Origin of the sequence: Chryseobacterium sp. BGARF1 (assembly GCF_001677955.1) — a bacterium.
GTDB lineage: Bacteria > Bacteroidota > Bacteroidia > Flavobacteriales > Weeksellaceae > Chryseobacterium.
Genome location: NZ_LELA01000073.1, coordinates 57,672 through 147,051 on the forward strand (window position 1 = coordinate 57,672; position 89,380 = coordinate 147,051).

At 33.8% G+C, this 89,380-nt stretch carries 74 protein-coding genes (1 of these 74 running past the window's edge); 45 read left to right on the forward strand and 29 right to left on the reverse strand.

Going from position 1 to position 89,380, the window contains the following annotated elements; genetic code table 11:
- From AB671_RS13860 to AB671_RS13890, 7 genes are all read left to right on the forward strand, one after another.
- Nucleotides 1-855, forward strand: the 3' portion of a protein-coding gene (locus AB671_RS13860) for a sodium:solute symporter (protein ID WP_066677856.1). Its footprint begins 837 nt before the window's first position; 855 of the gene's 1,692 nt are visible here — the last part of the coding sequence; its start codon lies off the left edge, out of view; it ends in the stop codon at nucleotides 853-855.
- Between the two features lie 23 nt (nucleotides 856-878).
- Nucleotides 879-1,397 carry a DUF2911 domain-containing protein gene (locus AB671_RS13865; protein ID WP_066677854.1) on the forward strand — a complete coding sequence of 173 codons (519 nt, stop codon included), beginning with the start codon at nucleotides 879-881 and terminating at the stop codon, nucleotides 1,395-1,397.
- Nucleotides 1,398-1,943: 546 nt separating this feature from the next.
- Nucleotides 1,944-2,951: a LacI family DNA-binding transcriptional regulator gene (locus tag AB671_RS13870; RefSeq protein ID WP_066677853.1), complete on the forward strand. Its 1,008-nt coding sequence runs from the start codon at nucleotides 1,944-1,946 to the stop codon at nucleotides 2,949-2,951.
- Between the two features lie 37 nt (nucleotides 2,952-2,988).
- Complete coding sequence (locus AB671_RS13875) at nucleotides 2,989-3,900, forward strand: carbohydrate kinase family protein (protein ID WP_066677852.1); 912 nt, start codon at nucleotides 2,989-2,991, stop codon at nucleotides 3,898-3,900.
- Nucleotides 3,851-5,155, forward strand: coding sequence for an L-fucose:H+ symporter permease (fucP, locus tag AB671_RS13880; protein WP_228391044.1), 1,305 nt, complete (start codon nucleotides 3,851-3,853; stop codon nucleotides 5,153-5,155). Before AB671_RS13875 ends, fucP begins: the two co-directional genes overlap by 50 nt.
- A gap of 4 nt (nucleotides 5,156-5,159) precedes the next feature.
- The gene (locus AB671_RS13885) at nucleotides 5,160-6,569 is read left to right on the forward strand and encodes a carbohydrate porin (protein ID WP_066677850.1); all 1,410 of its coding nucleotides are present in this window, start codon (nucleotides 5,160-5,162) and stop codon (nucleotides 6,567-6,569) included.
- Nucleotides 6,570-6,628: 59 nt separating this feature from the next.
- Entirely contained in the window at nucleotides 6,629-7,465 is an 837-nt protein-coding gene (locus AB671_RS13890; RefSeq protein ID WP_066677849.1) for a sugar phosphate isomerase/epimerase family protein, read from the forward strand.
- 147 nt (nucleotides 7,466-7,612) lie between these two features.
- Here the strand turns inward: AB671_RS13890 and AB671_RS13895 are convergent, their stop codons facing one another.
- The 10 genes from AB671_RS13895 to AB671_RS13940 form a co-directional block, all read right to left on the reverse strand.
- A complete protein-coding gene (locus AB671_RS13895; protein ID WP_066677848.1) occupies nucleotides 7,613-9,451 on the reverse strand; it encodes a chloride channel protein in 1,839 nt (612 codons plus the stop codon).
- A 130-nt stretch (nucleotides 9,452-9,581) separates the two neighbouring features.
- Nucleotides 9,582-10,028: a hypothetical protein gene (locus AB671_RS13900; RefSeq protein WP_066677847.1), complete on the reverse strand. Its 447-nt coding sequence runs from the start codon at nucleotides 10,026-10,028 to the stop codon at nucleotides 9,582-9,584.
- 122 nt (nucleotides 10,029-10,150) lie between these two features.
- On the reverse strand, nucleotides 10,151-10,675 hold the full coding sequence (locus AB671_RS13905; protein WP_066677845.1) for a hypothetical protein: 525 nt from the start codon (nucleotides 10,673-10,675) through the stop codon (nucleotides 10,151-10,153).
- 96 nt (nucleotides 10,676-10,771) lie between these two features.
- Nucleotides 10,772-11,557 (reverse strand): PhzF family phenazine biosynthesis protein, encoded by a 786-nt coding sequence (locus AB671_RS13910; protein ID WP_066677843.1) that lies wholly within the window; start codon nucleotides 11,555-11,557, stop codon nucleotides 10,772-10,774.
- An 80-nt stretch (nucleotides 11,558-11,637) separates the two neighbouring features.
- The gene (locus AB671_RS13915) at nucleotides 11,638-13,053 is read right to left on the reverse strand and encodes a PLP-dependent aminotransferase family protein (RefSeq protein WP_066677842.1); all 1,416 of its coding nucleotides are present in this window, start codon (nucleotides 13,051-13,053) and stop codon (nucleotides 11,638-11,640) included.
- A gap of 108 nt (nucleotides 13,054-13,161) precedes the next feature.
- Nucleotides 13,162-13,554, reverse strand: a complete 393-nt coding sequence (locus tag AB671_RS13920) for a hypothetical protein (RefSeq protein WP_066677840.1) — start codon at nucleotides 13,552-13,554, stop codon at nucleotides 13,162-13,164.
- 184 nt (nucleotides 13,555-13,738) lie between these two features.
- Nucleotides 13,739-14,917, reverse strand: coding sequence for an FAD-dependent oxidoreductase (locus AB671_RS13925; protein WP_066677833.1), 1,179 nt, complete (start codon nucleotides 14,915-14,917; stop codon nucleotides 13,739-13,741).
- A 24-nt stretch (nucleotides 14,918-14,941) separates the two neighbouring features.
- A complete protein-coding gene (locus tag AB671_RS13930; protein ID WP_066677831.1) occupies nucleotides 14,942-15,691 on the reverse strand; it encodes a helix-turn-helix domain-containing protein in 750 nt (249 codons plus the stop codon).
- Between the two features lie 169 nt (nucleotides 15,692-15,860).
- Nucleotides 15,861-17,951 (reverse strand): outer membrane beta-barrel protein, encoded by a 2,091-nt coding sequence (locus AB671_RS13935; protein WP_066677829.1) that lies wholly within the window; start codon nucleotides 17,949-17,951, stop codon nucleotides 15,861-15,863.
- A 174-nt stretch (nucleotides 17,952-18,125) separates the two neighbouring features.
- Nucleotides 18,126-18,413, reverse strand: coding sequence for a DUF3817 domain-containing protein (locus AB671_RS13940; protein ID WP_066677827.1), 288 nt, complete (start codon nucleotides 18,411-18,413; stop codon nucleotides 18,126-18,128).
- A gap of 233 nt (nucleotides 18,414-18,646) precedes the next feature.
- Between AB671_RS13940 and AB671_RS13945 the strand changes: the two genes are divergently transcribed.
- Genes AB671_RS13945 through AB671_RS13960 form a run of 4 tightly spaced genes read left to right on the forward strand, consistent with a single transcriptional unit; the run spans nucleotide 18,647 to nucleotide 23,436 of the window.
- A complete protein-coding gene (locus AB671_RS13945) occupies nucleotides 18,647-20,086 on the forward strand; it encodes a TolC family protein (protein ID WP_082987319.1) in 1,440 nt (479 codons plus the stop codon).
- Between the two features lie 12 nt (nucleotides 20,087-20,098).
- Entirely contained in the window at nucleotides 20,099-21,094 is a 996-nt protein-coding gene (locus AB671_RS13950; protein ID WP_066677826.1) for an HlyD family secretion protein, read from the forward strand.
- 33 nt (nucleotides 21,095-21,127) lie between these two features.
- Nucleotides 21,128-22,294 (forward strand): ABC transporter permease, encoded by a 1,167-nt coding sequence (locus AB671_RS13955; RefSeq protein WP_228390925.1) that lies wholly within the window; start codon nucleotides 21,128-21,130, stop codon nucleotides 22,292-22,294.
- A complete protein-coding gene (locus tag AB671_RS13960; protein ID WP_066677823.1) occupies nucleotides 22,291-23,436 on the forward strand; it encodes an ABC transporter permease in 1,146 nt (381 codons plus the stop codon). Before AB671_RS13955 ends, AB671_RS13960 begins: the two co-directional genes overlap by 4 nt.
- A 6-nt stretch (nucleotides 23,437-23,442) precedes the next feature.
- On the opposite strand, the gene AB671_RS13965 is transcribed toward AB671_RS13960, so the two are convergent.
- The 6 genes from AB671_RS13965 to AB671_RS13990 all read right to left on the reverse strand — a co-directional run bounded on the left by AB671_RS13965 (nucleotide 23,443) and on the right by AB671_RS13990 (nucleotide 30,521).
- Entirely contained in the window at nucleotides 23,443-24,192 is a 750-nt protein-coding gene (locus tag AB671_RS13965) for a succinate dehydrogenase/fumarate reductase iron-sulfur subunit (RefSeq protein ID WP_066677821.1), read from the reverse strand.
- A 214-nt stretch (nucleotides 24,193-24,406) separates the two neighbouring features.
- Nucleotides 24,407-26,323 carry a fumarate reductase/succinate dehydrogenase flavoprotein subunit gene (locus AB671_RS13970; protein WP_066677819.1) on the reverse strand — a complete coding sequence of 639 codons (1,917 nt, stop codon included), beginning with the start codon at nucleotides 26,321-26,323 and terminating at the stop codon, nucleotides 24,407-24,409.
- A gap of 11 nt (nucleotides 26,324-26,334) precedes the next feature.
- A complete protein-coding gene (locus AB671_RS13975) occupies nucleotides 26,335-26,991 on the reverse strand; it encodes a succinate dehydrogenase cytochrome b subunit (protein ID WP_066677935.1) in 657 nt (218 codons plus the stop codon).
- 113 nt (nucleotides 26,992-27,104) lie between these two features.
- On the reverse strand, nucleotides 27,105-28,535 hold the full coding sequence (locus AB671_RS13980) for an anion permease (protein WP_066677817.1): 1,431 nt from the start codon (nucleotides 28,533-28,535) through the stop codon (nucleotides 27,105-27,107).
- Nucleotides 28,536-28,554: 19 nt separating this feature from the next.
- Entirely contained in the window at nucleotides 28,555-29,709 is a 1,155-nt protein-coding gene (locus AB671_RS13985) for a porin (RefSeq protein ID WP_082987320.1), read from the reverse strand.
- Nucleotides 29,710-30,014: 305 nt separating this feature from the next.
- Nucleotides 30,015-30,521 carry a hypothetical protein gene (locus tag AB671_RS13990; RefSeq protein WP_066677814.1) on the reverse strand — a complete coding sequence of 169 codons (507 nt, stop codon included), beginning with the start codon at nucleotides 30,519-30,521 and terminating at the stop codon, nucleotides 30,015-30,017.
- A 488-nt stretch (nucleotides 30,522-31,009) separates the two neighbouring features.
- Between AB671_RS13990 and AB671_RS13995 the strand changes: the two genes are divergently transcribed.
- Nucleotides 31,010-31,699 carry an alpha/beta hydrolase gene (locus tag AB671_RS13995; RefSeq protein ID WP_066677813.1) on the forward strand — a complete coding sequence of 230 codons (690 nt, stop codon included), beginning with the start codon at nucleotides 31,010-31,012 and terminating at the stop codon, nucleotides 31,697-31,699.
- Between the two features lie 317 nt (nucleotides 31,700-32,016).
- Here AB671_RS13995 and AB671_RS14000 read toward each other — a convergent pair whose 3' ends face one another.
- Nucleotides 32,017-32,820 carry a DNA alkylation repair protein gene (locus tag AB671_RS14000; protein WP_066677812.1) on the reverse strand — a complete coding sequence of 268 codons (804 nt, stop codon included), beginning with the start codon at nucleotides 32,818-32,820 and terminating at the stop codon, nucleotides 32,017-32,019.
- A 160-nt stretch (nucleotides 32,821-32,980) separates the two neighbouring features.
- On the opposite strand from AB671_RS14000, the gene AB671_RS14005 reads away from it, so the two are divergent.
- The 20 genes from AB671_RS14005 (at nucleotide 32,981) to AB671_RS14090 (ending at nucleotide 57,687) form a co-directional block, all read left to right on the forward strand.
- Nucleotides 32,981-33,316 (forward strand): winged helix-turn-helix transcriptional regulator, encoded by a 336-nt coding sequence (locus AB671_RS14005; RefSeq protein WP_066677809.1) that lies wholly within the window; start codon nucleotides 32,981-32,983, stop codon nucleotides 33,314-33,316.
- Between the two features lie 109 nt (nucleotides 33,317-33,425).
- Nucleotides 33,426-33,611: a hypothetical protein gene (locus tag AB671_RS14010; protein ID WP_066677807.1), complete on the forward strand. Its 186-nt coding sequence runs from the start codon at nucleotides 33,426-33,428 to the stop codon at nucleotides 33,609-33,611.
- Nucleotides 33,612-33,730: 119 nt separating this feature from the next.
- Nucleotides 33,731-34,117, forward strand: a complete 387-nt coding sequence (locus AB671_RS14015; RefSeq protein ID WP_066677805.1) for a hypothetical protein — start codon at nucleotides 33,731-33,733, stop codon at nucleotides 34,115-34,117.
- Between the two features lie 327 nt (nucleotides 34,118-34,444).
- A complete protein-coding gene (locus AB671_RS14020; protein WP_066677803.1) occupies nucleotides 34,445-36,028 on the forward strand; it encodes a histidine kinase in 1,584 nt (527 codons plus the stop codon).
- 121 nt (nucleotides 36,029-36,149) lie between these two features.
- Nucleotides 36,150-38,714, forward strand: a complete 2,565-nt coding sequence (locus AB671_RS14025) for a zinc-dependent metalloprotease (protein ID WP_228390928.1) — start codon at nucleotides 36,150-36,152, stop codon at nucleotides 38,712-38,714.
- 6 nt (nucleotides 38,715-38,720) lie between these two features.
- Nucleotides 38,721-42,062 carry a SusC/RagA family TonB-linked outer membrane protein gene (locus AB671_RS14030; protein WP_066677799.1) on the forward strand — a complete coding sequence of 1,114 codons (3,342 nt, stop codon included), beginning with the start codon at nucleotides 38,721-38,723 and terminating at the stop codon, nucleotides 42,060-42,062.
- A gap of 11 nt (nucleotides 42,063-42,073) precedes the next feature.
- Entirely contained in the window at nucleotides 42,074-43,393 is a 1,320-nt protein-coding gene (locus AB671_RS14035; RefSeq protein ID WP_066677797.1) for a RagB/SusD family nutrient uptake outer membrane protein, read from the forward strand.
- An 80-nt stretch (nucleotides 43,394-43,473) separates the two neighbouring features.
- Nucleotides 43,474-44,238, forward strand: a complete 765-nt coding sequence (locus tag AB671_RS14040; protein ID WP_066677795.1) for a LytR/AlgR family response regulator transcription factor — start codon at nucleotides 43,474-43,476, stop codon at nucleotides 44,236-44,238.
- 409 nt (nucleotides 44,239-44,647) lie between these two features.
- Complete coding sequence (locus AB671_RS14045) at nucleotides 44,648-46,105, forward strand: OmpA family protein (RefSeq protein WP_066677793.1); 1,458 nt, start codon at nucleotides 44,648-44,650, stop codon at nucleotides 46,103-46,105.
- A 177-nt stretch (nucleotides 46,106-46,282) separates the two neighbouring features.
- A complete protein-coding gene (locus AB671_RS14050; RefSeq protein ID WP_066677790.1) occupies nucleotides 46,283-47,635 on the forward strand; it encodes a sigma-54-dependent transcriptional regulator in 1,353 nt (450 codons plus the stop codon).
- Nucleotides 47,636-47,794: 159 nt separating this feature from the next.
- Nucleotides 47,795-48,154, forward strand: coding sequence for a hypothetical protein (locus tag AB671_RS14055; RefSeq protein ID WP_066677788.1), 360 nt, complete (start codon nucleotides 47,795-47,797; stop codon nucleotides 48,152-48,154).
- Nucleotides 48,155-48,216: 62 nt separating this feature from the next.
- Nucleotides 48,217-48,357, forward strand: coding sequence for a hypothetical protein (locus AB671_RS22485; RefSeq protein WP_167494288.1), 141 nt, complete (start codon nucleotides 48,217-48,219; stop codon nucleotides 48,355-48,357).
- Nucleotides 48,358-48,455: 98 nt separating this feature from the next.
- Nucleotides 48,456-48,836 carry a hypothetical protein gene (locus AB671_RS14060; protein ID WP_066677786.1) on the forward strand — a complete coding sequence of 127 codons (381 nt, stop codon included), beginning with the start codon at nucleotides 48,456-48,458 and terminating at the stop codon, nucleotides 48,834-48,836.
- A 3-nt stretch (nucleotides 48,837-48,839) separates the two neighbouring features.
- A complete protein-coding gene (locus tag AB671_RS23065; RefSeq protein WP_082987322.1) occupies nucleotides 48,840-48,917 on the forward strand; it encodes a potassium-transporting ATPase subunit F in 78 nt (25 codons plus the stop codon).
- Between the two features lie 145 nt (nucleotides 48,918-49,062).
- A complete protein-coding gene (gene kdpA, locus AB671_RS14065; protein WP_066677783.1) occupies nucleotides 49,063-50,751 on the forward strand; it encodes a potassium-transporting ATPase subunit KdpA in 1,689 nt (562 codons plus the stop codon).
- A gap of 34 nt (nucleotides 50,752-50,785) precedes the next feature.
- On the forward strand, nucleotides 50,786-52,795 hold the full coding sequence (gene kdpB / locus AB671_RS14070) for a potassium-transporting ATPase subunit KdpB (RefSeq protein WP_066677781.1): 2,010 nt from the start codon (nucleotides 50,786-50,788) through the stop codon (nucleotides 52,793-52,795).
- Nucleotides 52,796-52,903: 108 nt separating this feature from the next.
- Complete coding sequence (locus AB671_RS14075; protein ID WP_066677780.1) at nucleotides 52,904-53,470, forward strand: K(+)-transporting ATPase subunit C; 567 nt, start codon at nucleotides 52,904-52,906, stop codon at nucleotides 53,468-53,470.
- A gap of 275 nt (nucleotides 53,471-53,745) precedes the next feature.
- Complete coding sequence (locus AB671_RS14080; protein WP_066677779.1) at nucleotides 53,746-54,825, forward strand: porin; 1,080 nt, start codon at nucleotides 53,746-53,748, stop codon at nucleotides 54,823-54,825.
- Between the two features lie 10 nt (nucleotides 54,826-54,835).
- Complete coding sequence (locus tag AB671_RS14085) at nucleotides 54,836-55,960, forward strand: histidine kinase (protein ID WP_066677777.1); 1,125 nt, start codon at nucleotides 54,836-54,838, stop codon at nucleotides 55,958-55,960.
- Entirely contained in the window at nucleotides 55,960-57,687 is a 1,728-nt protein-coding gene (locus AB671_RS14090; protein WP_066677775.1) for a sensor histidine kinase, read from the forward strand. The genes AB671_RS14085 and AB671_RS14090 overlap by 1 nt, the downstream gene beginning before the upstream one ends.
- 113 nt (nucleotides 57,688-57,800) lie before the next feature.
- Here AB671_RS14090 and AB671_RS22310 read toward each other — a convergent pair whose 3' ends face one another.
- The 4 genes from AB671_RS22310 to AB671_RS14105 form a co-directional block, all read right to left on the reverse strand.
- Nucleotides 57,801-57,971 carry a lmo0937 family membrane protein gene (locus tag AB671_RS22310; RefSeq protein WP_034673671.1) on the reverse strand — a complete coding sequence of 57 codons (171 nt, stop codon included), beginning with the start codon at nucleotides 57,969-57,971 and terminating at the stop codon, nucleotides 57,801-57,803.
- Between the two features lie 190 nt (nucleotides 57,972-58,161).
- A complete protein-coding gene (locus AB671_RS14095) occupies nucleotides 58,162-58,749 on the reverse strand; it encodes a ferritin-like domain-containing protein (protein ID WP_066677773.1) in 588 nt (195 codons plus the stop codon).
- A gap of 110 nt (nucleotides 58,750-58,859) precedes the next feature.
- Nucleotides 58,860-59,087, reverse strand: a complete 228-nt coding sequence (locus AB671_RS14100; protein ID WP_066677771.1) for a hypothetical protein — start codon at nucleotides 59,085-59,087, stop codon at nucleotides 58,860-58,862.
- A gap of 299 nt (nucleotides 59,088-59,386) precedes the next feature.
- Nucleotides 59,387-59,977: a hypothetical protein gene (locus AB671_RS14105; RefSeq protein ID WP_066677769.1), complete on the reverse strand. Its 591-nt coding sequence runs from the start codon at nucleotides 59,975-59,977 to the stop codon at nucleotides 59,387-59,389.
- A gap of 415 nt (nucleotides 59,978-60,392) precedes the next feature.
- Here AB671_RS14105 and AB671_RS14110 point away from each other — a divergent pair, with 415 nt between their 5' ends.
- The 6 genes from AB671_RS14110 to AB671_RS14135 are packed head-to-tail and all read left to right on the forward strand — an operon-like array spanning nucleotide 60,393 to nucleotide 67,673.
- Entirely contained in the window at nucleotides 60,393-61,868 is a 1,476-nt protein-coding gene (locus AB671_RS14110; protein ID WP_066677767.1) for a response regulator, read from the forward strand.
- Nucleotides 61,869-61,872: 4 nt separating this feature from the next.
- On the forward strand, nucleotides 61,873-65,481 hold the full coding sequence (locus AB671_RS14115) for a response regulator (RefSeq protein ID WP_066677764.1): 3,609 nt from the start codon (nucleotides 61,873-61,875) through the stop codon (nucleotides 65,479-65,481).
- Nucleotides 65,482-65,505: 24 nt separating this feature from the next.
- A complete protein-coding gene (locus AB671_RS14120) occupies nucleotides 65,506-65,850 on the forward strand; it encodes a response regulator (RefSeq protein WP_317040121.1) in 345 nt (114 codons plus the stop codon).
- 2 nt (nucleotides 65,851-65,852) lie between these two features.
- On the forward strand, nucleotides 65,853-66,683 hold the full coding sequence (locus AB671_RS14125; RefSeq protein ID WP_066677759.1) for a CheR family methyltransferase: 831 nt from the start codon (nucleotides 65,853-65,855) through the stop codon (nucleotides 66,681-66,683).
- A gap of 11 nt (nucleotides 66,684-66,694) precedes the next feature.
- The gene (locus AB671_RS14130) at nucleotides 66,695-67,267 is read left to right on the forward strand and encodes a chemotaxis protein CheB (RefSeq protein ID WP_066677757.1); all 573 of its coding nucleotides are present in this window, start codon (nucleotides 66,695-66,697) and stop codon (nucleotides 67,265-67,267) included.
- Nucleotides 67,268-67,301: 34 nt separating this feature from the next.
- Entirely contained in the window at nucleotides 67,302-67,673 is a 372-nt protein-coding gene (locus AB671_RS14135; RefSeq protein ID WP_066677755.1) for a response regulator, read from the forward strand.
- A 53-nt stretch (nucleotides 67,674-67,726) separates the two neighbouring features.
- On the opposite strand, the gene AB671_RS14140 is transcribed toward AB671_RS14135, so the two are convergent.
- The 5 genes from AB671_RS14140 to AB671_RS14160 form a co-directional block, all read right to left on the reverse strand.
- On the reverse strand, nucleotides 67,727-68,005 hold the full coding sequence (locus AB671_RS14140; RefSeq protein ID WP_066677752.1) for a hypothetical protein: 279 nt from the start codon (nucleotides 68,003-68,005) through the stop codon (nucleotides 67,727-67,729).
- Between the two features lie 240 nt (nucleotides 68,006-68,245).
- Nucleotides 68,246-70,411, reverse strand: coding sequence for an outer membrane beta-barrel protein (locus AB671_RS14145; protein WP_066677750.1), 2,166 nt, complete (start codon nucleotides 70,409-70,411; stop codon nucleotides 68,246-68,248).
- Nucleotides 70,412-70,585: 174 nt separating this feature from the next.
- Nucleotides 70,586-71,395, reverse strand: coding sequence for a DUF4249 domain-containing protein (locus AB671_RS14150; RefSeq protein WP_066677749.1), 810 nt, complete (start codon nucleotides 71,393-71,395; stop codon nucleotides 70,586-70,588).
- An 89-nt stretch (nucleotides 71,396-71,484) separates the two neighbouring features.
- On the reverse strand, nucleotides 71,485-73,821 hold the full coding sequence (locus AB671_RS14155; protein ID WP_228390924.1) for a TonB-dependent receptor domain-containing protein: 2,337 nt from the start codon (nucleotides 73,819-73,821) through the stop codon (nucleotides 71,485-71,487).
- A 293-nt stretch (nucleotides 73,822-74,114) separates the two neighbouring features.
- Entirely contained in the window at nucleotides 74,115-75,077 is a 963-nt protein-coding gene (locus AB671_RS14160; RefSeq protein ID WP_066677748.1) for a bifunctional helix-turn-helix transcriptional regulator/GNAT family N-acetyltransferase, read from the reverse strand.
- A 150-nt stretch (nucleotides 75,078-75,227) separates the two neighbouring features.
- On the opposite strand from AB671_RS14160, the gene AB671_RS14165 reads away from it, so the two are divergent.
- The 4 genes from AB671_RS14165 to AB671_RS14180 all read left to right on the forward strand — a co-directional run bounded on the left by AB671_RS14165 (nucleotide 75,228) and on the right by AB671_RS14180 (nucleotide 78,344).
- Nucleotides 75,228-76,106, forward strand: coding sequence for a helix-turn-helix domain-containing protein (locus AB671_RS14165; RefSeq protein ID WP_066677738.1), 879 nt, complete (start codon nucleotides 75,228-75,230; stop codon nucleotides 76,104-76,106).
- 85 nt (nucleotides 76,107-76,191) lie between these two features.
- Nucleotides 76,192-76,788, forward strand: a complete 597-nt coding sequence (locus AB671_RS14170; RefSeq protein WP_066677737.1) for a sugar O-acetyltransferase — start codon at nucleotides 76,192-76,194, stop codon at nucleotides 76,786-76,788.
- 79 nt (nucleotides 76,789-76,867) lie between these two features.
- Complete coding sequence (locus AB671_RS14175) at nucleotides 76,868-77,284, forward strand: cupin domain-containing protein (RefSeq protein WP_066677932.1); 417 nt, start codon at nucleotides 76,868-76,870, stop codon at nucleotides 77,282-77,284.
- A 1-nt stretch (nucleotide 77,285) separates the two neighbouring features.
- Entirely contained in the window at nucleotides 77,286-78,344 is a 1,059-nt protein-coding gene (locus tag AB671_RS14180; RefSeq protein WP_066677930.1) for an alpha/beta hydrolase, read from the forward strand.
- Between the two features lie 73 nt (nucleotides 78,345-78,417).
- Here AB671_RS14180 and AB671_RS14185 read toward each other — a convergent pair whose 3' ends face one another.
- On the reverse strand, nucleotides 78,418-80,634 hold the full coding sequence (locus AB671_RS14185) for an outer membrane beta-barrel family protein (protein ID WP_185114084.1): 2,217 nt from the start codon (nucleotides 80,632-80,634) through the stop codon (nucleotides 78,418-78,420).
- Nucleotides 80,635-80,932: 298 nt separating this feature from the next.
- On the opposite strand from AB671_RS14185, the gene AB671_RS14190 reads away from it, so the two are divergent.
- Nucleotides 80,933-83,824 carry an AsmA-like C-terminal region-containing protein gene (locus AB671_RS14190; protein ID WP_066677735.1) on the forward strand — a complete coding sequence of 964 codons (2,892 nt, stop codon included), beginning with the start codon at nucleotides 80,933-80,935 and terminating at the stop codon, nucleotides 83,822-83,824.
- A 141-nt stretch (nucleotides 83,825-83,965) separates the two neighbouring features.
- On the opposite strand, the gene AB671_RS14195 is transcribed toward AB671_RS14190, so the two are convergent.
- Entirely contained in the window at nucleotides 83,966-84,547 is a 582-nt protein-coding gene (locus AB671_RS14195) for a YdeI/OmpD-associated family protein (protein WP_066677733.1), read from the reverse strand.
- Nucleotides 84,548-84,828: 281 nt separating this feature from the next.
- Here AB671_RS14195 and AB671_RS14200 point away from each other — a divergent pair, with 281 nt between their 5' ends.
- Nucleotides 84,829-85,854, forward strand: a complete 1,026-nt coding sequence (locus AB671_RS14200; protein WP_066677732.1) for a rod shape-determining protein — start codon at nucleotides 84,829-84,831, stop codon at nucleotides 85,852-85,854.
- 612 nt (nucleotides 85,855-86,466) lie between these two features.
- On the opposite strand, the gene AB671_RS14205 is transcribed toward AB671_RS14200, so the two are convergent.
- Nucleotides 86,467-86,685 (reverse strand): hypothetical protein, encoded by a 219-nt coding sequence (locus AB671_RS14205; RefSeq protein WP_066677731.1) that lies wholly within the window; start codon nucleotides 86,683-86,685, stop codon nucleotides 86,467-86,469.
- A 285-nt stretch (nucleotides 86,686-86,970) separates the two neighbouring features.
- On the opposite strand from AB671_RS14205, the gene AB671_RS14210 reads away from it, so the two are divergent.
- A complete protein-coding gene (locus AB671_RS14210) occupies nucleotides 86,971-88,701 on the forward strand; it encodes a helix-turn-helix domain-containing protein (protein WP_066677730.1) in 1,731 nt (576 codons plus the stop codon).
- Nucleotides 88,702-89,380: the final 679 nt, after the last annotated feature.

Sequence of the window (89,380 nt, forward strand, 5' to 3'; positions counted from 1 at the left end):
CCGATGCAGTTTGCTATTCTTCTGATTGGTGCTTTACTTTTTGCCTTCTTTTCTCTAAAACCGGCTCCGATTTATTTTAACGAACGTTCTTATCAGAATTTAAAGGAAACGCAACCGGAACAGGCAGCGGTTTTTGAAAAAGAACATCAGGATTTACAAACAAAGTTTAATGAAGAATCGAAAGAAATTTTAAAGCTAAAAGAAAACAATTCTCCTCAACTTAACAAAACAATTCAGGATTTTAAAAACACACAAACCGAAGTAAAAGCGCTTCACGGAAGGGTAGAAGAAGCGATTAATAATTCAAATTTTAATGCAGAGAAAACGGATACCAATTATATTTTCCTGTATTTCGTAAAAAATACCTTACCTGTAGGGATGATTGGTTTATTGTTTGCCGTCATTTTTCTGGCGAGCTGGGGTTCCATTTCGGCAGCGCTGAATTCCCTTGCTGCCTGTTCATTAAAAGATGTTCATTTGATATTTAAAAAAGAAATTCCAGATGATGCAACCGAATTGAAGTATAGTCGACTGCATACTTTAGCGTGGGGTATATTCTCAATTGGTGTAGCGATGTTTGCAACTCAAATGGGTTCTTTGATTGAAGCGGTGAATGTATTGGGTTCTCTTTTCTACGGTCCGATATTAGGGATTTTTCTGGTTGCATTTTACTTTAAGAAAATCACAGGTCCTAATGTATTTATTGCGGCGATTTTATCAGAAATTACGGTGATTGCCGTTTATCAGTTCGATATTGTTTCTTTCCTTTGGTTGAATGTAATCGGGGCTGCAGCAGTCATTATATTTTCTGCAATCGGGTTGCTATTTTATAAGCCGAAAGCCGTAAATTCGTAAACGAATAAATTAACAAAAATCTTATGAAAACTTTCATTAAATCAGCCACAGTTCTTGTTGCGAGTATGACAATCTCTTTTAATGCCTTTGCACAGGAAGCTAAAAAACCAGCGAGTCCTCCGGCTACTGCTACAGGAAAAATTAAAGATGCAACAATTACAATAGAATATAACAGTCCTTCTGTGAAAGGGCGTACAATCTGGGGTGATTTGGTAGCTTATGATAAAGTTTGGCGTGCAGGTGCGAATGACGCAACGACTTTTGAAACAGATAAAGATATTACCGTTCAAGGTAAAAAATTGCCTGCAGGTAAATACAGCTTTTTCTTGATTCCTAAAAAAAGCGGAACGTGGACTGCGATTTTTAACAAAGAACCAAAGCAATGGGGCGCTTATAAATATGAAGAATCTAAAGATGCTTTACGTGTAGATGTTAAAACAAAAGCTTTACCAGCAACACAAGAAGCTTTAGTTTATAAAGTAAACAAAAACGGTTTCACAATGGATTGGGATAAAATCTCGGTTCCTGTAGAGATTAAATAAATTAAAATCCTGCTAAAGCGGGATTTTTTTTGTTTAAAATCTTGATAATGCATCACCGATTACTATTGTGGTAATTTCAGTTTGTTTGTATCAAACAAAATAAGGATTTTACGCTTAAAATGTCGTACAGCCTTTATAAATAAAACCTAGAGGTTCGATACATTTACACACAGCTGCTGGTAGATTACCTATTAATACTGTTGGAACTCTGAACCCCATAATTGGTACTTCTACATGATAAAAAACAATATCTCACGAAAAATACAACGAATTATTTTAACCCAAAATAATCTCCTGAAAAAAATAATTTTACAATTATTTGAATAAACGTTTAACCAAAACTTAATATTAGCTCATCTATTTGTTAATGCTCAATTCATTTTACTTTTCATTTTATTTTTTAAATTGTTGATTTTAAATTGTTTGTGATGTTGTTTTTTAATTAAAAAAAATCGCCAAATTACATTATTTTTCTAATTGGGCAAAAAAAATCTACTATTGTTTTTTTAATATTTTATAGAATACTTTGTAGTGTAAATAAGAACTATGAAACGAGCATCCATTAAAGATATTGCTAGAATTGCCGGGGTTTCCGTGGCAACGGTTTCATATGTTCTTAATAAAAAAGAGGGAAACAGGATAAGCGAAGACACTAAGAAGAAGATCTTCGAAGTTGCTGAAACGCTTAACTATACTCCCAACAGAATAGCCAGAAGTCTTCAGAATAATAAAAGTAAACTATTAGGGCTTATTGTTGCTGATATTTCCAATGATTTTTATTCTAGTATTGCTCGTAATCTTGAGGATAAAGCTCTGAAACTTGGATATACTTTGATCATAGGAAGCTCTGATGAAAATGCAGAGAAGTTTGAAAAATTAATTGATCTATTTTCTCAGCAACAGGTAGACGGAATGATCATTGCTCCAGTGGCAGGCTCTGAAGAGGTTCTTCAAAAACTTTTAGACAGAAATTATCCTTTAGTTACCATTGATAGATATTTGAAAGGAGTAAACGCACCAGGAGTCATTTTAAATAACAGAGAGATCGCAGAAACTACGACTCAATTTTTGATCGACAAAGAGTTTGATGAAATTGTGTATGTAGGATATGAGACCAAATTACAACATCTTTTAGACAGGCAAAAAGGTTTTGAGACTAGCATTAAAGATTCAGGCACTAATAGTAAAGCTAAATATATTACGGTTGGACTTGAGAATATTAGCGGGGAGATTCATGCTGAAATGGAAAAAACATTAGGTAAGAATCCTACTAATTCAGCACTCTATTTTTCAAGTAATAAACTGGCGGTTGCAGGTCTTGAGTATCTAATCAAAAATAACATAAAAGTTCCGCAACAGGTTTTTGTTCTGGCTTTTGATGAAACAGAGGCTTACAAATTATTTCCTGCAGAAATTACTTATATCAAGCAACCATTAGAAGAAATGGCTGATGAGGCCATCAAGTTATTAGATCTTCAAATCTCAGATTATGCAGCAACTTCAAAAAAAATAACGCTGTCAGGAGAGCTGATTATCAAAAAATCAATAAAATAATTTTTTTATCATTTAGGTTAAACGTTTAACTAAAATTATGAATACAAATAAATCTTATATCGTATGCTTTGGAGAAATTCTCTGGGACATTTTCCCAAACGGATTCCGAGCAGGTGGTGCACCCTTCAATGTTGCTTATAATCTTGATAAGATGGGGGTAGAAGTGCAAATGATCAGTAAAATCGGAAACGATCAACTTGGAAACAATCTTTTGACGCAGATAAAAAACTGGGGTGTTTCAACTGACTACATCCAGGTGGATGATGAGAAAGCAACCGGAACGGTAATGGCAACCTTCGATAATCACGGAGAAGCTCATTATGATATCTTAAATAATGTAGCTTGGGATCATATTTATACAGAACCGAAACATCGTGAATTGATTCAGAATTCTGAGGCGTTTGTTTTTGGAAGTTTAATTGCCCGAAATGAAGAATCAAGAAATACCTTACTAGAGCTGATAGAGTTATCTAAATTTAGAGTATTTGATGTTAATTTCCGACCGCCTTTTATTGATTTCGATTTTATCAAAACATTATTGCATAAAGCCCATTTGGTAAAGATGAATAAAGCCGAATTGAGAACGATTATTCAATATCTTGATGAAGAATATCTTGACGAGGAGACGAGTATTCGCTTTATTCAAAAGCATTTTAATCTTAATGAGATTGTTCTTACAAAAGGGAGTAAAGGGGCAAGGTATTTTGTAGGAAAAGACAGCTTTACCTTCTCGGCAGTTTCTATTGAAGTTACCGACACAGTAGGAAGCGGAGATTCTTTCCTGGCGGGATTTTTATCAAAAAGAATTCAGGCAAAATCTCCTGAAGAAATTATGAAACAAGCGGTTTCTTTAGGCGCTTTCATCACTTCAAAATCGGGTGCCTGCCCTGATTATACTTATGACGAATTCAAAAGTTTCAGAGAAGAGCATTACACAAAAACAATTTAATACAACCATTATGAATACTGCAAAATTTACAGAGAAAAAATATTATCTGATATTAATATTTGTGATTTCTCTGTTCTTCTTTTGGGCTGTCGCCTTAACGATGGGTGACGTTTTAAATAAGCATTTCCAGAATGTTTTAAATATTTCAAAATCAAAATCTGGGCTTGTTCAGCTGTCAATATTCGGGGCTTATGCACTGATGGGAATTCCAGCGGGGTTATTTATGAAAAAGTTTGGCTACAAAATGGGGGTAATCTTGGGATTGTCACTTTTTGCGTTGGGTTCATTTCTTTTTATTCCGGCAGCCAATATGGTTTCGTTTAATTTTTTCAGGTTGGCACTTTTTGTTCTGGCAATGGGAATGGCAACTTTAGAAACCGTAGCGCATCCTTTCGTCGCAGCATTAGGAGATGAAAAAACAAGCGACCAGCGTGTTAATTTTGCACAGTCTTTTAATGGATTAGGCGCAATTATCGGTCCTTTGTTGGGCGGTTTTTTCATCTTCGGAAACGGAGAGGTTGAGAATAACTCATTAGATTCTGTAAAAGATCTTTACACCTGGATCGGGGTGGTAATCTTAACAATAACCATTATTTTTTCTTTTGTTAAAGTTCCCAACTTGAAAGACCCTCATGCAGAAGATATTGAGGTTTCAGATAGCGAAAATGGTGGTGAAGGGGACGTTTCAGACCCGCACGCGCCACTTTATAAACAAAGACATTTCATTTTTGCAGTTATTGCTCAGTTTTTCAATATCGCTGCGCAAGGCGGAACGTGGGCGTATTTCATCAATTATGGTGTAGAAAAAATGCATCTTCCGGAGATCCAGGCTTCTTATTATTTTTCATTAAGTATGGCGATGATGATGATTGGGCGTTTCGTAGGAACATTCTTAATGAAGTTTATCGCTCCCAATAAACTGCTTGCCATCTTTACGGTTTGTAATATTGTGTTGTGTTTAATTATTTCACAAAGTTGGGGTTGGACATCTTTTATCAGTTTAATATTATTGAATTTATTCTTAAGTGTGATGTATCCTACCATTTTTAGTCTTGGTTTGAAAAGGCTGGGTAGTAAAGTGCCACAAGCTTCTTCATTTTTGGTAATGGCAATGTTTGGCGGAGCTGTTTTTCCTCCTTTAATGGGAAAGATTGCTGAAACTGATATTGCTCACGCTTATCTACTTCCAATTATTTGTTACGTTTTTATCTTGCTTTTTGCTTTGAAATTCTACAAGCCTAAAACTTTAAAATAAATCGATGAAAACGAAGATTTTATCTTACTGGTGCATCTTTTTATTATGCATCAGCAGTAATTCTTATGCCCAAATTGTAATTACCAATAAAGACTTTTCTTTTGGTACAACGGGTAGAATCGGAGCTGGTTATTCGCCAAATGCTGATGGAAAAACTGGTAGACAGTTGAATCTTAATAATCAAGGCTCGCTCGGAGGAAGAATGGATCAAGGGGATTATGTAGATTTTTTGCCGGCTTTTCATTTTACTCCTGTTGTGAATGGTGACAGTGTAAAAAGCACAAAAATTGACATGCAGGCGAGGCTGAGTTTTTATTCTGGAGGAACTTTTTTGGGAAATGTAGATTCAAAATCAAATCAGGGGATGATTATCGCTTTACCAGAAGCTTTTGTAGAAGCTCGAAATATTATGGGGAGTGATTGGGATGTTTGGGCTGGTTCTCGTTGGTTGAGATATGATGATGTACATATTGCCGATTATTTTTACTTTGATGACCATTCGGCGACAGGCTGGGGAGTGATACATAAAAACACTCGATTTTCAATGTTCTTTCCTGCGGCAATAGATACAGCAGCGAGTAATTCGACGCCTTATTCTTATACGAACGTTATTAGCGGAACTAAAAGTTTGATTTACAGACAAAGGGAAGTTTTTATTTTAGAACATATTATTCCATTTAAAAATAATAATCAAAAACTAAAACTTCTAGCTGAGTTTCATAATGTCGAAAAATCGGGAAATAAGTCTGTAGAAAAATATCCTTCAGATCATGGTTGGGTGTTGGGGGCAAAATTAAATTCGAATATTAAGACAAAAATCACAGGCTCATTCAATCAAATATCTTTACGATATGGAAGCGGAATCGCCAATGGAGGTGACGGAGGAAATACACAAACCTGGAGAACATATGGCGCTCCCGATGCATTGACCAAAACTTACAAAGATGCTTATTCATTGACATTGGTTGAGCATATTTTGTTAAACCTTTCCAATAAATGGTCAGTTAATGCCTATGCAGTTTATACCCAAAGTAAAGGCGGAGCAGAAAGTGATAATAAGGCTGTAGATTATTATCAAAGAGAAATTTTTAATAAGAAATCTGAATTTAACACGGGTTTACGAGCGACTTATTATTTCAATAATTGGTTTCATCTTCTTTCAGAATTACATTTTGCATCTAGAAAAGATGGAACACAGAATTCTGCATCAATGACAAAATTAGTGCTGGCTCCAACGATCGTTCCGACTGCAGAAAGAAGTGTTTGGGCAAGACCTCACATCCGTTTGATCGCTGAACTTTCTAGATATAATAACCAGGCAATGACGAGTCTTTATTCACCGTTTTTACAACAATCTGGAGCAAAGAGATTCGGAACTTACTTTGGAGTAAGAACAGAATGGTGGATCTTTTAAAATAAAATTTGTTTAATTTTTTTGAGTTGAAACAAACTCATCATCTAAATCTTAAAAAAATGAATGTAAAATTAGGAACTTCTCTTCTTTCTTGGATTACCCCAAACTGGAATCCTGAAGCGGGAAAATATGCAATAGAAAAAACGGCAAATGCAGGTTTTGACTTAATAGAAATTCTTCTGCCAACTTCAATGGAATTTAATTCAAAAGCAGTAAAACAACAATTGAAAAATAATAATCTCGATGTTGTTTGTTCATTAAATTTACCAAAAGAAGCGCATATTGCGTTTTATCCAAAAGCTGCTGAAAATCTAATCAAGCAGGCAATTGACAAAACATCAGAATTAGAAACTGATTTCCTTGGCGGTGTTCTTCATGGTGGGATTGGAGTTTTTTCAGGAAACCCTCTCTCTGAAAATGAAGCAGAGATTATTGTCGAAGTTTGGAGCAATGTTGCTGACTATGCTAAAGAAAAAGGTATTAATATAGGAATTGAACCGATTAATCGTTATGAATCTTATGTTTGTAATACAGCAGAAAATGTTTTAAATCTAATAGAGAGAACGGGAAAAGATAATTTATTCCTTCATCTCGATACTTTTCACATGAATATTGAAGAGAATAATTTTTATGACCCCATTATTTTGGCCGGAAAGAAATTAAAACACCTACACATCACAGAATCTCACCGCGGAATGCTTGGCGAAGGAACAGTGAATTGGAATGAATTATTCAAGGCGTTAACAGAAATTAATTTTGAAGGAAATTTAGTTTTAGAAAATTTTTCATCTTCGATTCCGGGAATGCAACAAGCAGTTTCGTTATGGCAGAAATCAGTCTATGAAGCTGAGGAACTTGCTGTGAAAAGCCTGGAATTTTTAAGAAACAGGCTTTAGTCCATTATCTTAAACAGGAAATTTCTTGTTGGTGAAAAAGTGTTTATTTCAACTTACGCGATGGCAAAAATTTGAATTAAAAATAATAAATGTTTCAGTAAAATTTAAATAAGTTTTAAAGCTAAATCAATTGTGAGAAGGTTATTATTATGAATAATCTTTCAGCAACTGTCTGTAGCTTGTAAGAATCGCAGATTTTGATATAAATCCGACAAATCTATTTTCGTCATCAACGACAGGAAGATGCCACGTATCGGTATCATCAAACAACTGAATAATGGTTACAGGTTTATCATTTAAATGCACAAGCGTTTCAGGAACTTTTACCAATTTAGAAATATTCAATTCTTGATTTTCATTAAATAAATAAGGGCGAATATCATCTAAAGTAACTATGCCTTTCAATTTATTCTCGTCATCTAAAACGGCAAAATTATTCTTTTTCCCATTGCTGATGAGGTTATAAAGTTCTTGTAAAGAAGAATTTTCATTGATAATCTGAGAATTAAAATCGATGAAGTCTTTGGTCTGTAACGAAGACAAAAGATTGTTGTCGTGCTTATGTGTAAATATTTTGCCTTGGTCTGCTAAGTTTTTTAATTCGGGTGAAATAGGAGCAAACCATTTGGCAATAAGATAAGACATCACTGCAACAATCATCAGTGGAATAAATAAATCGTACCCAAAACTAGATTCTGCAATTAGGAAAATAGCCGTAAGAGGAGCATACAATACACCGCTCATAGCACCCGCCATTCCTACCAAAATAAGATTAGTAACAGGAACGTTAGAAAAACCTAAGTTTTGACAAATCACGGCAAATAAAAACCCTACAGAACCTCCTGCAAATAGGGAAGGAGCAAAATTTCCACCATTTCCCCCACTAAAGATGGTAAATGAAGTTGCAAAAGCTTTTAAAAGACAGACTAAAACCAAAAATACAATCACAGTCCATTCTTTTATTTCAAAATACCTGAAAAGACTGTTATTGATGACAGAATTGATATTACCATTCGTAAAGTCTTTCACTGTATCATAACCTTCACCAAATAAAGGAGGGAAAAGTACACACAATAAAGAAAGTACAGCACCACCAAACATTGCTTTTTTGAGCCTTGAAAGCTGCAAACCATGGATGAAATGTTCTACTTTTTGTGAGACAACAACAAAATATCTAGCATAAAAACCCGTTAGAAGCCCAAGAATTAGATAATAAGGAACATTATAATAATTAAAAGGTTCACGGGTATAAAACCTGAATAATACATCTTCCTGAAGTAATATTCTTGATAATAAACTTCCACAAACTGCTGCAACAACCAAAGGAATAAAATCTGTGAATACCACTCCGGTAAGCAGAATCTCAAATGCAAACATAATTCCTGCAATCGGAGCATTGAAAGCTGAAGCAATTCCTGCAGTGGCACCTGCAGCCAAAAGAAGCGTTCTTTCTTTGTAGCTTAACCTGTAAGTTCTTGCGTAATTAGAACCAATGGCAGCGCCTGTAACAGCAATAGGGCTTTCGATTCCGGCAGAGCCTCCCAATCCAACGGTTACCGCACTTTGTATCACCTGTGAATACATTTTCACATTCGACACAATACTTGAATTTTGGGCAATCTCGTATAAAATCGCTCCAATTCCTTTTCTGTCTTGCCCTTTAAATAAGGTAATTACAATAAGAGCTGTTAAGACAATCCCAAGAAATGGAAAAAGAATGTAGAAGATAATCTGATATTCAAAATGTACCTCATGGGTAATAAAATGATGAATATTGTGTACAAATGTTTTTAAAATAACGCCCGCCAATCCCGCAGTGCATCCTACAAGAATACCTGACAGGATGAGAAACTGATTTCTGCTTAAATGATTCTTAAGCCAATGAAGAATAATCTCATAGCTACGTGCTTTTTTGAGACCATATTGTTGAAAATCTCGTCTAAATTTAAGAAAACTTACGAATTTTTTTTTGTTGTGGAAATTCACCTTGAAATAAATGAAGTAATTATTAATATACCTATCTCGCAAAGATATTAAAATGAATCGACAACTCTTAAGTGATATAAAGTGTATGTTTCTATCCCGTTTTCAAATTTGCATAATAGCTTTACAAACTTTAGTCAATTTTATACATTTTAATGCCATCAGCATTGGCGTTCAATAGCATGTTATCTCTGATGATGTAGTTTTCCCATGCGCCGTTTCCATTATTTTGATTAAAATTTAAAGTCTTCATTACTTTACCTTTATTGTCGATGAGAACATATTGTAATGTTTTTGTCTTGGCATCTTCAACGATCATCCATGAAGTTTCTCCCTGATTAAAGGTGTCAAAATGCATTTCACTCCAGCCTAATTTTTCGTAAGGAATAACGGTAGAAGTAATGGCATTGGTCGCTAAATTGAGATAATAATATTTGAGATAGGTGCGTTTATCCCCATATTCTCCGGGAAAAGTGCAGACCATCGTTAAAATGTTTTTATTGATATAGCTGTCAAGAAAATATTCTGTTTTAGGTGATTTTAAAGAAATTTCAGAGTATTTTCCATTTTTGTACGCCATAATATGTGGCTGATTGGGATGGATGTAATTTCCGAATAAGAATATATTCGATTGATCGACTACAATTTTCTTGGGTGTCGCCAGATATTGTGTGCTTGTATGCCTTACAAACTTTTTAGTATCTAAATTATAATTGATGATTTCATTCTTAAAATCAGCGGAGTAGGTGTGCCGTTAGAAATTCTATAGCCGAAAATTAGATTCGAGCCATTGATTACGATATTTGAAGGACTGTTGAAAGTTCGCCCAAAATTCACCTTGTTTTCTATTGTACCATCCAGATTAATGGTGAACAATTTCATAAAAACATCTTCATCTCCTCCTTCAGCTTTTCCCTGAACCACCAAAGCAAAAATTTTGTCTTTATGTCTTTTTACAGCAAAAATTTTATTGGTATGTTCATCGCTTATTTTCAGCGTCCATTTAGGTTTTAGATTGGTATCATAATGTATTAAATAAGCGTCACAAGCATTTCCGTCATTGATTACGGTCTTGAAACTGAATCCGGCACAGTAAATATCCTCATCAACCCAATCTACATCTTCCACATATTCTACCATGTCAAAAGTCGCTTTGGTCACCAATTGCTGACCAAAAGCGATAGAGCTAAAAGACGTCACAGCAAAGAATAAAGCTCTTATTTTCATATCAAAATTATTTCTACAAAAATAATGAGTTGAGAGATATATCAGAGATTTAACTTTATAATATCGGTTTGATGTACATTTCAAAAAATCTTTTCATTAAATTGAAATATAACCTTCCATGTATAAAACTGCATTTCCGCCTAGTTCAACTCTGTCGTTGAGGAGCCTGCAATTTAATTTTCCACTTCTGCTTGAATATTGAAATGCCGTCAGTTCAGTTTTCTCTAATGTTTTTGCCCAATATGGAGCGAGTGTTGTATGAGCAAAACCACAAACCGGATCTTCGTTTACTCCAACACCGGGAGCAAAAAATCTAGATACAAAATCGCTGTTGTTACCTTTTGCTGTAACAATAAGCCCTCTTGCATCTAATTTTGAAATGATTTCTAAATTTGGACGTATTGAAATAATATCTTCTTCATTTTCAAATACTAACATGTAATCTGTTTTTCCTTTGAAAGTTGCTTTTGGTGTTTTATTAGTTGAATTTAATAAATCTTCCGTGATTTCTGTTTCAGAATAATAATCTGCAGGAAAATTAAGTAAAAACTGATTTTCTTTGATTTCTACACTTAATTTTCCGCTTTGAACCGTCTGAAAATTGATCAGGTTTCCTTTAAAGCCTTCCAAATGATGCAAAACATAAGCACTTGCTAAAGTAGCGTGTCCACATAAAGCGACTTCAACGGTTGGGGTAAACCATCTGATTTCAAAATCATCTTCTTTGGGAACATAGAATGCAGTTTCGGCAAGATTGTTTTCTGCTGCAATTTTCTGTAAAGTTTCTTCCGGCAACCATTCTTCGAGAGGACAAACTGCCGCAGGATTTCCTTTAAATACTTCATCGGTAAATGCATCAACCTGATATATTTTTAATTTCATTGTTTTTGATTTTAAGTCAAAGTTCAGAAATAAATATGATGGATCACAGATACAGAAATGTGTAATTTGATGGATACAGTTTAGAGTGCGTTCTTAACGATAGTTCCTAATCTTTTCAGATCATTTTGAAGACCTTCGTCCCATTTTAAAGCAAAATTCAGTCTCATGCAATTATTAAACTGATCATGCTGCGTAAACATCCGACCGGGTGCAAAACTTATATTTTGTTTCACAGCAACATCGTAGAGTTGTGCCGTGTCAATTCTATTATCTAACTCCAGCCAAAGCACAAATCCGCCTTGTGGCTGAGATATTTTCGTGTTTTCAGGGAAATATTCTTCAACGGCTCTTTGATATTTCAGACAATTAGTATGAAGTTTTTGTCTAAATCCTCTTAAATGATGATCGTACCTTCCGTTTTCCAAAAAATCAGCAATTACTTCCTGATAAAGAGGTGGTGTAGAAATCGTCTGAATAAGCTTCTGCCTCAAAATTTTCTCTTTATATTTTCCCGGAGCTACCCAGCCCACTCTGTAACCGGGAGCCAAAGTTTTGGAAACAGAACCGCACCACATTACAATTCCCGATTCATCAAAGGCTTTGCAGGGTTTTGGTCTGCTTGTACCAAAGTAAAGATTACCATACAGATCATCTTCTATTAACGGAATATTGTGGTACGTAAGCAATTGTACCAGTTCTTTTTTTGTTTCTTCAGGCATCAAAGAACCTAAAGGATTACTGAAATTACTAATAAAACAGCACGCATTGATCTTATGAATGACTTTTTTTAAAGCTTCAATATCAACTCCTGTAACGGGATGAGTGGGCAATTCGATCACATTCAGACCCATTGCTTTTGCAATCTGAATAATTCCAAAATACACAGGGCTTTCAATGGCAAGTGTGTCGCCTCGTTTTGTAACCGCCATCAGACAATTAAAGATAGCATTCATCGCTCCTGAAGTTGTAATTAAATCGTCTTCAGTAATTTTTCCTTCTAAAACGAGAGACCATTTTGCAATATTTCTTCTTAGATTCAGGCTTCCCTCCAAAGGTTCGTAAGCAGTTCCGCTACCTTCTAAGTTTCTTATTGTTTTAATGACTCCCTTATTTAATTTTGCAATAGGTAAGAAACTGGGATCTGGAACTCCCAAAGAAAATTGTCGTATATCTTTGTAATGCAGCGTGTCGAATACTTTACTGATGAGGTCTTCAGGATCAGATTCATTCTGACAGATTTCAGGTTTACTGATTGAGGGAAGAGCGCATTTTCTCTGTGATGTTTTGCTGACGTAGTACCCCGATTTCGGTCTCGATTCAATAAGAGATTTGCTTTCTAATTCTAAAAAAGCCAGTTTTACGGTATTGAGACTTACGTCATATATTTTCTGAACAGAACGTATGGATGGCAATTTATCTCCAATTCTTAAAGTTTCAGACAGAATTTGATCTTCTAAAATTTTTGCAATTTTTACATAAAGGATTTCCTTCGTCATTATCGTATGTTCTGTTTTGAGTAAATTTATTAAAATTATGGTTCTAAATCTCAAATAATAGTTCGTAGAAATTTAGAAAATTGTAATGTTGATCATTAAATCTAATGATCATCTAGACCAGTTCAACCAATCTACCATTCTTGTGATCGAATTTTTCATTCCTTTATGGTCTAATTCTTTTTTAGATATATACTTTTGCTTTGATTGATCAATGAATCTACTCTCCAAATCTCCAAAAGAATATTCAGGATTGATGATCACCTTGAAAATGATCTCTTCAGAACTATTGACCGTAAAATATGAGTATCCGATAATTAGATTTCCTTCAACCAGTTTATAGATAGGAAATCCAAATTCTTCAGTCAGCTTAGGTTGTTCAAAATTTGTACTTTCCTTCTCAATTCCTGTTTGGGAAAAATATAGATCTGTAATTTTAGTTAAATCGGAGAGATGTACAGGTTCAAATTTTAAAGCTGTTTTCTCTTTTATTGTTGTGGGCATATTGTTTTTATTATGTAAACAAATTTATTTACATCAACCCAATAATTACAGATACAGAAATGAGTTATTTAATGGATACAGTTTTGTGTTTAAAATAATTTTTATTGTTTGAATTAATACTATTCATGAAGGTTTCCAAGTTGCTCGTGTTGAAAAATATCAGCTGCTATTTATAGATTTTTTTTTAAACATCTTTATGCGAATTAAAGAAATCAAGCATGGTTGTTAAAGCATTTTCACTATGCATTCTTTCTCCGTTCTCAAGCGATTCCTGTGCTATCTTCGAGGCTCTTTTAAACATATTGGTTTCATATTCAGAAATAGCGCTTTCTATTGTGTTACATTGAGAAGAAGTTAGAGTTTCGCTTAATTCTAAAGCATCAAGCATTGCCATATTTACACCTTCACCTGCAAATGGCGGCATTAAATGGGCTGCATCACCAATAATGGTAAGGTTTTTTACTGTTTTCCAATTTTGATTTAAAGGCATACAATAGATTGGGCGCGGAATAAAAGGAGTAGAGGTATTTTCGAACAATTCATACCAAATAGAGCTCCAATCTGGATATTCTTTTTGAAACCATTTTAACACCTCAGATCGATCAGAAAGATCAGAAAGATCTAAACCGGACGCAACTGCCCAATTTTCATCAGCTTTAAAACTTGCGTAAAAACCAATTTCACCATTTGCTTTTTGTCCCATTAAAATATTTTGTTCGTTCCCGAAAGCCATAATTTTTCCACCACGAAGTATTTTAGAAATATTGGGAACTCTTTTTTCGGCTTCATAAATAGTACCTTCAAGCATTGTAATACCAGAATAAAATGGTTTGATGTCTGTAAGATAAGGCCGTATTTTTGAGTTTGCACCATCGGAACCGATCACAACATCTGCATATGCGCTTTCCTTATTTTTGAAATGCAGCAACCAGCCGTCATCTTGCTGCGTCATTGAAAGAAAATGACTGTCCCAAACAATGGTTTCAGGATCTAAAGATTCCAGCAGGATCTTTCGTAAAACACCTCGCTCTATTTCTGGACGGAAATGTTCATCTCCAAAATTTTCATCTTGTTTTTCTCCGTGATCGCTGAAGAATATTTCTGCTTTATGGTTTGTAATGGTCGATTGATCCGCACCTACCATAAAATTGTTTTTAAAATCTTCCAGCAGACCTGCTTTTCGCAATGCAGCCAAACCAGATTCATCATGCAGATCAAGAGGTGAGCCTTGTACTCGTGCGTTTTTATTTAGATCTCTTTCATACACTTTCACTTCTACGTCTTTTAACTGTAAAAGTTTTGCCAACGTCAATCCGCCTGGGCCTCCACCTACAATGGCTACTTTTTTATTTTGTAATAACATTATTTAAAAATTTATAATGCAAAATTACTTTGGGCTGTAGACTAAAAATTGTAAAAATCGGTCGTTTTCGTTTTTGTGTAATTCTTTTGGTGAAACACCCGAGAGTTGTTTTATTTCTTTGATGAAATGCGATTGGTCTGTAAAATTAAGTTGCGGATAAAGTTCGCCATTTTTAATATAATCAAGTGACGCCTGAAATCGAAGGATTTTACAATATGCTTTTAAAGAAAGCCCAAATTGCTGGTTAAAATAACGGTTGATCTGTCGTGGACTCCACAGTATTTTTTCTGAAACCTCTTTGATAGGGATTTCGCCATTTGACTCGAAAATCAACTGAAATAATCTGCGTTTTCTTTCGTCTATTTTTTCAGGTAATAAGTTTGAAATTTTTTGTGTTATTTTTTCGCAAAATTGATTAAAATCATTCAAATCATCAGGATTGAAGTCCCAGGAATCATTCTGTAGTATCTTCCCGGAATTTAAAATGTCAGCAATAGATTCATTAAAAATATATTCAATCGCAAAAGGGAGAAAGCTAACGGAAAAGAAATTTGAAATTTCCGGAGTAGTGTATTTAGGTTTGGTTTCTAACCCCAACAATGCAACGATAAGCGTTTGGTCATTTGTTTTTGAAAATATAAGATCAACTTTCCCATTAGGAATAATTACAGCATTATTCTGTTGCGAAATATTCTGCAAGGAAGAGAAGCAATAGACAAAATCTGCTAAAGATTGGTCTGGCTCAACAAGTTTAAAATTTAGCTTTTTTTCCATTACTTTTTTGGCAGTTGTCTCTAGAAATTTGTTTTCATTTAAATATTACCTCTTTTATATTGCTAATTACAAATGTAATAAACTCAGAAGAAGAAAAGTCTTAAAATGGTAAAAAAAAGCCATGATTTTATGATCAAACCATGGCTGTAATTATTTTTTGTAAATGTGATTAGAAGGTTGTTGCAGGAGCGGTATCATTATTCAATTTACGGTTAACTTCATTCTTTTTACCTTTAGCAAAATCGTAACCGATTCCCAGAATAAACATATTTCTGTTGTTGTAAATATTGGTTGTCCCCATATAGTTTACCAAACTTTCATCAAGTGTTTTTGTCTTATATCTTGATGGCATTCCCAACCAGTACATTCCGGTCGTGAACGTCCAGTCTTTCATTTTGTAATTAGCAAAAATGTGGTTTTGATTTTCATTGGTACTTAAAAAAGCTCCACTTAATGTATAAACAGGAATATTAAACATATAGGTAACACTCAGATTTTTATATTCAGAAGAAATAGTAAAATTATTTCCTAAATAATTATTTTTAAGCAAAGCACCTGAGTTTGTTTTTACACGTTGCATTGTAGGATAAATATTGGCTTTTATGACCAATAATCTATTTCCAAAAGGTTTTACCGATCCTGTAAACTGCACTCCTGTTCTTGAACTAAACTGTGCATTTTCGTAGGTTAATGCGTATTGAGTATTGTTATTGTACAAAACATACATGCTGTTGATCGCATTGTCTACATAGTTGTAGAAAAGATTTGCATTAAAATCGAAGAATTTATTATTGTAAGAATAATTCAAATTATTATTCCACGCTTTTTGTATGTTAAGATAAGGGTTTCCTGTAGAAACAATATTGGGAACAACCTGATTGATGTTCGGGCTCAACGACGCGCTTCCAGGGCTGTAAGGTGTATAGCTGCTTGTGAATCGCAGACTTTGATTTTTTTTGAGCTCGTATCCTAAAATTATTTTAGGTGTGATGGTCCAGTCGTCATCTGTGGTTGCGGCCGTTTTATTGTGAATATTGGTTAAGCCTAAACCAATACGATACATTAGTTTTTTGCTTTTACCTGCAAATTCAGAATATAGATATTGAGTTAAATAATTAACAGAATAATCGAAATTTCCTGCTAAGTTTTCAAGCGTATTATCGACGTTATTATTATCAATTCTATACCCGGTACTTAGTTTCCCTGCTTTGAAATCATGAGTGTAAGCAACTTCTCCTACAATGCTGTTTTGTTTGGCTTTTAGGTTCATATCATTATCAAAAACAATATTTCCGGAGCCAATGATCCATTCTTTATCCAATTGAAAACTTTCGCTGGTGTAGGAAGAACCTACAATATTAAAACTGATCTCGTCTTTTTTGCTTAATTTTTTAGAAAAATATAGATCAAGCTTTGGAGGATTGTAACTTTCTCCGCTGTATTGCGATGTTCCGTGGAGTTCTGAGCTATTATCTTTTGTGAAAATACTTTGCCCGTTCCCTTTAGAGAAATAATTATAAATATTCATCGAAAATTTTGCCTGAAATACATAATTATCTATCAAAGAATTGGTGTATCTTAAGGCAATATCCTGATAAGTATATCCGAAATGATCTATTTTATTTTCATTGGTATTGTAATGAGAATTCTGCAAAGTATAATCGTAGACTCTATTTACAGCACGATTGTCGTAATCTCTGAAATTAATTGAATATTCAAGTCCAAGATTATTCCTTCCATTCGTATAATTCGCATAGGCTTGTCCGTTTACAAAACCCGTTGTTAATGCAGAGCTCACAGAACTACCTGCTGCAAAACCAAGTTCCGGATTTCTTGTGATAATATTAACCACAGTATCGGCTCTTGTCGCCCATCGAGTAGGTGGATTGTCATAATATTCAACTCGTACTACATTTTCAGGTCTTATACCTCGAGCTTGTAATTCTGTAGATTCAACACCATTAATTAACAGTAAAAATTTACCTCCTTTAATACTGGTGATACTGCTGGAAATAGGATCAAACTGAAGTTCGGGCAGAGTCTGTAACAAATCATTGGCGTATCTGGCTTTTTTTAAAGCTTCTTCATCAAAACTATAAACCGCTTTGTCTACAAATTGTTTTTTGCGTTGCGATTTTATCAGAACCTCTTGAATATCTTTTGTATTTTGAACCGAATCTTTAACTGTTGAAGTATTGTTTTCCTGCGCAAAAGCTAAGCTGCCCATTATTAAGAAGGCTAAACTTATTTGTTTTTTCATGTAGTTTTCTTGGAAAGATTATGAGCGTCAAATTTAGAACAATCGATTGTCTTATCAAAAGAAATTTCACGTTAATTGGAATAATTTAATTGTAAAGCTTTTTGAATTAGTAAAATAAATAATATGTTTTTTAAATTATTGCCTTGTGAAAGTCTCTGGGGTTTGATTTCGTTATCAACTATCGGGATATTCTTTTTTTAAATTTTTATCCAAAATAAAAGGAACAAAAGGAAGTACAGATCCTATAAGATATATGATAATTCTTTTAATGCTCCATCGATATTTAAGAGAGGCAGCAATGAGAATAACCGCATAGATTAGAAATAAAACCCCGTGAATCCAGCCAAAATATTTTACAGGCTCAGCAATATCAAGTATATATTTAATGGGCATTGCAATAAAAAGTAAAATTAAATAAGAGATACCTTCGATGATTGCTGTTTTACGGTAAAGATTAATCATAAAATTAGAATGGTTTAGAATGTTGATTTTTCAATATTTTTTTTTGAATCTCAATAATAAATCAAAAAAACTGATAAAATTTATCCTTTTTTCTTATCGGGTGTAAAATTGCAACAAATTATTATATATTAAATCGAATTTTAGTGATTTTTTAATTAAATTTATACCAGTACAAATCATATTCACTGTCTTACGAGAAAATTCTAAGCAGTAAAATATTTTAATAGAAAATTATGAAAATTATGAGGTGCAAGAAAATTCTATTTGTTTCTTTTCTGATGATTTCCTCTAAAATGTTTTGTCAGCAATACACTCTGAAGGAATGTATTGAAAAAGGGAAACAAAATAATGTCATTATAAAACTGGCAGAACAGTCTTTGGAAACCCGGGAAAAACTTCTGCAATCCAACAAAAATAATAGTCTTCCGAAAGTAGATTTTCTTGGGGGTTACAATTATATCGGTGAGCCTATAAAAGTTAATCTGCAACAGGTAAAAGACGGAATCGTGGAAGGCTCGGCAAATCAAAGTGTATATTCTGCCAATGCAGCGTATCAACAGATTACAGGAAACCAGCTTTCACAACCGGTAAAGGATGTGATTTACCAGACTTCTAAAGATATTATCAGTGCCGTTTATCCCAACTATAATCCCGCAATCACAAAGCAAAGTTATTTTTTAGCTGGAATTTTAGTGCGCCAACCTATTTATTTAGGTGGAAAACTAAATGCAACAAAAGAGCTCTCAAAACAACAGGTAGAAAGCGGAAAAGCAAATCTTGAATCTTCTCAGGATCTTACGGCTTATAATATTTCTTTACATTATATTCAGGTGATGTATCTGAATTCGATGATTAAAAAGCAGGAGAAGATTGTAGAATCTCTTGAAAACAATGAAAAATATGCGCAAAGCCTTCTGAAGGCCGAGATTATTCCGCCATACCTGAAAAACTGGTCAAATATTACAAAACTTCAGGGCGAAACCAATCTTAAAAATCTAAAACTCGAAAAAGAAAATGCGCTGTTGACTTTGAAAGACCTTATGGGTATTTCTCTTGATGAATCATTGGAAATAAATGAAGAATTGAATGAAGACATTACCGTACCGAATTTTTCTTCATCTGAAAAAAATACAGATTTAAAATTATTATTAAGCAAAAAGAAAGAAGCCGAAACAGCTCATAATATTACAAAGTCGCTTTCAAGACCCAATATTTTTGCTATTGGAAATTATCAGTTTTTCAGAAACGATTTACCGCTAATTACTCCACCATGGTTGGTTGGAATAGAAATGCAATGGACGCTTTTTGATCCTGAAAGAAAATCTAGAAATTTAGCTTCAGCATCATTAATAAAGGAAGCCGACCTTCTTATTAATCAAAAGCAAAAATCGGTGAATTTGGCGACTAAAATTTCTGAAAATAAATTAATAAGCTTTAAAGAACAGAATGAAACGTTTGATGCAGCAAGACAGCAGACCTACACCACCACCGAAATGGTAAGAAAAAGAATGGAAAACAGTCTGTCTTCTGTAAAAGATGTGAACGATGCTTTACAGCTTCAGTACGAGGCCGAAAAACTATATTATACGTCTTTAGTTGCTTACCAAACCGTGATTGCAACCTATTTTTATATCACAGGAAACGTCGAAAACATTACCAATTACATCCCTTAATCTGATAACAAGATGAAAAACTTTATAAAAAATTACTGGGCCGTTTTTATTCCAATTATTGTATTGGTCATTGCTCTTATTTATCTTTTTCAAAACAAATCTCCCGAAACCCAAAAAGAAGCAGTAATAGGAATGGTAGATGCCGAATTTGTGGATGTTTCTCCTTCGTTGCCCGGAAGAGTGGTTGAATTATTGGTGAAAGAAGGCGATGATGTAAAGGAAGGGCAAATTGTAGCTCAAATGAAAACTTCAGAGATTGAAACCATCCAGGCTCAGATTTCTGAAGCGGTGACGGTTGCTCAAAATCAATTAGATAAAATTAATCGTGGTGTAGAACCTGAAGTTTTAAAATCTGCAGAAAATCTTCAACAAATCGCCAAACAACAGATGGATTTGATGAATAAAACGTATACTCGTTTTCAGAATCTTTATTCAGAAGGGGTGGTTTCAGGGCAGGAAAGAGACGTTATTTATTTTAAGTATAAAGCGGCACAAAAAGAACTGGAAACGGCAAATCTTAATGTTCAACTTCTACAACGCGGAAATAATCAGGAATTAAAAAATTCAGCTCAGGCAATTTTAAATCAGGCGAAAGGTGCCGATCAGCTTGCTCAGGAAATAAAAGATAATGCTTCTATAAAAGCTCCCGCTTCAGGAAAAATTTCGACGATGATTTCTAATAAAGGCGAAATGGTAAATGCGGGTTATCCGATGATGACAATTCAGAAGGACCATTCTTTTTTTGTGAAATTTAATCTTCGTCAAAATCAAATGACCAAAATTGATAAAGGCAGTACGGTGAAGATGAGAATTCCGGGCTGTTTGCCGGAAGAAATTAAAGGAACTGTGATAGAATTGGCTCCAGCTTTAGGATATGCAGATTGGGTTCCCGAAAAACAGAATGGCGAATTTGAACTGAGAACTTTTCAGATAAAAGTAAAGCCTGAAAATATCAACTCTATAAAAGGACTTCGCTCAGGAATGACTGCACAGCTTATTTTTGATTAAAAATATTCTTTTAATTCAGTAAAATTAAAACTATTGAAAACCATTAGCCAAATCATGATCCGGGAATGGAAACGAATTTTTTCGATTCCTAATTTCTACGTGATCCTGTTAGTCATTCCGCCGATAATTTTTCTTTTTTACGGATTTATTTATCAGAAACAATTTGCAAAAGAGCTTCCAATGGCGGTTTGGGACGAAGACCAATCTTCTGTTTCGCGAACATTGATCGATATGATGGAACATAATGAGTATATTCACTTTACTCAAACGGTTTACAGCAATGCAGAAATTGAGAAATTAATGCGGGAAGGAAAGATTTTCGGAGCGGTACATTTTCCGAAAAATCTGGAAGCAGATGCCAAGAAAAATCATCAATCGAATATTACACTTTATACCAACGGTGCTTATCTGGTTCCTGCAAAAATGATTTACAAAGGTGCTGCTGGAGTAATCATTAAAGGAGGTCTTGCGGTTGTTCTTCAAAAAGCAGAAAAACAAGGAATGCCTGCTGAAAAAGCAAACACTTTGGTACAACCTATTAAACTCAATACAACAACATTGTACAATCCAGATTTTAATTATCAGATGTATCTTACACCGGGATTGATAACGGTTGGGCTTCAAATGGCGCTGATTGTTGCAGCAGTTTTAATTTTAAATTTGGAATTTAAACGAAACACCATTGATGAACTTTTACAGATATCTACTTCATCTTCACAGATTGTGATTGGAAAAATGCTCGCTCACCTTTGCATTTCGTGGATTCTTTTTGTGTTGGTCGCTTATGTTGTTTTTCCTGTTTATGAATTGGGAAAACCACAAACCGATTTTAATTTTTTCCTGATTTACACCTTGATGTCTCTGGCGTGTATTGGGATTGGGATGATGCTTTCTGCAATTTCCAATAATCTGCTTTTTGTAACAGATGTTGCTTTGTTTTTTACGTCACCAGCATTTGTTTTCAGTGGATTTACATTTCCGAGATGGGCAATGCCTTGGTACGACCAGTTTTATGCTGACATCATGCCTTATACTCACTTTTTAGACGGATTTATTAAGCTTTATTTTATGGAACTTCCATTGTCTTATGCTACTCCTGAAATTGTGAAATTATTGGTTTTTATTGGAGTGACGTTTCCGTTGAGCGTTGTGTTTTTTCAGAAAAAAATCAATCAATATCTTAAAGAAAATCAGGCATGAAAGAGGTTTTAGAAATACTGAAAAGAGAAATTAGAAACGTTTCAAAAGATTCGAGTCTGTTTCTGATTTTGCTTTTGGCGCCGATTCTTTATGCATTTATGTATGGAAGTATTTACCTGAATAAAGGTGAAGAAAAAGTAAGATTGGCGTTGATTGATAACGATGGAACTGCGATTTCCAGAACATTGACACAACAATTAAACTCGACTCCGATGATAGAAATTGTACCGAGTTCAAATATTTCTGAAGCTCAGGAAATGATGTTTCAGGGAGAAGTTCAGGGCTATTTTTATATTCAGTCTGGTTTTGAAAAGAATATTTTTTCGTTGAAACAGACGAATGTGAATTTAGTTTTGAATGCTTCAAGGTTTTTACCTTCAAGCGATTTACTGAGTACCGCTACAAAAGTTTGTCTTACTGTTGGAGCAGGCGTTAGAAAAACGTATTTTAATAAACAAGGAATGGGAGAGGACGAAGCGATGAAAATGACCAATCCTATTAACATGGATTACCGCCCGTTGTACAATTCCAGTATGACTTACGGCGCGTTTCTTTTGCCTGGATTATTAGCCATTATTTTACAGCAAACTCTTTTGATTGGTGTTGCAGCAGCTTTTACATCAGAAAGAGAAGAGAAGAAATTATTAAGTCTTTATCAAATTTCAAAGCAGAGCATTTCTAAAATGATTTTTGGAAAAAGTCTGCTTTATTTTATTGTATTTATGATTTTCGGGTTCTTCTTTTCAGTAGTGAATTTTTCGGTTTTTGATGTTGAGGTTAGAGGAAATTACTTCGACCTTGCTGTTGTTTCTGCATTATTTATTGCAACAATTATTGTTTTTGGAATGCTGATTGGTAGTTTCTTTAAAACTAAACTTTTTGCTTTTCAGGTTTTGGTATTTTCATCATATCCTATTTTTTTGATTACTGGATATTCTATGCCGTATCAAGCATTGCCAAGATTTGTTCAGATGTTGTCTGACATGCTTCCAACATCTCCGTTTCTTAAAACTTATATTTCGATTGTACAAGCAGGAGGTTCGCTTTCTGATAATCTAAATTCGGTAATCCATTTGGTGATTTTATGGATTGTTTTTGAACTTCTTTTAATTCTTAGAATAAAATATTTAGTTAAAATATAATGGTTTTTATTTCTTCCTAAAAAACAAAGCTCGACTGTATTCATAATTCATTCTGGCAATATTTAAAACAGAAATCCCTTGCGGACATTCTACCTCACAGGCTTCGGTGTTGGAGCAGTGGCCAAAATGTTCAGCATCCATTTGTTTTACCATATTTAAAACACGATTGCTTCGTTCTTCTTTTCCTTGTGGGAGCAATGCCATATGCGTAATTTTTGCTGAAGTAAATAAAGCTGCACTTGCATTTTTACAGGTTGCAACACAGGCTCCACAACCAATACATGCAGCAGAATCAAAAGCTTCTTCGGCGGTTTGATGTGTAACAGCAATTGCAGTTGCATCAGGAGCTTGACCGGTATTAATGGAAACAAAACCACCGGAAGAAATAATTCTGTCGAAGGCAGAACGGTCAACTTTTAAATCTTTTTTTACCGGAAAAGCTTCAGCTCGGAAAGGTTCAATCAAAACGGTTTCGCCATCTTTAAAAGAACGTAAGTGAAGCTGACAGGTTGTTGTGTTTTTTAACGGTCCGTGAGCTAAACCATTAATCATCATTCCGCATTGTCCGCAGATTCCTTCACGACAATCGTGGTCAAATTCTACGGGTTCATCGCCTTCAACGATTAGTTTTTCATTTAAGGTGTCCAACATTTCAAGGAAAGACATATGCGGATTCAATTCTTTTAAATCATAATTTACCAGTTTTCCTTCGCTCTGATTATCTTTCTGCCTCCATATTTTAAGATGTAAATCCATAATTTTTGTGTTTTTGAGTATTATTTAATCTGTTTAAATTTTTAACACATAAGTCATATAAGTTTTTCTTAAAATGATTGAAAAAAATTTTAAAACACATAAGAAGAAAATCAAAGATTTTCAAAAAGCTTAAGTGTTCTTTTATGTAGTTTAATATTGAACTTAAAATAACTAAAGTATTAAAAATCTTTTGTGTCTTTTGTGGTTAAAAAAATTATTTATAACTTCTTACAGTGGGTTGTATTTCTTCGAAAATCAAAGGTTCTTTAATCAATTCAGGTTCATTATTTTCACCTTTCCAAGCCCAAGCCGAGATGAATTGAAATTCTGCATCATTTCTCAAAGCTTCTCCATCCAGAGTTTGATATTCTTCCCTGAAATGGGCACCACAAGATTCATTTCGGGTTAAAGCATCGTAACACATCAATTCACCAATTTCAAAATAATCGGCAACACGACCTGCTTTTTCGAGTTCACTATTCATGGTGTTACCTTGTCCTGAAACTTTTACGTCTTTGTGAAACTCTTGTTTTAATTTTCGGATTTCTTCGATGGCGTATTTTAAACCGTCTTCATTTCTCGCTAAACCGCAGTAATCATACAGCAGTTTTCCTAAAGTTTTATGGAAATAATCGACTGTTTTTGTTCCATTAATGCTGATAAAACTTTCAATTTGTTGCTTAACTTGATTTTCTGCTTTATCAAATTCAATATTTTCGGTTGAAATTTTTCCGGTATGAATTTCATTGGATAAATAATTGGCAATCGTGTAAGGCGCAATAAAATAGCCATCCACAGAAGCCTGAAGCAAAGAGTTGGCTCCCAGTCGATTGGCTCCGTGGTCAGCAAAATTAGCTTCACCCAGCGCAAATAATCCAGGAATGGTGGTCATTAATTCATAATCTACCCAAAGTCCACCCATCGAAAAGTGTGCAGAAGGGGAAATCATCATCGGCTCTTCATAAGCATTATAACCTGTGATTTTAAGATACATATCGAATAAATTTCCATATTTCTCCTGAATTTTTTCTTTTCCTTGTTCTTTTATGGCTTTAGAAAAATCAAGATATACGGCATTTTTCAACGGTCCGATTCCGAAACCAGCATCGATTCTTTCTTTAGCTGCTCTTGATGAAATATCTCTTGGGGCTAAATTTCCAAAAGCAGGATATCGTCTTTCCAAATAATAATCTCTCTCGTTTTCGGGAATGTCGTTGCCTTTTCTGGTTTCATTTTCTTTTAGAGGAACCCAGATTCTGCCATCATTTCTTAAAGATTCAGACATTAAAGTTAATTTCGACTGATAATCTCCGGACTGTGGCAATGAAGTGGGATGTACCTGAATCCAGCTTGGTGAAGCCATTAACGCACCTTTTTTATGAGCCCGCCAAATTGCAGAACCGTTGCAACCCATCGCCAAAGTTGATAAATAATAGATTTTTCCGTAACCACCTGTTGCTAAAACAACTGCGTGAGCGGCGTGTCTTTCAATTTCTCCAGTGTCTAAATTTCTTATGATAATTCCTCTTGCTTTTCCGTCAATCATAACCAAATCCAGCATTTCGTGTCTTGAAAATAACTGAACGCTTTTCTTTCCGACCTGTCGCATCAAAGCCTGATAAGCTCCCAGAAGTAATTGTTGTCCGGTTTGTCCTCTTGCGTAAAAAGTTCGGCTTACCTGAACGCCTCCAAAAGAACGGTTGTTCAAATAACCACCATATTCTCTTCCAAACGGAACGCCTTGCGCAACGGCTTGGTCGATTAGATTTAAAGAACATTCTGCCATTCGGTAAACATTGGCTTCACGGGCTCTGAAATCTCCGCCTTTTAAGGTATCAACGAACATTCTGTAAACACTGTCGCCGTCATTTTTATAATTTTTTGCAGCATTTACACCACCTTGTGCAGCAACAGAATGCGCTCTTCTTGGGCTGTCCTGAAAACAGAATGATTTTACATTATAACCCATTTCGCCCAAAGATGCAGCGATAGAACTTCCGGCCAAACCTGTCCCGACAACGATAACGTCTAACTTTTTTCTGTTAGCTGGATTGACGAGCTTGGCTTTCTTTTTATAATTATCCCATTTTTGCTCTAAAGAACCTTCCGGTATTTTTGAATCTAAAATCATAGTTTCTCAATTTAATTGGCGGTGAAGAATACATAAATTGGCATCAAAGCAAACCCAACACTTATGATGACTGAATAAGCAATTCCGATGGTTTTAAACCATTTTACAAACTTCGGATGATATAATCCTAAGGTTCTGACAGCACTGTAAATTCCATGAATTAAATGATAGCACAACGCAATCATTGACAAAACATAAATAATCACATACCACCATTCTTTAAAAACAGTTACTACCAGAATGTAAAGGTCTTTATTTCCATTTTCATCCAAAGGAGGATTCCCGAATTTGTAAACATACCAGAAATTCTGAAAGTGAATAACCAGGAAAATTAATAGTAATGTTCCCAGAATTCCCATATTTCGAGATGCCCATTTACTGGCTCTTCCTCGTCTGTCAGCTTGATAATTTCCGCCAGATTTTTTATTTTTCAACGTAATTATTAATCCATCCACTGCATGAAGAATGATACTTGTGTACAGCACGTAAGAAACCATTTTGATGATAATATTTCCCGAAAGAAAATGTGAATAGGCATTAAACTGAAGATGCGCCTGTTCCTGTGGTAAAAACAGCTGAAGATTTCCCAAGAAGTGAATCAACAGAAAGAAGCTCAGGAAAAGTCCCGTAAGGCACATCAGCATTTTTCTTGATAATGTAGACAGCATATTTTTTTGTTTTTTGTTAATGAGGATAGATGTGGGAAGAGGGAAGATGGAGGTTTTAAATTCATTTTTCATGAACTTCCCGCCTCGTGCTCCCATATTTCCACCTTGAAATTTTAATAATATCCTAATATTTTCATCCAAAGTCCGCCGACTCCCATGTAGATAATCAACAGAACAACTCCGATTTCTAAACCTCTAAGCCACCAAGATTTTAAGTCTACATATCCGCTTCCGAAAAATACAGGAGCCGGACCGTGACCGTAATGTGTCAACACCCCATAAATCGAGCCCATAAAACCAAGCATCATTGCCAACAACATCGGAGGAATTCCTACCGCAACACCAACACTTAATAACGCAGCGTACATTGCAGCAACGTGAGCCGTTGCGCTTGCAAAAATATAGTGACTAAAGAAATAGACGAGAATAATCACCGGAAAAGCAAGCGTCCAAGTCATGTGACCGATTTTAAGTTTAATAAGATTACTGAACCAATCGATGAATCCCAGTTCGTTGAGTGAACTCGCCATCATCACCAACACTGCAAACCACACAATCGTGTCCCAAGCTCCTTTTTCAGATTTCACATCTTCCCAAGTTAAAACTGAGGTTAATAAAAGTAACGTTAATCCTATGAAAGCGGTTGTAGTTGCATCAATAGAAAGCGAGCCGCCAAAAATCCAAAGGGCTAATAAAATGAAAAATGCCAACAACATTAACCACTCATCTTTAGAAATCGGGCCCATTTCTTTTAATTTTTGTGCTGCCATTTTCGGAGCATCACCTGTTTTCTTTAATTCAGGCGGATATAATTTGTATAAAACCAAAGGAACGACAAAGAAAGCGACCAATCCCGGAACGAAACCTGCTGCAGCCCAAGACATCCAAGTAATATTGATTCCTAAATTGGCTGCGAATTTCTGACACATTGGATTACTCGCAGTTCCCGTCAAAAACATGGAAGAAGCGATGAGATTCATGTAATAACTATTCAATGTCAAAAAAGAACCTAATTTTCTGTGCGTTTCGGGTTTATCAGGAACCGAATCAAAACTTATCGCCATCGATTTCATAATCGGATAAATAATTCCACCACCTCTTGCGGTGTTACTAGGAATTGCAGGAGCCAGACAAACGTCTGCTAAACCCAAGCCGTAAGCTAAACCCAAAGAACTTTTCCCGAAAACTCTGATGAATAAAAAAGCGATTCTGTTTCCCAAGCCTGTTTTGATAAATCCTCTTGCGATAAAGAATGAAATCCCAATCAGCCAGATTACTTTGTCTCCAAAACCGGAAAGTGCTTTTGTGATTGATTTTCCAGCATCTCCTGGAGCGACAACCTGTGTCAAAGCGGTAAATCCGATGGCCATCATACACATCGTTCCCATTGGAGCGGCTTTAAGAATGATTCCTAAAATAGTGGCTGCAAAAATTGCGAAAAGATGCCATGCATTTTCGGCAACGCCTTCCGGAGCCGGAATGAACCAGATAATAAGCGCAACCGCAAATGTGATGGCGACCGCTTTAATGTTAATTTCTTTCATAACAGTTAGTTTTTAAGGATTAAAATCTACTTTGGACTTGAACTATGAATAAATTATTATTGTATTGTGAAGTATTCTCTACCTGATGTTTGTATCGGTCGAACTGTATACCCAGTTGAATTCTCGCGCCATAATTTTTCAGGAACTCTAAGCCAAACATTGGCGTAATTGTTTGTCTTGGATTTGAATTTAATCTGAAATTAGTATCCAAATATTCGTAACGACAAGATAATTCAAAGGCGCTTAGGTTTTTATGATTGACTTCGTATCTTACGTTAGGAAGGAAATATGCTCCACGAATTAAGTATTCATCGGGATTTGCAGGTCTTAATTCTGGTGTAACCGCAAAATATAAAGGATGATTGGTTGCCTGTTTTCCTTCCAGCTGCATATCGAGGCTCCATTTTGAATCGAAATTAATTAATGAGCTTAAATCTACTCCTACAGCGTAAATTTTGTTGCCGAAAACCTCTCCAATACCTCCATTTAAACCTAAATTAAAGTTATATTTTTTCGCTAAACCAAATACCAATCTTGTAGAATATTGCTTGCCGTTGTCATTATCATTGACCTGATTTTTACCATTTCCGTTGACTAATGAAACAGCATATTGAAATGGCATTGTACCTAATTTAACTTGTCCTGAAGCAGACATCCCGATTTGAAAACTCGTCCAGCCCAGTTTACCAAATTCGGTGTATTGATTAGACCAGTCTAAGGATTTTATAATATCAATAGGGTAGGTTTCTTCAAGGCCAAACCAAGGTCTGAACTGACCAACAGTAAGAACCAACTTTGAATTGAAAGTATATTTTAAATAGGCATTTTCGAGAACTCTAGATTTTGGGTCGTTTTTAAAGTCTGCAAGGTTGGCCAATAACACCACTTCCGTCCGCTTGCTGATTTGCGCCCGCATCTGAATTCTCATGTATTTTATCATGAAGTTATTGTCGGTTCCTGAACCATCTGAATGATGCAAACCGTTGACATCAACATCTTTTGCCATTCCGACGAGATAGCGTGCCTGAAAAAGACCTTTAAACTGAAGTTGCGGGTATTTGACAGCTTCTTCCTGTTGATATTTTAAAGAATCGCCTATTTGTGCGGTTAGCACGAGACCAAGTAACGTGAAATATAAAAGCAACTGCTTTTTTAGGATTGAAAAAGTACTCATTTCTTATTATGTTTTTTTTGGTGTATCAGTTTTAACAACCATAAAATAATACGATTGTTAAAGTTCCTTAAAAATATGAAAATAAATGTTAATAATCACATTGTTATGATTAATAATATTTAAATTTTAATTTACAAACGTTAGTTATGTTTGTAAATCTGAACCCATTTATTAATAAAAGAAAAGAAAAGAGAATAGTGGTGAATTAATGAGATTGAATTGTTTTTATTATTTCTGATTTACAGGTAATTGCTGTAGGTTTATTTAAATGAAAACTATACGTTTAAAAGAATTAACAGGAAGATTTATAGCCTTGCCTCAAGGTATTTCACAACTAGCGCAAGAATCAAAGCAAGGATAATTAATATAATATTCTTTTGGTTTTTTTGATTTTTGAAAAGCTCCTGAACAATATTTTTTACTTTGTCATAGTCAAATAATAAAATTATTATAATTAAAATCTGATAAAATATTGCTGAAGATAATGCCGAAATTTGATAAAAATAATCCTGAATAATGATATTAATGAGCATCGTTGTTAATAGCAGACATGCAAAGATTCTCGTTCGGTTAAAAAGAAGCAAAACTCCGCCAACGATTTCAAAAAAACCAATTATTAGCGGATATGTTTTTGTATAGCTATAAAAAGTCCACATGATTTTGTGTCCTTCTGATAGATGAACATTTGTAGAATTTGCCAGGTTTTCGAATTGTAAAGGTTTTCCGATTCCGTAGCTAATCATTGATCCCGAAACAGTGAAAATCATTATCCAATATAATAAATATAAGAGTTTTTCTTTGGTAGTAGCCATTTATTAAAGGTTTATGGTATTGGAAAAGCTTTATTGTCGAATGAATATATTTTCCATTTCCCTATGTTTTTTGTAACTAATTAATCTTTGATTTCAGAGAGCCTAAAATAAGAAAAAATGGAAAATATTATCAGATTGTCTTTTCTATTTTTGTAAATCTTTCACCACCAATTCAGCAATATCTTTAACAATTTGAGTAGGAGAGTTGCAGTCGCAATTGCTAAATCCTAAAACATAAATATCTTCACTTTAAATAATTACGTTGAAAATCAGACTCACATCTTATCTATGAGAAAATAAGGTAAAAATAATTTGGCTTTACTTTTTTATTTAATTTAGCTAAAATGTTGTTGAATAGTTTGATGATGTGATTAGAAATTCATTTTAAAACATCCTGACATTCATAAGATTAGATAAAACAAACCTGAATTAGAACTCAAACTAACAATATTAAACGAAGTTCTTACTAACCAACAAAATTTAATAAAATGGAAAACAAAGATTTGACTATTATTTTAGTTCACGGTGCTTGGGGGGATGGTTCGCATTGGAAAAGCGTTATTCCAAACCTTGTAAATGCGGGATACAAAGTTCGCGCAGTGCAAAATCCTTTAACTTCTTTAGCAGATGATGTTCAAAAAACCAAAGATTTAATTGAGGCTCAAGATGGCAAAGTTTTATTGGTTGGGCATTCTTATGGTGGTGCTGTTATTACTGCGGCAGGAAATCATGATAAAGTTGTTGGTTTAGTCTATGTGGCAGCTTTTGCTCCAGATCATGGAGAAAGTTTGGGCAGTTTGTTAGCAAAACGAGCTACTTCGGGTGGAGAAAGTATTGCGCCAGATAATAAAGGTTTTTTATGGATTAAGTATGATGAGTTTCAGCAAGCTTTTTGTCCTGACCTCAATGATAATGATGCGTTGGTAATGTCGTTGTCACAAAAAGCAATTAACGGGCAATGTTTCGGTGATGAAATGGAGAGTCCTTCTTGGAAAAATTTACCGGTTTGGTATCAGGTTTCTAATCAAGACAAGATGATACATCCTGACACACAACGAGAAATGAGCGCAAGAATGAATCCTAAAAAAGTAATTGAATTAGATGCGAGCCATGCTTCAATGGCAACTCATCCAGAAGAAATAGCTGAATTAATCAAAGAAGCTGCTTCAAGTTTATAAAATGTTTTTTTGCTCAAAATAAGTTTTTTTATCTAAAAGTTTAGAAATAAGTAGGTTAAAACAATTAACAATATATTTTTGGGCAGCTATTCCGCCCTCCGTTCCCAATCTTTTTTGCCTTCGTTTTTCCAGCAGCAAAAAAGGATTTCCACTCAGGTCGGGCTGCAATCATATTACGTTTCAGAATGTATGGTTTAATCATTATTAGTACTTAGAAACTTGTAGAGCAGATTTTTTTTAGCCTTAAAAACAACCTCTTTTAAAATTTTTAAAAGAGGTTGTTTTGTAAAAAATTTAGCAAAAGAAATAAACTTACACTACTTTTCAATAGTCCGCAATGCTTTTTTTATAATATAAGCTGTTTCTTTAGTTGGACTTCCGTTCTTCCATTGTTCACAAAGTGATTTTACAAACTCAGGCTGTGTTTTGCTTGCGTCGTTTAGCCAGTTTCCTACACTGTCTTGTACGTATTTTGATGTATCAGATTTCATAGGTTCTAAAATTGCCAAACCCAGTTCAGGATTTTGTTTCAATTCTTCAATATGTTCGCACCAAACGCCTCTTGGCCGTGTGGCTTCGCTTGCAAACCGTCTTATGTTTTCGTCTGTATGATTGATCCAACCGGATAATATTTCAATACTTTTTGCTAAATCTTTTGAAATATTGGACCTTATGGCTAGCCAGCAAATTTCTCTTACCCCAAAATGCTTATCAGCCGAAAAACGTTGAATCTGTTCAAGCTTTTGAGTGATATTTAATGCTTGATTTTTACCAATCGTGTAGGTTGCCCAACAACGAATTAAATCAGATGAATGATTCGTAATAATCGTCAATATTTCTTTGTCATTATGTTTTAAAGACTGTTCAAAAAGCCCTGTTCCAATTGCTTCGTTGATGGTATTTACCGTTTGCTTTTTCAGATTTTCAATTTCGGCTAGTAGGGGTTGTAAATATTGAGTTCTGTCAAATTGTTTTAATAAATTTTCCAACAAAAGCCGTTGGTCAACTGCTAACCATTCAACTAGATTTGCTGTTTCAATTTCTCCACAATTCAGTTGGTCTAAAATTTCCTGAGGAATATCTTTTGCAGATCGGGAACCTTTGCGTTTTATTTCTTTCATAAAAATGATAGCATTTCTTCACTAGTAATTTTTTATAAATAAAAATATAAAGAATGTATTTATATCCTTACGTTATGATTAATTTTGCAAATCTCTAAAAGTTTTTTTATATCGACAATACCGCATATTTTTAGCACATAGGGATAAAAAAGTCAATAATATGAAAACAGAGGGTCTCGCAGCAGAAAATAAAATTTGTCCATTGGAAATTGCTGTAAATTCAATCAGCGGAAAATGGAAAGTTCCTATCGTTTGGCAAATTAATGAAGGAAAAAAGCGACCAAGCGAATTTTTAAAAGGAATTGGCAAAGTAGACAGACGTGTTTTAAATAAACAGCTCAGTGAAATGATTGAAGATGGGATTTTAACAAAGAAAAGTTTCAACGAATTACCGCCAAGAGTAGAATATTCTTTAACTGAAATTGGAGAAAAATTAGTAGAAATTCTTTGGCAATTAAATGATTGGGGAAAGTTATTAATTCCAGAAAAAGAGTAATCTTTTTTTAGTGTTAAAATGTAATTTATTGCACCTTAAAGATTCAAATTCATTTTTCAAAATATTTCAGGCACATATCTTGATTTGTAGTGATTAAAATAAAATTATCATGAACATTAAAAGAATTTTCGGAACTATTCTTACCGTATTAGGAATTGTAGGTTTAATTTATACAGGATATGAATTAATTAATAAAAGTACCGCTTATACAACACTTGCCGTTGCAGGTATCATCGGACTTATTTTCTTTTTTTCCGGAATTAGCCTTGTGAAAAATACGAAAGATGAGAGTTAATTTTACATTGCTGATGTTTCAGTTTTATTGAATAAGAAAAAATGTAAAAAATAATAATTTAGCTTTCATAGAGGATTATGGCATGCTATCTGTTATACAATCCATAGCAAAATTAATATATGGAACAGATTTTTATCAAGGTAGCTTTTTGCCAAAAATGTAGCGGATATCATGCTTCAACCTACGCCGATTCGTCTCAAAAAAATAATCCGGAAATTGTAGATCACTATCTTTATCATGGTGAACCTTATTTCACTTTCAACCAGTCCAGTTTTAATAAAGCTGAACAACTTGAATGCACTGAAGTAAAAATTATTCAGCTAAAAGAGCATCAGAAAAATGACTTAAAATATTGCGGATGCAAGAAGAAGCCAAGAAAATTATCAACTATAACTCAAAGCGTAAGATTCTCGGAATCGTTTACACAAATGCCTAAATACGAAGAAGTTTCAGAAACTGAAATTTACTTTAGAGATGTTTACCGTTTGTCGTATAACTTTCATTAAAAATATTGATGATAGTACAATTTCATCACATAAAATAAAAGGAACTGAATAGTAGTCGGTTCCTTTTTCTTTTGGGCTTTCAGAGAAAATAATGCTTTTAATTGAGCAATTTTATGACTGAAAAGATTAGTTTAAACGTTTTAATTTTCAAAATTTGAATTAAAAATTTACTTTTATTGCTTAAAAAATTATGTATATTCGTTTCTTATTTCCGGGAAATTTCAATTAAAATTCCTTTACTTTTAAATAAAACAAATAGGTTATCGGCTATAATCATTATAGAATGATAGCTTTATTTTAAAGTAAACAATAATAAATCAGAAGGTTTTGAAGATTAATTTTAAACATGCACTCACACAACGATCTGTTTTTATAGCAGCTTTGTCAGTTTGTTTTATAGCAGCGGTTGCTTTTGCGGTGCTGAGCCTTCTTATTACTCACGACAGCCGAAAAAACAATGAAGAATTTGCCAGGAAAACTTTTTTGAGAAAATATGAAACGGTAGAAAAAGAGTTCAAGAATATCGAAGATTATCAATACCTGCTTCGTGCTTTGATTCAGAAAGATGGTCTGAAAAATTACAAAGATTACTCCTCGGTCTTAAATAGCTTAAACAAAAGACGCAAATTGGTTCCGTACAGTTGGTACTATTATTATAATGGTGCTTCTGGAGAATCTGGCAATAAAGATCTTTTATCGGATATTCTCAAAAAAGATGAAAAGGTAGAGAAGTATACTAAAATTAAAAATAAAGGTCCGGGTAACTTTAATAATTATATAATCAGTCATAACGATAGTATTTATTGGTTAAGCTACGATTCTTTAATACAGGCAAATAAAGATATGCTGTATTACGGTTCTGCGGTAAGTCTAGATAACCTTCATCAGTATTTTGCAACCATTGATCAATCTCCGAATACGTATACTTATGTTTTTTCAAAAGAAGGTATTTGCATTACACATCCTGATAAAAAATATTTAGGTAAAAATGTTTTTGACTTTACAGACATTAAACCACAGGATACGTTGAGCAGTAAAACACAATTGGGATATACGGAACGAAATACGATTTCCGAATACCTTGATGTAGAAGTTATCCGATTTATAAAACCTTTAAAAACTGATAATTTTGAAGGATATGCAGTGGTAAATTATGTAAGCTTCCTTATTGATGAGAGTGTAAATCAAACAAAAAGATATACCGTTTATATTTTTCTAGCGGCTTTGCTTCTTATTGTGACCGTATTTATTTTGTTTTACAGAGCGACCAATATGGCATTTCAGGAGAAAGAAAAAATACAGTCTGAAAAAAATCTGCTCCTTGTTGAGAATGAAAAAATGCATCGGGAAGAAGCATTAAACCAGCTTCAGCAGCTCAAAAATAATATCAACCCACATTTTCTTTTCAATTCATTGAATTCTCTTTACATGTTGATTGGGCTCAACAAAGAAAATGCTCAGAAGTTCACCATGAATCTTTCAAAGATTTACCGTTATCTTATTGTTCCACCGAAAGAAAATCTGGTTCCTGTCGCACAGGAGATCAGTTTTATCAAACAATATATGGATCTTTTAAAAAGTAGGTTCGACGAAGAAATTAGTTTTGAATTGATTATTAATGATGAAGAAAGTTTAGAAAAAAGAATTCCGTATTTATCCCTACAGTTGGTTACAGAGAATGCTATTAAGCATAATATTGCAACCATAGACAATCCTTTAGCCATTATTATTACCGTTGAAAAAGATGGAGTTATTGTGAAAAACAGCTGGCAACCCAAGACGGAAGACGTACAGAGTGAAAAGTTTGGTTTAGATTATTTAAATCAAATTTATCAATATTTTAAGAATAATAATCTAGATATTTCAATTAAGGATGGATATTTTATCTGTTTTCTTCCGTTAATGGATTAAGAGCTTAAAAATCCATTCACTCCGATAATTAGCCCTTTCACTCCCTGTTAATATAGATGTAGTTTTGTAGGTTATATTTTTGCCTACTGAAAACCTAGAGGGCATGAAATGTACTATTTTAATGAAGAATTACAGGCTTGCACTGTATTTGGGGCTTAGTTTAGCCTCTCCGGCAGCTTTTGCACAGAAAAAAGATACAGTAAAAACCGACAAAGAGAAATCTGCGAAAACAGATACTTCCTCAAAAAAAACCAAGAAAATTGATGAACTGATCAAAAAAGGAACTTATAAAAAAGGTCTTTTTAATACGATTCAGGTAAAAACAGATATTTATTTTGAAATTCCTGACAGTTTGATTGGACGCCAGTTTTTGGTCGTGAATAAATTATCGCAAGTTCCGATGCAGGTAAATGAAGCGGGATTAAATAAAGGAATGAATTATGAAAATAAGGTAATTTCTTTTCACCGTGATTATGTCGCCAAAAAGATTTGGGTTAAAACGGTAATTCCACAAGTGTCTTCTCCAAAAAATGATGTAATCACAAAATCTGTTAAAGATAATTTTTCAGAATCTGTGATTGAAGTTTTTGATATCGAAGCACAAAATACCGATTCTACTTCTGTAGCTATTAAAGTAAATAAAGTTTTTGACGGTAACCAAAAAAGTTTCAACGATGTTTTGGCAAATGTTGGCCTTGGAGGTTCTGTAAAATCAAACCTGTCTTATATTGAAAGCGTAAAAACATTCCCTCAAAACCTTGTTGTTAAATCTCAACTGACCACTTCAGTGAATGAAGGAGGTGTTGATTTGCCTGTAACACTTGGGGTGACCAGTAATATCGTGTTGCTTTCTAAAGTGCCGATGGATTCTAGAACTGATGATTCTAGAGTTGGTTTCTTCAGTGAAAAACATTGGGCTTTTAATGACCGTCAACAAAGAATGGATGAAAAACGTTTCATTACAAGATGGCGTTTAGAACCTAAAGAAGAAGACAAAGAAAAGTATCTGAGAGGAGAATTGGTAGAGCCTAAAAAGCCTATCATTTATTATATTGATCCTGCAACACCGATTCAATGGCGTGAAAAGATTATAGCAGGAGTTTATGATTGGCAGGTTGCTTTTGAAAAGGCAGGTTTTAAAAATGCCGTTATCGCAAAAATGCCGGATGAGAATGATAAAGATTTTGATATTGATGATGTAAGATATTCGGTAATTACCTATGCTGCTTCACCAAAATCTAATGCAATGGGACCTTCAGTGGTAGACCCAAGAAGTGGTGAGATCATTGAATCTGATATTATTTGGTGGCATAATGTAATGACCTCTCTTCAGGAATGGATGAGAATTCAGACCGGACCTATTGATCCAAAAGCGAGAGGAAATGTATTTAGTGATGAGCATATGGGTGAAGCAATTCGTTTTGTTTCTTCTCATGAAGTGGGGCATACATTTGGTTTAAAGCATAATATGGGTTCTTCATTTGCTTTCCCTGTAGAATCATTGCGTTCAAAAGAGTTTACAGATGAAATGGGAGGTACTGCACCTTCAATTATGGATTATGCACGTTATAATTATGTAGCGCAGCCTGAAGATGGTGTTACAGCAATTACTCCAAAAATAGGATTGTATGATAAATACGCTATTGAATGGGGGTATCGTTGGTACCCTGATGCCGTTTCTGAGAAAAAAGCATTAAGAAGTTTGATAGAAAAACATCAAGATGATCCTATCTATTTTTATGGTGAACAGCAGAGTTATTTGGAAACTATTGACCCTCGTTCGCAATCAGAAGATTTAGGTGATGATGCGATGAAAGCAAGTGAATATGGAATGAAAAACCTAAAGATTGTTATCGATAATCTTTTAAAATGGACTTATGAAGATGGGAAAAACTATACTGATGCTGGTAAGCTTTATTTAGGAGCTATAGGGCAGTGGGACCTGTATTCAGGGCACGTTATGGCTAATGTAGGAGGTATTTATTTAGACCATACCGTTTTTGGAAATAACAAAAAAGCTTATGAAGCGGTACCTGCAGAAACTCAGAAAAGAGCGGTTGATTATCTTATTAAAAACTCGATAAACCTTCCGGAGTGGTTATTTTTTAACCCAATCTCAGAGAAAACCTATCCTGTTAAAAATTCTCCGATGGGGCCTTTTGAGCAGACTCCTTACAACTTAGCAAGAGGAATGCAGTATGGTAATCTGTACTCTTTATTTATGGATGACCGTTTATTGAGAATGCTGGAAAATGAATTGAAACATCAGATTGCAGGTTCTAAGGAAGAAATTTATACTGTTGAGAATTTATTTGACCAGGTAAGAGGTTCAATTTTCAATAAAAAAGGAAGCTTGACGATTCTTGAAAAGATGACGCAGAAAAACTATGTGGATGCCCTGATTGTTTCAGTAAACAAATTATTTGAAAAAACGGCTGTAAAAGCAATCAAAACAGATAATACGCTGAATATCCCTACGATCTGTAATTTCCAGGAAGAAGCTCAAAGTCTTAGGAATATCAATTATTCATCTATGAAAAGAGTATCTGAGGTTACTACTTACAAAAGAGCAGAACTACAGAAGGTATTGAATTTATTGAACAAAAATAAAAACAAGGGAGATGATGCCTCTAAGGCTCATTATGCTGACTTAATCATCCGTATTAAAGAGGCTTTAAATAAATAATTAGTAATGAAAAAAGCATTTATACTTTTACCTCTTTTGGCGGCTCAGATTGCATTAGCCCAGGAAAAGAAAACAATTACCGGAAAAATTGACGACGGAGATACTTCCAGAGTAATTGCAGGTGCATCTATCAAAATAGAAACACAGTCTGTTTCTACAAAAACAAATCAGACCGGAATTATTGAAAGCGTTTCTATAGGTACAATCACAGATAAAAACGGAAATTATACTTTAGAAATCCCTGCAGATACAAAATCTGTAATGGTAAGTTATTTAGGATATGAACCAAAAATAATTCAGATTTACGAAGGACAAACTAGTTATAACATTACTTTGGTTCCTGTTGTAAGCACCGATATTCCTGAAAAAAACAATATTCAGGAAGTAATTATCACCGGATATCAGAAAATTGAAAAACGTAAGCAGACTTCAGCTGTTACTACAGTGAAGATGAACGATATTCAGCAAGCCGGTGTTGCCAGTGTAGACCAATTATTGGCTGGACAGATTGCCGGTGTTGCCGTTACGCCAGAAACAGGAGCTCCCGGAAGCCCTGCAAAAATCAGAATTCGTGGTACTGCTTCTCTTTCGGGGCCTCAAGATCCGCTTTGGGTAATTGATGGTCTTCCGTTGGAAGGAAATGATGTGCCTAATTTTAGTGATAAAGATAATATCGATCAGCTTCAGAATTTTTCTATTGCAGGATTAAACCCTAATGATATTGAAGATATTACCATATTAAAAGATGCTGCTGCTACAGCTATTTATGGAGCAAGAGCGGCGAATGGTGTAATTTCAATTACCACCAAAAAAGGAAAAAAAGGAAGTTTAAGAGTTAATTTCTCGGCAGATACTTTCATTACTGCACGTCCTGATTTTGGTAAACTTAATCTTTTAAACGCTTCTGAAAAAGTAGATTTAGAATTAATGCTTGCTAATCGTACCGACTTAACCTATCGTACCGACAAAGGGGAAGTGATGAGAATCTTAACTCAAAACGGACAGCTTGATGCCTATAGAAATGGTGGTTTAGGAGGTTTAAATCTAATAACACGTCAGCAAATTGACGGGTTAAGAAACAGCAATACAGACTGGGGAAAATTATTGTATCAAAATGCAATCAATAAACAGTATGGAGTAAGTATTTCGGGAGGTAGCGACCATTCAGATTATTATTTCTCTTTAGGATATTATGATGAACAGGGAACAACGATTGGGACAGGTTTCGAACGTTATAATTTAACGCTAAAAAACAATTATAAAATAAATGATAAACTTAATTTTGGAGTGTCAGTTTTTGGGACTCAAAGTGAGAGAACATCATTTGTTACAGATGCAGATGCGTCTATCAGCCCGATCAATTATTCAAGAAATGCCAATCCTTATCTGAGCCCTTACAACGCAGACGGAAGCTACAGATATGATCAGGATATTGATGGTTTTGAAAACAGATATATTCCTTTCAACTTTTTAGAAGAAAGAGAAAATACAAGTTATACACTGAAAAATCAGTCATTAAAAGCTATTTTCGATTTAGATTATAAATTAGCAAAAGGCCTGAAACTGACTTCACAGCTAGGTGTTCAGTATGACGGTAATAAGACGGAAAAATTTGCAGCCGAGAATACCTACTTTACCAGAAAGATGAAAGAAGGAACGCGTTATTACAAAGATGGTGCATACCGTTACTTTTTACCGGATGGTGGCGTAAAACAAAACTGGGATAATAATTTCTTCCAATACAACTGGAAATTACAGGGAAGCTACAGCACAAAAATTAATTCGGTACACGAGATTGATTTGATGGCGGGAACTGAACTTCGTAAAACTGAAGATAACACAACCGTTACAAGAGCTTTCGGATATGATTCTGTAACAAGAAGAGCTACGGCGATTGTTTTCCCAAGCTCTGGTTTTGCAGCGGAAAGAAAGTATGAGACTTACAGAGAAATGCCTCCAATCGAGAATGCGTATGCTTCAATGTTTGCAACGGCATCTTATACTTATGATCAGAAATATACCTTCTTCGGTAGTGTGAGATATGACGGAACCAATTTATTCGGAGTTAATAAAAAGTACAAATACCTTCCGATATGGGCGGTTTCTGGCTCTTGGTTGGTGTCGAAAGAGAATTTCATGAAAGATATTTCAGCTATTTCTAACTTTAGATTGAGAGCTTCTTACGGTTTACAAGGGAACATTGACCGTAATACCTCACCGTTCTTTATTGGTGAATACAGCGATTCGACCATTCTTCCGGGCGGAAAAGAGAATATTATTAACGTAATCAGTCCTCCAAACGATAAACTTCGTTGGGAAAAGACAACCAATGTGAATGTTGGGCTTGATCTAGGTTTATTAAACAATCGTATCAACCTTACCGCTGATGTTTACAACAGAAAAGGAACCGATATGATCAGTATGAAAGAAACTCCGCTTGAAACCGGATTTGAATATACGATGATGAACTGGGGAAGCTTAACCAACAAGGGATTTGAATTGGCGGTATCAACTAAAAATATCAACAAAGATAATTTCAAGTGGTCTACAACAATCAACTTTGCACATAACAAAAGTAATGTATTGAGCGAGCAGCCTCGTGACAACGCATTGCTTCCTTCAAGAGAAGGTCTTCCGGTAAACGCTGTTTTTGCATTGAAAACTGCAGGAATGGATGAAAACGGAAACCCAATGTTCTGGAAAGGAAATGAAAAAGTAAAAATCGAAGATTTCTTTGCATTGTATGATGTGTATGCAGATTTTCTTCCTGGTCAATTGGTAGATTCTAAGCTTTCAAATGCAGAACTGAGAAGTCTTTTCACCTATGTTGGCGACAGAGATCCGAAGTTTACAGGAGGTATTATCAACACCTTTAAAATAAGTAATTTCGATTTTACTGTTTCAGCTACTTTTAACCTGAAACAAACAGTAATGCAAACACCTTCTTATCGTGGAATGGAGCTGGACAGAGGAAGAAATTACACCAAAGATATTTACAATGCAGGTGGTTCACTTCCGGGAATTACAAGTCCGGATATGGAAACCAATCCTGGTTGGATGGGTAATAAATGGCTTTCTGATAACCGTTCTAATGCGTACAGCCTTCTTGATATCTGGGCAAAAGAGATCAGTTATTTAAGGATCAGCAGCATTCGTTTAGGATATACATTACCTAAAGAATTTACAAGTCCGATGGGAATCAGTGCTTTGAGACTAAGTGTAGAAGGGCGTAACTTATTTGTATTCAGTAATGGATATAAAGGATATTTCGACCCCGAAACGTATGGTAATATTTATGCACAACCTATCACAAAATCGGTGACAGTAGGATTTAATGTTTCTTTTTAAAATTTAAAAACATGAGAAAAATTACAACATTCATTGCGGTTGCAGTACTAAGTTTTTCCAGTATAGGATGCGATCGTTTTTTAGATATACAGCCGGAAGGGAAGATTATTCCTGTTACTGCTGAAGATTACCGTAAAGTATTGACTTCTGCGTATTCAAAATACCCTATTCACAAATCTTTGGTAGCACTTCGTACAGACGAGCTTAATATAGATGAAAATACAAGTGATTTTATCGCTTACCGTGAAATTGCGATGTGGAAAGACAGCAACAACGATCAATCAACGATTGAGTTTCCTTGGGTAAGTTTTTATTCGGTGGTTTTCTATCTAAATCAAATCATCAACGAAGGAAGCAAAACAATGACCGATTCTCCTGAAAAACAGCAGATTTTGGCAGAAGCTTATGCACTTCGTGCGTATGTATATTTTGATATGGTCAATTTATACGGTAAACCATATAATGCAGCGACAGCGTCTCAGGATAGAGGAGTTCCTATTAATTTAGAAATCGATCTTGAGCAGGTTTTAAAACCGTCAAGCGTTCAGGAAGTTTATGATCAGGTGCATGCAGATATTAAAAAAGCAGAACAGATGATGATTGAGCAGAAGCAGACTTCGCCAATCAACTATAGATTTTCTAAAGTTTCGTTATTGGCTTTTCAGGCAAAAACAGCTCTCTATCAAGGAGATTGGAACAAAGCTTTAGATTATGCAAATCAGGCAATGGCAATTAAAGGAGAGTTGAGTAATTTAAATACTTCTAGTCAGGCTCCTAATCATTTTACTTCAGTAGAATCTATCATGGCTTTAGATAATGCTTTCAACAGTGCAGTACAGAATATATCGTATGCTTCTGCAGATCTTCTTGCAAAATACAATACAGCTACTGACAAAAGATTTGGAATTTATTTCCAAAAAAATGGCAGCAAATATAAAATCATCAAAGGGGGAAGTTCAGACTTCAGAGTTTCTTTCAGAACAGCAGAATTATATTTCATAAAATCTGAAGCTTTGGTAAAATTAAACAGATTAGATGAAGCTAAAGAAGCGTTGCTTAAAGTTTTGAAAAACAGATACACTCCAACCGGATTTACAGCTATTCAAACTGATGTTAATGCAATGAATACAACAGTTTTCATGAACTTTATAATGGATGAGAGATCTAGAGAATTCGCTTTGGAAGGGCAGCGTTGGTTTGATTTAAGACGATCAGATCAGAAAAAAATCATTCATAATATTAACGGACAGGAATATATTCTTCAGCAAAATGACGTAAGGTACACGATAGAGTTCCCGAAAAGTGCTAAAAAGAACAATCCGTACTTATAAAAATTTAACATTCATATTAACAACCCCGAAACCGCTTGAACTTAATTGTTTTAGCGGTTTTTTTGTATTTTTGCAATGTTATGAAAATTGCGATCATAGAAGATGAGTTATTGGCGGTTAATTATCTGAAAGACCTTTTAGATAAGCAAACCATCGTGCCTGTTACCGAGATGGTGATTCTTCGTTCAAAAAAACAGGCGATTGATTTTTTCAGAAATGATTCTGCAGACCTCATCTTTATGGATATTCACCTTGGTGATGGCATGAGTCTCGAAATTTTTGAGCAGGTAGAGCTTTTTACACCCATTATTTTTATCACCGCTTTTGATGAGTATGCAATGCAGGTTTTCAAACATTTTACCATAGATTATCTCCTTAAACCTTTTGAAGAAGAAGATCTACATAAAGCTTTGCAAAAATTTATATCGATAAGAGGTAATTTTAATTCAGAACCTATACTGAAGTCTATGTCTGCATTATATAAGTCTAATGATACTGAAAAGATGAAGCACTTTATAGTAACAGACGGTAATAAAATCAAATCTGTGCCAGAGGAGGATACGGCTTATTTTTTTGCATCCGGGAAATATCTTTTTTTAACTACGACAGATAATCATACTTATATTTATGATGATACCATAAAAGATATCATCTATAAATTAACTCCCAAACTATTTTTTAAGATCAACCGCAAGTTTATTATTAATAAAATGGCGATTGTTGAAATCATTAAACATTCTAGCCAAAAGATTGAATTAAAACTTTCTCCTGCGCCTGAAATTAATTCGGATGTATTTGTCAGCAAAAGACAAATTGCAGATTTCTTGAAGTGGATGACAAATTAGTCTTAAAAGAGGTAGTTTTTTTACGACAACAATATGTAAAACCATGATCTGATTTAAAGTTTTACAACATTATTTATATCTACTATTTTATCCGTAATTAGGCTTTTATCCGTGCCAAAAATTGATAATTTTAAATTATAATAATTCTTCTAAATTTTTGGTTAAAAAAGCGATTTTCTTAATTTGTTTTTAAAATAAATTAGAATTTTAAGTTTACTAGCGATCAGTTGTTTACGAATTAAATGACAAATTACAGTACATCAATTTTCTTTTTTGGTACAGTAATTGGAAGTAAGATAGCACAGCTGAAACCCGCACTGGCAAGTGCATTGGGAAAATGGATAAGTTTTTAAGGGTGAATTAATCCCTACACTTATCGTCCTTTTTTAAAAATAAATTAAAATTTTATATGAAATCAAAATTAGCAATTTTGTCGCTTGCGATAGCGGTACCCTCGTGTGTCTTTGCACAAGATTCAATTAAGGTAAATGACAACGGAAAATATCCGAATACTTTTTCTTCAGGTTCTGCTAATGTACAGCCTTTTACCCAATCTGCAAAGAGATTTAATGACTGGTCGATTTCATTCGGAGCAGGAGTTCCATTAATGCAATATGCAGATCTTACATCACTAAAGTTCGGTGAAGGAGCAGGAAAAAGTTTGGTAGGATACTCTGCTTATTTAAGTGTTGATAAAGCCATTACTCACACATTCGGATTGAAGTTACAATATGACCGCGGAGAAACTCGTCAAGGCGCTTTCAATACAAGAGATGCAGCACCGGCAAACGCATCTGTAAAAGGGCAGTACGGAGGAAGAACTCAGTATGATGCAATCTCAGTTTTGGGGGATATCAATTTCTCTAATCTTTTTAGAAGAGTGGATAATACATCTCCATACAGATGGGCATTGCACGGATATGCTGGTGTAGGAACTATAGGATATAGAGCTTATTTAAAAGATGAGCAAGGACAACGTTTGGTAACAGAGGTTACGCCAATTAAAGATGGTCTTTCGTTTTTTGCACAGGGTGGTGCTGGATTGAAATATAAGCTCAACAGAAGATTGGATTTGGAAGGAAGAGTGATGTATATAGTTACTACAGACGATAGTTTTGATGGTGGAGACAGAGTGGTGAATAAGATTAAAGATAATAATTCGGATAATTTTATCAATGCTACCCTTGGTCTTTCATTAAAGTTAGGAAAACATGATTCTCACTTGATGTGGCACGATCCTATGCAGGAAGTTTATTCCAGAACTGAGGTTTTAGAATCAAAAATTAATGACCTTGAGGCTTGTAAAGCTGGCGATGCAGATAATGATGGTGTTTGTGATGACTGGGACAGACAATTAGATACTCCTGCAGGAGCAAGGGTCGACGGATCTGGTGTAGCCCTTGATGTTGATTTAGACGGAGTAATTGATCTATACGACAAATGTGTAACGGTTCCGGGGCCTGTAGAAAATAACGGTTGCCCGGTTACAACTCAAGAAACAGGTGTTGTTGCAGAATCTGAAACAAAATTGGATGGAATTGAGTTTGAACTTAATTCAGATAAAATTTTATCAAACAATACTCCAATCCTTAATAATGCCGTAGGTTATATCAATTCTTCAAATGCTTCTTACACTGTTGTAGGGGCTACAGATGCAAGAGGAACTGATACATACAATAAAAATCTATCTCAAAAAAGAGCAAATAATGTAAAGCAGTATTTGATCAAAAACGGAGTAGAATCAAACAAACTTGATGCACAAGGAAATGGAAAAACAGATTTGAAATATCCTGAGTGTGACCCAGCTTCAAAATGTCCTGAATGGAAAAACAAAGCAAATAGAAGAGTGTATTTTAAAGCAAAATAAAAATAATAGCTTCTTTTACCAGAGACTGTCATATAATGGCAGTCTTTTTTTATGGAAACAATTGAAGGCATTACTTACCATAAAAAATGATATCACTATGTACATTTTTAATTTGAAAGAAATATTTAATCAATAAGTGAATTTTAGTTATAATTTTGAAGCTTATAATTTACACGATTGAATACTATTTTAATTATCGACGATGAAGCCAAAATAAGATCGCTTCTGTCACGCATCATCAGTCTTGAAGGGTTTGAAGTTTTCGAAGCCAGTAATCTGAAAAGCGGTTTAAAAAAACTTGAAACTTCAGAAATTGACATTGTGATTTGTGATGTGAAACTTCCCGATGGAAATGGTGTGGAATTTTCTCGAACGGTTAAAGAGAGATTTGCTACCGTTGAAATTATTTTGCTAACGGCATTTGGGAATATTCCCGATGGCGTTCTAGCGATTAAAAATGGTGCTTTCGATTATATTACAAAAGGAGACGACAATACCCGAATTCTCCCGTTAATTTATAAAGCATCCGAAAAGGTAGCACTTAATAAGAGGGTTTTGCATCTTGAAAAACAACTCAATAGAAAACAATCTTTTGACAGCATTATCGGTAAATCATCAATAATTATTTCGACTATTAATTCGGCTCAAAAAGTAGCAGCAACAGATGCAACGGTGCTTTTAACTGGTGAAACCGGAACCGGAAAAGAAGTTTTTGCTCAGGCAATTCATCATGCAAGCAAGAGAAATAAAAATAATTTTATCGCCATCAACTGTTCGGCTTTTGGAAAAGATTTGTTGGAAAACGAATTGTTTGGTCACAAAGCAGGTGCTTTTACAGGCGCTTTGAAAGACAGCAAAGGTATTTTTGAGGAAGCCAACCAGGGAACGGTTTTTCTGGATGAAATAGGTGAAATGCCGTTAGATCTTCAGGCAAAATTATTGCGTGTTTTAGAATCCGGAGAGTTTCTGAAAGTAGGAGACAGCAAACCTACAAAAACCGATGTAAGAATTATTGCAGCTACCAACAGAAATCTGGAAACTGAAATCGAAAAAGGAAGTTTCCGTGAAGATTTATATTACAGAATCAATATTTTTCAAATAAAGCTTCCTTCATTGCGGGAAAGAGTTGCAGATATTGAATTGCTGGTTAAATTTTTTCTGAAAAGCTTTTCACTTAAAACAGGGAAAAACATAACTTCGGTTTCTCCCGATTATTTAAAAGCATTAAAAAACCATCCGTGGAAAGGAAATATTCGTGAACTTCGAAATGTCATCGAACGAAGTGTTATTCTTACAGATTCCCCCGAAATAGGAATAGAAAGTCTTCCAATAGACATTTCGGTATACAGCAGTGATAAAGATTCTCCACAGACAAAAATAATGTCTGCTTTTTCTATGGCAAGTGCCGAGAAAATGCAGATACAGAAAGTTCTTAATCATACCAAAGGCAATAAAGCCGAAGCAGCCCGATTACTCGAAATTGGCATTGCAACCTTGTACAGAAAAGTAGAAGAGTATAAAATTTCGTAAAAAATAGTTCCATTCTGATAACGACCCTATCATTTTGATAGGGTTTTTTGTGTTTTGTAAATTATTGGTTTTGTTTTAATTTATTGTTGTTCAGTCTGTTGTGTTTTTATTTCCATCAAAGGAATAAATCTTGGCATAAGTATTCAAAACAATCTAAAAATGAATCATACAGATGCCGTAAGAGAAATCATAAAATTGATTCCTGAATCTCAGGAAGAGTTTAAAGATTCTTACAAAACAAAAACACCGTTTATGGTAATCAGTGTTTTCACCAAGCAAATCAAAAAACTGATAAAAAATCATGATCAGAAAATTCTGATGAAATCAATCACCAAGATGAATTTGCTTTACAGCAAAGGAGATCAGGCTTTAAAAAACGCTATCGAAAACATTTTTGTTTACTCTTTAGACAGTCTTACGTTTTGCTGCGAACCCTCATATAAAGATTTAATTTTCGCAAAAATGTCACCGACTCTGCAAAACAACTATCTATGTCAGGTTTATAAATCAGGAATTTAAAAATTTAAAAGATATGACCTGACTATTCTGGATGATCTTTAAAAAACAATAAAAATTTAGATATGAAATCAAAAATCAGAAAAATAGGAGACTGGAAACTTTTAAAGTCTACTCGTGAAAAACATAATCTTGAAATCATTACCATCAATATTGCAGTAATCCTTGGAGTTTTTGTGGCCGCTGCGATTTTACAGGTAAACTAAAATAAATAAAAAAATGACAACAATTATTCTATTAATTACAGCAGTTGTGTTGTTCGTTTTGTTTTACCGTCTCGTTGAATATTTCGACAAAATTTAAAATGTTGAATAAAATAAACAGATTTACCGCTGTAGAATATCTGAAAGTATTTTTTCCGGCGGTTCGAAAAGAGATTGTAACGCTTTCTGAGCAAAACAATTTTCCGGGAGTAGTGCAGGTTGCAGTAGATAATATTAAAGTTCTTACAGAAAAATCAAACGTACAGAAGATTAATATTTCAATTAAAAGAATGTACTGGATTTACAAAAACGGAAATTCCTACATCAGATACATTATAGAAAATCTTTTTGTACGCTCATTCGGAAATCTTAGAAAAAATCTGAAACCGCAACAATGGAAATTTCTCTATCAGGAAATTCCAAAAGATTTTAGAAATGTGTATAGCGAACAAACAAAAAAAGATCAAAACTTAAAATTTTAAAAAATGACCATTCTATTTATTATTTCAATAGCCATATTCATTTATATCTGCTATGTACTTGTAAAACCTGAAAAATTTTAAAAATAATTTAATAAGCAAATGAACCGCAAGATTATACATCAAATAAAAGAGTGGGGAATTCTGATTTTTTGGATCAGCTTCGTTATTGCTTTTTTATACTTGGTGATTTCCGTAAAAGAATTTGCATTAATTCATTAAAGAAACTATGAACACTGAAATCTTAGGCGTTGTAGCGATGTTTTTAATAACATTACTATTAGCGATACCTTTTGGAAAGTATATTTCAAAAGTCTACACAGGAGAAAAAACCTTTCTTGATCCTGTTTTCAAACCTGTAGAAAGGTTTTTCTATAAAATATCAGGAATTAATCCTGATCATGAAATGAATTGGAAGCAACATTTAGTAGCACTCTTAACCATCAATTTCTTATGGTTTTTTATGAGCATGCTGATTTTGATGAATATGAGCTGGCTTCCGCTCAATCCCGACGGAAATCCGGATATGTCGCCGGATCTAGCCTTCAATACAACAATTTCTTTCTTAGTCAACTGTAATTTGCAGCATTATTCTGGAGAAACAGGAATGAGTTATTTAGGACAGATCTGGTTGATGTTTCTTCAATTTGTTTCCGCAGCAACAGGAATGGCGGCCTCAATAGTTATTTTTAAAGCTTTCAGAGAAAGATCCACTACAAAGCTTGGAAATTTTTACGACTTTTTACTTAAATCTACGACCAGAATTTTACTACCTCTTTCATTTCTAATGGGGGCAGTAATGGTATTTCAGGGAATGCCGATGACTTTCAGCGGAAAAGATAAAATGATTACGCTAGAAGGTAAAAATGTAGAGGTTTCTACAGGACCAGTTGCAGCATTTGTTCCTATAAAACATGTTGGAACCAATGGTGGAGGTTTTTTTGGAGCTAATGGAGCTCATCCTTTAGAAAACCCAACCTACTTTACGAATATGGTTGAAATGTTTGCTCAATTTATCATTCCGATGGCGATGGTTTTTGCATTCGGACATTTTATCCGAAGAAAGAAATTTGGATATATGATTTTTGGGGTCATGACCGTAGGATTTCTTTTATTGGCTGTACCAACGGTTATTATGGAGATGAATGGTAATCCTGCCATCAGTCAAATGGGAATTGAACAGTCACTCGGTGCAATGGAAGGTAAAGAAATTCGTTTCGGATCGGCAGCTTCAGGTTTTTGGAGTATTGTAACTACGGTTATTTCTACAGGATCTATTAATTCAATGCATGACAGCGCAATGCCGCTTTCAGGAATGACCCAAATGCTTGCAATGATGGTCAACGCTTTCTATGGCGGCGATGGCGCAGGTATTCTGAATATCTTCATCTATATTATTCTTGCAGTTTTTATCAGTGGATTGATGGTTGGTCGTACTCCCGAATTTATGGGCAAAAAGATTGAAGCCCGTGAAATGAAAATTGCAATGATTGTAGCATTATTTCATCCATTTTTAATTCTTGTTGGAACTGCAATAGCTACTTATTTTCCTGAAGTTGGAACTTCTACACTCAATAATCCCGGATTCCATGGTTTCAGCGAAGTATTGTATGAATATACATCTTCTGCAGCCAATAACGGAAGTGGTTTTGAAGGCTTAGGTGATAATAACCTTTTCTGGAATATTTCTACAGGAATTGTTTTGTTGCTCGGTCGTTTCTTACCGATTATAGGTCCGGTAGCAATTGCAGGATTATTAGCTCAGAAAAAATATATTCCGGAAGGTGAAGGAACTTTAAAAACAGATACTTCAACATTTGGACTCATGACTTTTGCCGTGATTGCCATTATTGCAGCCCTGTCTTTCTTCCCAGCATTGGCTTTAGGACCGATTGCAGAATATTTTTCGATGAAATAAAATTCAGATAAAATTTAAAATAACAGAAATTAAAATGACTCAAAATAAATCTTTGTTTCAAAAAGAATTGGTTCAGGAAGCATTGAAGCAGTCTTTTGTGAAACTGAATCCTAAACTGATGTTTAAAAATCCTGTCATGTTTCTCGTATGGCTCGGTACATTGGTGATGTTTTTCGTAAGCATCTGGACTTTGACAGGAGAGAAATCTCAGGGAAGTTTTGCATATAATTTTACGGTTTTCATCATTCTTCTCCTCACCGTTCTGTTCGGAAACTTTGCTGAAGCAATTGCCGAAGCAAGAGGAAAAGCTCAGGCAGACAGTCTTCGTAAAACCAGAGAAGAAACACCTGCAAAACTTCAAAATGGCGAAACTATTTCTTCATCTAAATTACAGAAAGGTGATGTTTTTGTTTGTGAAGCCGGAGACATTATTCCTTCAGACGGAGAGATCATTGAAGGTCTTGCCACAATTGATGAAAGTGCGATTACCGGCGAATCCGCTCCTGTGATCCGTGAATCGGGTGGTGATAAAAGTTCTGTGACAGGAGGAACAAAAGTTTTGTCCGACAAAATTGTGGTACAGGTAACTACACAGCCGGGAGAAAGCTTTTTAGATAAAATGATTGCTTTGGTAGAAGGTGCTTCAAGACAGAAAACGCCGAACGAAATTGCATTGACCATTTTACTGGCAGGTTTTACATTGGTGTTTATCATTGTTTGCGTAACGTTAAAACCGTTTGCTGATTATTCTAATGTCACGATTACCATTGCATCATTTATCTCACTTTTTGTGTGTCTGATTCCTACTACAATTGGCGGATTATTATCTGCGATCGGTATTGCCGGAATGGATAGAGCATTACGAGCTAATGTGATTACAAAAAGTGGTAGAGCAGTAGAAACAGCCGGAGATATCGACGTTTTACTTTTAGATAAAACCGGGACAATTACCATCGGAAACCGTAAAGCAACAAGTTTTTATCCTGCTAACCAAGTTGATGAAATACAATTGATAAAAGCAGCGGTTTTAAGTTCAATGGCGGATGAAACTCCGGAAGGAAAATCGATTATTGAATTGGCAGGAATCAATCCTTTAAGCTACGAAATAAATAACCCTCAATTTATCAAATTTACGGCAGAAACCAGAAGCTCAGGAATTGATTTTGATGAAACCCGCATTCGAAAAGGAGCTACGGATGCCATCAGAAAAATATCTGAAGCAGCTGGAAACACTTTCCCACAAGAAATAGATTTAAAGGTTAAAGAAATTTCTCAAAATGGTGGAACGCCATTGGTGGTTTCAGAAAATGAAAAAGTTTTGGGAGTTATTGAACTTCAGGATATTATTAAACCCGGAATCAGTGAACGTTTTGACCGTCTAAGAAAAATGGGTATTAAAACCGTAATGGTTACCGGAGATAACCCGCTTACCGCAAAATTTATCGCAGAAAAAGCAGGAGTAGATGATTTTATCGCAGAAGCAAAACCTGAAGATAAGATGAATTACATCAAAAAAGAACAAACTGAAGGTCGCCTGGTTGCGATGATGGGAGACGGTACCAATGATGCTCCCGCTTTAGCTCAGGCAGATGTGGGTGTTGCAATGAACAGTGGAACTCAGGCTGCAAAAGAAGCCGGAAATATGGTTGACCTTGATAATGATCCGACAAAATTAATTGAAGTTGTAGAAATTGGTAAACAATTGCTGATGACGAGAGGAACATTAACAACATTCAGTATTGCCAATGACGTTGCCAAATATTTTGCGATTATTCCGGCATTATTTATCACAGCAATTCCTGCATTACAAGGTTTAAATATTATGAATCTTCACAGCCCGGAAAGTGCAATTTTATCTGCGGTAATCTTCAATGCGATTATCATTCCGATATTGATTCCATTGGCATTAAAAGGAGTGGCGTATAAGCCTATTGGCGCATCGGCTTTGTTACGACGTAATCTATTCATCTTCGGATTGGGTGGTGTGGTAATTCCATTTATCGGTATTAAAATTATAGACATCATCGTTTCCTTATTTTTCTAAATATCTAACTGGCTTGGCAAGGAGAAGATTTATTATCTTATCATACTTTTCGTCCTTTTAACAATCTCATTTCTTCTTGCCATTTGCCTTTCAATAAATTACTATAAAATGAAAACACATATTTTACCTGCAATAAAACTGACAGCTTTATGCATCATTCTTCTTGCAATTATTTATCCGGTTTCTATTTGGGCAATTGCTCAGCTTTCACCTAATCGTGGGAAAGGAGATTTGATTACTCATAATAACAAAACCTACTATGCGAATATCGCACAGTCTTTTACCAGCGACAAATATTTTTGGTCAAGACCTTCTTCGGTAGATTACAATGCTGCAGGTTCGGGAGGAAGCAACAAAGGTCCATCAAATGAAGAGTATTTAAAACAAGTTCAGGCTCGTATCGATACCTTTATGATGAAAAACCCGGGAATTGCAAAGTCAGAAATCCCTGCAGATCTGGTGACCGCAAGTGGAAGTGGACTTGATTCAAATATCTCGGTACAAGCTGCGAAAATTCAGGCAAAAAGAATTGCTAAAAGCAGAAATGTATACGAGAGAGAAATAACCAACCTTATTGCTAAACATACCGAAAAACCATTGATTGGACTATTTGGTCCTGAAAAAATCAATGTTCTTAAATTGAATATCGCATTAGACCAATTGAGTGAAAAATAAGTTTTAAAAATCAATATTATCAACGTGAATTTTATTCAATGAAATTCTTTTATAGTACATGATAAAAACTTAAAAACATCTTTTACCGCAAAAGAATCAAAAGAAATGATTGGAAAAGAGACATTCAAAAGTTCACAAAATGTGAGATTTTGAATTGTTGTTTGTTTTGTTAGCTTTTGAATAACTTATTTCATCTTAAAATCTTTTGTCTCTTTTGCGGTTAAGAAAATGCCGTGTACTAAATAAATTCTCCCACAATTTTTAATTTAAATCAAATGAAAAAAATACTTTTTGTTTTGTTAGCTGTATGCGGAATCACTGCATCTGCTCAAAACGATTCAATCAAAAAATCACTTACAATAGGCGGATACGCTGAAGTTTATTACACAGCAGATTTTAATAATCCTAAAAACAATAACCGCCCAGGATTTGTGTATAGCCACAATAGAAATAACGAAGTAAACGTGAATTTAGCCTATATAAAAACTGCCTACAACACAGAAAATGTACGAGCTAATCTGGCTCTCGCTGTGGGAACGTATATGAATGCAAATTATGCAGCCGAACAAGGGATTATGAAAAATGTTTATGAAGCTAATGCGGGTTTAAAGATTTCTAAAAAACATAATTTATGGATTGATGCCGGAATTTTCCCATCACATTTAGGTTTTGAAAGTGCGGTAGGAAAAGATAACTGGACGCTTACCCGAAGTCTTTTTGCCGACAATTCTCCTTATTTCGAAACGGGTGCAAAGATTTCTTACACTTCAGAAAGTGGGAAATGGTTTTTAAGCGGATTGGTACTCAACGGTTGGCAACGTATTCAGAGAGTTGATGGAAATTCTACTCCTGCATTCGGTCATCAGTTGATATTTAAACCAAACGAAAAATTGACCATTAACAGCAGTTCTTTCATAGGAAATGATAAACCCGACAGTATTCGCCAAATGCGATATTTCCACAATCTGTATGCGGTATATCAAATTAATAAAAAGTTTGGACTTACTGCAGGCTTTGACATCGGAGCTGAACAAAAAGCAAAAGGAAGCGACCAGTATACTATTTGGTACACGCCAGTTTTAATTGCAAAATACAATGCTACAGATAAATTGAGTTTTACAGCAAGAGGAGAATATTATCAGGATGAAAAAGGAGTAATCATTTCTACAGGTACAGAAAATGGTTTCAAAACTTTCGGATATTCTTTCAATGCAGACTATCAAATCTTTCCCAATCTTGTCTGGCGAACAGAAATTAGAAATTTAAGCAGTAAAGATGCTATCTTTATGAACAGAACAGATGAGTTTAATAAAAATAGTTTGACAGCCACTACAGCTTTGGCAATTTCATTTTAAATGAAAAAAAATGAATGAATCACGAAAATCAGCGGAAGAGTTTCTGCAGTTAATTAACAGTTCAAAACGGGGTAAACTGAAAATTTACATCGGAATGAGTGCAGGTGTAGGAAAAACCTACAGAATGCTGCAGGAAGCGCATGTGCTTCTTCAAAACGGGATTGATGTAAAAATTGGCTATGTAGAAACGCACAATCGTAAAGAAACTCACGATTTGTTGGAAGGTCTTCCGATTATTCCCAGAAGAAAATTGTTTTACAAAGGAAAAGAGCTCGATGAGCTCGATGTTCCGGCGATTATCGTGTTGCGTCCTGAGATTGTTATTATCGACGAATTGGCCCACACCAATATTGAAGGAAGTAAAAACAAAAAAAGATGGCAGGATGTTTTTGAAATTTTAGACGCTGGAATTAATGTTATCAGCGCTGTAAATATCCAACATTTAGAAAGTCTAAACGATGAGGTGAAAACGGTGACGGGAATTGAAGTTACCGAAAGAATTCCTGATACCGTTTTAGCTTCTGCCGATGAGGTTGTAAACATCGACCTTACTTCCGATGAATTGATTACCAGATTAAAAGAAGGGAAAATTTACGATAAAAGTAAAATTTCTTCTGCACTCGATAATTTTTTTAAAAACGAAAATATTCTTCAGCTTCGTGAGCTGGCGTTGAAAGAAGTTGCATCGCAGGTAACCAGAAAAGTAGAAACCGAAATTATAACCGGAAAAACTTTAAGGAAAGAAAAATTCCTTGCATGCATCAGTTCAAACGAAACGACGGCTAAAAATGTGATCAGAAAAACGGCGAGATTGGCAAGTTATTACAACAGTCAGTGGTTTTTACTGTATGTGCAGGTTCCTCGTGAATCGGCAGATAGAATTGCCCTTAACAAGCAAAGACATTTGATCAATAATTTTAAACTGGCTACAGAATTGGGAGCAGAAATCATAAAGATTCAAAGTAAAAATATTGCAATGACGATTATGGAGCAGTGCGAAGAGCGTAAGATTACGACTGTTTGTATCGGAAAACCACATTTAGATATTTGGAGAATTATTTTGGCAACAGACACTTTTAATTCCTTACTCAAAAGACTTTCAAAACAGAACGTAGATTTAGTAATTTTGTCGTAATGAAAATAAAAACAAAGCTTAATGCAGGCGTTGGTCTCCTGTTTTTTATGATAATTGTACTTTCCACTTTGGGTGGATGGTTTATTTATCAGCTTAAAAAAGACACGCAGAATATTCTTACTGACAATTACAATACGTTGCAGTATTCCCGAAATATGCTGTTATCGCTTGAAGAAATTGGTAAAGAACCTTTTGCCATAGCAGAATTTCAAAAAAATCTTGATCTTCAACGTCAGAATATTACAGAAGATGGAGAAAAAGAAGCTACGAAAAATATACTCGCTCATTTTTCAGATTTAAAAAATAATGAAGGAAATTTAAATTTACATTCAGCCATTCGAAAAGATATTGCAGAATTGATGCAGCTGAATATGAATGCTATCCAGATTAAAAGTGGAATTGCTAATACAACCGCACAAAATGCGATTGCCGTTATTTCTATCGCAGGAACATTGTGTTTTTTGATTGCTTTTATTTTGATGGTGAATCTTCCAGCCAATATTTCAAATCCAATCCGTGAATTGACTTCGAGTATTCATCAGATAGCCAATCAGAATTACAGAGAGCGGGTACAGTTTGAAAGTAACAGTGAATTTGGTGAACTGGCGAGATCTTTTAATACGATGGCTGAAAAACTTCAGGAATATTCTGAAAGTCGAATTGATAAAATTTTAAAAGGAAAAAAACGCATCGAGACCTTGATCGACAATATGCACGATGCCGTAATAGGAATCGATGAAAACAGAAAAGTTCTTTTTGTAAATGATGAAGCCTTAAAAATTTCCGGTCTTAAAAAAGAAAACTTTGTAGGTAAACTCATTCAGGATGTTGCTGTGAGCAATGATCTGGTGCGTGATCTTATTAAAGAGATTATTGATCCGGATGTAGAGAAAAATCCTGCCGAATTATTGAAAATTTTTGTGGAAGGAAAAGAAAATTATTTCGAAAAAGAAATTTTAGACATCAATGTAATTCCTACCGGTGAAAATGAAAGCCGCTTTATTGGTCAGGTGATTATGCTTCGAAATATTACGCCTTTTAAAGAGCTTGATTTGGCTAAAACCCGTTTTATAGGAACTGTTTCTCATGAATTTAAAACTCCTATTTCTTCGATACAAATGGGATTGCAGTTATTGGAAAATGAAAAAATCGGCAGCCTTAATGAAGAGCAGCAAAAATTGATCAAAGGGATTGATGAAGATACATTGCGATTGCTTAAGATTACAGGTGAACTATTAAATGTAGCTCAATTGGAAACCGGAGTAAGTCAATTGAATATTCGTCCGTTTAAGATTAATACAATGCTTGAAGAAGTCATTAAAACCAATAGATCTGCAGCTGATAAAAGACAAATATCTATTATTACAGATATAGGTTCAGGGTTAGATATCATCAATGCAGATCAGGAAAAGACGTTGTGGGTTCTCAATAATATTGTTTCTAATGCAATCCGTTATTCTTATGAACAATCAACTGTTACTATAAAAATTGAAAAGCTTGATTCTGACCATGTGAAGTTTTCTGTAGAAGATCAAGGTTTAGGGATTGATGAGCAATATCTGAAACATATTTTCACAAGGTATTTTAGAGTTCCTGGTACAAAAGCTGAAGGAACAGGTTTAGGGCTCAGTATCAGTAAAGAGTTTATTGAAGCACAACGTGGAAGCATTGCTGTAGAAAGCGAAGTAGGAAAGGGGAGTGTATTCAGTTTTATTTTAAAAAATTAATGTAACAATAGTAAAACTACATTTTTTAATTGAAAAGCAATACAACATGATCTAAATTAAAAAAGTAGCTGGAAAAATATTTCCAACTACTTTTTATCTTTTTGTTTTACTCTTTAATTGAGTGGTTTACGTCCCGAAATAACATTAATTAATACAACAATTATTGCAATAACTAAAAGAACGTGAATTAAACTTCCAGTATCCATTCCTGGAATTACCCCGAGCATTCCTAGTAGCCAAACTACGATGCAGATTACTGCAACAAGCCATAATATACTTCTCATAATAATAAATTTTTGGTTGGTTATCTAGTTATATGCATTTTCTGTGCCTTTATTGATTTTAAATGTCGTCTTCAAAAAATATTTTTTCTTTTTATATCTGATTTACAGAGGTTTAATTTTGGCAATGTGGTATTTTTTATTTTTGACAAAGCATAAAAAGATCCGGCTAAGGATCTTTTATAGTGAATGGTTAATCATTTATTGCTTTGGAGTTGAGATTGGTATCTGCAAGTTTCGAGAGCAAATCATTACAGTTTTTCTCTTCATCTAAGGTAGAAAGCAGCTGTTTAAGACAATCTTTTTCTTTAAGGATTTTTGCATATGCTGCCAAAGTTCCATACGTCGCAATTTCATAATGCTCAACTTTTTGCGAAGCAGCGATAATTCCTACATCACGCACTGCACCTGGTTTTGTTTCTTCCATAATGCTTTTGCCTTCATCTAAAAGTCCTTGCATTGCATCACATTTTTTCGCCTGCGGTTTTTTCTTTAATGCTTTAAAACATGCTTCAAGTCTTTTTAGCTGTTCTTTGGTTTCTTCCAAATGGTCGCCGATGGCTTTTTTAAGTTTGGGATCGGTTGCATTTTTCTGCATTTTGGGTAACGCTTTTGTAAGCGCTTTTTCTGCCCAGTAAATATCCTTTAAAGCATCTTCAAATAAATCACTCAGATTTTTTGCAGCATCTTTTTTTGCAGGAGTTTTAGCGGTAGATTTTACTGGGGATTTTGTCGTTTTTTTAGCTGAATCTTTTTTAGCAGATACACTTTTAGTTTTCATAAAAAATTTTGTTAGGTGGTTTATCTTTTAAAATTACAATTTTCAGACCATCGAAGGTAAATCCCTTACAATGTGGTATCTATTGTAAATAGGAGGGTTTAAATAAAATGTTATTCTTCTTCTTTTTTAAAACTAATGACTTCAAAAGCGTCATCAGAAGAATATTTTTTACAACTGTTATCATCAAATTTTTTAGGATTTTTCAGAAAATCATCGATGAATTTTTTGCTTTCATCAGTGTTGGCAGGTGAGATCACAAGATGATATTGTTTGAGTACCGATTCATCGGCATTTTTCAGAGATTCCTTTTTATGCAATAATGCTTCTTTATGGTTCATAAATTTATATTTTTAAAATTATTATTAATTTTTACTTTCTTAATCAAAAGATCTTTAACAATAAACATGCCCACAAATTTCGCTACGCTTTGTATTTAATTATTTTTCAGGTTATTGTATACAAAAAAATGCCTACATAGTGTAGGCAATTCAAGATCATAATAATATAATTGATTGTGGTGTGCATTACACATTACAATTCATATGCCATGCATAGCTCGTGTGGTACCTAAACTTTAATTTTTTATTGAGAAAGGTTTAGTACAAGCATTTTATTGCTAACCATAATTAAATATGATTTACTCCAATTGATTTTCAGGATATCTAAAATTTAGCAACGTAGGTAAAGCTTTTAAAGCGATTTTCGTCGGTTTTTTCTTTTTCTTTTTTTCTGAGCCTAATAATTGGCTCACTTCAGTTTTTTCTCCTTTTACGAGATCAAATTTTGTTTCAGTCGTGGTATCTTTACCATCCCAAACGATTTTAGAGATTTGAATTAATTCAAACTTTCCGTTCTGATAACGGAATGTATAATACTCTTTTACATCTTTTATTTCACAATAGAGAATAAGGTTTCCATTTTCAATAAGTGCACTCGGAACCTGGTCACCACCATATTTCCCATTAGGATATTGAGGATTAAAAACCTCTTTCGAAGAAAATTCTAATCTGAGTTTTCTGTTGGATTGAAGTAAAAAAATCTGCAGTTTCAAAGGTTGCTGTACGTCAACGGTATCCATCGTCAAAATGACCTTATCCTGCAGGCCGTCTCGGTTCAAATCACCCATTTCTTCTCTTACACGTACCGTAAAATGTTCGGTATTATTTTTTTGTTGCGCATAAATATTCAGGGAGGAAAAAACTAAAAATATCAGCAATGTGTTTTTCATGGTTTAAATAAAAGTTTATTAATGAATAAGAATGTTTTGTTTGGCTAAAAACTCATATCATCAATAGTTCGTTTAAAACAAAAAACACCCAAATTTTAACGGACAAGATAAACAAAATCAGGAGAATAATAAAAAGATATTTGCAAGGTAAATTATTATGTTTTGTAAGACTATTATTTAGAAACTGAAGAAGGAGGTGTACTTATGATTTTTATTTTTTTAAACTAAGCTAATTTTTCTCTTAAATAATCAATAATCAAATTTGTCATTTTTAAAATATATTCTGTTAATTTTTAGAATAAATTAATGATAATGTAGAATATGATAAAAATGGTTTATAAATAACTGTTTATCGGATTATTGTAAGTATTTTTGAGTCAGAAACAAATAATAAATAATTGATTTTACCCTAGATATGATCTTAATCGTTGATGACAATCAAAACAATCTTTTTTCATTAAAAAAACTATTAGAATCTAAAGATTTCCAGGTAGATACTGCAGATTCTGGTCCGGAAGCATTGGGAAAAGCATTAAAAAATGATTATGCCTTAATTATTTTAGATGTACAAATGCCGGAAATGGATGGCTTTGAAGTTGCCGAAACACTTGCAGGATACAGCAGAACCAAAGATATTCCGATTATTTTTCTGTCGGCTGTGAATACCGAGAAAAGGTTTATTACAAAAGGATACGCTTCGGGAGGAAAAGATTACGTTACAAAGCCTGTAGATTCTGAAATTCTGCTTTTAAAAGTAAAAACATTTTACAATTATCAGGAACAGAATATTGCGATGAAAAAAACGCAGCAAAGTCTGGAACTTGAAGTAAAAGGGCGACGCGAATCTCAGGTGACGATGAAATCGCAGATTGATCACTTCCATTTCATGCTGGAATCTTTACCACAAATTGCATTTACGCTTAATGAACAGGGAATCGTGGATTTTGTAAATGCTAAATGGTACGAATATTCTCATTCTGATACCGTTTTTCCAGAAACTCACCCTGATGATCTTTGCATAATGGAAGAGCTTTCCCGCTGCAAAAAGAAAGGAAAAGCTTTGGAATTAGAAATAAGAATTAAAAACATAAAAACAGACGATTTTAGATATCATTTGCTTCGAGTAACTCCGGTGCGTGAAGAAAATATCGTCAAAAATTGGGTAGGAACTTTTACCGATATCAACGATCAGAAAAAAGTAGAAAAAGAAAAAGATGAGTTTCTAAGCATCGCAAGCCATGAGCTGAAAACTCCTTTAACGAGTATTAAAGCTTACGTGCAGCTTTTAGACAGAAAATTAAAACTCAATAAGGAAAGTGCAGAAGCTGGATTTATGGTTAAAGTTCAGGATCAGATTGAGAAGCTTAATACGTTAATTTCAGACTTGTTAGATGTTTCTAAAATTGAAAACGGAAAACTTAAGATTAATAAAAAGCCTACCAATCTCGATGAATTAATACAAAATGCAATCGAAACCATTCTTCAGACTCATGATGATAAAAAGGTGAAAATTGATCGCCATGGCTATATTCCGGATATTCTTATTCCTTTGGACGCCATTCGTATTGAGCAGGTTTTGATTAATTTTTTAACGAATGCTATCAAATATTCTCCCGAAAATCATCAGGTCATTGTTACTACGTTTGTAGATGAAGAAGAGCAGGAGGTAAAGGTGAGTGTTACCGATTTTGGAATTGGTATTCCAGATTTTAAGCAGGAAGCTGTGTTTCATAAGTTTTATCGTGTAGAAGAATCTTCACTTCAGTTTCAGGGAATGGGAATTGGTCTTTACATCTGCTCTGAAATTATTAAACAACACCACGGAAACGTAGGAGTTTCGAGTATTGTAGATCAAGGTTCTACATTTTATTTCACCTTACCATTAAATTAATTTTATGCCGAAAAAAATATTAAGAAATCTGCAGTTCGGTGTCGGTTTTTCTTTATTAATCTTAATTGCAAGTTCTATTGCTTCATATCTGAGTATTCAGAATCAAATGAATCATCGTGAAAGCGTAGGAAAAAGCAGACGTGCAGCAACTGCCGTAAAAGATGTTTTGGTAGCACTTTTGGATGCCGAAACCGGAAGCCGAGGGTATCAGCTTACCGGAAGAGAAAGTTTTCTTGAACCTTACAATCGTAGTTTAAGTGAGTATTCTAAAGCGATTGAGCTGGCCAAAAACCTGGATGTAGCAGATGCAAGTCAGCAAAAACGTTTAGACGTTTTGGAACAGAATGTTGAAAAAAGCATTAATAATCTGAAGTTTTATGTTGAGAACAGACGCAAAGGTATTGTGATGACTCAAGATCAGATTTTAGAGAGCAAAATTTACATGGATAAATGCCGTAAAACAGTAAATGATTTTGTAAAGTATGAAGAATCTCAGCTTGAAATAAAAAACAAAGACCTCAACCGTTCCTCGAATACAACAGTTTTATTTATCATATTTTCAGCACTTTCGGCAATTGTAGTTACTGTTTTTTTCTATCTGAAATTAAGATCAGACCTTGTAAGAAGAGAAAAACTTGAAAAAGATTTAAGAGATAAAGATGCACAAATTTCAAGACGCGTAACGGCTATTCAGCAGATTGCAAATAGAGTAGCCAACGGTGATTACAGCCAAAAAGCAGTGGATCATTCTCAGGACGACTTGGGCGATTTGGTGGGTTCTCTTAATCACATGACAGATTCTTTAAAACTAGCTTTTGAAACTATTAATAAAAGTGATTGGCGACAAAAAGGTTTGGCTTTACTAAATGAGTCTTTGGTCGGAAACAAATCGGTTAAAGAAGTGTCAGAAAAATCTCTGAATCAAATCATCGATTATGGAAAATGTATCAATGGATCTTTATATGTTTTTGACGAAGGAATTTTAAGACTCAATACCGCTTTCGGTTTAGAAGGCAACATGAAAAAAAGTTTTGAACCTGGTGAAGGAATGATCGGTCAAGCTTTCGTCAACGAAAAAACTAAAGTTTATAACGATCTTCAAGAAGGCGATTTTATAGTAAGTTTTGCGAGCAGTAAACTAAAAATAAGTGGACTTTTATTGATCCCGATATTTTCTGATGGACATTGTATTGGTGTTATAGAACTAGCTTCAATTACTAATTTTGATCAAGACAGGATCGATTTCTTTATAGAAGGAACAAGAAATATCGGAATTGCGCTTAATGCTGCAAAAGGACGTGAAAAAGAGCAACAGTTATTGGAGGAAACCCAAGCTCAGTCTGAGGAGTTACAAGTGCAGCATTCTGAATTGGAAAACCTTAATACAGAATTGGAAGCTCAAACTCAAAAACTTCAGGCTTCAGAGGAAGAACTGAGAGTACAGCAGGAAGAACTGATGCAGGCAAATGCTGAACTGGAAGAACGTTCTAGATTACTGGAAGATAAAAATCATCTGATTGCCGAAAGAAATAATGAGATTCAGAAAAAGGTTGAAGAGCTGGCGTTAAGCACTAAATATAAGTCTGAATTTTTAGCAAATATGTCTCATGAATTGCGTACTCCTTTGAACTCAATTCTTCTTCTTTCCCGATTAATGGCAGAAAATCCTGACGAAAACCTAAATGAAGATCAAATAGAATCTGCAAAAGTGATTCAAAGTTCTGGAAGCAGTTTGTTGACATTGATCGACGAAATTTTAGATCTAGCGAAGATAGAATCTGGGAAAATGACTTTAGAATATCATGATGTTGAAATTTTTGAAGTTGTAAAAGATCTGAAAAACCTATTTAATCCAGTATTTTTAGATAAAAAGCTTCAATTCAATATCAATATCGATAAAGAAGTTGAAAAAGTTATCGAAACAGACCGTTTACGTGTAGATCAGGTTTTAAGAAACCTTCTTTCTAATGCATTGAAGTTTACAAAAGTTGGAAGTATTGATTTAAATATTAAAAAAGATTCTAAAAATAAAGATTTCATTATTTTCTCTGTAAAAGATACTGGAATCGGAATTCCGGAAGACAAGCAGAAGATTATTTTTGAAGCTTTCCAGCAAGCTGATGGTTCTACACGAAGACAGTTTGGAGGAACAGGTTTAGGATTGTCTATAAGTCGTGAAATTGCACGTTTATTGGGCGGAGAATTAAGTGTAACCAGTAAAGTAAATGAAGGAAGTGAGTTCAAATTAATCATTCCAATAAAACCAATTGCTGAGATTACCAAACATGAAACAGACCAACAATTGGTAGATATTATTCGTGAAGATGTAGAAGAAATTCAGAATATTCTGGATGATGGGGAAACGGAATATTATGAAAAAATTGTCCTTGAGATCCCTGAAAGTGTTGATGACGACAGAGATCAGATCATAGAAGGGGATAAAGTAATTTTAATTATTGAAGATGATACCAATTTTGCAAAAGCATTATTGAAATACGCAAGAACCCAGGATTACAAAGGAATTGTTGTGGTAAGAGGAGATCATGCTTTAGCAGCGGCACAACAATATCATCCGCAAGCGATTTTACTGGATGTACAACTTCCTGTAAAAGACGGCTGGAAAGTGATGGATGAATTAAAATCTAATTCTGAAACGAAACATATTCCGGTGCACATGATGTCTGTACTTCACGTAAAAAAAGAAAGTCTGATGAAAGGTGCTATTGATTTCATTAATAAACCAATGGCTTTAGATCAGATGGCAGATGTTTTCAAAAAAATTGAAGAAGCCATCAGAAAATCACCTCAGAAAGTACTGATTGTGGAAGAAAATGCAAAACATGCAAGTGCATTGTCTTATTTCTTAAGCAACTTTAATATCTCTTTATCTATTGAAAATAACGTTGAAGATGTGGTGAAAGCATTAACTTCAAATCAAACTGATTGTGTGATCTTAGACATCGGTGATTCGCGTGGAAATGAATATCAGGTAATAGAATCTATCAAAAGCTATGAAGGTCTCGAAAACTTACCGATTATTATTTTTACAGAAAGAAATTTATCTCAGTCTGAAGAACTTAAAATTAAGCAGTATGCAGATTCTATTGTCGTAAAAACGGCACATTCTTACCAAAGAATTTTAGATGAAGTAGGTTTATTTTTACATTTAGTAGAAGAAAAAAATAATTCTCTGGAAAATGTAAGAATAAAAACGTTAGGTTCATTAACGGAAGTTTTGAGCGGTAAAAAAATCCTGATTACTGATGATGATGCCCGAAATATCTTCTCTTTAACCAAATCTTTAGAGAAATATAAAGTGGAAGCAATCGTTGCAATGGATGGAAAGCACGCCTTGGAACAGATTCAGCAAAATCCTGATATTGATGTGATTTTAATGGATATGATGATGCCCGAAATGGATGGCTATGAAACGATTCAGGAAATCAGAAAAATGCCGAAATTTGCAAAACTTCCTATTATTGCCATTACTGCAAAAGCAATGATCGGAGACCGTCAGAAATGCATTGATGCAGGAGCTTCAGATTATATTTCAAAACCAGTAGATATCGACCAGTTATTATCTCTGCTTAGAGTATGGTTGTATGAAATTTAAATAATGAATAAGAAAATTTTAATCGTGGACGATGATCCACGAAATATATTTGCCCTCAAATTAACTCTTAAAGCAAGAGGATATCAAATCGAAAGCTCCACAATGGCTTTAGAAGCAATTGATATGCTTAAAAAAGATCAGGATATTTCTGTTGTTTTAATGGATATGATGATGCCCGAAATGGATGGTTATGAAGCGATAAAGATCATTCGAAATACACCGGAAATAAAACAAATTCCTGTTATTGCAGTCACCGCGCAGGCAATGCCTGAAGATCGTCAGAAATGTCTAGATGCAGGAGCACAGGATTATGTTTCAAAGCCTATAGATGTTGATGTATTGTTAACAGCTCTCGAAAAACTTTCTTAAAAATGCTCGAACCAAGTATTATAAAAGATGAAGAGGTAGAATTTCTTATTAAAGATGTCTACGAACTGTACGGATACGATTTTTCAGGGTACAGCAGAGCTTCTTTTAAACGGAGGGTAAACCGTATTTGCTTGATAGAAAGATTTACGAGCTTTGCCGAATTACGTTACACGCTCATCAATGAGCCGGAATATTTGAAACGTTTTGTAGAAGAAGTAACAGTAAATGTGACTGAAATGTTTCGGGACCCTCATTTTTTTAAAGGATTAAGAGAAAAAATCTTACCGCAGTTGGGAACTTATCCTTTAATCAGAATTTGGGTTGCAGGTTGTTCTACAGGTGAAGAAGCTTATTCTATGGCAATCTTATTGAAAGAAGCCAATTTGTATCATAAATCTTTGATTTATGGAACAGATCTTAACCCTTCGGTTTTAGAAACAGCGAGAGCAGGAGTTTTTCCTTTGCAGCAAATGAAACTATATTCTGAAAATTATATGCTTTCCGGTGGGAAAAAAGATTTTTCAGATTATTATACTGCGAATTACGACAGCGCAAAATTTGATAAAAGCCTGCAGGAAAAATTGATTTTATCGACGCACAATCTTGTTTCAGACAGCTCGTTTAACAGCTTCCAGTTGATCATCTGCAGAAATGTTCTTATTTATTTTGACCGTGGTTTGCAGGAAAGAGTTTTCAGACTTTTTGATAACAGTTTAGAAAATTTAGGCTTTTTGGCTTTAGGAGCAAAAGAGACGATCAGATTTTCTAAATTAGACAAAAATTTCCACCAGATCGATGATCAGAGAATCTGGAAAAAAATAGATCACCATTAATATTTTTAAACATGCAAACTGAAGGCACAAATACAGAATTGGTCTTGATAGGTGGATCTGCAGGAAGTCTGCAGGTTATTTTAGAAATGATCAAAAATATTAATGAAAACCTAAATTTTCCTATCATATTGGTTTTGCATAGAAAAGCGCAGTCAACCAATATTTTGCAGACTTTACTTCAACAGTTTATTTCAACTGAAGTGGTAGAAATTGATGATAAAACGGATATTAAAAAAAATAAAATTTATATTGTTCCGGCAGATTATCATCTTTTATTTGAAAATAAAAAAACGATGTCTCTGGACAGTTCTGAGAAGATGAATTATTCGAGACCGTCAATTGATGTTACTTTTAAGTCTGCTGCAGAAGTTTACGGTAAAAGTTTGGTCGGGATTTTGCTTTCAGGAGCCAATGCAGACGGAGTAGAAGGTTTGTCTTATATTAAAAAAAACAATGGTAAGGTCTGGATCCAGGATCCGGAAACGGCTGAAGTAAGTTATATGCCGAAACACGCTGTAGAAGAGGTAAAATATGATTTGCTTATTACACCTAAAAATTTAGCTGAGCATATTAATCAGTTATAAAAAATAACCCTAAATTTAAGTTAAATAAAAGAATATGAGTAAGAAGAAAATTTTGATTTTTGATGATGATAAAACAATTCTTGAAGTAATCACAATCATTTTTGAAGAAAACGGTTATGAAGTCGAAATTTCAGAAACATCTCATGATATTATCGAAAAGGTTTCAAGTTTTAAACCTGATGTCATTCTTATGGATAACTGGATCCCCAGAATTGGTGGAGTAGAAGCTACCCAACTTTTAAAAAGCCATGAAGAGTTTAAATCTATTCCGGTAATTTACGTAACGGCAAATAACGATATCGTTGCATTGGCGGCAGAAGCTCAGGCGGATGATTATGTTGCAAAACCTTTTAATCTTGATGATTTGGAAGAAAAAGTTGCGATGTTTTTACAAGAAAAAGCTTAGCATAATTTCCGTTTCGTTCTAAAAATCTCTTCATTTACGGAAAGGGATTTTTTTTATACTACATTTTTCATGGGCTCGTCATCTAAATTTGAGCGTTTTCGGGGTTGTATGTCGTTATTTATATCACTAATTAAAGCAGATAAAAATTCTTTAATTTCCGGCTTCGACAAAATTTTCTCAGAAAAAGTAGAAGCAATAATAATCTTTTTTGAAACGATATTTTCTGTAAAGGTAAATTCATCTTTCAAATCAATATCAATACCAAAATGCTGCTGTACATTCAAAGACAAATAGTATTCTATTATATCTTTATTTTGTTCTGTAACTTCCATCTCAAGGTGTTTTATTATGAAATACAATAATTTTTATGCCATACAGAGTTTTTATAAAAAATTAACAGTTTTTATTTTAAATCGGTGTATTAATTGCATATAAATTTATTTTGCTTTCACATATAGAATTCCCTTATTTATTGGTAAAAGTCGTATTTGCAAAAAAATGCTATTATTTCAATAAAAAAAACGGACAATGAATTACTCACTATCCGTTTCAATGATAAAATAAACTACTTCTTATTTTCCACCACCGCTGTTTTTCTCAACATCGGTTTTGGTATTTTCTTTTACTTTCTGGTTTCCGAATCTTTTTACAAATGTTAATGAAAACCCATACCAATCAGATTTCGATGAATTTCTGAATGTACCGATTTGGGTAAATGAAGTCGAATCGAAATTTGGTCTTCCGAAAATATTTATCAACTGCAAGCTAAATTCCATCTGAGTTTTTGGGAAAATTTTTGTTGCCGAAATATTATGAAAAATATTTGTTGTGTTGGCATAAGAATTTCCATTATTCTGATTTGAAACTTCTACCCATGCGCTCAAATTAATGTTTTTATTAAAAAGATTGGTGTACGTTAAGTTGGTAGAACCAGCCCAATAGCTTAAATAACTATCTCCTTTTAATTTGTTTTTTGCATTAAAATCGCTGTTGTCGATATAATTCCAACCGAAACTCATATTTACACTTAATTTATTTTTTAAGAAAGATTGATTGGTATTGGCATATAAAAAATATTTGTGAACATTCCCTGTAAAATTACTTTCCTGCGAAATGGTTTTTTTGTCCTCCGGTTTTGCTCCGTTTTCTATGACATAATCAGTCCAATAGTCCTGATTGGTAAAGGTATATCTTGCCGAAAGAAAGTATTTTTTCAGAAAGCCAAATTTCATATAAATTCGATCACTGGGATTTGGATTCAAATCCATATTTCCTCTGGTGTACAATCCGTCATTTCGGGGTAATAAAAATGGATTAAATTCAGAATACCAAGGTCGCCAAAGATTTCTGTTATAGGTTAAGCTTAAGTCGTACTTATCTGAAAATGAATATTTAACTAATAAATTGGGTAAGAAACTTCCGTATGAATCTTTTCTTGAAGTTCCTGCAATATCCTGCCCGATTTTATAATCGATGTGTTCGTAACGAATACCAATTCTAGTCTCTAATTTTTTGAAAAAAGTTTTTGAAAAATTAGCATATAATGAATTGATATTGTCTTCATAGCGGAATGTATCATTTTTGCTCAGACCATCAGGTAATGTCCCATATAATGAATTGGAAATAACATTATTATTAAAATTCATCTTCCCACCCACTTCAAATGTTCCTCCCGATTTTCCTAAAGACTGGGTATAATCTACTTTTACATAATAATTTCGGTTCTCAACATCAGTTAAGACTCCAATTTCATCTGCACCTAGTTTGTTTAAAGTATTTTTAATAAAATAACTGTTATCAGATTCTGCGTCGTAATTGGATCCTAAACTAATATCTAAAATTCTGTTTTTTTCTTTGTCGTAATATTTATAAAAAATATTCGTTCCGAAAGTCGGATTTGTAGATGATGAAGTTTGATTTTGAATATACGAACGATCAAAATTACCGTTTTCATTAATTATAGCATTGGTTTCAGAGTTGTTACTTCTTATTCCTTTATAAAATTCAAAAATGGCCCCGATACTATTTTTATCATTAATTTCATATTCAGAAGTTGAGGAAATAGAAGGGTTTTTACCTTTATAAATTATATCATTATCAATTTTTGCAACCTCATTATTTTCGTATAAAGTATTAAGTAATGAGTTTTTTTGCACCCATACGTTGTCGCTGTAACTTCCGACAAGTGTTTGTGTGAAATTTTTTTTATGATAATTCAGGTTAAGATTGGTGTACTGAGAATTTTGAGTATTTTGTCTGTTGTTGAAGGTTACACTTCCTTTTAGTCCTTCATCATCACGCTTTTTCAGAACAATGTTAATCACTGATCCTGAGGCTTCGTACCTTGAAGAGGGGCTTGTAATCACTTCTATTTTCATCAAATTATCTGCAGGCATTGTCTGTAAATATTCTTTGAGTTCTTTGCCGGTAAAAACAGATTTTCTATCGTTGATGTAAACGGTAACAGATTCACCTTCTGCTTTCAAAGCATCATTGTTATCAATACTTACCAAAGGCGTCATTCTAAGTACATCCCAAGTCGTATTTCCTGCAAGAATAGAACTATTGGCTACATTAAAAACGGTACGGTCAACTTTAGATTCTACCGTTGGCTTTCTTGCAACAAAAGTGACTTCTTCTATTTCATTTACTTTTTTTGATTCTATGGTATCTTTCGCAGCTTGTGAAAAAGCGAGTGTTCCTATTAATAAAGCAATCGGTGCTAATATTTTTTTCATTAAAAGTTTTATATTTTAATTATAAGACACCGGTATGGGAATATTCGTTACATTTAAATTGTGTTAATTAATGTTAACGTTTTATGCACTGTATTAAATCTTCTAAAAATCAGCTCAATAAAAAAGCTATTTCAAATTAATGAAATAGCTTTAAATTAAAATTTTTCTGGTTTCTTACTCAATAACGATACTTCTTTTGCTTACTGTATGTGCAGAAAAATATCCTAAAGCGCCATTGCTAATATTGCTGGGTGGGTTAGCTGGTGTAACGCCGCCTCCGGCACCACCTCCCATAAGCTGAAGCAGTGCTGAGTAGAAAGTATATACATTATTGTCGATACACTGCATTTCTACATGAATGGTGTCGCCAACTACAACTTTTACATCATCAGGATCTTCACCATCATCGTTAGGAAGTATTAAAGGTCTTTGATTAGGCATTCCGTTGTTCACATTATCCGAAAATTCTGAGAAATATTTTTTAGATTTATTGTTTACAATATAGCTGAATAAATAACGGTTTCCTAAAGCAGGAGGATCTGTAAACATAGGCAAAATCGTATAACTGATTTCTCCACCCACGGTAAAAGAGTCTTGATCTAATCCGTCAAAAGAAACTGCTTGGGGCATTGTGCTTGTTGAAGTATATTCTTTTCCTTCTGCCTGAATTTTTAAAGTATAGGTTCTTCCCGATTGTCCTACAAAAGCTGATGTTCGGTATCTTCCGTTTCCAACATATTGTAATGTTTCGGTTTGCCCGGTATTATCACTTAAAACAACCTGTGCATTTTCTATTGCCGGATATTGATTGGCTTGAGTAAAAGCCACCGATTTTGTAATTTTCACGTAATATGGACCAGTCTGATCGGTTACATTTCCTTCAATAACGATACTTCCGCTTTGATCTTCTAGATCGAGATCAATCTCTTTTTCACAAGAGGTAACCAAAAAGAAGGATAATATGATTAAAAATATATTTTTCATAAAATTAAATAGAAGTTAGAAATTAGATCTTAGAGATTAGTTGAATACTAAAATTTTAAATCTAAAATATATTGTTAAATTACTATAAATTAAAATTTGAAATTATAAGTAATGTTCGGAACCCAACGGAACAATGAGGTCTGCATCGCTCTTGTTGTTCCTGGATTATTTGGATTGTCTTCAAACGTAATGGTGTACGCATTTTGTCTTCCATAAACGTTGTAAATTCCGAAAGACCAAGAACCCTTAAAACGTTTGTTGGATTCTGGTTCATAGGTTGCACTCAAATCCATTCTGTGATAAGCAGGCATTCTGTCTGCGTTTCTGCTGCTGTACTGGAAAACGGTTTGTCCGTTCAGTTCATATTTTCCGGTTGGGAAAGTCACTGCATTTCCTGTGCTGTAAAGGAATAATCCAGAGAAAGACCATTTTGGGTTGAGCTGATATGTTGCTACAATAGACAAATCGTGTGTTTTGTCTTGTCTCGCATCATACCATTCATTATCATTAATTCCGTTGATTTTTCTTTCGGTTTTAGATAAAGTATAAGAAATCCACCCGGTTAGTTTTCCGCTTTTCTTTTTGGCAATCAATTCTAAACCGTAAGCTCTACCTTTTCCGAATAGCAATTCACTTTCTACATCTGCTGCTGTATCGAATGAAATTTGTGCTCCGTTTTTATAATCGATTTGATTTTGCATTGATTTGTAATAAATCTCTGCATTCAGTTCGTAATTATTGTTGTTGAAGTTTCGGCTGTACCCTGCACTGATCTGGTCTGCAATTTCAGGTTTTACAGTGTAACTGCTTCCAATCCACTGATCGGTTGGGTTTCCGCTTCCGCTGTTGCTTAATAAGTGTAAATTTTGAGTATTTCTGGAATAACCTCCTTTAACACTGCTTACCTCATTAATTCTGTAATTAGCTGTAATTCTAGGCTCAATATTTACATACGTTTTCCCGAATTTTCCTTTTTCTAAATACTCAGAATCTGTTAAAACTCCGTTTTCATAGGTATTGAAAGTATCTCCACCTAAAACAGAGAACATTGCCAATCTTGCTCCATAGTTGATGGTCAGCTTTTCCGTCGCTTTAAAATCATCATTAATGTACACTGAATTTTCCCAAGAATATCTCGGGTTTCTCGGAAAACTGCTTACACTCGTTCCCGATGCACTACTTGGTGTAATCGTATGATAAATAGACTGTAAACCAAATTTCACAGAATGCTTATTTCCTGCAAACCAAGAGAAATCCTGCTTCAGATTCCAGTCTTCAATCTCAGAATCTAATCCGAAAGTATTGTTGTTGCTGCTTAAGCTTACATTATAATTGTAATTACTGTAAATAAATGAAGTATTAGAAAATAATTTACTATTAATAATACTGTTCCAGCGTAGAGTAGCGGTTGTATTTCCCCAATCTGTCGAAAAAGTATCGCCCAAACCTAAAACATCTCTTCCAAAATATCCCGATAAGTATAAACGGTTATTATCATTAATTTGATAATTGGCCTTTAAATTTAAATCATAAAAATACAGCTTACTGTCTTTAAAATCGTCTGTTGCTTTAAGAAAAACATCCGCATATGTTCGTCTTCCTGAAACAATGAATGAAGATTTTTCCTTTTGAATAGGTCCTTCCACACTCAAACGGCTGCTTATTAAACCAATTCCTCCGTTGACGTTGTAATCTTTGTTGTTTCCGTCTTTCATTTTTACATCCAAAACAGAGGAAAGTCTACCTCCATATTGAGCCGGACTGTTTCCTTTGATGATGCTCACATCTTTCAGTGCATCACTATTAAATGTACTGAAAAACCCAAGCAAATGCGAAGCGTTATAAACTGCTGCTTCATCCAATAAAATCAAATTTTGATCCGTTGCGCCACCTCTCACAGAGAATCCGCTGCTTCCTTCACCGCTGCTTTTAATCCCGGGCAAAAGCTGAATGGTTTTCATCACATCTTTTTCACCAAATAAAACGGGAAGTTTATCAATTTGTTTAATGCTTAAAGTTTCGGTTCCCATTTGTGCGGATGAAAGATTTTTATCTTTTTTAACACCGGAAATTATAACCTCGTCAATTTTGGCTGTTCTTTCTTCACCTTCCTGATCCAACTGAAGGTTTTGCTTCACGTTATCTTCAACATTAATTATTTGCTGAAAATCTTTAAAACCAGGGTTGGAAACCACTAAAGTATAAGAACCTTTGGGAACTGAGAGCGAATAAAATCCGTATTCGTTAGCTACAACTGATATAGTAGGGTCTTCAGCAACTTTTACGACCACTCCGAGGAGCAATTCGCCATTCTTTTTATCTTTTACTGTGCCGCTTATCGAATATTTTTCTTGTGCAAAAACAATCGAGCTGAAACAGACTGCAGCAATGGTTGTCGCAGTTTTTAGGTAAGTTTTCTGTATCAATTTTTTTAGTTTATTTTTGAATTTAAATAAAGAGTTTATTAATCAATAATATATTTATTCTTCAAAACACTGAGAAATAAAATCTTTAAATCTGCCTAAACAACGGTGATGTGATGTGTTTATTGTTGACGAATATTAAAAAAACATTAATTCGTGACTATATAAAGACAGATCAAGTTCAAATTTAAACTAATCTTTTTATTTGATAGTCAATTATTTATTTTTAAGCTAAAAAGTTGTTTAAAAAACAAAACTGAAGCAATAACTCCAGCTTTTATATTTCTTAAAACTTATTATTTTTTCAAATTTAATTCCATTTGGATATTGCAGCGTTTATAAGGCGTTTGATGGCCTACAATCTTTTCAAAACCCATTTTTTGGTATAAATTAATGGCCGGTTTCAGAATGGTGTTGCTTTCTAAATATATTTTTGATGCTCCCAATTGTTTCGCTGAATCTATAATGGCCTGCCCCAAAAGCCAACCTAGGTTTTTACCCTGAGCTTTTGGAGAAACCGCCATTTTTGCCATTTCAAAATCGTAGTTTTGGTCATTCATTTTTATTAAAGCGCAAACCCCTAAGGGTTCTTGCTTATAAAGCGCGACCAATATCTTTCCGCCTTTATCCAGAATATATTCTTTGGGATTGTCTAATGCTTTATAATCAGCTTCTTCCATTTCAAAAAAAGTTGATATCCATTCTTCATTCAAAGCTTTGAAAGCTGATTGATATTTGGGTTCGTATTCTACAATTTTAACATCCTTACTTTCACGCAGCTTTTTTTGGTCTTTTACTCTTTTTAATAAAGATTTTTGTTCCAGTAAAAATTCCCATTCTGCCAATGCTTCCCAAAGATTGTTTGTTGCTTCATTGATGATTTCGTCAATCGCCACATCAATATCGGCGCATTGTTCTTCAATCATTTTTTTAGCTAAAGAAATTCCTTCAGTTGTAAGACCAACAACGTTTCTTCGTTTGTCATTGGAGTTAAGTTTGTCATTAACCAAGCCTGCCTTGGCCATCTCTTTGATGATTTTTGTAACAGACGGTTGCGAATGGCCAATTTCTTTAGCAATTTCGGTAATGGTTATTTCTTCTGTTTCAGAGAGAACAAAAAAAACGGGAAACCATTTTGGAGAAAATCCTGTAATATTATACAATTCATAAATTTGACTTGCATCTTCAGTGACTTTGCTCGTAAGCAATCTTAATCTGCTTCCTAAAGCCATTTTTCCTGTACGGTTGAATATTTCCATAATTAATTACATAGCTGATTATGTAAAATTATATAAATGATTTTAAATGACAATATTTATGTTTCATTATAAAATAAATATTCCTGAGTGGATGGTAAACTTAAGAGCATGAAATGTTATTTTAAAGTTTGAATTTCTTAACTTTATCAAATGAAAGAGAAGGTAATCAGAGTAATTTCAGAATTTAATAGTGAACTGAAGCTTCAGGGATTTAAAGCATTTCAAATTGAAAGTGACAGCAATAATACACGTACCTATAGCCGAAAAGAGTTCTATAAAATCTGTCTTACAACCGGAAAAAGCAAGATTCATTATTCAGATAAAACCTTTGAGCAAGAGGGTACAATTCTCTTTTTTGGTAATCCGCATATTCCCTATTCCTGGGAAACAATTTCTACAACATATGTGGGATATACAATTCTTTTCTCTGCTGAATTTTTTAAGAATTCAGAACGCTCGGAGAGCTTACAACAGTCTTCTTTTTTTAAGATTGGCGGAACTCCGGTTTTAAAAATTACATCTGAGCAAAGAGATTTTCTCAATACTATTTTTCAGAAAATGATTGCCGAACAAGAAAGTGATTATGTGTATAAAGATGAATTAATTAGAAACTATATCAGTCTTATTATTCACGAATCTCTCAAAATGGAACCCTCTGAAAATTACGAACAAAATAAAAATGCATCTTCAAGATTATCTTCAGTTTTTCTGGAGTTACTGGAAAGACAATTTCCAATTGAAACAACAGCAAATCCTCTTCAGCTAAAAACAGCACAACATTATGCTCAACATTTGAATGTACATGTAAATTATCTAAATCGTGCTGTAAAAGAGATAACCGGAAAATCAACCACAAATCATATTACTGAGCGCATCATCACAGAAGCAAAAGCACTTTTGCAACACACAGATTGGAGTGTTTCAGAAATTGCCTATGCTCTCGGATTTGAATATCCCACTTACTTCAACAACTTTTTTAAGAAACAAACAGGAACCAATCCCAAGTCTTTTCGATTAACTGAGGTTTGAAATTCTTATTTTTTGGTTTGATAATCTTTAACGGCTTATTTCTAAGCTGTAATACCTTTGTATTCTATTATCAAAACAATTTAAGATGCCTAATTCACAGAATACTTTAACGCCTCAACTAGATATTTTTGAAAGATTATTGAGGGGAGAGACAATCTTACCCAATGACCCGGAAATACCCCGATTGAGAGATGAATCTTTTGCAGTCAAAAAATTACTTATAGAAATGAATAACTCATCAGATTCTGATGACATTACAAAAATATTGAGCAAAATTTTAAATCAGGAAGTTCAAAATATTGCAGTATTTACGCCACTTTATATCAATTACGGCAAGAATATCAATATTGGTAAAAATGTATTCATCAATTTCGACTGTACTTTTCTTGCACTAGGCGGAATAACGATTGAAGATAATGTATTGATAGGTCCGAAAGTGAGTCTTATTACTGAAAATCATCCATTAAATCCGAAATTAAGAAACGGACTAATTGGCAAGCCTATTCACATTAAAAAAAATGCGTGGATTGGCGCAAATGCTACCATTTTACCAGGAGTTACAATTGGTGAGAATGCTGTAATTGCGGCCGGAGCCGTGGTTTCCAAAGATGTTCCAGACAATGTGGTTGTTGGTGGAATTCCTGCAAAAATCATTAAAAAAATTGAGAATGAAATTATTTAAATTTAATCATAAAATATTATTGCTATCTGCATTCATAGTGATAACAATAGCCTCGTGTAATAACAAAAATCAAGAAAAAATGAATCAAGAAAATACCACAGCACTTTTTCCGAAAGGCGACCAATTACCCAAAGAATGGTTTACCGGAAATGCATTTTTATCACCTTTGGTAAGTAAAGATAAAAATAATGAATTTTCTGCAGGCGCAGTAACGTTTGAAATTGGAGCGAGAACCAATTGGCATACACATCCGAAAGGTCAGGTTTTGATTGTGACGGAAGGTTCCGGCTTTTATCAGGAAAAAGAGAAACAGGCACAAATCATCAAAAAAGGAGACGTTATAAATATTCCTGAAAATGTTGAGCATTGGCACGGTGCATCAGCTAAAACATCGATGACCCATATTGCCATTACCAACTTTAAAGAAGATGTACAGGTAACGTGGTTAAAACCTGTTACAGATGATGAATTTAATGAAGCTAATAAAGAAAAATAAAATGAAGAAACTTACTTTAATCTTTACTGCAGCAATATTGTCTTTAAGTCAATTTTCGGCTCAAACTAAGCAAAAATCATCTGATAAAAATTCAAAGAAAATGAATACGACAGAACATTATACATTCAAACTTAGCAATAACGTAATCAGAACCGCTGTAACTTTCAAAAACCGATACGGAATTACTTTGAGTGGAGATTTGTATCTTCCAAAAAATGTGGGAAATGAAAAATTAGCAGCATTGGCAATCAGTGGTCCTTTTGGTGCGGTAAAAGAGCAATCATCAGGTTTATACGCGAATCAAATGGCAGAAAGAGGTTTTGCAGTCATCGCTTTTGACCCATCTTATACAGGAGAAAGTAGTGGTGAGCCAAGAAATATTGCCTCCCCAGATTTGAGTACCGAAGACTTTAGTGCAGCTGTAGATTTTTTAGGTCTTCAAAAAAATGTGGATAGAAACAAGATTGGTATTATTGGAATTTGTGGATTCGGAAGCTTTGCTCTGAATGTAACTGCTGTTGACAAAAGAGTGAAGGCGGTTGCAACAACGAGTGCATATGATATCTCAAGAGTAACTGCGAAAGGTTATTATGATAAAATGACAGGAGATGAGCGTACAAAAGCTTTAGAGCAAATGAGCCAACAACGTTGGAAAGATGCCGAAAATGGTTTTCCTGCTTACCCAACAACTCATTTACCAGATAAAATAAAAGGGGATGAACCACAATTTGTAAAAGACTATTTTGATTATTATAAAACACCAAGAGGTTATCACGAACGTTCATTAAATTCAAATAAAGGTTGGACGACAACCAATTCTTTATCTTTTGCTAATTCGGTGATGTTAAGTTATATTAAAGAAATTTCGCCTCGACCAATACTGTTAATTGCTGGAGAAAATGCGCATTCTAAATATATGAGTAAAGATATTTACAAATCTGCAGCTGAGCCAAAAGAGCTAATGATTATTCCCAATGCGGTGCACGTTGATTTGTATGACAAAGTAGATGTTATTCCGTTTGATAAACTGGAAAATTTCTTTAAAACAAATCTGAAATAATTATTTTCCTGAAATTACTTAAAAGGTTTATCTGTGTATTGATGCGCAGATAAACCTTTTTTATTGAGACTCTTTACAACCTGTCTGAAGTTTCATTTACTTTATTTTCTTTGTAGCTCGATTTTTCAAGCCTTCCAAAATTATATTTTACAGCCAATGATACGGTTGGGGTATTCCCATAAAAATTCCCGGTAGAAATAATTTTACCATACGTCATGCTTTGAATATAATTCATCTGCTTAAAAAGATCATTATATCTGAATGTAAAATCAAAATCAGACAGAGACTTTGTAATCCCGAAATTGACAACACAAACGGCATTATTTTCATATAAACCTTCTGTACGTTTGGTGATGTAAGAACCATCCACCAATAACGAAAAGTTTTTAGCGATCTTTAAAGTATTGTTGGTGTAAATATATAGATAAGGGGTAGATCTTTTAATGACCGCTAAGCTGTCTTCTGTTTTACCATAATTGACAGACATGCTGTTTTGTGAAGACCAAATCTTCCATTCAAAAGGAACATCTAGACCCAGACTTGCCCCAGTTTCTTTTTCAAAATTGATTAATGAAAATGTAGAAACGTTTTTTAAATCATTATAAACCAAAGTATAACCCATTGGGTCTTTGCTGGTGTAAATTGAGGCATTCAAAGACCATTTTTTTAAATTTGCATTAAAGGAAAGCGTATTGGTGTACGTAGGAATTAAATTAGGATTTCCTGCATATTCTATGTACGGACTTCCGTATAATCCTCCTGAAGAAAGATTGCCATAACCGGGTCTTGAGATTGTTTTCCTGAAGTTTAAGGTATAAACATAGTCTTTATTTTGCTGAAAAGAAATTTCCGCATTGGGAAACCAGTCAACGGCATTTCGGGATAGAGTAGTATCTTTTAAGATATTATCAAATCCTTTGGCAGAAGTGGTTTCCATACGGATCCCGGCTTTAAGGTTCCATCTGTTCTTTTCTGTACTTATGTTCAAATAAGATCCGGTATTGCTTTCTTTAAAAAGGTAATTAAAAAATTCGGATGTCTTTACAACAGCGTAATTGGTAACATTATCAGTAGTAGTTTCTGCTTTTGTAAAGCTCGTCCCCAATTCTAATTTATAATTTTCATTAAGCTTTTTTTCAAAATCAATTCTTCCGGAATAGACATCTCCTGCATACAATTGTCTTCGGAACTGGCTAAACTCATATCCAGAATCATCAATATTATTAAGAAATTCATAATCTACGTTGCGGCTTTCTCTGGTGTATTGAAATCCTGTGAAAATATTAGCATCCCAGTCTGCTAATTTCTTATTATAATTGAAAATTGAGTTAATAGAAGCTCTTTTGCTGTCTTGATGATTCAAGGTTAAGATATTTGAAGTGATTCCGTTCTCAGAATATTTTGTATTGGTGTTGTTATCACCTTTATCCGGACGAAAATTACTGTTGAAAGACAAAGTAAGATAATCTCCGTCATCATTTAATTCCTGATACAAACTGGCTCCAAAAATAGTTTGAGGCCGGTCGGTTGTAGAAACAATGGTATAATCTGAGGAAATATTTTTGCTTGGAACGGCGTAATTGTAACCATTGCTTTCCCAATGTTGAAGCGCATTGAAGGCCGCATTCATTTTCCATTCTGTTTTATTTTTCTTCTGCTGAAAATTGGCATTCAAATAATTATTAAATCGTTTTTGAAATGTTGCTGTTTCAGATATTGAGAATTTAGAACCATCTCTTTTGCTCTTTTTTAAATTGATCTTAATCACCGCTTTACCTTCAGATTCATATTTTACCGAAGGGTTTCTAATGATCTCAACAGATCTTATATCTTCCACTGAAATTCCAGACAAAGTAGAAAAATCTACCCGCTGATTGTCAACATACAATAAAGGATTTCCTTTACCTATAACTGAAATGCCTTCGCCATTGGCATCCAACGTAACAAAAGGTAATTTGGCTAATAATTCTGAAGAACTTGCTACTTTATTTAAAGGCGAATCTGTGATATCTAATGTGATATTTCCGTTTTCTACGGTGAATTTTTTCTTCTCACGGACGATCGTAACCGCTTCAATCTCTTTTATTTTTGGCTGATAAATGATATTGAAATTTTCATCGCGATTCAGTAAGAATGGTTTTTCTTTTTGCATCGTTTCACCAGAAGAGACCTGAAGATAATAGGTATTTGATTTCAAGTCATTAAACTCAAACTTAGCTTCTCGTGTAACAGTGGTTTTAATAAGTTGATTTTCGTTGTCATACAAATAGATCTCTATCGGTGTATTCAAATTAGTGCTATTGCTATTTGAAATAGTTCCGTTAATATTAAATTTTTGCTGCGCAGAAAAAAATACAAAATTGAAAATAAATAATAAAAAGATTTGATATTTAGTCATTAGTGTGTGGCTTATATTCTCATTAACAACCATAATCATCAAAATATTACATCAACGAATATAAATGACGAATCTTTTCTAGAAATATAAAGCATTTTATAAACTATAAAAGGTTTTCAATGGCTCGATTTTAGATAATAATCAAATATTATTGTAGAATTCGCACGTATAATCACAAAATAATTTAACCATGCATAGGTTTAAAAATATAATTCTAAAAATTCTGAAATGGATAGGGATTTCAATCGCCTCCATTCTTTTTTTGATGTTCACCATTCCGATTTTATTTCCGGGAAAAGTTTCTGAGCAGGTAAAATTATTTGCCAATAAGCATCTTGCAGGTGAACTTGATTATAAAAAAACACATCTTACTTTTTTCAGACATTTTCCTTCATTGACGGTTTCTGTTGATGATTTTTTATTGAAAGGTTCAAAGCCTTTTCAGAATGATACTTTGCTTGCTGCAAAAGAAGTGGCAGTCGGAATTAATCTTAAAAATCTAATCTTTGACGGAGAAGTGAAAATCGATGAGATTTATGTTACAGACGCTTATGCCAACGTTTTCGTTAACACAAAAGGTGAGGCAAACTATAATGTATATGTTTCAAAACCGTCAGAAAAATCAAAAGATACAACAAGTACAGGAGCTTCCATAAAGCTAGATCTGATTAAATTAAGAAACTGGAATATTAAATATAACGATCACGCAGCAAGAGTTTTGGTTGATGCAAAAGGATTGAATTATACAGGAAAAGGAGGATTAAGTGAAGATATTTTCGACCTTACTACAGACCTTGATATTAACAAATTAGATTTCAGTTTAAACAGAATTTATTACGCCAAACAAAAAACTTTACATGCAGATCTAATTACCAGGATTAATACCAATGCGTTGACTTTTGTGTTGAGAAAAAATGAGTTGAGAATTAATGAACTTCCTTTAAAATTTACAGGTTTTGTAAGTATTCTAAAAGATGGTTACAATCTCGATATCAATGCCGCATCTGAGAAAACCACAATCCGTGATATGATTTCTGTACTTCCGCCTCAATATTTAGACTGGGCAAAAGACACCAAAATTGAAGGAAAAAGTGATTTGTTTTTTAGTCTGAAAGGCAGATTTAGTGAGCCGCAAGATCAAAAACCAAGATTGAAAGCACGATTGATGGTACAAGATGGATTCGTTTCTAATGGAAAAGCCCCGGTTCCTATGAATAATTTTAATATGGATCTTAATGTAGATCTGCCAGATTTAAATACGGAACAATTAGGACTTGATTTGAAAAACTTAAGCTTCGATCTTGGACCAAACAATAATTTTAAAGCGGTTGTAAAAACAAAAGGTTTAGATCAAATGCTAATCAATGCGGATGTAAAAGGCGCAGTTAATTTGCAGACTTTGAGCCAGGCTTTAGGTTTAAAAGATATCGATGCAAGAGGTTTAATGGACACCAATATCAAAGCTAATGGGATTTTCAGTTTAGATAAAAAATTATTCCCAAAAACCAACGGTTATCTTAATCTTAAAAATGGTTGGCTGAAAACAAAATATTATCCAAATCCGATCCAGAATATCAATATTGTTGCAAATATTATCAATACAGATGGAACTTTCAAAAGTTTAGGGGTAAAATTAGATCCTTTTAAATTTGATTTTGAAGGAAATCCTGTTTTTGTAAAAGCAGATCTGCAGAATTTTGAAGATGTTCTGTATAAAGTTCGTGCAAAAGGTACTTTGAATGTAGGGCGAATTTATAAAGTTTTTGCCCAAAAAGGTTTAGATGTAAGCGGTTTAATTATGGCAGATTTGTCTCTGAATGGCCGACAAAGTTATGCAACAACAGGCCAGTACAGCAGATTAGACAATCGCGGAAATTTAATTTTAAAAAATATAAAAGCTACGACAGAATATCTTCCGAAATCGTTTTACATTAAAGAAGGAAACTTTGAATTTGAGAATGAAAAAATGTGGTTTAGAAAGTTTTTTGCGAATTATGGAAAGTCAGATTTTGCTTTGAACGGTTATCTTTTAAACACCATCAATTATTTTATTGAAAGAAAAGGCACGCTTCATGGGAAGTTTAAACTAAAATCACGATACATTCTCATTGATGAATTTATGGCTTTGAAAGACGGTGATAATTCAAAAAAATCAATAGAAGTTGATTATGCAAAAGTTGAAAACCCAAAAAGCAGCGGCGTTGTGATCATTCCAAAAAACTTAGATGTTTCGTTGGAAGCAGATGCGAAAAATGTTGAGTTTAAAGGGTTGAATCTTAATAATCTTTTCGGTTTGGCTTCGGTCAATAAAGGCGAAGTTTTTCTTAAAAACACTTCATTTGATGTTGTGGGAAGCAGAATGAAAATTGATGCCCGTTATCAAGATGAATCTCCATTGACGGCGAATTATGATATTGCTTTGAATGTTTTGGATTTTGATGTTCAAAGAGCTTATAATGAAATTGATATGGTTCGTGAAATGGCGACAGCAGCCAAAAATGTAAAAGGAATTGTTTCTTTAGATTATAAATTAAAAGGTGATTTTGATAAAAATATGACCCCAATTTATCCGTCTTTAGAAGGTGGAGGAGTGGTCAACCTTCGTGATGTCGAAGTGAAAAATCTTAAAATGCTTTCTGAAGTTGGTGATAATATTGGTGCAAAAGCTTTCAATAATCCTGATATGAAAGGGGTAAATATTGAGACTCACATTAAAAATAATCTTATTCACGTTGATAAATTTACTTTTAAAGTTTCTATTTTAAGACCTACAATCAGCGGAACAACGAGCTTCAACGGCTTGCTTGATTTGAGAGTTCGCGTCGGAATTCTTCCGGGAGGACTGATTGGTTTCCCGATTGTTGTCACGGGAACTCACGAAAAACCTCAGGTGAAAATATTCAGTAAAAAAGGACAGGGAATAGTTGATGCTTTGTACAATGAAAAATCAAATAAAGTAATTCGTGAAGAAAGACGTGCCGAGAAAAAAACAAAAAGGCAGCAGCGAAAAGAAAAAGAAGCTCAAGAGCAGAAAGCTAAAAATGCTGAAAACCAAATAAGTAAAGATTTAAAGGAAAAATAACAATGATTCTTTATTTCAACAAAAAGAGGAGTTTCTAAAATGGAAACTCCTCTTTTAATTTTTAAAAATATAATTCTCGCAGATTATTGAGATTTAGCAGATCTTAATTATCAAGATCTGTGAGATTAGTTTAAAGTTGAATTAATAATCAATTCCTTTTCCATCGAGAATATTTTGGTAATATTTTTCAATTCTTGTTTCGCGGGTTTTCGATTGCTTCGCCTGATTAAAATAGAACAGATATCCTTTTTGTCTTCCAGGACTTAATGTATAAAATGATTCGTTTAAAGCCTTATCTTCATCCAAAGCTCGTTGGAATTCTTCAGGAACAGGATATTCCGAAGCCTTTTTCAGTTCTACTTTCAGCCCAAATTGTTCTATTTTAACAGCTTCCTGAATATATTTTTTGATAATTGCTCGCTGTTTTTCTACTTCATCAATATTTTTAAATCTGATTTGTCTTGCCGATTGTACATTTTCAGTCTGTTGAATTAAAATGTGATCAGGGTCTTTCATCAATGCCCCTTTATGAAAAAGTAAGGCAAAATATTCTTTAAAACCGTGAATGAGGACCACATTTTTTCCTTCTAATGTGTAGCAAGGGTGCATCCATTTATAATCTTCTTCCAGAGAATCATTTTCAGTAACGATTTCACGCAACAAATAGAATTCTTCTTTCCATTTTTTTGCTTTCTCAAAAAATTGTTCAGCTTGTAGATTCATTTTAAATGTTTTTTGTGATTACAGGTCTTAAATACCAAGATAAAATATTTAGAACGAATAATCTATACAATCAATAAGAATGTTATAAAGCTGAATATTTATAAAAAATTTAGAATAATAAAATTCAATTTGGCTCTTATAATAAGGTTATTTTTTTGAAAATGAATTTTAAGGGGTTCTACATCTGTAATTTTAACGTATGTTTAACTTCTTAAGTAGTTTATTTTAGCTATAAATATCAGGAATAGCCGTATTTTTATGCCCTATAAATTAATGTAAGAATGGGGATATTTGATATGTTTACGGCAGAGATTGCCATGGATCTAGGAACGGCTAATACCCTAATTATATACCAAGATAAAATTGTTATTGATCAACCTTCTATTGTTGCTATAGACCGCTTGACCGGAAAAGCAATTGCTGTAGGACAAGAAGCCAAACTCATGCAGGGTAAGACCCATGAGGATATAAGAGTTATCAGACCATTGAAAGATGGTGTTATCGCAGATTTTCACGCTTCTGAGCATTTGATCAAAGAGTTTATTAAACAGATCTCTCAGATCAAGGGCCGGTTTTTTCAGCCTGCACTTAGAATCGTTATATGCATCCCTTCGGGAATCACCGAGGTAGAAAGAAGAGCAGTTAGAGATTCTGCGCAGAAAGTCAATGCCAAAGAGATTATTATGGTATATGAGCCAATGGCTGCGGCGATTGGAGCGGGTATTGATGTGGAAAGTCCGGAAGGAAATATGATTGTTGATATTGGTGGTGGAACGACCGAAATAGCTGTAATCGCATTGGGAGGAATTGTCTGCGATAGATCCTTGAAATTAGCAGGTGATGTTTTTAATAATGATATTTCTTATTTTATCAGAACAAAGCACAATCTAGACATTGGTGAAAGAACTGCTGAGAAAATAAAAATAGAGATTGGTTCTGCATTGGAAGAATTAGATTTTCCTTTAGATGATATTTCTGTACAGGGAAAAGATCTTTTAACAGGTAAGCCAAAAGAAATCATCGTCAATTATAAGGAGATTTTTAAAGCCTTAGATAAATCTCTGATACGAATTGAAGACGCTATATTAGAAACGCTTTCGATTACGCCACCAGAACTTGCCACAGATATTTATAAAACAGGAATTTTTCTTGCAGGAGGCGGAGCTTTACTTAATGGCTTAGCAGACAGAATTCATAGAAAGACAGGATTGCCAGTTTTTGTAGCTGAAGATCCATTAAGAGCGGTAGTTCGCGGAACAGGTATTGCGCTTAAAAATATTGATCGATTCAGGTTTCTTATGAGATGATAGGGTAGGGTAGAAAAAAGTAAATCAAAACATACGAAATTTGTAGTAATCTTAGTTTAGGATTTTCTAAAAAAGAATTTCGTCGAAAATATAAAAGCTGTAATTTAATTATTACAGCTTTTATTATTTGGGCTTTGTAGAAATGAAAATTTACCTAGAATTTAAATACAAGCCCCTTGTTGTGTTATTATGGATGAAATGTTTTTTATAACACCCTCTTTACTTTATTTTACCCATGGGCTGAGAATGATATTGATGTTGTGTTTTTCTTTGTTATTGCTGATTTTTACATTTTTTTTGCTCATAGTCGAGCGAGTTAATTTGTAAAGTCAGTTCATTCTCAGCTTTGGGTAAATACCTCAGTTATACAAGCTCTTTTTTTAAAATTTAAAGAGGCTTTATGGTGTAAAAACTATCAGCTTCAGTGTTTTTGATTAATGGTTTTATAGACTATGTTTTTTGGTGTGTTATTATTGATTAAAGATTATTTGGATATTTTTTTTGTGCATAGCTGATTCTTCAAATTAAAAAATGTGAAAAAGCAACCAAACGTGAGAAACTCGTTTTTAAAATTTGGCTGCTTTTGTAATTGAAGTTTTTATGGTTATGGTTTTATTTTTTTATTCTCCATTGTGTTCCGTTTTTTGGGGGAGGGTCTCCTAGGTCATTAATGAATTTGGCTGTAGCAGTGTCATTGTTTTTTTTGCTAGCTAATTGTAATTCTGTACTACTTACAATTTCATTTGTTTCAAAATCATCATCTTGAACCCTACAGGATATTGATGATATTAATATGGTTAAAACTAAAAATATTGAGATAAGCGTTTTCATTTTTCTACATTGTTTTGAAAGGTTATCCCGGCCGGTTTTATCTTTGAATTCAGACTTCGAATTTAGACCGCTTTGCCCGCTTACGAAAACCTTTGTAGTACTTATTGTAGAATCAGCACGTGCTAATTAATGAATTAGCTCAATGTTAAACTATTGATTATCATTAATTTGAATGTGTATATTAATAATTCGAATTTTATGATGTTAAAGTGTAGTTTTCTTATTATTTTAATTAGATTTTAGTTACTTTTATAGGATAAATATTTCATCTTTTAATCCGAATTTTTGAACAGGTTTTACTTTATTCTGCTTTTATTTATTTTTAACATTTTCTATTCACAACAAGAATCGTATAGTGATTTCTATAAAATAAAGAAGAAATACGAAAATTATTCTGAAAATGACATTACTGCTTTCCGGTTTTTGAAAGGGTATATTTCGTTGGCTAAAAAAGAAAAAGATTACCCACATTTGGTAGAAGGATATAATGATGCCATATTTTATTCTTCTTCTGCAGATGCCAAATTGAAATACGCCGACAGTACTATTTTTGCCGCCAAATTATCTAGTAATACAGATTTGATAAGTGACGCTTACTTAAGAAAGGGAGTGGTCTACTATTTTAATTATAAAAAGTATCAACCTGCCTTGCAAGAATATTTAAAAGCATATGAGTACTCTAAAAGCTCACAGGATGATTTCTTAAAAAATGCTATTCTTTATCATATGGGAGTGGTGAAAAGTTATTTAGGATATAACCAGGAAGCCTTAATTCATTTTAAAAAAACACAAGCCCACTTTCAATTAAAATCTACGGAACAAGTTCATCCCAATATTGTATTTAATAATAAAAGAGGTTATTACAATAGTCTTCATCAGATGACTGTAGCTTATAGAAAATTAAATAACTATAAAGCGGTAGATTCTCTTCTAGGTATAGGATTTCAACATACTAAAAACAATAAAGATTACCAACAGGAATACGGTTATTTTCTAAAAGAAAAGGGTATTAATGAATATCATAAAAAAAAATATAAAGTTTCATTGGCTTTGCTTCATGAATCAATAAAGCCAATTACCAATATTAATGATTTTGCCTGGGCAACGGTCGTATATTTTTATATAGGTAAATCATATTTAGCTCTTAAAGATTATCCAAATGCAATTCTACATTTTAATAAGGTAGACTCCATTTTTCAAAAACATAACTTTATACTCCCAGAACTTCGTGAAAATTATGAGTTGTTGATTAACTACTATAAAAAAGATAATGAGCTCAAAAAAGAACTGTATTACACCAAACAACTATTGAAGGCTGATAGTGTGATATCAAAAGACTTTTCTTACCTCGCATCAACAATTCATAAAAAATATGATACAGAAGCTTTAACCGAAGAAAAAGAAAGGTTAGAAAAAGCAACTTCTTGGGGTATTTGGATTATTGTGGGTTTAATTATTTTATTAATAGCCCTTACGTTTGCTTTAATGATAAAATATAGGAATGAGAAAAAAATTAAAGCAAATTATAAAATTTTAGAAGAAAAGATTCTTAATAAATCTTCTGCAGAAATCATTACAGAGGAAATTAAAGTAAAACCAAATGGGGAAGAAAAATCGGGATTAAGTGATGTAATAATTAACGATTTACTTTTAAAATTGGATAATTTTGAGAAAAAATCCGAATTTATAGAAAACGGATTAACGCTCAATAAGTTGGCAATAAAATTTAATACAAATTCCAATTATCTCTCGCAGGTAATCAACGAATATAAAGAAGTGAATTTTAATAGATATCTAAGTGAACTTCGTATCAATTATATTACCAATAAGTTGTATAATGATAAGGTTTATCTAAGCTACAAAATTGAGACATTAGCAGAAAAATGTGGAATCGCTTCGAGAACAAATTTTTCAAATCTTTTTCAGGAAATAAATGGAATTCGCCCAATAGATTTCATCAAAAAACGCAATCAGGATTTAGAGAATATTCAAATTCTACAATCTCATCCTGCGTAATGAGAATATATTTACTCTAAAAAACCGCACAATTTTAAAGGCAATTTACTGCAATTCAAGGTGAAAAATATGATTAATTGTTAATTAATTTGTGGTAAAAAAGTAATCCGTCGCAGAAATTGGGATGGATACTTTTTTCATCAGATAAATTAGGAAAGTAGTGAAAGGTTTTTAATAGACTATTAACTTCATATTTCTGATAATTAAGAAAATACACAAATCTATTGATACGAACTTAAGATGCTTGTTGTTAGTGGATTATTGGGTTGTTTGTACTGTAGAATTCATAGAATATTCATCATTATAGATAATACTTATAATTTTTGGGAGCTTTACGTTTGCTATTATTGCATCATGATATTTAAGGTTATTATAATAACAGTTCAAAATGAAAACATTCAATTTTACCAAACTATTTTTTAATTGATTTTTATGATTATTGTAAATAATAAAAAGACAATAGTTAGAAAGATGAATTTGCTTTTTATACTTCTTATATTGGTTTTTAGCAAAATTATTTTATCGTTTGTTCTTAACCATTTAATCACGTATTATTTAAGATGGCCCTTGTTTTTGATGATGATATTATTCGGCTCAGTCTCAAAAGTTGGGGAGCAAAATAATAAATGATATTTTTGTAGTATGTTAAATGATTCGGAACTACTTAAATTATTTCTAC

Excerpts from the sequence above, each read along its gene's own strand:
- AB671_RS14110 (WP_066677767.1), top strand. The coding sequence starts at position 60,393 with ATGATCTTAATCGTTGATGACAATCAAAACAATCTTTTTTCATTAAAA.
- AB671_RS14040 (WP_066677795.1), top strand. The coding sequence starts at position 43,474 with ATGAAAATTGCGATCATAGAAGATGAGTTATTGGCGGTTAATTATCTG.
- AB671_RS13950 (WP_066677826.1), top strand. The coding sequence starts at position 20,099 with ATGAAAAACTTTATAAAAAATTACTGGGCCGTTTTTATTCCAATTATT.
- AB671_RS14130 (WP_066677757.1), top strand. The coding sequence starts at position 66,695 with ATGCAAACTGAAGGCACAAATACAGAATTGGTCTTGATAGGTGGATCT.
- AB671_RS14105 (WP_066677769.1), bottom strand. The coding sequence starts at position 59,977 with ATGAAAAACACATTGCTGATATTTTTAGTTTTTTCCTCCCTGAATATT.
- AB671_RS14080 (WP_066677779.1), top strand. The coding sequence starts at position 53,746 with ATGAAAAAAATACTTTTTGTTTTGTTAGCTGTATGCGGAATCACTGCA.
- AB671_RS13915 (WP_066677842.1), bottom strand. The coding sequence starts at position 13,053 with ATGACGAAGGAAATCCTTTATGTAAAAATTGCAAAAATTTTAGAAGAT.
- AB671_RS14075 (WP_066677780.1), top strand. The coding sequence starts at position 52,904 with ATGAAAACACATATTTTACCTGCAATAAAACTGACAGCTTTATGCATC.
- AB671_RS14195 (WP_066677733.1), bottom strand. The coding sequence starts at position 84,547 with ATGAATCTACAAGCTGAACAATTTTTTGAGAAAGCAAAAAAATGGAAA.
- AB671_RS14090 (WP_066677775.1), top strand. The coding sequence starts at position 55,960 with ATGAAAATAAAAACAAAGCTTAATGCAGGCGTTGGTCTCCTGTTTTTT.
- AB671_RS13995 (WP_066677813.1), top strand. The coding sequence starts at position 31,010 with ATGGAAAACAAAGATTTGACTATTATTTTAGTTCACGGTGCTTGGGGG.
- AB671_RS13935 (WP_066677829.1), bottom strand. The coding sequence starts at position 17,951 with ATGAAAAAACAAATAAGTTTAGCCTTCTTAATAATGGGCAGCTTAGCT.
- AB671_RS14010 (WP_066677807.1), top strand. The coding sequence starts at position 33,426 with ATGAACATTAAAAGAATTTTCGGAACTATTCTTACCGTATTAGGAATT.
- AB671_RS13910 (WP_066677843.1), bottom strand. The coding sequence starts at position 11,557 with ATGAAATTAAAAATATATCAGGTTGATGCATTTACCGATGAAGTATTT.
- AB671_RS13920 (WP_066677840.1), bottom strand. The coding sequence starts at position 13,554 with ATGCCCACAACAATAAAAGAGAAAACAGCTTTAAAATTTGAACCTGTA.
- AB671_RS14175 (WP_066677932.1), top strand. The coding sequence starts at position 76,868 with ATGAATCAAGAAAATACCACAGCACTTTTTCCGAAAGGCGACCAATTA.
- AB671_RS14030 (WP_066677799.1), top strand. The coding sequence starts at position 38,721 with ATGAAAAAAGCATTTATACTTTTACCTCTTTTGGCGGCTCAGATTGCA.
- AB671_RS13930 (WP_066677831.1), bottom strand. The coding sequence starts at position 15,691 with ATGGAAAAAAAGCTAAATTTTAAACTTGTTGAGCCAGACCAATCTTTA.
- AB671_RS22310 (WP_034673671.1), bottom strand. The coding sequence starts at position 57,971 with ATGAGAAGTATATTATGGCTTGTTGCAGTAATCTGCATCGTAGTTTGG.
- AB671_RS14170 (WP_066677737.1), top strand. The coding sequence starts at position 76,192 with ATGCCTAATTCACAGAATACTTTAACGCCTCAACTAGATATTTTTGAA.
- AB671_RS14200 (WP_066677732.1), top strand. The coding sequence starts at position 84,829 with ATGGGGATATTTGATATGTTTACGGCAGAGATTGCCATGGATCTAGGA.
- AB671_RS22485 (WP_167494288.1), top strand. The coding sequence starts at position 48,217 with ATGAAATCAAAAATCAGAAAAATAGGAGACTGGAAACTTTTAAAGTCT.
- AB671_RS14115 (WP_066677764.1), top strand. The coding sequence starts at position 61,873 with ATGCCGAAAAAAATATTAAGAAATCTGCAGTTCGGTGTCGGTTTTTCT.
- fucP (WP_228391044.1), top strand. The coding sequence starts at position 3,851 with ATGACGAATTCAAAAGTTTCAGAGAAGAGCATTACACAAAAACAATTT.
- AB671_RS14095 (WP_066677773.1), bottom strand. The coding sequence starts at position 58,749 with ATGAAAACTAAAAGTGTATCTGCTAAAAAAGATTCAGCTAAAAAAACG.
- AB671_RS14005 (WP_066677809.1), top strand. The coding sequence starts at position 32,981 with ATGAAAACAGAGGGTCTCGCAGCAGAAAATAAAATTTGTCCATTGGAA.
- AB671_RS13965 (WP_066677821.1), bottom strand. The coding sequence starts at position 24,192 with ATGGATTTACATCTTAAAATATGGAGGCAGAAAGATAATCAGAGCGAA.
- AB671_RS14140 (WP_066677752.1), bottom strand. The coding sequence starts at position 68,005 with ATGGAAGTTACAGAACAAAATAAAGATATAATAGAATACTATTTGTCT.
- AB671_RS14165 (WP_066677738.1), top strand. The coding sequence starts at position 75,228 with ATGAAAGAGAAGGTAATCAGAGTAATTTCAGAATTTAATAGTGAACTG.
- AB671_RS14100 (WP_066677771.1), bottom strand. The coding sequence starts at position 59,087 with ATGAACCATAAAGAAGCATTATTGCATAAAAAGGAATCTCTGAAAAAT.
- AB671_RS13990 (WP_066677814.1), bottom strand. The coding sequence starts at position 30,521 with ATGGCTACTACCAAAGAAAAACTCTTATATTTATTATATTGGATAATG.
- AB671_RS14060 (WP_066677786.1), top strand. The coding sequence starts at position 48,456 with ATGTTGAATAAAATAAACAGATTTACCGCTGTAGAATATCTGAAAGTA.
- AB671_RS14180 (WP_066677930.1), top strand. The coding sequence starts at position 77,286 with ATGAAGAAACTTACTTTAATCTTTACTGCAGCAATATTGTCTTTAAGT.
- AB671_RS13945 (WP_082987319.1), top strand. The coding sequence starts at position 18,647 with ATGAAAATTATGAGGTGCAAGAAAATTCTATTTGTTTCTTTTCTGATG.
- AB671_RS14205 (WP_066677731.1), bottom strand. The coding sequence starts at position 86,685 with ATGAAAACGCTTATCTCAATATTTTTAGTTTTAACCATATTAATATCA.
- AB671_RS14135 (WP_066677755.1), top strand. The coding sequence starts at position 67,302 with ATGAGTAAGAAGAAAATTTTGATTTTTGATGATGATAAAACAATTCTT.
- AB671_RS13900 (WP_066677847.1), bottom strand. The coding sequence starts at position 10,028 with ATGGCGTACAAAAATGGAAAATACTCTGAAATTTCTTTAAAATCACCT.
- AB671_RS13970 (WP_066677819.1), bottom strand. The coding sequence starts at position 26,323 with ATGATTTTAGATTCAAAAATACCGGAAGGTTCTTTAGAGCAAAAATGG.
- AB671_RS13905 (WP_066677845.1), bottom strand. The coding sequence starts at position 10,675 with ATGAAAATAAGAGCTTTATTCTTTGCTGTGACGTCTTTTAGCTCTATC.
- AB671_RS14190 (WP_066677735.1), top strand. The coding sequence starts at position 80,933 with ATGCATAGGTTTAAAAATATAATTCTAAAAATTCTGAAATGGATAGGG.
- AB671_RS13875 (WP_066677852.1), top strand. The coding sequence starts at position 2,989 with ATGAATACAAATAAATCTTATATCGTATGCTTTGGAGAAATTCTCTGG.
- AB671_RS13870 (WP_066677853.1), top strand. The coding sequence starts at position 1,944 with ATGAAACGAGCATCCATTAAAGATATTGCTAGAATTGCCGGGGTTTCC.
- AB671_RS13885 (WP_066677850.1), top strand. The coding sequence starts at position 5,160 with ATGAAAACGAAGATTTTATCTTACTGGTGCATCTTTTTATTATGCATC.
- AB671_RS13890 (WP_066677849.1), top strand. The coding sequence starts at position 6,629 with ATGAATGTAAAATTAGGAACTTCTCTTCTTTCTTGGATTACCCCAAAC.
- AB671_RS23065 (WP_082987322.1), top strand. The coding sequence starts at position 48,840 with ATGACCATTCTATTTATTATTTCAATAGCCATATTCATTTATATCTGC.
- AB671_RS14025 (WP_228390928.1), top strand. The coding sequence starts at position 36,150 with ATGAAGAATTACAGGCTTGCACTGTATTTGGGGCTTAGTTTAGCCTCT.
- kdpA (WP_066677783.1), top strand. The coding sequence starts at position 49,063 with ATGAACACTGAAATCTTAGGCGTTGTAGCGATGTTTTTAATAACATTA.
- AB671_RS13985 (WP_082987320.1), bottom strand. The coding sequence starts at position 29,709 with ATGAGTACTTTTTCAATCCTAAAAAAGCAGTTGCTTTTATATTTCACG.
- AB671_RS14045 (WP_066677793.1), top strand. The coding sequence starts at position 44,648 with ATGAAATCAAAATTAGCAATTTTGTCGCTTGCGATAGCGGTACCCTCG.
- kdpB (WP_066677781.1), top strand. The coding sequence starts at position 50,786 with ATGACTCAAAATAAATCTTTGTTTCAAAAAGAATTGGTTCAGGAAGCA.
- AB671_RS14160 (WP_066677748.1), bottom strand. The coding sequence starts at position 75,077 with ATGGAAATATTCAACCGTACAGGAAAAATGGCTTTAGGAAGCAGATTA.
- AB671_RS13865 (WP_066677854.1), top strand. The coding sequence starts at position 879 with ATGAAAACTTTCATTAAATCAGCCACAGTTCTTGTTGCGAGTATGACA.
- AB671_RS14145 (WP_066677750.1), bottom strand. The coding sequence starts at position 70,411 with ATGAAAAAAATATTAGCACCGATTGCTTTATTAATAGGAACACTCGCT.
- AB671_RS14015 (WP_066677805.1), top strand. The coding sequence starts at position 33,731 with ATGGAACAGATTTTTATCAAGGTAGCTTTTTGCCAAAAATGTAGCGGA.
- AB671_RS13925 (WP_066677833.1), bottom strand. The coding sequence starts at position 14,917 with ATGTTATTACAAAATAAAAAAGTAGCCATTGTAGGTGGAGGCCCAGGC.
- AB671_RS14035 (WP_066677797.1), top strand. The coding sequence starts at position 42,074 with ATGAGAAAAATTACAACATTCATTGCGGTTGCAGTACTAAGTTTTTCC.
- AB671_RS13940 (WP_066677827.1), bottom strand. The coding sequence starts at position 18,413 with ATGATTAATCTTTACCGTAAAACAGCAATCATCGAAGGTATCTCTTAT.
- AB671_RS14055 (WP_066677788.1), top strand. The coding sequence starts at position 47,795 with ATGAATCATACAGATGCCGTAAGAGAAATCATAAAATTGATTCCTGAA.
- AB671_RS13980 (WP_066677817.1), bottom strand. The coding sequence starts at position 28,535 with ATGAAAGAAATTAACATTAAAGCGGTCGCCATCACATTTGCGGTTGCG.
- AB671_RS13975 (WP_066677935.1), bottom strand. The coding sequence starts at position 26,991 with ATGCTGTCTACATTATCAAGAAAAATGCTGATGTGCCTTACGGGACTT.
- AB671_RS13960 (WP_066677823.1), top strand. The coding sequence starts at position 22,291 with ATGAAAGAGGTTTTAGAAATACTGAAAAGAGAAATTAGAAACGTTTCA.
- AB671_RS14085 (WP_066677777.1), top strand. The coding sequence starts at position 54,836 with ATGAATGAATCACGAAAATCAGCGGAAGAGTTTCTGCAGTTAATTAAC.
- AB671_RS14125 (WP_066677759.1), top strand. The coding sequence starts at position 65,853 with ATGCTCGAACCAAGTATTATAAAAGATGAAGAGGTAGAATTTCTTATT.
- AB671_RS14150 (WP_066677749.1), bottom strand. The coding sequence starts at position 71,395 with ATGAAAAATATATTTTTAATCATATTATCCTTCTTTTTGGTTACCTCT.
- AB671_RS14000 (WP_066677812.1), bottom strand. The coding sequence starts at position 32,820 with ATGAAAGAAATAAAACGCAAAGGTTCCCGATCTGCAAAAGATATTCCT.